Consider the following 81,629-nt stretch of genomic DNA (forward strand, 5'->3'; position numbering starts at 1 on the left):
ATCAAGTATTCTCCAGCCAGTATTATTTAAAACATTGCGGCAATTCTGTCGTTTTACCTTCGCATTTTTCAGGGGTGTTGACTATGCGCGTTAATATAAAAAGCTTACCCTGCCGGATATTTATTTACGCTATCGCGTGCAGTCTTTCTATTGCTGTGGTTAATTTTATTACCACCTCATTAATTCATCGTATCTCTACAACATCATCCATGCTTTTCCCTGTGCTAACTATTTCACTGATGGGTTTTCATATTATGATTGCCTGCTTTATGGGCATGAAATATCTGTGTGATAAAAAACAGCTGTACCTGGCCCCGATAGCCTTCGCGTTTACCTGCTCGGCCCTGCTGATGCTGGGAACGATAGGCAGCTATCCCGACTGGCTGGTCTGTGCTCAGGGGCGCGAGATCAATCAAAATGACGCGCTGATTTTTTATTTTTTCCGCAACGTGATGATGGCTGTTTTATTTATAACCTCAATTATTTTATATCGCATCCGACATATTACCGGCCACTCAAGAAAAATTCACGGTGCGGTGCTCAGTAGTTGTTTTATTTTTATCAGCGCAACGCTCATATTATCGTGGGTTCATTCAAGCAACTCGCCGTTGCTAAGCATTGAATTCATTGACAATCTAACCTATACCTTTACGCCACTATGGCATAATCGCATTGGCTGGCTATTAATTATCATATGGTCATTAACGCTGATTTTAATGATCGGCCTGACTCGGCTGCGTAATATATTCTGGTACAGCGGCGCCTTTTTTTGTACCGCCTATATCTTTACGCTGCTGGTGCTGCTCTCCACGGTTAGCGGTAACGCTCACTCCTGGAATCAGGCGCGGCTTTTTGAAACGCTTAGCACCCTGTTTCTGATTTTAATTCTGCTTGGTGACGTTTTTATACTCTATCGTGAATCAAACGAAAGATACGTCCGCTCTTACCAGAACTCGATTCGCGATCCCCTGACCCGGCTGTATAACCGCAGCTATTTCTATGACACCCTGACTCAGCGATTGTCGAAGGCTTCCGCTTCACAGCCGCTGTCGGTCATCGTCTGCGACCTCGATCGCTTTAAGCGCATCAACGACACCTACGGTCACGTGCAGGGAGATAAGGTGATTCAGTTTGCTGCCAGCGTGTTGCAGAACAACGTGCGCCAGGACGACGCTGCCGCGCGTATCGGCGGGGAAGAGTTTGCCCTGCTGCTGGTGAATATCGGCGCCAACGAAGCGCTGGCAATCGCCGAACGTATCCGCCTGTCGGTCAGCGAGAAGCAGGAGGGATTACCGGAGAGAATGACCATCAGTATGGGCGTGTTCACCACTCAGGATGCGCACGTTTCGGCAGAAGAGTGCGTTAAGCGCGCGGATACCGCGATGTATGAAGCGAAAAACAGCGGGCGTAACCGCGTAGTGGTCTGGCATGAATGAATAAAAAAGAGGCCTTGAGAGTCCTCAAGGCCTCGCTAAGGTCAATCTTTTGCCTGGAGATCGAGAATATTGTGTTCAAGTTTACGAATCAAATTAAGCAGCGTTTCCACCTCTTCCTTAGATACGCCGGCCAGAATCTCATCACGCGTTTTTCCGATAACCTCTTCCATTTCGTTGATCAGAGGCTCGGCTTTTTCGGTAAGCTTGATACGTTTTGCCCGCCGATCGTTAGCACAGGTCTGGCGAGAAATAAGCCCTTTCTCCTCCAGCTGGTCGAGCGTGCGAACCAGCGACGGCTGCTCAATACCTATGGCTTTCGCCAGCTGAATCTGCGACTGTTCAGGCGGCAGCTGGTGAATGTTATGCAGCGTGACCCAGTGCGTCTGCGTTAACTCCAGAGGTTTCAGGCGATGGTCGATTAGCGCGCGCCAGACGCGCACCAAACGTGCCAGATCAGAACCAAGTGGCGATTCCAATTTCATCTCCTTATAATTAGCTTGCTAAGTTATTATACTGATTTTAGAATAGTGTGCAGCATTTAAATTACCAAAACAAATGAATTACCCGATTCACTAAAATCAGAACAATGATTTACAATGTGAATAATCGCATAACCTGAACATTCTTCCTGCAACGGCAAAGGATTTTTGCTTGTGAAACTGAGTCTTAACACTGCCGGATTGCCGCTCCAGGACCTGGTGTTCGGCGCTTCTGTCTATTTCCCTCCCGTGTTTAAAGCCGTTTTGCTGGGCTTTTTTATCTGGTTGATTATCCACCGCCAGCTGCGGGACTGGATGTATGCAGGCGAGATTTGGCATCCCCTGCTAATGGACCTCTCCTTCTTTGCGCTCTCCGTCTGTCTGGCGCTGGTTTTACTGACTATCTGGTAATGTTCATTACATGAAGAAACTAAAATACTTATCCACGCTGCTGGTCGCCGCGCTGGCTATTATTGCCGCCTGGCTGGTCTGGAATTACTACACGCAATCACCGTGGACCCGCGACGGCAAGGTCCGCGCCGAGCAGGTTGGCGTCACACCCCAGGTTTCCGGAAGCATCCTGCAGCTCAACGTGCGCGACAACCAGCTGGTTAAAGCGGGAGACGTGCTGTTCAGAATCGATGACACGCCTTATAAAATCGCCCTGCTCAACGCCCGGGCGCAGCTTGCTAAAGCCAAAGCGGAAGTCGCCCGCGCGCAGGCAGAACAGAAAAAAGCCGCCAGCGATGCCAGCCGTCGGCGTCATCTATCACAGAACTTTATCTCGGCAGAAGATTTAGAAAACGCCAATACCGCGCTGAATACCGCCACGACCAACCTCGAAGCCGCTAAGGCCGTGGTTGGCGTGGCGCAGGCCACCCTCGATCACGCCCAATGGCAGCTCACGCAGACGGAAATAAAAGCGCCGGTCGACGGTTGGGTCACCAATCTCTCAACCCGGGTTGGCGACTACGCCGCCGTTGGCCACCCGGTTTTCGCCCTCGTGGATAGCCGCTCCTTCTACGTGGTGGGTTATTTTGAAGAAACGAAACTGCGCAATATCCGTCCCGGCGACAGCGCGCAGATCATTCTTTATAGCAGCAAGCAGAAGTTACAGGGTCACGTAAGCAGCATCGGACGCGCCATCGTCGACCAGAGCGTGGAGAGCGGCGGCGATCTGGTGGCGAACATTAAACCGAATATTCCGTGGGTCCGACTTGCCCAGCGCGTACCGGTGCGTATTGAGTTTGATCATTTGCCGCCGGATACCATCCTGGTCTCCGGTACCACCTGCACCGTAGCCATCGGCGCGCAATAATGAAGCTGCAGGCTCTGACGTGGCGCTCGCTCCCGTGGATTAAGGCCAGCCGTCCGCAGTGGCGCTATGCCTTGCGTAACGGGATTGCCATGTGCCTGGCGCTGAGCGTCGCCTACTGGCTGAATCTTGACGAACCCTACTGGGCGATGACCTCCGCCGCGGTGGTCAGCTTTCCCACCGTCGGCGGGGTGATTAGCAAAAGCTTCGGGCGTATTGCCGGCAGCCTGCTCGGCGCCTGCGCGGCGCTGCTGCTGGCCGGGCATACGCTCAACGATCCGTGGCTGTTTCTGTTCAGCATTTCGGCGTGGATAGCCCTCTGCACGTGGGCCTGCGCGATGTTTACCAATAACGTCGCCTACGCTTTCCAGCTTGCGGGCTACACCTGCGCGATTATCGCTTTCCCGGTTATCAATATCACCGACGCGAACGAACTGTGGACCATCGCCCAGTCGCGCGTCTGCGAAGTCATCGTCGGTATTTTGTGCGGCGGGCTGATGATGATGATCTTACCGAGCACCTCCGATGGCGCTACGCTGCTGACGGCGCTGAAAAACATGCATGCGCGCCTGCTGGAACATGCCAGCCTGCTGTGGGTGCCGGAAACGACCGATGCCATTCGCACCGCGCACGAGAGCGTGATCGGGCAAATCCTGACCATGAATCTGCTGCGCATTCAGGCCTTCTGGAGCCACTATCGCTTTCGTCGGCAAAATCCGCTGCTGAACTACCTGCTGCATCAACAGCTGCGAATGACCAGCGTGATTTCGAGCCTGCGGCGAATGCTGCTCAACTGGCCCACCGCGCCCGCCCGCACCCGCGAGATACTGGAGTCGTTGCTCAACGCGTTATCTCATGCCAACGCCGACGCCCTGAGCGTTGCCCGCATCATTGCTCCGCTGGCGCCCCCTGCGGACGCTGACTACCGGCATATCGCCTTCTGGAAGCGTCTGCGCTACTTCTGTCGTCTCTATCTGGTGAGCAGCCGCTGGCTCAGGCGCATCGAAAACGCCAGCGCGATAACGGAATTTAACGTACCTTCCGCGCCAGCGCTGGCTCGCCATACCGATCAGGCCGAAGCCTTATGGAACGGCGTACGCACCTTTTGCGCGCTGGTGATGGTCGGCGCCTGGGGAATTAGCACCCAATGGCAGGCCTGCGCCGCAGCCCTGACCCTGGCGGCGATCTGCTGCGTGCTCTATTCGGTCTCTCCTTCGCCGTTTAAGTCACTAACGCTGCTGATGCGTACCCTGATCCTGCTTTCACTCTTTAGCTTTGTGGTGAAGTTTGGCCTGATGGTGCAGATAACCGATTTATGGCAGTTCTTGCTGTTTCTGTTTCCCCTGCTGACCACCATGCAGTTGCTGAAACTCCAGATGCCTAAGCTCGCCGGACTGTGGGGGCAGCTGATTGTATTTATGGGGTCGTTTATTTCGGTGACCAACCCGCCGGTCTACGACTACGCATCGTTTCTTAACGATAATCTGGGTAAAATCATCGGCGTCGGCCTTGCCTGGCTGGCGTTCGCCATCATCAGCCCGGGTTCAGACGCGCGTAAAAGCCGCCGTCATATCCGTGCGTTACGGCGTCACTTTGTCGACCAGCTAAGCCGCCGCCCGCAGCATAGCGAGCATGAATTTGAATCGCTGGTTTATCACCACATCAGCCAGCTCAGCAATAGCCAGGATGCGCTGGCGCGCCGCTGGCTGCTGCGCTGGGGCGTGGTTTTGCTCAACTGTTCCCACGTGGTGTGGCAGCTTCGCGAGTGGGAAACCCGTTCCGACCCGCTATCGCAGGTGCGCGATTTATGCATCAGCCTGCTGCGGGATGTGATGAGCGAGCGCGGGGTACAGCAGCGGCCGCTCGCCTCGACGCTGCAGGAGCTGCAGCGCATCTGCGACGCGCTTAATCACCACCACCAGCCGGCAGCCAAAGAGCTGGCGGCGGTTATCTGGCGACTGTGGTGCGCGCTGTCGCAGCTGGAACAGGCGCCCATTGCCGGCACCTTAACGGAAAGAACTACTTAATCACGCCGCAGGCGAACCGCTCGCCGCCGCCGCCAAGGGGCTGCGGGCTATCGGACATATTGTCGCCCCCCACGTGAATCATCAGCGCCTTCCCTTTAACCTCATCCAGCGTTTTTAAGCGCGGCGCGACCACCGGCTGGGTTGCTTTACCGTCGTTATTGACCACCAGGAACGGCAGATCGCCGAGGTGACCGGCGCCGTCGGGACCTTCATGCTTACCGGTTTTTTGCGGATCGTAGTGCCCGCCTGCCGCGCCAGCGGCGACGGCTTTACCCTCTTTAATCGCGGGCTGGCAGCTGCCGTTGGCATGGATATGGAAGCCGTGCTCGCCGGGAGGCAGCGCCTTCAGGTCTGGCGTAAATTCCAGGCCTTTCGCGGTTTCGCTGATTTTAACGCTACCGATAGCCTGACCGACGCTCTGGCTGGTGACAAGATTGATATCGACGCTTTCACTGGCCGCCTGCGCGCCTGCGCACGCGGCCAGGGTAAGTATGGCGAGAATACATCGTTGCATAACACCTCCTTAATGGCTCTGTCGCTACTAAGTGTAGGCCATTGCGGAGGTGATGGGGTTTACGGAACGTCGTAACCTAACGCCGCTTTGCGGATACGGAACCACTGCTGGCGGGACATCTTCAGCTTTTCGGCCGCCACCGCGGAACGCACGCGCTCTATTTTCCCTGAGCCAATAATCGGCAACGGCTGCGACGGCAGGCGCAGGATCCAGGCATACACCACCTGCTCAATGCACTCCGCATTCAGCTCCTGAGCAACGCGCGCCAGCTCATCGCGCAGCGGCAGGAAGCTGTCGTCGTTAAACAAACGACCGCCGCCGAGGCAGGACCATGCCATCGGGCGAATACGCAGCTGCTGAAGCTGATCCAGCGTACCGTCAAGCAGCGGCGGCTGATGAACCGGAGAAATTTCCACCTGGTTGGTCGCCAGGGTAAACGGCAGGCGCGACTGCAGCAGGGTAAACTGGGCGGGGGTAAAATTCGATACGCCGAAGTGACGAACCTTGCCGCTATGGTGAAGGGCCAGGAAGGCTTCCGCCACTTCATCCGCATCCATCAGCGGGTCCGGACGATGAATCAGCAGCAGGTCAATATGGTCGGTGGCAAGGTTACGCAGCGACTGCTCCGCGCTGAGAACAATATGGTCGCGGTCGGTAATATAGTGACCGATGGTGTTTTCCGCCCGCGCTTTCGTGGCAATCCCGCACTTGGTGACAATTTCCATCCTGCTGCGCAGATGCGGCGCCAGCTTTAGCGCTTCGCCAAACGCCGCCTCGCAGCGATAGTCACCGTAAATATCGGCATGATCGATGGTGGTAATGCCCAGATCCAGGTGTTGCTCAACAAAGCCCATCAGCGCCTGAGCGGACATATTCCAGTCCATCAGACGCCAGTAGCCCATCACAAAACGAGAGAATTCCGGCCCCTGCGGAGCCATAGCAATACGCTGAACCATAACAGCTTCCTCAATAAAAAAGTGCCCTGAGTATACGCAATTTTAGGCTTAAAACAGTGAGGGTTGCTGCGGTTCTTCCGCACTATCCTGCTTAGCTGCGCGTAATTTGCGCAGTAGCCGCTGTCGGCACAGACGCAAAACATCCTGCTTTTGCGCATCGCTCATTTTCTGCCAGTTGAAACGCTCGTCGCGGCTACGCATACACCCCCGACAGTAGCCGCGCTCATCAGACTGACAAATCCCCCGGCACGGACTCTGTACCGGGAAGAATTCCAGTTGTTCAGCCACTTCGCCTCTCCTGCCGCTTATCTCTTTCTTTATTGAAGACGTTTCATCCGCCGTACGCAAATTTTGTTCATCAGCCTCTGCGCCAGGCGGCATTTTTTAATTATGACTTGCATTAGACCAATCGGTCTATTACAGTGAGCGCCATGAACAAGCACAGTGAATGTAACACCCGCGAACATATCCTGGCCACCGGCGAGCAGCTCTGCATGCATCGGGGGTTTACCGGTATGGGTCTGAGCGAACTGCTGAAAACAGCGGAGGTGCCGAAAGGCTCTTTCTATCACTACTTTCGCTCTAAAGAAGCCTTTGGCGTTGCGCTGCTCGACCATCACTACGCCGGATATCTTCAGCGCCTGGTCGATCATTTTGACCACGGCGAGGGGAACTATCGCGATCGCCTCCTGGCCTACTATCAGCATACGCTGACGCAGTTTTGCCAGCAGGGCATCATCAGCGGCTGTCTGACGGTGAAGCTGTCGGCAGAGGTCTGCGATCTGTCGGAAGATATGCGCACCGCGATGGATAAAGGCGCCAGCCAGATCATCGTTCTCCTCGGCGACGCGCTGGAGAAAGGCCGTCAGGAGGGCAGCCTTGCGTTTGACGGAGACGCCTTAACGCTCTCGCAGGTGCTTTACTCCCTGTGGCTGGGGGCGAATCTGCAGGCTAAAATTACGCGTAGCGCAACGCCGCTGGAAAGCGCCCTTGCCCACGCCAAACGTATTATTGCTGCGCCTGCCGTTTAACAGGCGTTTTTATTTATCCCGTTTCAAGACGACCGGTCTACTCAGGAGTCATTATGTCAGAATCAAAGTTGTTTACCCCGTTGAAAGTGGGTGCGGTAACCGTACCGAATCGCGTGTTTATGGCTCCGCTGACGCGTCTGCGCAGCATTGAACCGGGCGATATTCCAACCCCGCTGATGGGCGAATACTACCGCCAGCGCGCCAGCTCCGGCCTGATTATTTCCGAAGCCACCCAGATCTCCGCTCAGGCTAAAGGCTACGCGGGCGCACCGGGCCTGCACAGCCCGGAGCAGATTGCCGCATGGAAAAAAATCACCGCCGGCGTACACGCGGAAAACGGGCGTATTGCCGTTCAGCTGTGGCACACCGGGCGCATTTCCCACAGCAGCATTCAGCCGGGTGGCGCCGCGCCGGTTGCGCCATCGGCCATTAGCGCGGGTACCCGTACCTCGCTGCGTGATGAAAACGGCCACGCTATTCGCGTAGACACCTCGATGCCGCGCGCGCTCGAAACCGCCGAGATCCCGGGGATCGTTGATGATTTCCGCCAGGCGGTAGGCAACGCCCGCGATGCCGGCTTTGACCTTGTCGAACTGCACTCCGCGCACGGCTACCTGCTGCACCAGTTCCTTTCCCCTTCTTCCAACCATCGTACTGACCAGTACGGCGGCAGCGTGGAAAATCGCGCTCGCCTGGTGCTGGAAGTGGTTGATGCGGCGAGTAAAGAGTGGAGCGCCGACCGTATCGGGATTCGCGTCTCGCCTATCGGCAGCTTTCAGAACGTCGATAATGGCCCGAATGAAGAAGCCGACGCGCTCTATCTCATCGAAGCGCTGGCCAAACGCGGTATTGCTTACCTGCATATGTCCGAGCCGGACTGGGCTGGCGGCCAACCGTACAGCGATGAATTCCGTCAGAAAGTCCGCGACCGCTTCCCGGGCGCTATTATCGGCGCTGGCGCCTACACGGTGGAAAAGGCAAACGATCTGATCGGTAAAGGCCTGATCGATGCCGTGGCCTTCGGTCGCGACTATATTGCCAACCCGGATCTGGTCGCGCGCCTGCAGAAGAAGGCCGCGCTGAATCCGCAGCGTCCGGAAAGCTTCTACGGCGGCGGCGCGGAAGGTTATACCGATTACCCTACCCTGTAATCCCTCCATTGATAGCGGCGGGTTATCGCCGCTATACTCAACGCTCTGATGTATCAAAACAAACTGCATAGGGGACATTATGCGCTTACTTCACACCATGCTGCGCGTTGGCGACCTGCAACGTTCTATTGAGTTTTACACCAACGTGCTGGGCATGAAACTGCTGCGCACCAGCGAAAACACTGAGTATAAATATTCGCTGGCATTCGTGGGTTACGGCGAAGAGAGCGATACCGCCGTGATTGAGCTGACCTATAACTGGGGCGTTGATAAGTACGATCTCGGCAGCGCTTATGGCCATATCGCGCTCAGCGTTGAAAACGCGGCCGAAGCCTGCGAGCGTATCCGCCAGAACGGCGGCAACGTGACGCGTGAAGCCGGCCCGGTCAAAGGCGGCACCACCGTCATCGCCTTCGTCGAAGATCCGGATGGCTATAAAATTGAACTGATTGAAGAGAAAGACGCCGGAAAAGGCCTCGGCAACTAATCGGCTGCGGGCACCCGCGGTGCCTGCTGTTTTATCCCCTTCCTGCTGCAAGCCGCGGCAAAATTTGCCATAATGCGCGCTACTTTTTTCCAGCTAAGAGAATCTGATGTCCGAGAACGTTCAACTTAATGGTCTGTGCGACCGTTTTCGCGGTTTTTATCCTGTGGTAATCGATGTTGAAACCGCCGGATTTAATGCCAAAACCGACGCCCTGCTGGAGATCGCCGCTATTACGTTGAAAATGGATGAGGAAGGCTGGCTGATGCCGGACGAAACGCTGCATTTTCATGTTGAGCCTTTTGAAGGCGCCAACCTGCAGCCCGAAGCGCTGGCTTTTAACGGTATTAACCCTAACGATCCCGAGCGCGGCGCGGTGAGCGAATACGATGCGCTGCACGCGATTTTTAAAATGGTCCGCAAGGGAATGAAAGAGAGCGACTGCAGCCGCGCGATTATGGTCGCGCACAACGCCACGTTCGATCACAGCTTTACCATGGCGGCGGCAGAGCGGGCTGGCCTGAAACGTAACCCCTTTCATCCGTTCGTGACCTTCGATACCGCGGCTCTGAGCGGCCTGGCGCTGGGTCAAACGGTGCTGTCGAAAGCCTGTATTGCCGCGGGAATGGCATTTGATGGTACTCAAGCACACTCGGCGCTTTACGATACCCAGCAAACCGCCCAGCTGTTCTGCGAAATCGTCAACCGCTGGAAGCGCCTTGGCGGCTGGCCATTACCCGTGGCCGAAGAGTAAGCGATAAAAAAAGCGACTTCACCGGAAGTCGCTTTTTTATTGGCAGCCGAATTACTCTGCTTTCGGTTCGTCAGTCTTGTACTTCGCGGCCGTTTCTTTGATCAGCTGCTGCAGTTCGCCGCGCTGATACATTTCAATCACGATGTCACAGCCGCCGACCAGTTCACCGTCAACCCACAGCTGCGGGAAGGTCGGCCAGTTAGCGTATTTCGGCAGCTCTGCGCGGATGTCCGGATTTTGCAGGATATCGACGTAGGCAAAACGTTCGCCACAGGCGGAGAGCGCCTGAACGGCCTGAGCGGAGAAACCGCAGCTTGGCAGCTTCGGCGACCCTTTCATGTACAGCAGGATCGGGTTTTCAGCGATTTGACGTTGGATTTTTTCTAAAGTCGTGCTCATTGTCGTGCTTCCTTAAACTTCTTTACGGCAGTAATTTGTCATTGTAGCGCCCTGGGCGCAGGACCGATAATAACATTTTTTTCACTTGCCACATTTTATCTTCTGTCGGCATAAGTTGCCTTAAAAATATCATTTTATTGCTATACGCGGCAACGCATTGCGCGTTTTTCATGCGCGGGTACCGTTGACGGAAGCATTTTTTTGCAAATGTTAACCAAACGAGACGTTAGATACAAAAGAGTAGTAACTCTCCACGATTTTATGCTTTAGAATCGATGCGGTTTGTCATTCATCGTCAGGCATCTGTATATGTCTGTAATTTAATCAGGGGATTGCTCAGTGGCGCGTCTTAACAAAATCGCGATTTCGCTCTGTGCATTACTTTTCACATCTATTTCACTTACGCCGCTGGCGCATGCTTCCGGGCATACGCACGCTTCGGCCACGCCAAAAGCGCATCCGGCCAAGGGCACGACCGCAGAGCGTAAGAAAAAAGCAGCCAGTTCTAAAAGTAAAACCACCGCCAAAACCCCCAGCAAGAAAACGTCGACCGCCAGCCGCAGCAAATCAACCGCGTCACGCCAGACTGCCAGCGCCACAAAAAAATGCGTTCTGCGCAAAGGCTATAAAAAACTGTGCGCCAGTTCGACAAGGTCGATAGCGGAAAGCAAGATGGCAACCGCAAGCGTGCAGAAAAAGTGCGTGGTGCGTAAAGGCTATAAAACCCGCTGCAAACCGGTTGCCGACGAGCCGCAGCTGACCATCGCCGACGCGCATAAAGCTCGGGTACAAAAGGCGCAAAGCACCGCCATGTCCAAGCTGATGGATCAGATTGGCAAACCCTATCGCTGGGGCGGCACCTCTCCGCGTACCGGGTTTGATTGTAGCGGTCTGGTCTATTACGCCTATAAGGACCTGGTTAAAATTCACATTCCGCGCACCGCCAATGAGATGTATCACCTGCGCGACGCCCGTCCTGTGGATCGCGGTGAGCTGCAAAGCGGGGATCTCGTCTTCTTCCGCACCCGCGGGCGCGGCACTGCCGATCACGTCGGGGTTTACGTTGGCAACGGCAAATTTATCCAGTCTCCGCGTACCGGCCGCGACATTCAGATCACCTCATTAAGCGACGATTACTGGGTACGCCACTACGTGGGCGCACGTCGCGTCATGACGCCGAAAACCATTCGCTAATTGTGCCTTGTCGCTGCGGCGACAGGGTAACTCTCTCTTTTGCCACATCTTTTAATTTGCTACTATTATTACCCTGCGTAATACATGGTTATTACGCAGGCAAACTATAAAAAGGAGAGTAGCAATGTCGTTCGAATTACCTGCATTACCATATGCAAAAGACGCCCTGGCGCCGCACATTTCCGCAGAAACCCTGGAATACCACTACGGTAAACACCACCAGGCCTACGTCACCAACCTGAATAACCTGATCAAAGGCACCCCCTTTGAAGGCAAAACCCTGGAAGAGATCGTGCGTTCTTCCGATGGCGGCGTTTTTAACAACGCCGCTCAGGTCTGGAACCACACCTTCTACTGGAACTGCCTCGCGCCGAACGCCGGCGGCGAACCGCAAGGCGAACTGGCGGCGGCTATCGCTAAGTCCTTCGGCAGCTTCGCTGATTTCAAAGCCAAATTCACCGACGCAGCGGCAAAAAACTTCGGCGCAGGCTGGACCTGGCTGGTGAAAAACGCCGACGGTAGCCTGGCCATTGTCTCCACCAGCAACGCCGGTACGCCGCTGACCAGCGACGCGACTCCGCTGCTGACCGTGGATGTCTGGGAACACGCTTATTATATCGACTACCGTAACGCCCGTCCGAACTATCTGGAGCACTTCTGGGCGCTGGTAAACTGGAAGTTTGTTGCTGCTAATCTGGCTGCATAAAAGCAAACCGCAGAAGCCTTGCAGCTTCTGCGGTTATTGTATGACTTCACGCAATATTAACGGTTGGCGAACGCCTCTTCCGGCTGCGCCCGGCCGCTGAACAGCACCAGCAGTAGCGCCACGCCCGCGATAATCGCCCCCATCACCGGGACAAAGGCATAGCCCAGGCCGCCAGAGATGACCGCGCCGCCCGCCGCCGCGCCCAGCGCGTTTCCGAGGTTAAAAGCCCCGATATTGACCGATGATGACAGCCCCGGCGCTTCGTGGGCGACGCGCATCACGCGCATCTGCAAAGGCGGCACCACCGCAAAGGTCGCCGCGCCCCAGACCACCATACTGATTGCCGCACCCACCTGCGATTGCGCCAGCAGCGGGATCGCCAGCATGATAACCATCAGCAGCAGCAGAAAGCCCTTCAGCGTCCCGCTAACGGAACGGTCGGCAAACTTACCGCCAAGGTAGTTACCCAGCGAGAAGCCGACGCCAATCAGCACCAGCATGGCGGTCACAAACAGCGGAGAGGCGTGGGTGATGGTATGCAAAACGGGAGAAATATAGGTATAAAGCGTGAACATCGCCCCTGCCCCCAGTACCGTCGTCAGCAGCGCCGACAGCACCTGCGGACGCATCAGCACGGAAAGCTCCTGCTTGACGTCAGGGCGCTCGCCGGCGCTGCCCTTCGGTAGAGAAAACCACAGACCGATAATCGCAATCACGCCCAGCCCCGCCGTGGCAAGAAACGACATCCGCCAGCCGATGGTTTCGCCCAGCCAGGTCGCCGCGGGAACGCCGCCGATATTGGCTATCGTCAGCCCCATAAACATCGTCGCCACGGCGCTGGCCTGTTTGTGTTTTGGCACAACGCTCGCCGCCACCACCGAACCCAGGCCGAAGAAGGCGCCGTGGTTAAGGCTGGTAATAATGCGCGACAGCAGCAGCGTGGTGTAATCCGGAGCAATGGAAGAGAGTACGTTACCGAGGGTAAAAATTGCCATCAGGAAGATCAGCGCATTTCTGCGCGCGCGGTGGGAGAGCAGCAGAGTCATCAGCGGCGCGCCGACCATCACGCCGATGGCATAGGCGCTAATCAGCATTCCCGCCGCCGGAATCGAAACGTCCACGCCTTTAGCGATAACCGGTAATAGCCCCATCGGGGAGAACTCGGTTGTGCCGATACCAAAGGCACCGATCGCCAGCGCGAGCAGGGGAAAATTGATTTTCATGCAGGGACTCCATCAGGCCGCCTTCCGCGACGGCATCTCATCAGAAGTCAAAAGCATGACATCAATCACAGAAAAACAAAAGTGAACGAAATGGCAAAAGATTTTTGCGAAAATGATAATAATGGCGGAGAGAAAGGGAGAGCGGCCTCTCCCTTAATCGCATAATTAGTGCAGTACTGCAGTCAAACCTGCGGCAACAATCAAACCAAGAACAATAATCGTTGTCGTCAGCGAAAACTTTAAATTTGTATCCATCAATTTTTCCCCCTGATTATCCCCACATGAAAAGTGAGCTTGCTCATTTTTACACAGAATAGCGTAAAAATCTTCCGAGATTTAGAGTGATGCACATTTTTGCTCTTCCCCTTTGCCCCAAGATCGGACAAAATCCCACGCTAATTTGAAAGCGTATCGGCCATTGACCCCTTCCTGTCGTTCTGTGTCGTTTTCCCGACGTGATGCCATGCTCAATTTTGGCGCCAGGGTGTGTACAGGCAAACGTTTACGTACCGATAAACAGACGATCAGGTCAAGGTCTGGAGTGAGAAGTAATGGCAACTATTAAAGATGTAGCGAAGCGCGCAAACGTTTCCACTACAACAGTGTCACATGTGATTAACAAAACCCGATTCGTTGCGGAAGAGACGCGCAATGCGGTGTGGGCGGCAATAAAAGAACTGCATTACTCCCCCAGCGCCGTTGCCCGCAGCCTGAAGGTCAATCACACCAAATCTATTGGTCTGCTGGCAACCAGCAGCGAAGCGGCCTATTTCGCTGAGATTATCGAAGCCGTCGAGAAGAGCTGCTTCCAGAAGGGCTACACCCTGATCCTCGGCAACGCGTGGAACGACCCGGAGAAACAGCGCGCCTATCTGTCAATGATGGCGCAGAAACGCGTAGACGGCCTGCTGGTGATGTGCTCCGAGTATCCGGAGTCGGTGTTAAGCATGCTGGAAGAGTATCGCCATATTCCGATGGTAGTGATGGACTGGGGCGAGGCAAAAGCCGACTTCACCGACTCGGTTGTCGATAACGCCTTTGAAGGCGGCTATATCGCCGGGCGCTACCTTATTGAGCGCGGGCATCGCGATATCGGCGTGATCCCCGGCCCGCTGGAGCGTAACACCGGCGCAGGCCGGCTGGCAGGTTTTATGAAAGCGATGGAAGAGGCGCAGATTAGCGTTCCGGAAAACTGGATTGTGCAGGGTGATTTTGAGCCGGAATCCGGCTACCGCGCCATGCAGCAAATTCTCGGCCAGCACCCTCGCCCAACGGCCATCTTCTGCGGCGGGGATATTATGGCGATGGGCGCCATCTGCGCGGCGGATGAAATGGGTCTGCGCGTGCCGCAGGATATTTCGCTGATCGGTTATGATAACGTGCGCAACGCCCGCTACTTTAGCCCGGCGCTGACCACCATTCATCAGCCTAAAGACTCTCTTGGCGAAGCGGCGTTTAACATGCTGCTGGACCGCATCGTTAATAAGCGTGAAATCTCGCAGTCGATTGAAGTCCACCCTCGCCTGGTCGAGCGCCGTTCCGTGGCCGACGGCCCGTTTGTCGATTATCGCCGTTAACCTTTCCCGCGGCGTCGGTCATTCCGGCGCCCGCAGCCACTCCCGGTTTAGCGTTTCGCTATCGCCAAGGTAATCCAGCAGCCATAGCAGCGCCGGCGAGGCATCGCTTTGCTGCCACGTCAGGCAGCATGCGGCGTCCGGGAAGGGGTTCTCCAGCTCCAGCGCCGTCCATGCGCCGCTATCAAGCCACGGGCGCGCTAAATGCCCGGGTACCATACCGACGCACAGTCCGGCGGAGAGACAGGTTTCTGAGGCATCCCAGTCCGGCACCACCACCCTCTTCTGGTTATCCAGCAGCCAGGTGGTCCGCTTCGGCAGCGAGCGCGAGGTATCCTCCCTGACCAGCGACGGCCAGTTGCGCAGGACGTCATCGCTCAGAGGCCCGGCCATTTGGGCCAGCGGATGGTGGCTCGCGACGACGCAGTCCCAGCTCAGCATTCCCATATCGCGAAAGGCGTAGCGGCCCCCTACCGGAATTGAGCGCGTCGCGCCGATGGCCAGCTCCACGCGACCGTCGGCGAGCGCATCCCAGACGCCGTTGAACACCTCCTGAAAAACAATCAGTTCGACGTCATCAAAATGACGATAGAAATCAACGATCATCTGCCGCATGCGCGTGGGTTTAACGATATTATCCACCGCAATAGAGAGCTGCCCGCGCCAGCCGTTGGCTATCTGCTGGCACTGCTGGCGGGTGATCTGCATTTTTTTGATAACAGATCGCCCCTCCTGTAAAAACCAGACGCCGGCCGGCGTTAATTCCACATCACGATGACGGCGTTCGAACAGCGGTACCGCCAGCCACTCCTCCAGCTGACGCACGGTATAGCTGACGGCCGAGGGTACGCGGTGCAGTTCCTGCGCTGCGGCGCTAAAGCTGCCGTTACGGGCGACAGCATCGACAACTTCAAGCGAGTATTCGGACCACATTTTCTGCCTGCAAAATTTTTGAATTCACCTGACAAATATTAGCGTTTCACAAGCCTTAATGCACTCCCTACACTCTGCGCCATCGTACCTGCAACAATAAAAAGAGAAGATGATGCAACAACCTGGGAAAGGATTTTTAGTCTGGCTGGCAGGACTCAGCGTACTGGGCTTTCTGGCGACCGATATGTATCTTCCGGCTTTCGCCGCCATGCAACAAGATTTGAACACTTCTGCGGCCTCCGTCAGCGCTAGCCTGAGCCTGTTCCTGGCAGGCTTTGCGCTGGGCCAGCTTTTCTGGGGGCCCCTTTCCGATCGCTATGGCCGCAAACCGGTGCTGTTGAGCGGGCTGGCCATTTTTGCTATCGGCTGTCTGGGGATGCTGTGGGTTCGCGATGCCAACCTGATGCTCGCGCTGCGATTTATTCAGGCCCTGGGGGTTTGCGCCGCCGCGGTGACCTGGCAGGCGATGGTCACCGATTATTATCCAGCGCAAAGAACCAACCGGATTTTCGCCGCCATTATGCCGCTGGTCGGTTTATCGCCGGCGCTGGCGCCGCTGCTCGGCAGCTGGCTGCTGGTCCATTTTGAATGGCAGGCTATTTTTGCCGTGCTGTTCGCGATTACCCTGCTGCTGATGCTGCCCGCCCTGCGCCTGAAGCCAGCGAACAAACCGGTTGCCAGCGCCCAGCAGAAGCTCACGTTTCTCACCCTGCTGCGCTCGCGCGAGTATAGCGGTAACGTGCTCATCTACGCCGCCTGTTCCGCCAGCTTTTTTGCCTGGCTGACGGGGTCGCCGTTTATTCTTCATGAAATGGGCTATGGCCCGACCGTTATCGGCCTGAGCTACGTTCCGCAAACTATCGCGTTTCTGGTGGGCGGTTATGGCTGCCGCGCGGCGCTGCAAAAATGGCAGGGCCAGCAAATTCTGCCCTGGCTGCTGACGATTTTCGCCCTCAGCGTCGCCGCCACCTGGCTGGTAGGCCTGCGGGAAAACGCCACGCTCGTTGGTTTGATGATTCCGTTCTGCGCCATGGCGGTGGTGAATGGCGGTATTTACCCTATCGTCGTCGCGCAGGCCCTGAAGCCATTCCCGCAGGCGACCGGTCGCGCCGCTGCGCTGCAAAACACCCTGCAGCTTGGCCTCTGTTTCCTTACCAGCCTGCTGGTCTCGACGCTGATTGCCACCCCGCTGCAAACGACCACCAGCGTGATGCTGGTCTCCATCGTGCTGGCCGGGATGGGCTACCGCATGCAGCACAAAGCCGCGCATCTGGAAACAAAATCGTCACATGCTTAAGGTAATGTGCTGATAGTGCTAAGATCCAGTAATTAGCTTGCTAAGATATTTTTGTTGAAAGCCTGTTTTTAGCGGCCTATACTGGATCCGGCGTCACATAAATAGAAAACTAATTGATTTTAACGGGAGCAGGATGCATCCCGTTTCACCATGGAAGGCCTTTCGGCAAGGGTTACCTCCCTTCCTCTGTTCTACGTCGGATAGCAGCCTCACGGATTATCCGTGAGATTTCTCACAAAGCCAAAAAAGCGTCTACGCTGTTTTAAGGTTCTGATCACTTGGGCGTGATGGAGAAGCTATGAGTTCATCGTGTATAGAAGAAGTAAGTGTACCAAATGATGACTGGTACCGAATTGCAGCTGAATTATTAGGCCGTGCGGGCATTGAAATTAATGGTCCTGCTCCCTCCGACCTGCGAATTAAAAACCCTCTCTTTTTTAAGCGCGTTTTACAGGAAGGGTCGCTGGGGTTAGGCGAGAGCTATATGGACGGCTGGTGGGATTGTGAGCGGCTGGATATATTTTTCCATAAAGTTTTACGCGCCGGTCTGGAAAATCAGCTTCCCCATCATTTCAAAGATACCTTGCGTATCGCCAGCGCACGCTTATTCAATCTGCAAAGTAAAAAACGATCCTGGATTGTCGGTAAAGAGCATTACGATTTAGGTAACGATCTGTTCAGCCGCATGCTCGACCCCTATATGCAGTACTCTTGCGCTTACTGGAAAGACGCGCAGACTCTCGATGACGCGCAGCAGGCAAAATTAGATCTGATCTGCCGTAAACTTGAGCTTGAGCCAGGGATGCGGGTGCTGGATATCGGCTGCGGCTGGGGCGGGCTGGCTTACTACATGGCCAAACATTACCAGGTCAGCGTGGTTGGCGTGACCATCTCGGCAGAGCAGCAGAAAATGGCGCAGCAGCGCTGCGCGGACCTCGACGTCACCATCCTGCTCCAGGACTATCGCGACCTGCACGAAAGCTTCGATCGTATTGTTTCCGTCGGCATGTTCGAACATGTCGGGCCTAAAAATTACGCCACCTATTTTGATGTGGTCGATCGTAATCTGAAACCCGACGGTCGTTTCCTGCTGCATACCATCGGTTCGAAAAAAACCGATCATAGCGTTGACCCGTGGATTAACAAATATATCTTCCCTAACGGCTGCCTGCCGTCGGTGCGCCATATTGCCGAAGCCAGCGAATCGCATTTCGTTATGGAAGACTGGCATAATTTTGGTGCCGACTACGACACGACGCTGATGGCCTGGTATGAGCGCTTCCTCACCAGCTGGCCGGAAATCGCCGACAACTACTCGGAACGCTTCAAACGTATGTTTAGCTATTATCTGAATGCCTGCGCTGGCGCTTTCCGCGCGCGCGATATTCAGCTCTGGCAGGTGGTTTTTTCTCGCGGGGCCGAACACGGCCTGCGCGTGGCCCGCTAAAAATATCCCCCGCGTCGCGGGGGTATTTTTTACTCGGCCGCCGTTTTCAGTGCCGCCTCTTTCGCCGCCAGCACGCGCTCGACGGTATCGATGACCGCCTGAGTCTGCGGATCGATTTCAATATTCACCCGATCGCCCAGCTTTTTCACCCCAAGCGTGGTGCGCTGCAGCGTTTCCGGGATTAAATGAACGCAAAAGCGGGTTGGCGTCACTTCACCGACGGTGAGGCTAATCCCATCTACGCCGATATAGCCTTTATAAAGGATATATTTCATCAACGTCGGGTCCTGAACCTTAAACCAGATCTGGCGGTTATTTTCCGAGGTGAGAATTTTCACCACTTCCGCGGTGGTCATAATATGGCCGGACATCAGGTGACCGCCAATTTCATCGCTGAATTTCGCCGCGCGCTCAACGTTAACGCTGTCGCCCTCGCCGACCTCGCCCAGATTGGTTATACGCAGGGTCTCTTTCATCAGGTCAAAACTCACTCGCGCGCCGTCTATATAGGTGACGGTCAAGCAGCAGCCGTTGTGCGCTACGGAAGCCCCGGTTTCGAGCCCCGCCAGCATATGCTCAGGCAGCTCCACGACGTGGGTGCGAAAGTTAGGTTTTTCATCGATCGCCACCACTTTGGCGGTCCCCTGCACAATACCGGTAAACATATTTTGCTCCTGTATAAATTCGTGACGGTATCAGTACCGTTTTAGGCTATGACGAACAATAACAGGTGGCAAAACAGGTTGCCAGCGCACAACGTGCAGTGGAATTTTTTCACTGGCTAAATGGCTAATCCTCGCTACAATAGTCTGGCAAATCCCTCTGCTTTTCTTCTTGCTGCCACATATGGCGGCTTTTTTAGTCCTCCAATAACAACAATATAAAGGTGTTTACGTGCAGAAGTATTTTATTGAAGCGCGTCAGTTATTAGCACTGGCTATACCCGTTATACTCGCCCAGGTGGCGCAAACCGCCATGGGCTTCGTCGATACCGTGATGGCGGGTGGCTATAGCGCCACCGACATGGCGGCCGTCGCCATCGGCACCTCTATCTGGCTACCGGCGATCCTCTTTGGCCACGGCCTGCTGCTGGCCCTGACGCCCGTTATTGCCCAACTGAATGGTTCCGGCCGTCGCGAGCGTATTGCTCACCAGGTACGCCAGGGGTTCTGGCTGGCTGGCTTCGTCTCCCTGCTGGTGATGGTCGTGCTGTGGAACGCCGGTTACATTATCAGCTCAATGCATAACATCGACCCGGCGATGGCAGAGAAGGCGGTCGGCTACCTGCGGGCGCTGCTGTGGGGCGCGCCCGGCTATCTGTTCTTTCAGGTCGCTCGCAACCAGTGTGAAGGCCTGGCGAAAACCAAGCCGGGTATGGTAATGGGATTTATCGGTCTGCTGGTCAACATTCCGGTGAACTACATTTTTATCTACGGCCACTTTGGTATGCCGGAGCTCGGCGGTATCGGCTGCGGCGTGGCGACGGCATCGGTTTACTGGGTTATGTTTTTCAGCATGCTCTTCTGGGTGCGCCGCGCGCGTTCGATGCGCGATATTCATCACACAGAGCGCTTCAGTAAACCTGATTTCGCCGTCATCCAGCGTCTGGTACAGCTGGGCCTGCCGATTGCGCTGGCGCTGTTTTTCGAAGTGACCCTCTTCGCCGTCGTGGCGCTGCTGGTTTCGCCGTTGGGGATCGTTGACGTCGCTGGGCATCAGATAGCCCTCAACTTCAGCTCGCTGATGTTCGTCTTGCCGCTCTCGCTGGCGGCAGCGGTGACCATTCGCGTCGGTTTCCGTCTCGGGCAGGGTTCCACGCTGGAGGCCCAGACCTCGGCCAGAACCGGCGTCGGCGTCGGGGTGTGCATGGCCGTTTTCACGGCGGTTTTCACCATCCTGATGCGCAAGCAAATCGCGCTGCTGTATAACGATAATCCCGAGGTGGTTACCCTCGCGTCCCAGCTGATGCTGCTGGCGGCGATCTACCAGATTTCCGACTCCATTCAGGTGATCGGCAGCGGAATTCTGCGCGGCTACAAAGACACGCGTTCCATCTTCTTTATCACCTTTACCGCCTACTGGGTATTGGGACTGCCGAGCGGCTACCTGCTGGCGCTGACCGATATCGTGGTACCGCGCATGGGCCCCGCCGGGTTCTGGTGCGGCTTTATTATTGGCCTCACCTCCGCCGCCGTAATGATGATGCTGCGCATGCGTTTCCTGCAGCGTCAGCCTTCCAGCGTCATTTTACAACGCGCGGCGCGCTAGACCGTCGCGGAAGCGAAGCCGCTATCCAACGGCGCTGATTCAGCGCCGTTTTCTCATGCTGGTGAAGAAATATTCTTTTGCATCAGTAAAATATAACCAATATGGATAAAACTTCTGCGATCGTGAGAAATCTGGAAGAAAAGTGACGTTTACCTCTTGCCACAACCCCTCCCTCCCGCTAATATGCGTCCCCGTTGCCACTGCAACATTGCGTTCATAGCTCAGTTGGTTAGAGCACCACCTTGACATGGTGGGGGTCGTTGGTTCGAGTCCAATTGAACGCACCATAATGCGTTTATAGCTCAGTTGGTTAGAGCACCACCTTGACATGGTGGGGGTCGTTGGTTCGAGTCCAATTAAACGCACCATAATGCGTCCGTAGCTCAGTTGGTTAGAGCACCACCTTGACATGGTGGGGGTCGGTGGTTCGAGTCCACTCGGACGCACCATTTCACAGCCTCGTGATCTGGTGCCTTTTATCTCCCGCATTGAAATATCCGAAAATTACTTTCAGCACTGGCAATACGCTATTTTCTGATTTTTCCCGGTCGTGTCCTTAATATCTTTCACCATTCCGACAACTTATTTCCCGCGCTTATGTAAATTGACGTAAAGCCCTGCGCCGCGTCTACGCTGCATTTATTAACGCAGCGGCCCCGCCGATATTCCCTCGCGAATAAAAATCTTTCGTTAGATCATAACCCGTTATGCTGACATTCATTAAAAACAAGCGAAACGGTAACAGCAGTGCAATTCAGAGTATTTCAAAAAATATCACCACAAACCGGTTTGACTGTTCAAAAATAACGACTAAATTTAATTTCTGAACGACAACGGATACGTACCTAAAGCGTATCTTCCTGACATAAACTCAACAACAGAGGTATGAAAATATGGCAGAACATCGTGGTGGTTCCGGTAATTTCGCTGAAGACCGTGATAAAGCATCTGAAGCAGGACGTAAAGGCGGTCAGCACAGCGGTGGTAACTTTAAAAACGATCCGCAGCGCGCATCTGAGGCCGGTAAAAAAGGCGGCCAAAATAGCCATGGCGGCGGGCGTAAATCTGATAATTCCTGATATTAATCGCCTCATTCTCTTGTAACTAAAAGAGTAACCTGCGAGTCTGCGGACTCGCAGTTATTCTCCGTTTATAAAGGTAATTAATATGAATATGAAGAGCATAGAAGACGTTTTTATTCATCTTTTATCGGATACGTATAGCGCAGAAAAACAATTAACCCGCGGCCTGGCGAAACTCGCCAGAGCGGCCTCCAGCGAACAGCTTAGCGCCGCGTTCAAGGCCCACCTGGAGGAGACTCAGGGGCAAATTGAACGTATCGACCAAATTGTCGAACAAGAGCCTGATATCAAAATTAAACGGATGAAATGCGTGGCGATGGAGGGGCTGATTGAAGAAGCTAACGAAGTTATTGAGAGCACGGAGAAAAATGAAGTGCGGGATGCGGCATTAATTGCCGCTGCGCAAAAGGTTGAACATTATGAAATTGCCAGCTACGGCACTCTCGCCACTTTAGCAGAACAGCTTGGCTATAAAAAAGCGGTTAAACTTTTAGCGGAAACGTTAGAAGAAGAAAAATCAACCGACCTTAAATTAACTGACCTGGCGGTCGGCAATATTAATAAAGATGCCCAAAATAAATAGCCAGAGAGTAAACCAATATTAAGGAGTTGATTATGAATTATCTTGAACATTATCACGACTGGCTACGCGATGCGCATGCAATGGAAAAGCAGGCAGAATCTATGCTGGAATCCATGGCGAGCCGCATCGATAATTACCCTGACCTGCGCAGCAGAATTCAACAGCACGTAACTGAAACCAAACGCCAAATTACGGTACTGGAGGAGATTCTGGACCGTAATAATATATCACGCTCGGTGCTGAAGGATTCCATGAGCAAAATGGCCGCGTTAGGTCAATCCATTGGCGGGATGTTCCCTTCCGATGAAATCGTTAAAGGGTCAATTAGCGGTTATGTATTTGAGCAGTTTGAAATTGCCTGTTATACCTCCCTCCTTGCCGCCGCGAATAAAGCCGGCGACACCGCCTCAATCCCCGCTATCGAATCGATTCTGGCAGAAGAGCGGGCCATGGCCGACTGGCTGCTGAAACATATTCCGCAAACAACGGAAGAGTTCCTTCTGCGCTCTGAAGCCGAAGGCGTTGAAGCGAAAAAATAAGCAATAAGGATAAGAGCCTATGTTCCGACACGTTAAGCAGCTTCAGTATACCGTAAGGGTCGCCGAGCCGAATCCGGGACTGGCGAACCTCCTTCTGGAACAATTCGGCGGGCCCCAGGGCGAACTGGCCGCCGCATGCCGGTATTTTACTCAGGGCCTGAGCGATGACGATCCGGGCCGTAAAGATATGCTGATGGACATAGCCACCGAAGAGCTGAGCCACCTTGAAATTATCGGCTCGCTGGTTGGCATGCTCAATAAAGGGGCCAAAGGCGCCCTGGCGGAAGGCGTGGAAAACGAAGCCGACCTGTACCGCTCGCTTACCGCTAACGGTAACGACAGCCATATCACCTCTTTGCTATATGGCGCAGGCACGCCGCTGACCAACTCCGCCGGGGTGCCCTGGACCGCCGCCTATATTGATACGATTGGTGAGCCAACCGCGGATTTACGCTCCAACGTAGCGGCCGAGGCGCGAGCCAAAATCATCTATGAGCGCCTGATCAACGTCACTGATGATCCCGGAGTCAAGGATGCGCTGGCTTTTCTGATGACCCGGGAAGCCGCTCATCAGCTCTCTTTCGAAAAAGCGCTCCAGTCCATCAGAAACAACTATCCGCCGGGGAAATTACCGCCCGTCAATGAATACGCCAGCACCTACTACAATATGTCAGAGGGCGACGACATTCGCGGTAGCTGGAATAGCGATCGGCACTTTGAGTATGTGGCGAATCCCCAGCCTGCAGTCGACGGCGGAGACGGAGGCGTCAGCGTCAAGCTAAGTGCCGAGCAGCAGGCGCTGGTTAAAGCCATGGCGGAACGAACCCAATCCGACCCGGATGGCGATCCTCTTACCGGCGCAGAGCTCGGCGCAGGCAAGAAGAAGCCCTAATCCTCAATAACCTGCTGTTAATCACTTCCCCCTGCTCAATTCGGGGGGTTGTTCTGTGATGGGGTCCGGAATATGTTTGAACTCGACGCGTTTAATCTGGCTCGGCTGCAGTTCGCATTTACCGTCTCTTTTCATATCCTTTTTCCGGCGATTACCATCGGACTGGCCAGCTATCTGGTGGTGCTGGAGGGGATGTGGCTGCGGACAAAAGATGACGTCTGGCGCTCATTGTATAATTTCTGGCTGAAAATTTTTGCCGTTAATTTCGGCATGGGCGTGGTTTCAGGCCTGGTCATGGCTTATCAATTCGGCACCAACTGGAGCGGTTTCTCACAGTTTGCCGGTAGTATTACCGGTCCCCTGCTGCTTTACGAAGTGCTCACCGCCTTTTTTCTCGAAGCCGGTTTCTTAGGCGTTATGCTCTTTGGCTGGAACAAAGTTCCTCCCGGCCTGCACTTCTTCACCACCTGCATGGTGGCGCTGGGCACGCTGATGTCAACCTTCTGGATCCTCGCGTCAAATAGCTGGATGCAGACGCCGCAGGGTTTTACCATTGAAAACGGTCATGTCATTCCCCAGGACTGGCTGGCGATTATCTTTAACCCTTCTTTCCCCTATCGTCTGTCCCATATGGCGATTGCCGCTTTTCTCAGCAGCGCGATGTTCGTCGGCGCCTCCGCCGCCTGGCATCTTCTGCGGGGCAATGATACGCCGGCCATACGTAAAATGTTTTCCATGGCGATGTGGATGGCCCTGCTGGTCGCGCCGGTTCAGGCTATCGTTGGCGATATGCACGGGCTCAACACGCTTGAACATCAGCCGGCAAAAATCGCTGCCATAGAAGGCCACTGGGAGAACAAACCCGGAGAAGCCACCCCGCTGCTGCTGTTTGGCGTGCCCGATATGGATGAAGAGCGCACCAAATACGGGCTGGAAATCCCTGCGCTTGGCAGCCTGATCCTCACCCATAGCCTGAACAAGCAGGTCCCGGCGCTGAAAGATTTTCCGCCGCAGAATCGGCCAAACTCCCTTATCGTCTTCTGGTCTTTCCGCATCATGGTCGGCATGGGCGTGTTGATGATTGCCCTCGGCGTATGGAGCCTGTGGCTTCGCTACCGGCAGCGTCTTTTTCACTCCCGCGCCTTTCAGTGGTTTGCGCTGGCGATGGGGCCGGCGGGGCTGCTGGCGCTGTTGGCCGGCTGGATCACGACCGAAGCGGGACGCCAGCCCTGGGTCATCTATGGTTTATTACGCACCCGGGATGCGGTCTCTCTCCACAGCACAGCGCAAATGATCGTCAGCCTGCTGGTCTTTATCGTGGTGTACTGTTCGGTGTTTGGCGTAGGTTATTACTACATTATCCGGCTGATTCAGAAAGGGCCTCAGCCCGTCAGCGAATTGACATCGACAACCTCCGGTACGCCGGCTCGCCCCCTTTCCGCCGCAGAGGCCGTGCCTGAAGAGGAGACTCGCTAATGGGCATCGATATCTCCGTTATCTGGTTTGTCATCATAGTGTTTGCCACGCTGATGTATATCATTATGGACGGCTTCGATCTCGGCATCGGAATCGTCTTCAGCTTTGTGCCCAACGCCAATGAGCGCGACGTGATGATGAACAGCGTCGCCCCGGTATGGGACGGCAATGAGACATGGCTTGTGCTGGGCGGCGCGGGGCTATTCGGCGCCTTTCCGCTGGCGTACGCCGTCATCACCGATGCGCTAACGATTCCGCTCACCGCCATGTTAATTGGCCTGATCTTTCGCGGCGTCGCCTTCGAATTTCGTTTTAAGGCCACCCCCTCTCATCAAAAATTCTGGGATTACTCATTTGTGGGCGGCTCGTTGTTGGCCACCTTTAGCCAGGGGATAGTCGTGGGCGCGGTCATCAGCGGCTTCGAGGTTGCCGACCGCAGGTTCATCGGCTCAGCGCTGGACTGGCTGACGCCCTTTAGCCTGTTCTGCGGCTTAGGGCTGGTGGTGGCTTATACGCTCCTCGGCACCACCTGGCTTATCATGAAAAGCGAAGGCGCGCTGCAGCAGCGCATGCGTGAGCTGACCCGCCACACGCTTCTGGCGCTGATGGCGGTCATCGCCGTGGTCAGCGTCTGGACGCCGCTGGGCTGGCCGTCCGTTGCTGAACGCTGGTTTACCCTGCCTAATTTCTACTGGTTTGTGCCCGTTCCCATTCTGGTACTCGTCTTTAGCCTGTGGATCTGGCGCCTGAGCGCTCACCCCGCGAGCCACGCCCGCCCTTTCCTCCTGACGCTCGGGCTTATTTTTCTCGGCTTCAGCGGCCTGGGCATCAGTCTGTGGCCCAATATCATCCCTCCGCATATCACGCTGTGGGAAGCCTCCGCGCCGCCGGCCAGCCAGCTATTTATGCTGGTAGGAACCCTGCTTATCATTCCGGTGATTTTGGTTTACACCGCATGGAGCTACTACGTATTCCGCGGCAAAGTTTCCGGAAATGAAGGCTATCACTGAGGTGGGCTATGGCTGACTGGCATACGCGGGCCATTATCTATCAGATTGATTCAGCACTGTTTTACGATCTTAACGGCGATGGCTGCGGCGATATCGCCGGGATCGCGGCGAAGCTGCGCTATATTCGCCGACTGGGCGCGACGGTGATCTGGATAACGCCCTTCTACCTGACGCCGTTTCTGGATGAGGGTTACGATGTCAGCGACCATCTGCAGGTCGATCCGCGATTTGGTCAACTGGCGGATATCATTGCTTTTATCGAGCAGGCCCGCGAATTAGGCATGCAGGTTATTATTGAATTGCTGATCCAGCACACCTCCGACGCTCACCCCTGGTTTCAACAAGCGCGGCGCAGCCGTCGCTCGCCGTTCCGCGACTATTATCTGTGGGCAGATAGCGATGATGACAATACGCCGCCCATGTTTCCCGGCGTCGAAGAGAGCATCTGGTCGTGGGATGACGAAGCCGGGCAATATTTTCGCCATATGTTTTACCGCCATGAACCCGATCTCAATCTGGCCTCTCCCGCGGTGATCAAAGAGGTCGAAAATATCGTTATCTTTTGGCTGAAGCTGGGGGTTTCCGGCTTTCGTCTGGATGCCGCCTCGCATTTGACGAAACAGGCCGGACGCGGCGAGGAGAAACGCGGGCTATGGCTCCTGGAACATCTGCGTCGGCTGGTTGAACAACATAATCCGCAGGCCATACTGCTCGGCGAAGTCGACGTTGAGGTGGCGCAGTATCGCGACTATTTTGGCGATAATAACCGACTTAATATGGTACTTAACTTCTGGTTGAACAAATATTTTTACGTCAGCCTCGCCAGCCAGAGCGCCCGCCCGCTGATCGACGCCATCAAGAAAATGGTAGTGCCTCCTGACGCCTGCTGCTTCGCAAACTGGCTGCGCAACCACGATGAACTGGATCTTGAAGGGATCGGTAACAAGAACAAGCAGACCGTGCTGGATGCCTTCGCGCCGGATAAGGAGATGAACGTTTATCAGCGCGGTATTCGCCGTCGGCTGGCGCCCATGCTGAACAGCGACCGGCGGCGGCTGGCGTTCTGTCATGCCGTGCTTTTTTCGCTGCCCGGCGTACCGATCATGCGCTACGGGGATGAGATCGGCATGGGTGACGACCTGGCGCTGGAAGAGCGCTACGCGGTGCGTACGCCGATGCAGTGGGCCGGTTCAGCGGGCGGCGGCTTCTCCGCAGCCGATCCGCAGACGTTTGTGGCTCCCATGATCGACCGGGGGCCGTTTCGCTATCAGAAAGTCAACGTCGCTGATTCCCTGCTGCACCGCCATTCTCTCCTGCACCGTATTATTGATATCGCCAATACGCGGTCAGAATTCCCGGAAATCGCCGTTGCGCCTTTCCGCATCATTAGCACCGATCGGCAGGCGATTCTCGGGATCTGCTACGATGACCGCGAGCGCAGCGTCATCGCCTTTCTTAATTTCAGTGATAAACCGCTGCGTTTTACCGCGAAAGGGATCTATGCGGCGGTGTGGACGCCCTGCCTGGCCGACAAAACCTACGCGGACGCGCTCACTCCCGGTAAGCACGCTAAGCTGGAGATTAGCGCATATGGCTATCGATGGTTCTGGACCAACAGTAGCGCGCTGCGTTAGCGTTTTTTACGCGAGATAAACCATTTTGCTAAAAGTACCCCCGCCGCTGCCGCGCCGCCCAGCAGCGCTTTTCCCGGCACGCCGGAAGTGATGGCGGTGGCGCGATATTTCGCCTCAGAGGAAAAACGCCCGTGCGTTTTATGCAATCCGCTGACCGGCTGTTCGAGATAGTCCTGACGGTCGTCGGCATTCAAGCGCCGGGTCATTTGCCCTTCCCACGCTTTTTTGACCATCAGCCGGTCAAGGAAGCCCGGGAAAAGAAATTGCCCAATAATGGACTGAATCGTGCTGCTCCCTACCCAGAGTTCGCGTACGGGCCGGCGCGCGACGTTGAAGATAGCCTGGGCGGCCACTTCCGGCTGAAATACCGGCGGCACCGGGCGCATCGCCCAGGCAAACTTATTGCGCGCCCACTCGAACTGCGGCGTATTCAGCCCCGGCATCTGTACCATCGCAATACTCACGCCGCTATTTTCATGCATCAGCTCCGTACGCACCGCATCGGTAAAACCCCGAATCGCGGCCTTTGCCCCGCAGTAGGCTGACTGTAGCGGAATGGAGCGATAGGCGAGCGCGGAGCCAACCTGGATAATCACTCCGCGATCCCGGGGCGTCATCAGCGCCAGCGCGGCGCGAGTCCCGTTGACGTAGCCGAGGTAGGTGACCTCGGTTACCCGTCTAAATTCGTCGTGGGTCATCGCTCTGAAAGGCGCCAGCACCGCACACATCGCGTTATTGACCCATACCTCGATAGCCCCGAGCCGATTTTCGATTTCGCCGGCGGCGGTCAAGAGCGCATCGGCATTTGCCACATCGGCCTGCACGGTATGCACCCGAACGCCGCAACGAAGGAGCTCCTGCTTCGTCGCCTCAAGGCTTCGGCCATCGCGGGCAATAATGCCGACGTCATAGCCTGCCCGCGCAAAGCGCAGGGCCGTTGCTTTACCGACTCCCGCAGTACCGCCAGTGATCGCCATGACTGCCATATAAACCTCCGTAATAAAAGCGTTATGCGCTCTGCCAGCCGGGCAGTTTCTCGATGAGCATCGCCAGTGAATAGCGTACGGCTTTCTCCACAACATCCTGGCACTCGCCGGAAAACAGCGTTTTATGCGCGTCGATACTGCCGCGAAAATTCCACGCGAACCAGACGGTCCCCGCAGGCGTCCCGTCATCGCCGCCGTCCGGCCCCGCGTATCCGCTAATGGCGATACTGATATCCGCCCCGGAACGCGCCAGCGCGCCGGTGGACATCTCTTCAACGGTCTGCCGACTCACGGCGCTATATTTCTCCAGCGTTGAGGCGTTGACGTCGAGAAGCTGCTGTTTCGCCCGATCGCTAAAAGTGATTAAGCCAATATCGTAGAATGCGGCCGTATCCGCTTCCGCGCACAGCGCTGCCGCCAGGCTACCGCCGGTGCAGGATTCCGCGGTGGTTAAGCGTAAACGACGGTCAATCAGCACGCTGGCGACCTGTTTAGTCAGCTCGCCGGTGGTTTTCGCCTGGTTATAAGGGTTATTTGACATAAAAAGACCTTTTTAACTCTCAGCAGGAATAATAGAAATGTGGCCATTCCGTTCCAGTATGGCATATTTGATTTTACTTAATTCCGTAATACCCTGATTCTGCCGCGCGGCGACCAGAATATCATCACAGGAGACGTCCACTTTTTTCAGCTTGTCAATTAACGGCACGCCATTTTCGACTAAAATCACCGGGCAACCATCAAGCGCTGACTCTGCGCCAGCGGTATATTTCTTCATTAATCCGAAAAGCATATCCACGACCACCAGCGTCATAATCGTCAGCATTGCGCCGGTCACCGAAAAATCGTTCCCCAGCAGCGCCTGCTGGGTAGCCTCGCTGATAATAAGTAATAAAATCAGATCAAAGCTGGTCATTTGTAATAGCGCCCGGCGGCCGGCGATTTTAAACACCACCAGCAAAATTAAATATATCGCTAACGCACGCAAGACCATCTCCATCGCATCCTCCTAAGGATAAATAAATTGCCAGAAGCGGATTTCGGGTTCGCCGTTTAGCTGCAAAGAGTGGTTCAACTTACCTGGGCGGGTGGGCGTAACGTAGAGCCATATAGAAAAATTATTCATGCTTTTCAGATCATTATAGACCAGAAAGAGCCGGTCGTTCTGACTGTACATCCTGTCTGGCCGGGGCCAGATACTGTCTGGTTCAAAAGAAGAGGTAAAATCACCGCCAAGGCTAAAAATATATTTATCCGCGACCCGCGGATGGGCGGTAATCTTTAGCCTGAATTCAGTTTGCAAACGACCGAAGCGGTCATAGGCCACCGTTAAATTGCGCTGCGCAGTTGTTTTTTCGGCAGTGCTAAAATATCCTCCAGAAAAGAGTCCCAAAAGGGCTGCCAGTATGATCGCCAATAATATTCCGAGGCCTATCTGGCGGGCAGCGCATTCAAAATTAAGAAAAAAATCGTTCTCTTTAATCCCGGGCAGCCTCTCTTTTTCACTTGCCATTTTTCACCTCACCGTTGCGCTTATTATCGGGGCGCCAGTTTAAGAAATAGCAACCCGGCTTAATATGTCAAGTTCGACGCGCCAAAGCCGGATTAATAGCAAAACGCGACATCTCGCTTGTTATTCGTTGAGCAGCATCAGCATCTGTCATACGGCGTAATGTTTGTGGACTTCATCAATATCGGTTATCGAAAAGATATCAATGCCGGTTCCCTGGGGACTATGCTCATGTGGAAAAATCTCACCGCACTATACCAAGAAGCCGCCGAGAATAATCTGAATCTGTACTACTCATATGGCATGATGTCAGGTGAATACAAAACCCGATGGTGTCACCCGGTTTCATTGGGACGATCAATCATCTGAATCCTGGTGGGGTCAATCCCCATCAGCTTTTTGTCATCTGCGTTATCCAGCCTGTTAAGTCGTTAATATGTATACCCCGAGGAAGAGGCGCGCCAGCAATTGGCCCTCTTCCTCATTTTGAACCACAATTATTGGGCCAGATTTCCGTTACCCGGAAATGATCTATCGTGGAGCTTTTCAACTGGCGGAAGGCCACCGACAACAAATGTGATAACAACAACGGCGGGTCAGTCATTATGAAGAAAATTGCCATTATCGGTGCAGGTCCAACCGGAATTTATACCCTGTTCTCATTACTCAAGCAGGGCGAGCCGCTGGACGTGTCAATTTACGAGCAGGCCGAGGAGGCGGGCGTGGGCATGCCCTACAGCGATGAAGAGAATTCGCGCATGATGCTGGCCAATATCGCCAGCATTGAAATCCCCCCCATTCAGAGCACCTATCTCGACTGGCTGAAAGCCCAGAGCCGGACGCACCTTGCGCGCTATGGCGTGGATTACGACGCTTTGCACGATCGTCAATTTTTACCGCGCATCCTGCTGGGTGAATACTTTCGCGACCAGTTTCTTGCGCTGGTCGGAGAGGCCAGGGAGCAGGGCTTTCGCATCCGGGTCAATGAGTCCTGCCGGGTCAGCGACCTGCAGGCGACCGAAGAAGGGGTCAGACTGTGGGTCGAGGATGAGCCGGTCGCTGAAGCCTTTGACCTCGCGGTGATCGCCACCGGACACGTCTGGCCCGATGAAGAAGAGTCGACCCGCACCTGGTTTCCCAGCCCGTGGTCTGGCCTTATGGAGGCCAGCATTCCCCCCTGCCGGGTGGGCATTATGGGCACCTCGCTAAGCGGAATTGACGCCGCGATGGCCGTCGCCGTCCAGCACGGTCGGTTTATCGGGTCTGACGATGACGCCCTCGCCTTCAGGCTGGACGAGGCAAGCGAGGCGCTAAGCATCGTGCTGATGTCGCGCTCCGGCATTTTGCCGGAAGCGGATTTTTACTGCCCCATTCCCTGGGAGCCGCTGAGCATCGTCAGCGAAAGCGCGATGGAACAAGCCATCGCCGCGGGCAGCGACGGTCTGCTCGATCGCGTCTTTGAGCTGGTGGCGCAGGAAATCACGCTTGCCGACCCCCTATGGAGCGAAAATATCGCCCTTCACAGCCTTAACGCCGACAGCTTTAGCGAGGCGTGGTTTGCTAAACGCCAGAAGCATAATCCGTTCCACTGGGCGCTGGATAACCTTGAAGAAGTTGAGCGCAACAAGCGCGCGCGATATACGGTTCCCTGGCGCTACGCGATCCTGCGGCTGCATGAAGCCGTTCAGGCGATGGTGCCTCACCTTAATGACCATGACCGGGAGCGTTTCAAAAATGGCCTTGCGCGGGTCTTTATCGACTGCTATGCCGCCATTCCTTCGGAGTCCATCCGCCGGCTGCTGGCGCTGCGCGAAGCGGGCGTCATCAGTATTCTCGCCTTAGGGCATGACTATGAGATGGCGGTAGAGCAGGAAAAAACGGTGATTACCAGCGAACAAAATCGCTATACGTTTGATGTGTTTATTGATGCCAGAGGGCAAAAGCCTCTGAAAAATAAAGATCTTCCCTTCCCGCATTTAAGGGAGCAGCTGCTGGCGACCGGAGAAGAGATTCCTGATGTCGGTGACGACTATACGTTGCGGGAACCGCCCGAAGTACGGGGGCGCATCGCGTTCGCCGCCATTCCCTGGCTGATGCACGACCAGCCTTTCGTTCAGGGTATCACCGCCTGCGCGGAGATCGGCGCGGCGATAGCGAAAGCGATATCCCAGCCGGCAAGCCGCTCGCGCAGGCGTTTATCCCCGCTCGATCTGTAGGAAAGAAAAATAGCCGCCCGTTGACGGGCGGCTATTGTTAACGCTTTTCAGGCTGGGGATGCCAGGGATCTTTTTTATGATCTTCGCTGTCGTCTCTTTTACGCGGCACTTCCCCCTGCTCGCGCGGGTCCTCTTTCGACGGATGACGGCCCCGCTTATCCGGGTCGGCTGGATGCTGTACGGACATCAATTCCTCCTGCTTGAGCGGTTATTTCTGGATCCGGTCCACCCGCACTACCGGCGGCGTCATTTTTTTATCGAGGCTGCCGTTGATGCTGATCATCTGATCGGGCTTCACTTCGCGGCCATCAAAAACCGCGGCGGGGATAATCACTGCAATGGTGTCGGTTTTATCGCGAAAGCTGTAGCGGTCATTACCGTGCTGCTCGATAAGATTGCCGCGTAATGAGATGGTTGCCCCATCGTGCATTTCCAGGGCCTGGCGCACGGTCATAATTCGCCCGTCCTCCGTCCCGCGGTAGCCATCGTCAATTTTATGCGGTGGCGGCGGAGCGGCATCTTTTTTAAATCCCCCGTCATCCGCGGCATAAACGCCCTGAGCCATTAGCGCACAGAAAATAACGGACAGTAATTTTTTCATCAACCATACCTCCGGCATATTTTTGTCTTGTCTTAATAAGTCTGGTTGCTGATGTTCATTTTCACAAGTTCCGTACCTGATGAATCGCCCGGGAAATATTTTTTACGACTTCACCGCCCGCGTAAATATGCGCACCGGGCAGCATTAAAAAGGCGCTAAATATACCGTCGGGCTTGCGATAGAATAATCCTAAAATGCCAAACGCTGCTGGTGCCTCTCATTTTGAAAAGTTTCCCGGCAATCAGTAAATTACCGTTGGGAAAGGAATCAAAGCGCCAAAATTATAAAAGCGAAGCCGTTCAATTATTCTTCAATATTCCACGGCAGGCTGACCAGGCAACTACGCTTACTCTTTTAACACGAGGAGGTCAGTATGAGCGACAACGCTAACAATACCGAGAAGTATCCCCGTCCCCCCTTTGTTGACCAGCCGCAATCGCCGCCGGGTCTTGCCGAAGAGATGAAGCCGCAGCCGGATCACGGTGAGCTGAGCTATGTCGGTTCCGGTCGGCTCGCCGGTAAGCGCGCCCTGATTACCGGCGGCGATTCCGGGATTGGGCGCGCGGTCGCGATCGCCTTCGCCCGCGAAGGCGCCGATGTGGCGATAAACTATCTGCCGGAAGAGGAGTCCGATGCGGAAACCGTAGTTGCCCTGATTCAGGCCGAAGGACGTAAAGCCGTCGCGATTCCGGGAGATGTGCGCGACGAATCCTTCTGCGAAACCCTGGTGGAACAGGCCGCCAGCGAACTCGGCGGGCTGGATATTCTGGTCAATAACGCCGGACGCCAGCAATATTGCGAATCACTGGAAGAACTCACCACCGCCGACTTTGACGCCACCTTCAAAACCAACGTTTATGCGGCCTTCTGGATCACCAAAGCCGCCCTGCGTCATCTTAAAGAACACAGCGCGATTATTAATACTTCATCCGTCCAGGCCTTTAAGCCGAGCCCCATCCTGCTGGACTACGCGCAAACCAAAGCCTGCCTGGTGGCGTTCACGAAATCGCTGGCCAAACAGCTGGGGCCGAAGGGTATCCGGGTAAACGCGGTCGCCCCCGGCCCCTACTGGACGGTGCTGCAGTCAAGCGGCGGCCAGCCGGATGAGAAGGTGCGTCAGTTCGGCGCCGATACGCCGCTGGGGCGTCCCGGGCAGCCGGTGGAGATTGCGCCGCTGTACGTTACCCTTGCCTCTGATGCCTGCTCCTTCACCTCCGGCCAGGTGTGGTGCTCCGACGGCGGCGACGGCGTGCTGTAAATCCCGCGCGGCGGCGCGCCCTCAGCGGTGCGCCGTCGTCTTAAGACAGGCGAGGTATTTCTGCGCTGAGTCTAAAACGATCTGCCGGGCATTTTTGGGGACGTTCTGCCCCTTAAAGGCGCCGTACAGCGCCCCGAAAGGCGTATCGCCCAGACGTTCAACGATCTTCTCCACGCTGGCGGCCGCCAACGGCAGCAAATTGGGATAGCTCCACATAAACGAAACGGCGCGCCCCCCCGGCGTCACCTGGATAATATCGCCCGCCAGCATAATACCGTCATCTTTCGCCCAGTGCAGAACGGTTCCTCCGGCGAAATGGCCGCCCAGGCGCAGCAGCCGCACCGCCGGGAGGATCTCCAGCGCATCTCCTTCCCATAGCGTGATGGCCGGGCTATCGCGCATAATCCATTCGCGATCGCTGGCGTGGAGATAAATTCGCGCATTAAAGGCGTCGGCCCAGTCCTGCATCGTGGTGTAGTAATGAGGATGGGAGATGGCGATCGCGTTTATCCCGCCCAGGGCGGTAATCAGCGTTTTGCTGGCGGCATCAAGATTGGCGATGCAGTCCCAGAGAATATTCCCCTGCGGCGTGAGCAGCAGAAACGCGCGCTGACCGATTGCAAATTTCGGTACCGTCCTGACGCTCAACAGCCGATCGTTATGCTGCTGCCACGTATTCGTATGCGTCTCGGTCAGATCGTCTGGCTTGATCCAGACCTGCCCGCTGGCCGGGACGTACTGGCGTTCATCCTCACAGATACGACAATGGTTCAGGGTGTTGCCGCGATCGTCATAAGACGTCCCGCAGGTTGCGCACAGCTTAATCATCACTTCTCCTTAAGAAATCATTCAGGAAGCCGTAATGAGTATGGCAGACAGGAAATTTATGGCAGGAGGTGGGCATCTCAGGGCTTCCGTGCCCTGAAAGAGAAGTTTATTCGAAATAAACGTCAGGGTTTTCCGACAGCGACACAAAGGTTTTGCTGTTTTTATCCAGCGCGCGAATGTCACCGCTTTCAATATCGTAGAACCAGCCGTGCAGACGCAACGTGCTATCCCGCAGACCCACGGCAACCGACGGGTGGGTTTTAATATTGTTCAGCTGGGCGATAACGTTTTCCTGCACCATACCGTTGACTTTATCGGTCTCGTTGGCCCAGGTTTTCTTCTCCACGACGGCTTTCGCTGCATCGGAGTAGCGCAGCCAGTGGGACACGGCAGGCATGGGGTCCAGGCACTGGCAGGTGGCGATGGCTTTCATCGCGCCGCAGTTGGAGTGGCCGCAAATGACGATATCGGTCACGCCCAGGGCCACAACGGCATACTCGATCGTCGCGGAAACCCCGCCCGGCTCAGGACCGAAAGAGGGCACGATATTCCCGGCGTTACGGATCACAAACAGCTGGCCCGGCTCCTGCTGGGTCACCAGCTCCGGCACCAGGCGGCTATCGGAACAAGAGATAAACAGCGCTTTAGGATTTTGGCTGGAGGCCAGGCTGCGGAAGAGCTCTTTACGTTGCGGGAAAATCTCTTTCTGGAAGTTGAGGAAGCCCTCAATGATATGTTGCATAGCAGTGTCTCTTTTCTCTGTTTTAATGACGATATGACAAAGATCACATTTAGCCAGTTTATCACCGACGCGCGAAATGGGAATCGTTATTCGAACAGGCGATGAAACATCGCGCCGTAAAGTCGGGTGACAGCACGCTAAAGATTGTTTATTTTTTGACGGTGAAACAATCATGAGCGGGAGCCGGATGCGACTTTAGCGCTCAACATCAACCAGGAGCGTTTATGTTTTTATCCAGCCTGATGGCCATTGCCGCCGTACTCATTATGGGCGTGATCAGCCCCGGCCCAAGCTTTATTTACGTGGCCCGCAACGCCGTTGCGCGCTCAAGGATGCATGGTCTGGTCACCGCGCTGGGAACCGGGACGGGGGCGGCTATCTTTTCGATTATGGCCATGATGGGGCTGCAAAAAGTGCTGACCGCGGTGCCGGAAATGTTTATTGGCCTGAAGGTCGCGGGCGGCCTCTATCTGCTCTGGCTGGGGTATAAAATCTACCGCGGCGCGGCGCAGCCGATGGATTTTGCGGCAGGCGGCATGGCGGCGGAACATTCCCTGCTGAAAACCTTCCGCGATGGCCTCTATACCCAGCTCAGCAACCCAAAAACGGCGCTGGTGTTCGCCTCTATTTTTACCGCCCTGCTGCCGGAGCGCATCCCGCTGGCCTTTTACTATATCGTGCCGCTGATGAGCTTCCTGATTGACGTCAGCTGGTATTCGCTGGTAGCCCTGGTGCTCTCTTCCGCGCGACCGCGCAGCGTCTACCTGCGCATGAAGCGTAAGATCGATATCGTCACCGCCACGGTGCTGGGCGCGCTCGGCCTGCGCCTGATTGCCACTTCGCTGTCAAAGTAGGCCAGCAAACCGTTTAAACGGTATAAATACGAATATCGTGTTCGCTAAACGCGTCGCGATATTCGCGACTGATATTCTCCTCGACCACCAGCACGTCAATGGCGCTGCTTTCGACCACCACAAAGCGCGCCACCGCAGGGATTTTGTCCGAGGTCAGGCCGACGATGATTTCGCTGCACTGTTTTATCACCGCTTTTTTAAATTCACAGTCGGCGTAGTCAAAGCCCGTCAGACCGGACTCAGGCGCCATGGCGCAGCCGCCGATAAATCCCTGTTCGAAGAGCATGCCCTGAATCTGCGCCACGGCGGAGGCGCCCACGCAGCCGCCGCTGGCCCGCTGGATCTGACCTCCAAGCATCACCACATCATACAGCGGTTTTTTGAGCAGTACGGCAGCGATCTCGGGAGAATTCGTGACCACCGTTAACGCCAGCTCCGCCGGCAGCGCTTCCGCCATCGCCAGGTTGGTGGTGCCGGTATCGATAAAAATGCAGCCGCCGGGCTTCACCAGCTTTGCGCACTTCTGCGCGATCCTGCTTTTTGTCGCCGTATTTTTTTCTTTGCGCTCGCTATAGTCCCCCGCCTCCGGCAGGGTCATCACCGCGCCGCCGTAGACCTTTTTACAGTACCCTTCGCGGCTAAGTTCATGTAAATCACGGCGAATAGTATGCTCGGAGACGTTAAGGCGGCTGGCGAGTTCGGCGCAAACCACCCTGCCGTTCTCCTGCAGGATCTGGCAAATAAGCGCTTGTCGTTGTTTAGGAAAAGCAGCATAATCGAGCACAAATAACTCCTGATAAAATCTTTATCGAGCAACAAAGTGCATAATCGTGCATTCAGCCCCTGACTGTCAATACACCCTATAAAGAGGTTTGCTATGAAAATTGCCCACATCGCCCTATGGACCCGCCAGCTTGAGCAACAGGCCCGCTTTTGGGTGGCCTTCTTCGACGGCGAGATTAATGAGAAGTACTGCAGCCAAACCAACCCGGGCTTTGAGTCCTTTTTTGTCAAGATTGGCGACGGCATTGCCATTGAGCTGATGACCAAGCCGGGGCTTGTCGCGCAGACGGCGGATAACAACCACACCGGCTGGGTACACCTGGCGATTACCGTTGGCGGCGCTGAAAAGGTGGATATGCTGGCAAACCGCGCCGCTGCGCAGGGGATTCTGGTCTCGCCGCCGCGGACCACCGGCGATGGCTATTATGAAGCGGTGATTAAAGACCCCGATGGCAACCTGATTGAAATCGTCGCATAGTATCAGGCACTGACTCAACAGGAGACGCCCGTGGCCAACTATCGCGTAATCGACAAACAAAACTGGCCGCGAAAAGATCATTTTGATTTTTATCGCGGTTTTGCCAACCCCAGCTTTAATCTCTGCGTTCCTGTCGAAGCGCAGCGGCTATATGAGTGCGCGAAAGATCGCGGCGTCTCGTTTTTCCAGCTGGCGCTCTACGCCCTGGTTCGCGCGGCGAACGGGGTGCCGCAGCTGAAACAGCGGCAGTTGGGTGACGATATTATCGAATATGACCAGCTGGCGGTAATGACGCCGGTGATGACCGCCCAGGAAGGCTTTCGCCAGGTCTGGTGCGACAACGCCGCCGATTTTGCCGCCTTCAGCCATGCCGCCACGCCGAACATTGAAGCGGCGAAACATACCGCGCCGGCACCGCTTATCGTCAACGGCGAGAATTTCTTCTGCGCCAGCTGCCTGCCGTGGCTGCATTTCAGCGCCATCACTCACGCGGAGTATTACGTCGGCGCGGCGGTGCCTGCCCTCACCTGGGGCAAGCTGAAAAACGGCATTATCCCGGTGGCGGGCAAATTCAATCACGCCTTTGTTGACGGCCTGCACGCCAGCCGCTTCTTTGCCCGGGTCGAAGAGGGTTTCGCCGAGCCGGAGACCCTCTGGCAGACGCCATAAACATTTGGCTTACGTCACGGGGCTGCCCGCGATCGCTGCACACTACATACTGCTTACCGCGGCATTGCGGCCGGATGGCAGCCCTTCACCCCGTAAACAGCAGAGAATGCTGGCGCTTAGCGCAAAAATGACAGATTAATTCTGAATTATTGCTAATGCTAAATCGCTATAAGCCATAGCTTTTCGGTGTTAGACAGGGCGCGGTGCGCCTCTTATCTTTCGTCATGATTTGTAAATATTTTACGCAATTCTTTGATGAGGGAGCACTTTTGTCCAGACTACTGCACGGGTTAAAAAGCAAACAGACGCGGTTCGCGCTTGCTCTGAAAATCGCGTTGCTCGGCGGCGCGGTGGCATTTTCTTCGGTCGCCATCGCCGACGACATTTTAAAAGAAGGGATCACCCCGGCCAGCGATGCCAGCCAGATCCCCGCGGCCGCGAAGCTGCGCAAAGATACCGTCGTGGCCGGCATCTCCGAGCCGCAGGGCATTTTTAACCCCTACTTCTTCGTCAACGGCTGGGATGAGAACGTCACCAACGTGATTTTCTCTCGCCTGATCGACTGGGACAGCCACGGCAATCTGGTGCCGGGTCTCGCCGAAAGCTGGACGGTGAGTCCGGATAACAAGGTCTACACCATCAAGCTGCGCCCCAACCTGACCTTTAGCGACGGTTCGCCGCTGACCGCCGACGATGTCGCCTTTACCCTTACCGTGCTGCTGGATCCGAAATACGACGGCGATACCGATATCACGCTCGCCAATATTGCCGGCGGCGCGGAGTACAAAGCGGCGAAAGCCGATAGCGTCAGCGGTCTGAAAGTGCTTGACCCCTTAACGCTGCAGGTGACCACCACCCAGCCGGGCGCGACGACGCTGGCAAAAATTGGCGGTCCGGTACTCTCCAGAGCCTATTACGGCAAAGGCTACCAGCGCGGCAATCTCGACTATCTGCGCACCCTGCACGGCAAACCGCTGGGCAACGGTCCCTACGTTTACGACAAATACATCCCCGGCCAGGAGATTCGTTTCCACGCCAACAGCCATTTTTATCGCGGTACGCCGCCCACTCCGCGCTTTATCTATCGCGTGACCAACCCGTCAACCAACTTCCAGCTCTTCCAGACGGGTGAAACCGACTACGACGCCTTTACCTCGCGTCCTGACGATATCGAACAGCTGAAAATGCTCGGCTTTGCCAACATCAACCTTTACGGCTCCAGCGACTACAGCCAGGTGGAATTTAACGTCCGCCGCCCGGCGCTGAAGGACGTGAAGGTACGCCAGGCGCTGATTTACGGCCTCGACCGTCAGAAGCTGATTGATGTGGTCTACCAGGGCTACGGCAAGGTGGCGATTGAGCCTATCGCGCCGATCTCCTGGGCATGGAACGCCGAGGGGGTGAACCCGTATCACTATGACCCGGCGCAGGCGAAAAAGCTGCTTGACGAAGCCGGCTGGAAACCGGGGCCGGACGGTATCCGCGTCAAAGAGGGCAAACGCCTGGAGTTAACGCTGCTGGTGAGCAAGAAAGTGCTCAACGATGCGCTGATCCCCATCGCCAAAGAGAACTGGCAGCAGATCGGCGTCCTGTTAAAACCGCAGGTCGTCGATTTCAACGCCCTGATGGCGCAGCGTAAGTCGGGTAATTACGATCTGGCGTCGTTCAGCACCAGTACCCTTAACGACCCGCATGATGGCGTGTGGGATTTTTACAGCGCGGAAGCGAAAGAGTCCGGCTATAACAACCCGCAGGTCGATAAGCTGATTACCGAAGGTAACTCGGTGCTCGAGGTCGAGAAACGTAAGCCTATCTACCACCAGCTGTATCAGGTACTGGCGCAGGACCCGCCGGTGATCCTTCTCGGCTACCGTGAAATTCTCTCGGCGAGCAGCGCCCGGGTCACCGGCTTCAAACCGGATATCTACAACGGCCTGACCGGCAGCCTGCCGGATGTCAAAATCGTTAAGTAAATCCCCGGCCGCCGGGATGACCGGCGGCTGACGTGAGAATGTCATGAGAAATTTCATCCTGAGACGGCTGCTGCAAACGCTGCCGATGCTGCTGCTGGCCTCCTTGATTATCTTTATGCTGTTTGCCAAAACGCCGGGCGATTTTATCGACGGCAATATCACCCTCACAGCTGCCCGCGCCGCCGAACTGAAAGCCATTTACGGCCTGGATCAGCCGCTGCTCACCCGCTATATCCACTGGCTCGGCCAGCTGCTGCGCGGCGATCTCGGGTTTTCGCTGCAGTACCAGATCCCGGTCAGCCAGCTGCTCAACCAGTACATCTGGAACTCCTTCCTGCTGGCCAGCGTGGCGCTGGTGTTTTACTGGGGAATTGGCCTGACGGTGGGCGTGGTCTCAGCGCTGAAGCCCAATTCTGCGTTCGATCATCTGGTGAGCGTCGCGGTGTTCGCCGCCATGTCGTTCCCGACCTTTTTTCTCTGTCTGCTGCTCATCAAGTGGTTCGCCGTCGACCTGCACTGGCTACCGGTGGGCGGCATGACCAATACCGGCAGCGACGACAGCGGCTGGGAGTATGTGCTGCAGGTCGCCGCCCATCTGGTGCTGCCGGTACTGGCGCTGGTGATGCTCCAGGCGGGCAGCCTGACCCGCTATTTTCGCGCCAGCATGCTCGACGTGGTGAAAATGGATTTTATCCGCACCGCCCGCGCGAAAGGGCTGCGCGAACGCACGGTTATCCTGAAGCACGCCCTGCGTAACGCCCTGCTGCCGATCATCACCCTGCTCGGCTTCGAGCTGCCGGGGCTGTTCTCCGGGGCGATCATTACCGAAAAAGTGTTTAACTGGCCGGGGGCCGGGCATATTCATATCGATTCGCTGGCCGCCCGCGACTACCCGGTGTTAATGGGCTTTACCCTGTTTCTGGCGGTGCTGACCATTCTTGGCAACCTGATTGCCGATGTGCTTTACGCGTGGGTCGACCCGCGCATTCGCGTGAGGTCCTGATGCTCAGCTCTCTGTTTTCTGCTAACCGACGCCTGCGCAAGGCGGAAATCCCGGCGCTGGCGCAGGTGACCCCATCCCCCTGGCGTCAGGCCTGGCAGGCGCTGCGCCGCAATCGCCTGGCGATGCTGTGCCTGCTGCTGCTGGTCGTAATGGCCCTCTGGTGCATACTGGGGCCGCTGTGGTCGCCGTGGAAAGACGATGCCACCGACGCGCTGATGATTAACAGGCCGCCCGGCGCGGAACACTGGCTGGGTACCGACTTTCTCGGTCGCGATATTTACACCCGCCTGCTGCTGGCCGGGCGCATTTCGCTGATTATCGGCCTGCTGACCATGCTGCTGTCGGTCACCCTTGGCTATCTGCTCGGCGCGCTGTCGGGCTACGCCGGCGGCCTGACCGATAAACTTATTATGCGTTTTGCCGATCTGGTGATGACTATCCCCGGCCTGCCGCTGCTGATTGTCGCGGGCGCGATGCTCTCGGAGCTCGATTTCTCACCGGACTCACGCATCTATATGGTGGTGATTATGCTGAGCCTGCTGGAGTGGCCGAAGCTGGCGCGGCTGGTACGCGGGCAGTGCCTCTCCCTGCGCGAGCGCGACTTTATGCTGGCGACCCAGGTGCTGGGACTGTCGGCGCGACGCCGTCTGTTTGGTCATCTGCTGCCGAATACGGTACCGATTCTGGTGGTGATGGCAACCATGGCGGTGGCGAACGCCATCCTCAGCGAGTCGGCGCTCAGCTACCTCGGGCTTGGCGTGGTACCGCCGACGCCGTCGTGGGGCAATATGATGGACGCCGCCAACAGCCTGATCGACTTTCAGCGCCGGCCCTGGCTGTGGATGCCGCCGGGGATCGCCATTTTTATCACCGTCATCGCCATCAACGTGCTGGGCGACGGCCTGCGCGACGCCATGGACCCTAAAATGAAACAGAGGCTGAAATGAGTCGCGCATTAATCACCTTTAATCAGCTTTCGGTCTCTTTTGCCGCCGACAAAAACCGGGTACGCGCGGTACAGGATGTGTCGTTCACTATTCGCGCCGGGCAGACCGTTGGCGTGGTCGGCGAATCCGGCTGCGGCAAAAGCGTCACCGCCATGTCGTTAATGGGTCTGCTGCCACCGCAGGCGGCGCGCATTGACGGCGGGGAAATTCTTTTTGAGGGCCAGGACCTGCTGCGGCTGAAAAACGCCCGTATGGCCGACCTGCGCGGCAATCAGCTGGCGATGATTTTTCAGGAGCCGATGACCGCCCTGAATCCTGTACTCACCGTCGGCGAGCAGCTCTGCGAACCGCTGATTCGCCACCGCGGCGAGCCGCCGAAGGCCGCATGGCAACACGCTACCCAGCGCCTGACGGATGTCGGGCTGGCGCGCGCGGAGAGCCTGATGGCCAGCTATCCGCATCAGCTTTCCGGCGGCATGCTGCAGCGGGTGATGATTGCCATGGCGCTGAGCTGCCAGCCGAAGCTGCTGATTGCCGATGAGCCGACAACCGCCCTGGACGTCACCGTGCAGGCGCAGATCCTGCGCCTGCTGCGCGACCAGGCGCGGGCCAACCGGATGGCGATGATGCTGATTACCCACGATCTCGGGGTTATCGCGCAGATGGCCGAGCACGTTGTGGTGATGTACGCCGGGCGTATCGTCGAGCAGGGCGCGACCGCCGCGATTCTGCGTCACCCGCAGCATCCCTATACTCAGGGGCTGATTGCCTCGCGGCCGGTGCCGGGGGCGCGGCGCCGACGCCTCTATTCAATCCCCGGCCAGGTGCCGGACCTCGCCGCCCTTCCCGCCGGATGCGCCTTTGCCGAGCGCTGCGCAAAAGCCACCGCGCGCTGCCGACAGAGCATTCCGCCGCTGTCAGGGCAAGACCGGCAGGCCGCCTGCTTTTACTGTGAACTTTCGGAGTCCGTGACATGAGTCATGAATACGTGATTGAAGTGGATGGGCTGAAAAAACACTTCCCGCTGCGCGATGGGCTGTTCGGTCAGCAGACCGGCGTACTGCGGGCGGTGGATGGCGTGAGCTTTAAGATTCGCCGGGGAACGATTTTTGGTCTGGTGGGCGAATCCGGCAGCGGGAAAACCACCGTTGGCCGCACGCTGCTGGGGCTGTATGAGAAGACCGCCGGCAGCGTCAAGTTTCGCGGTCAGGAACTTGCCGAACTGCCGCCGCGGGCAATGCGCGCGCTGCGGCCTAAAATCCAGCTGGTGTTTCAGGACCCTTACAGTTCGTTAAACCCGCGCATTCGCATCGGCGACGCTATTGGCGAGGCGATGCTGGAGCACAAGCTCTGTCGCCGGGCGGAGCTGTATGATAAAACCCTTGAGGTGATGCGCATCTGCGGGCTGGCGCCGCAGCATTACAACCGCTTCCCGCACGAATTTTCCGGCGGCCAGCGTCAGCGCATCGGCATTGCCCGGGCGCTGATCTTAAACCCGGATTTTATTATTGCCGATGAGCCGATTTCGGCCCTCGATGTGTCGATTCAGGCGCAGATTATTAATCTGTTTTCCGATCTGCGCGACGATCATGGGGTGACGTTTTTGTTTATCTCCCACGATCTCGGGGTGGTAGAACATCTCTGCGATGACGTGGCGGTGATGTATCTCGGGCAGCTGGTGGAGACCGCCAGCCGCGATGCGCTATTCAGCCGGCCTTTGCATCCCTACACCCGGGCGCTGCTGGCGGCGGTACCGACCCTCGATCCGGACAGCGAGCCGGTCGCGGTGGTGCAAGGTGAAATTCCCGACCCGTCCCGGCCGCCTTCCGGCTGTCGCTTTTCCACCCGCTGCCCGCAGGCCAGCGACCGCTGCCGTCGCGATATTCCACTATTAAGGGAGGTCGCCGACGGCCACCACGTCGCCTGTCACGCGGTTTAGCGCCGGCCAGGCTTCGGACCATAAAAAAACCGCCCACAGGGGCGGTTACTTGCGCAAAAGCGAAACGGCTGCGGCTACTCTTCCAGCGCGAAGGCAATAATATCATCGCCCACGTCCGGCGAGTGGCTGGCGCCCCCGGCGGAGATCACCACGTACTCTTTACCGCTTTTCGGTGATTTATAGATCAGCGGCGCCGCCACTGCCCCAACCGGCAGACGAGCGCGCCACAGCTCTTTACCGGTGGCGGAATCCAGCGCGCGCAGGTAGTTATCCTGAGTTCCCGCGAAGAACACCAGTCCGGAAGCGGTTGACGTCGGGCCGCCCAGCGTCGGCATGCCCAGCGGGATATGCATGTGCGTTTTCAGCCCCAGCGGACCGGTATCCTCCACCGACCCCATCGGCACCTGCCACAACAGCTGGCGAGTGTTGAGGTCAATGGCGCTCATGGTGCCAAACGGCGGGGTATTACAGGGAACGCCCAGCGCCGACTGCAAAATATCGATCCGCACGCCGCCGTATGGCCCGGCAATTTGCGGCCGCACGGTTCCCATAAAGCCGGGCACCTCGTCGGTGGAGACTTTATATTTCGCCATATCCTCTTTGCGCACCAGCGACATTCTCAACGGCATCCGCATATCGTTGACGAACAGCGTTCCTGTGCGCTCATCGATAGTGATACCGCCCCAGTTCATGCCCCCCAGCAGGCTTGGCCACTCGATGTACGGCTTCTCTGACGGCGGCGTGTACATGCCAAGATAAGTCGACGCTTTGAAGTCGATACGGCACATCAGCTGATCGAACGGCGTCACGCCCCACATCGATTTCTCGGTGAGCGGCTCGACGCCCAGCTGCGGCATGCCGGTGGAGAACGGCTGGGTGGCGGAGAGATGCTCGCCTTCCGCGCCGTCATGGGCGACAGGCTGCTCTTCCACGCGGGTCACCGGCTTACCGGTACGCCGGTCGAGTACGTAAATCTGCCCGGTTTTGGTGGTCTGGATCAGAACCGGAACCTCTTCGCCCCGCTCGTTTTTCATATGGAACAGTACCGGCTGCGACGGCAGGTCATAGTCCCAGATATCATGATGCACGGTCTGGAAGACCCACTTCGTCTCGCCGGTGCTGGCGTCCACCGCCACCACGGAAGATCCGTATTTCTCTTTGGCCGCGTTGCGATCGCCGCCCCAGTAGTCCGGCGGACCGTTACCGGTCGGCAGATAAATCAGGTTCAGCTCTTTGTCAAAGCCCGGCACCGTCCAGACGTTCGGCGTTTCGAGGGTATAGACGCGACCTTTTACCGGGTCGGTAACGTTTTCCGGCTGGCCGACGTCCCACGCCCACACCACGTTTCCGTTACGTACGTCAAACGCGCGTACCACCCCGGACGGCTCCCCGTGCACGATATCGCGCACCCAGCCGCCGAGCACCGCAATATGTCCCATAATCACCGGCGTTGAGGTCGGGTGGTAGCGTTTGCTGTTTTCGGTATTGTCCATACCCTGTTTCAGATCGACGCTACCGTGGTCGCCGAAGTCATCGCACAGTTCGCCGGTTTTGGCGTTCAGGGCGATCAAACGGGCGTCGACCGTGGACACCAGAATACGCTGCGGGCACTGCTGCAGCGCCGGGCTGGCCTTCTCTTCTGCGCTCAGCGAATCATCGCTTTGTACATCGTAATAGCCGACCCCGCGACAGGTGACGTGTTCGGCGGTACTTGCGTGCGGGTCAAAACGCCAGCGCGCTTTCCCGGTATCCGCATCCAGCGCCGTGACCACGTTCAGCGGCGTACAGGAGTACAGCGTGTCGCCAATTTGCAGCGGGGTATTTTCATCGACGCCAATCCCGGCGCCGGTTAGCCGGCGGCCGGTGTGATACGTCCAGGCGACTTTCAGGTTTTTGACGTTTTGCGGCGTGATCTCATCGTACGGCGCAAAACGGGTGCCGGAGGCATCGCGACCGAAAAACGCCCAGTTATCGCTTTTTGACGCCAGGGTCGGCGTGCTGGCGTCGCTCGCTTTCACCACGCCGTGATGAATACCGCCGTGCGGGTAGAAGGCGGAGACCAGCGTCGCCAGCAGCAGGAGGAAAATCGCCGAGGCGCTCCAGTTGGCGTAGCGTCTGCGCGCAGGCCGGATCGGCAGCGTCGCCGCCAGCCACAGCGCCAGCATCAGCATCAGCGCGGGAACGACCAGCCGGGGGATCAGGCCCCAATAGCTGAGCTGCACTTCATACAGCGCCCAGCAAAGGGTCAACAGGAAAGTCAGAATGGCAAAAGGCAGGACATAGCGGCTGCGGACAAGATAGCCGACGGCGATAAGCAGATAAGCGAGACCGGCTAACAGATACCAGGCGCTGCCGCCGAGAGAGAGGAGTTTGCCCCCCCAGATAGTGAAAAAGAGTCCAGTGCCAAAGCTTAGTAATGCAAAAAGTACCCGGTAAACGGTAAAGAACAGGCCCCTACCGCCACCTTGTTGTTCGTCCATATTTCATCCCATACGACATCAGTCGAAAAAACCAAAACATCTTATATAAACAGCGCATTATCAGACAAATAAAAGCGCATACCGCATATCATGTTGGTTGGACGCTCCCGGACAGAGCGAAGAACGTAAGGAATTATATGTATTTGTAAAAATAATGTAAAACTATCAGGCATTAAATGTTTAAATTTTTTTAATTTATAAAAGTAAGTTGAACGAATGATGAGTTATAACGAAAGCCGTAAAGCCCGCGTTGCATTCGCTGTTAAGCGCGTTTCGATCCTGGCGAATCAGTCCGATCCGTCTTGCTATCCTCACCCCGCTGTTTAATCATACCCGGCGCGTTCATTTGACCGCTTACATCGGGCGAAGCCATTCGCCTTCACACCGGAAGGGGAAAAATTTCATGGCTGTTCAGGAGATTAAACATGAATAAACGAAAATATCTCACCGAAATGGAGATAAAAAAAATCATCAACGAGGCGTACAAGGGAGCGAACCCGGAGAGGGATCGTTGTTTAATCTGGATGTGCTTCATTCACGGTTGCCGTGTTAGCGAAATTCGCCACTGGCGGCTATCTGACCTTGACCTGCATAACCACTCAATTTACGTCAAACGGCTTAAAAATGGGTTTTCCACAACGCATCCTCTCTTTTCGAGCGAGATGACGTTTATCCGTGAATGGCTGTCGGTGCGTAAAAACTATCGCAACAGCGACAGCGACTGGCTATTTCTTTCGCAAAAAGGAACGCCGCTATCGCGTCAGCGGATCCACGTACTGATTAGCCACTATAGCCAAAGTGCGGGTTTAAGAATTGCGGCCCATCCGCATATGCTGCGCCACGCCTGCGGTTTTTCGCTGGCCGATAAAGGCATGGATACCCGGCTAATTCAGGATTATCTCGGTCACAGAAATATTCAGCATACGGTGCTTTATACTGCGAGCAATGCTGCAAGATTTAAAAATATATGGTGACGCGACAACCAATATATTTCTTACTTGACATAATGTATCAGATTGTCACTAACATAATAAATCACCAATACCCTGTCAACCCGTAAGGTTTTTCGTAACTCGAATAATTTAAAACATTAATTATCAATAGATTAGCAACTAGCGCGCATGTTCCAGCAAACCTTAACCTCAGCCGCCACCCTCCGAAACACCAGATTATTTACCATACACCCCTGAATTATTGGTTTTTAATATCGCAAAAATAGCCATCCATGGCATCTATATCTAAAAAATCAATAAACAAAATAGATAAAACTAAACATGACACTTTGATACAAAATGTCTTCTGCAGAAATAAATCTCAGCGTCACTGGATCTATTTCAGCACGACATCTGGCTATCAGATTAATAAAGGCTCATGAGAAATTTATTTCTGTGAAGCTATTACCTTTCTATATTGCATATAAGGACTATCTTATGAACAAGAGTCTTATTGCTGTTGGTCTGTTAGCCGGTGTCATGTCCGCATCCGCATTCGCGGATGATGGCCGTATTGAATTTTACGGCTCCATCACCGATAGCGCCTGTACCGTGATCAATCATATGACCAACCCGCTGACGGTCATGATGGGGAATGTCTCCAGCAAAGCCTTCAACGGCGCGGGCTCCACGGCCTCGGCAACCAAATTTATTATTGAGCTGAAAGATTGCCCGAAATCCGCTAAGTCGGCCACGGTAAAATTCGACGGCACGGCGGATAGCAGCGTTGGCACTATTCTGGCGCTCACCCAGCAACCGGGCGTAGCTAAAGGTGTTGGGATCCAATTAATGGATAATAAAAACGTCGTCGTCCCATTATATACCGCCTCATCCGCTTACCCGCTGCAGCCGGGCGGAAATAGTCTCGCTTTCGTCGCTCGCTATTATGCGACATCAAACACCGTAAACGCAGGGTTCGCTAACTCAACCAGCACATTTACCCTCAATTACAACTAACGGATATTTCGTCGGCGTATTTCTTTTGCGCTGGCGTTATTTCCGCGGACCGGCAGCGGCCGGTCCGTCCTTTTTCGTATTTGTGGAGTCAATAGCTATCATGCATAAAGGATATAGAGTATTTCCCCTCCTCCTTCTGGTGCTGGCGAGCGAATTAGCGGCGGCGACAGAAAGCGGCGGCGTCACTATTGGCGGCACGCGACTGATTTTTGATGGCGGCAAAAAAGAGGCCTCTTTAAGCGTCAGCAATTCGGATACCGGCCCATATCTGATCCAGTCGTGGGTGGAGCCGAACAATAACGATCCGGCCAGGCCGCCGTTTATTATTACCCCGCCGCTGTTCCGCCTCGACGGCAATCAGCAAAACCTGCTGCGGATCGTCAATACCGGCGGCCAGCTCCCAACCGATCGCGAGTCGCTTTATTGGCTAAACGTCAAAGCTATTCCGACAAATACCGCCCCGGAAAACGCGAATACGTTGCAAATCGCCGTAAGGACGCGCCTCAAGCTTATTTATCGCCCCAACACGCTGAAGGGTATCCCGGAAGAGGTGACCCATAAGCTGCGATGGCGCCAGACGGGCAGCAGGCTAACGGTATCGAATCCGACGCCGTTTTACATGAATTTCAACGAGGTCACGGTGGGCAATCATCCCATTACCGAAGCCACCTTTGTCGCACCAATGAGCTCAGCCACGTTTGCTACCCCCGGCAAGGTGACCGGCCTGGTGTCATGGAAAATCATTAACGACTTTGGCGGCGTGGGTAAAAGCCACACGCAGGTTCGCTAACCCGCCGCTGCCGACGGTTTGCGCTGCGGCAATTGCCGTCAGTTCAGGAGCCTTTCAGGATGAACAAAAAAACGTTAAGCGACTCGCCTTTGAATTTAGCTTACCTTATCGCCACCCAGGTTGCCCTCATTGTGGTGATAAGCCCCTATGCTTACGCCCGTGAACGGTTCAACCCCGCCCATCTGGAAGCCGGCGCAGGCGGTCTGGCCACCACCGATCTCTCCGCCTTCGAGGTGCGTGGCGGGCAGCAGCCCGGCCGCTACAGGGTGGATATTTATGTCAATGACAGCAAGGTGGATACCCGGGACGTTGAGTTCCGCATGCAGCAAAACGCGCAGGGACAGAGCGCATTACAGCCCTGTCTCTCCCTGAACGATTTGGCCTCATGGGGCGTCATGATCCAGCGTTATCCGACGTTAGGCCAGCCCGATGCCAGCTGCGCAAGGCTGTCGGCGATTCCTCAGGCCAGCGCCGACTTTCGTTTCTCGCACCAGCAGCTGCTGTTAAGTTTTCCCCAATCCTCCCTTACCAACGCCGCGCGCGGCTGGGTCGATCCTGCGCGGTGGGATGACGGCATTCCGGCGGCGCTGGTTAATTACAGCGTCAGCGGCGCCAACAACCGGGACAAAAAAGGCGACGACGGCGACGGAAACGCGCAGTACATTAATTTACGTCCCGGTCTTAATATCGGTCCCTGGCGATTGCGTAATTACACCACCTGGAACCGCAGCCATCAGGGTGGCGAAAACGGCACCTCAACAAAATGGGATACCGTTTATACCTACGCCCAGCGCGATATACGCACGCTGAAGAGCCGACTGACGCTGGGCGATAGCACCACGCCTTCCGATATTTTCGACAGTATTCCGTTTCGCGGCGGCCAGCTTGCGTCTGATGACGATATGCTGCCGGAGAGCCTGCGCGGCTATGCCCCCGTTGTGCGGGGGATTGCTCGCACCCATGCCCAGGTTACGATCCGGCAAAACGAATACATCATTTATCAGACCTACGTTTCGCCCGGCAGCTTCGAAATCACCGATATGTACCCCACCGGCGGTTCCGGGGACCTGTACGTTACCATCAAAGAGTCTGACGGCAGCGAACAATTCCTCGTGGTGCCCTACGCCTCGGTCCCGGTGCTGCAGCGCGAAGGTCGGTTAAAATACGCCATGACCGCCGGCGTTTACCGCGCCTATGACAACGGCATTGATAAAGCTCCGCTGGCCGCCGGCACGGCGATTTATGGCCTTCCCGCCGGCTACACCGTATACGGTGGCGGCCAGTTCAGTAAAAGATACCAGGCGTTAGCTCTGGGCATAGGTAAAAACCTGGGTCCCATTGGCGCCCTATCCACCGATATCACCCAGGCCTGGTCGCAGCAAAAAAATCGACCACGAGAAGAAGGCCAATCCTGGCGTATTCGCTACAGCAAAAACCTGGTGCAGACCGGGACTAACTTCACCTTCGCGGGCTATCGCTATGCCACCAGCGGCTACTGGGATATGCAGGACGTTCTCAATACCTGGCGCGACGGACGGCGCTACGTGATGCCGGAACGCCGACGCAACCGCGCCGAGTTAACCGTCAGCCAGAACCTGTTTCAGATACCAGGCAACCTCGCGCTTAGCGCCATCGTGGAAGACTATTGGGGTACACACAAGCGCATGGAGTCATATAGCGCGAGCTACAACGGTTCGTACAAAGGCATCAGTTTCGGTCTGAGCTACAGCTATAACATTCACTCAACGGAACGCTACGGCCAGCGGTCCGGGCGCACCTACGACCGCGATGGGCTGTTTGCGCTCACCATGAGTATTCCACTGGATAAATTATTCGACGGCCATCCCACCTACGCCAGCTACATGATGAATACCAGTAAGCAGGGAAATACCACCAATAACGTGAGCCTGGGCGGTACCCTGCTGGCCGATAACAATCTGAGCTGGAGCGTCATGCAGGGCTATGGTTCTCAGGGCCAGGGAAGCAATAGCGGGATTAATGCCGACTGGCGCGCCTCTTACGCCGAGACCCTCGTCGGCTACGCCCGCGATCGCTACAGCGAACGCGTTAACTATGGTTTGCAGGGCGGGATCGTTGCGCATCGCAACGGCCTCACCTTTAGCCAGCCCCTCGGCGAAACGATGGCGCTGATTGCCGCGCCCGGCGCGCAAAACGTAGCGGTGCTTGGACAGATAGGCGTCAAAACCGATCGCTTCGGCTATACCGTCGTTCCCTACCTCAGCCCCTATCGCAAAAACGATCTCACGCTGAATACCGAAACCCTGGCCGATGATGCCGAACTGGCGCTGGCAACGCAGACGGTCATCCCCACGCGCGGCGCGCTGGTGAAGGCCAGCTATGAAACCAGCCTCGGTAAACGGGTCCTGATGACCCTGAGAAAACGCAACGGCGCGTCGGTACCGTTCGGCGCAACGGTTATCGATCCCGCCTCCACGACGCCAAAAAGCTTCATCGTAGGTGATGGAGGACAGGTTTATCTGACAGGGCTAAAAGACGCGGGTCAGCTGGAGGTTAGCTGGAGTCACGACCCTGATGGCCGGTGCAGAGTGAATTACAGCCTGACGCAAAACGCCGGCGGGATTATCAACCTTAATGCACAGTGTTTATAGCAGGAGCATGACGATATGAAACGAGTCAACGTCCCCCTTATGCTGGTTATTCCCATCGCAAGCGCAGCCCACGCGGAGAGCGGCTATTGTCCCAGCTCCCCGCCCACGCCGTTTACCCAGCAGCTTGCGCGGATCGCGGTATCGCGGACGCTGCCGGTTGGCAGCGATATTCCCGGCACGCAGCGGGTCTTCACCTTTAGCGGAAATTGCAAGGGTCAAAGCGGTTGGGCGGATGTCACTCGAGGGCACCCGATTGTCGCCTGCTATTACGGCAGCGGAGAAGAAGTGGCGGGTTTTCCGGGGGTCTATAAAACCGGCGTCGAAGGCATCGGTATTGCGCTGCAAAATAGCGCCGGCCAGAGGGTGAGAGGTATCGGCAGCGACTGCGATACGCGCGCGCAGGCGCTGGGATACACCTCCAGCGACGCCAGCATGACCTTCGGATATACGATCACATTAACGCTGGTAAAAACGGGGGATACGGTAATGAACGGGACTCTCGATGTCGCGCAAACCAAGTTCGGTATGGGTGCATATGATACCGGTATAGGTATCGGTAATCGGGGAGACCTTAACTATATAAGCTATGCCGGAGATATTGTTTATAAAGCGGTAAGCTGCACCGTCCCCTCGTCGTTAACTGTCAACATGGGTTCTGTTCCGGTGGGCCAATTCTCTGGTCCAGGCAGCACCAGCGACGAAAAAAACCTGTCAATTCCGGTGCGGTGCGACGATAAGGTCGCCGTGAATACGTCAATAAGCAGTCAAGGTTATCTCTCCCCGACGCTCGGCGTAGTGGCCTTAAGCAGTGAAACCGGCGTAGCCCAGGGGGTCGGCGTTCAGGTGCTTTATAACGGCTCGCCCGTTCAGTTCGATCGTTTTTTCCCGGTCGGCACCATCCCTGAGGCTGGCGCCTCGATAACCCTGCCGCTCACCTTTCGCTATTACCAGAACACGCCGGAGATTCATCCCGGCCATGCCAACGCGGTGGCCACCTTAACGATGATGTACAACTGAGTTTATCCCGCTCTCGTTTCTCACTGCTTACTTAAGGAGTCGATAATGAGAATTATCGCCAGCCCGGCCGTCATAACGTTATTTACGGCGATTTCGTCGTCATTACCCGCTTATGCCGCGGATGTCACTCTTTATATCAACGGCGATATTGTTGCTTCTTCCTGCACCGTCGAAAATAACGGTATTTATAATATCGATCTCGGACATAATATTCCCAGCCGCCGGCTTAGCGCGGCCAACTCTTACTCCGCCTGGAAAGAGTTTTACGTCACGCTGAGCCACTGTCCCGTGGGGACATCAAGAGTTACCGCTCACTTTACAGGCCCTGTTGACGGAGCTGACCCTGATTTATATGCCAACGTGAGCAGCCCCGATAGTTCACGCAATGTCGCGATAGAACTTCAGCGTATAACCGGTTCAGTAAATGCCGGCAGCGGAAAATCTATTGCCGTCGACGTCGATAATAACCGTCAGGCCATATTCGATATGCGGGCGCGCATTTTTAGCGTCGCAGGGGGTGCCACCGCGGGTAATATTAGCGCAATGGTCGTTATGAATTTTACCTATAACTAAAGGTTATCTGGCTCTTACCGAGCCAGATACTCCGGCTTCAGAGGGTAATTGAGCTAAAGCGCGCCGGATTGCTCGCCGTATACAAGACGGTATGCTGGATATTGCGATGGCCGAGATAATCCTGAATCAGGCGTGTATCAACGCCCTCTTCCGCAAGCGCATAACCGCAGGCGTGGCGCAGCATATGCGGGTGTACCGGAACGGCAATGCCGGCCTGTACGCCATAATTTCGCATCATAACGTGAATATGCTGTCGGGAAAGCGGAGTGCCTTTTCGCGACAGGAACAGCCAGGGAAGATCGGCGTTTAAACAGCTCGTGCGCTTAACCAGCCACTGGCTTAACGCCAGCTGTTCACGGGGCTGAAGAGGGTGAACAGTTGAAAAGCCATTTTTTAAACGCCGAATGGCGATCCGCTGGCTGGATAAATCAATATCGCTCACTTTTAAAAAACGTAATTCACTTACGCGCAGTCCGTGAATAAAACACATGAGGAGCATGCAATAATCCCGCAGCGAGCCATCCTGCTGCTGCGAAGCATCAATTAATGCTTGCACCTCTTTTTTACTTAAATATTTTCGTTTTTTCATAGCCAACCTGACGGTTTCTTCAATGGAGCCCCTGAGATTCGGCTCCTGTATTGACTCTGCTCATGGCTACTGGCAATCCACTGTCGAGCAATCCTTGATAACTGCAAGTCCTGAACACTGTTAATAGTCATAAACGCTACCGCCCAATAGTATCAAATATCAGGAATAGCCCAAATATCACATCGGTAAAATTAAAAACAAATAGATTTAGCTGTTATGTAAATAAGGAAATTTATAAGCTTATGCTATTAATATTTATCTTAAGTCTGATGAGGCGGCAAGTTTTTTTAAGTCTATGTGTAGACTTATTGGGGGTTTATTCGCCCCCTCAGCGTCATCGATAATGTTTTGGCTACAGTTTGCTGTTTTTTGGAAGTTCTATTTTTTATAAGGAAATCATCAGCATGGAAACAATCCCTCGTGTACAACATGACACAGACCTGCTCCGGACCATCACCAAACCCATAGACGACATTGATAAACTCATTCGCTGCCTGGCGCCTAAATGTAACAAAATGTTAATGAATGGTAGACGAAACATCGGCATAGTAAAAGAAAACCAGCATCAATGCTTGGTTTTGTTCCGCGGCACGATGTCTTTATATCGCAACAACGACGGACTCATCATCAACTCCGAAACGAGTCCATTCATCTTTGGCATGAATAGTCAGCTACGTTATTCCCGGCATATTTACCTGCGCACCCAGGAAACATCTTCTATTGGCCTGATATCAATTAACGAGGCGCATAAGATCATCGCCGAACAGCAATTATGGGAAAATGTCTCACGTCTCCTGGAATATTCCTCGGCAAAAGTCTACGCCCACTGTTTTAAGGTTTCTAAACTTTCCTGTTATGAGATCATTGTTCATCAGCTTATAGAATTAAACAATGAACCAGAAGCGATCAAAAATAAAATCACCGCCGCCAATTATATTCTGTCGCGAACCTTTTTGTCGCGCAGTGGGGTCATGAGAACCCTGGCCAAATTAAAACAGCTGGGCGCTATTCAGCTCCATCGAGGCATTCTGGTGACCATGAATCAACTGCCTCCCAGCCTGAAGCTTAGCGAATAACGTCTTTAGCCGAGCGGCCACCGCGATGTGGGCGCCGGCCGCATTCAGCCTGGTTGACTCCGCCATTGCCGGTGGGCAGCCCCCTGCCCACCGGCAAATGCGAAACGAGGATAATCAGCCGTGACGATTCACGCTAATATCGCGTAGCGCGGCGGCCATATCCAGCTGGGCCAGCTCTTTCAAGCCTTCTCGCTTGATAAACTGGCTCCGGTGCTTGCTTTTAACCTCTTCCAGGCTTTTCTTTATCTCGTTCGCCGGCAATTTATACCAGCCGCGACGATGCTTCTCACCGCCAATTTCCAGCCAAAGCTCAGAATAGCTGGTTTTTACTCTGTCGCTTTTTACATGGTATTGGCTGTCGATCGCATAGATCTCCTTGATATTGAAATGCGACAAAAAACCGTACAGCAGCGTGATAATTAAGTTCTTCGGTCGGATGCCGTAAAGCTCCTTGGTCAGCGCTTTCACTTCTTCATTATCAATGTCTTTCCCACCCTGGATGCCGCCAATCCAGGCTCGGCCATCTTCGGTGCAGGAAAAACAGATACTGTAGACGCGTTTATCACCCAGGAACATTAAGAGCATCAGCTCCCCCTCCTCCTGAAAAGGCGATGCCAGCAGCTTCACATCAATGCAGGTACCGTTTTTCAGCGCAATAGTGATTAGCGAACGACCAAATGCTTTCATATCGTACAGCTGCGGCAACGCCTCGGGAAGAAAGGTTTTCTCTATAAAATTCAAAGCGCCATGAGCAATATTGAGCTTCGCTCTTTTTGACATCTTTTTATTTAAATAGGCCTTAAAGGGTTTATCTTCAAAGTTAACCAGCCCCTCGGTTGCTCCCGTTAGTTTTGCACAAGCGTAATTTTCACATAACGTCTGATATTCCTTATATTTTCCTCCGATTAAAGATATTTCCCTGCATTTCCGCAATACCTTTTTATAGTTGAGTTTAACGTGACAAATAAATTTATTAGTTTTCCGCCATTCTTTGATAGCGGCTACTGCTGTTGTCGAGACCATTGACCATAATCCATAGATACATCCATAAGCCGGTCAATATTAGCATATTTTATACAAGTCAATGTCTAACCCAGCGCTCGTTGTCGATTCGTTTAATAAATAATTTGATCGCGACTAAAATAATCGCCGGCAGGTTATGAAACATGCTTTCAACTATTATTATTAGTAGGATCCCGACCCGCGCTCGCTCCCGACTGTATGCAGTAGCAAACCCGCACTTATCGCTATGTGCTACCCGGGTTCACACCGGGTGCATCCCCCCGGCGTTTTGCCTATACTTGCTCACGGTCAAAACTGAACTTAAGTGGGTAACGCATGGAAATTGATCTCGATAACCTCGTCTTTAGCGGGCTGGAAGAAGCGCAAGAGCGCAACGCTGAACGCCTTGAAGAGGCAGATAAAAAAGCGCAGGCCGTTGTTGCCGACGATGACTGCGGCGACGCCTGTAAGATCTAACGACGAAACCGGCTACCCTGCCGGTTTTTTTTACCTGCCTCTCCCCCAGGGGATGCCCGCGGCCAGCGACATCACCGTGGCAATCAGAAAGATAAAGCCGATCGCGAAACCGGATGGAATAACGCCGGAGGTAATGGAGGCAATATACTGCCCGGTGTTCAGTTCCGCTGAAATATGCCCCATCAGGAAAGCCAGGATCATGATTAAACTAATTTTAACTATGCTGGCTTAGCCGATATAAAGTTCTTTGAAAAGTTCTCAACATTCAGAATACCGCGCGCGGAACCAGATAAAAGAGATTTGCGTCCTTCAATCACTATTAAAATGTATATCAGACAAGGAAGAAAATTTTGCCTATTTTCACTCTATTCAGGGAAAAAACGAGAAAACTGTTCTCTACACGCCAAAATCAATAATCATTAAGCAATTGATATAAAATAACTTTATTTTAAAGGGTGATGTTAATCACAAAAGGTAGAGGAAAAATCTTCTCCTGCACGCTTCCGCTGGATCTTTTTTTCGTCCTGCCGCTCACAGCCTGAGCCACCGCTGCGAAGAATGAGTTAGAGCTATTTTCTTTAGAATGCTGTATGGTCATACGCTCTTAAATCAGGAAATATCATATGTCAGAACGCAAAGACGCTAAAACTCGCCGTAATTATCTCGTTAAATGCTCCTGCCCTAACTGCTCCCAGGATTCAGAACACAGCTTCAGCCGAGTCCAAAAAGGTGCACAACTCATTTGTCCCTACTGCCATAAACTCTTTCAGTCCTCATCACGACCCGCTGCATAATTTTCTCTTGCCAGATGCCGATTGCCGCGCGTGGCTGAGCAATAATCAGCCAGCGCCGATCTCTTTTGGCGAAAAAAAGCCCGCCAGCGCGGGTTTTATTTTGATTTGAATAGACTTCCCGCGCGCTTACTGTATAGTCGTGGCGGTTTTCATATTTAAAAGGTATTTCGTTGTTCCAAAAAATGACAGGTATTGTCAAAGCATTTGATAATAAAACAGGCAAAGGCCTGATAATCCCCTCAGATGGTCGCAAAGACGTTCAGGTTCATATTTCCGCATTATCGCCCGGCGAACCCACCACAATCAGCCCGGGAATCCGCGTTGAATTTCGTCGCGTTAACGGACTGCGAGGGCCAACCGCCGCCAATGTCTATCTTTCGTAAATACCGGCTCCAGGCGCTACCGAGCGGATTAAAACATGGCCAGAAAACGCTTCACCGTGCGCGAGCGCTCGTAGCGTCGCCAGGCGATAGCAATATCGGTTTTTAGCGGCGTGCCCGACAAAGGGTGATAGCTGACGTTAGGTAGCGTGATGCAGGTCATGGACTGCGGCACCAGCGCAAAGCCGAATCCGGCCTCCACCATGCTTAACGACGATGATATTTGCGATGACTGATACGTTCGTTGCATATCAATACCGGCGCGCAGATAGCTGTTATACACCAGCTCATACAGCCCCGGAGCCACTTCCCGCGGGAAAAGAATCGGCGCCACGTCCGTTAACTGCTCCAGCGTCAGCTCGCTGTGGGACGACAGCGGATGCGAACGCGCCAGCGCAATCACCATCGGCTCCTGGTCGATAATTCGCAGGTTGAACGCTTTACTGCTTTCACAGGGCAGGCGCACAAAAGCGATATCCAGCTCCGCTTCGCCAAGCGCCCCCATCAGCGTCGCCATATTGCCCTCGACCTGATGTAACGTGACTCCCGGGTGACTGTGCTGAAACTGCTGGAGCAGGCTAAAGATTTGCGGATGAAAGGCATCAGAACTGGTAATGCCCAGCGAGAGTCGGCCGTTCAACCCGCGGGCGATCCCCTTGGTCTTTTCCAGCGCCGCGTCGCTTAATGCCAGGATCTGGCAGGCATCCTCATAGAAAGACTCCCCCGCTTCCGTCAGCTCGACGCCGCGGGTTAAACGGCGGAAAAGCGGCGTGCCAATTTCCCGTTCAAGTCTCTGTATTTGCTGGCTTAATGGCGGCTGGGAGATGCCAAGTTCTTTTGCCGCTTTAGTGAAGTGTCGCGCCTCAGCGACGGCGACGAAGTAGCGCAGATAACGAAGTTCCATATCGAAAACGTCTCAAACAATCATAGATTCTATATTGGAACTGTGAGCTGAATCGCGTCAACATTTATTTAACCTTTCTGATATTCGTTGAACGAGGAAGCGGGTAATGAACCATTCTGCTGAATGCTCTTGCGAAGAGAGCCTGTGTGAAACTCTACGAGGATTTTCCGCGCAACATCCCGATAGCGTCATCTACCAGACTTCTCTGATGAGCGCGCTGTTGAGCGGCGTTTATGAGGGCAATACCACCATCGCCGATTTGCTCACCCACGGCGATTTCGGCCTGGGCACCTTTAATGAACTGGACGGCGAGCTGATCGCGTTTAGCAGCGAGGTTTACCAGCTGCGCGCCGACGGCAGCGCCCGCAAAGCCCGAATGGAACAGCGCACGCCCTTCGCGGTGATGACCTGGTTTCAGCCGCAGTACCGCAAAACGTTTGATAAACCGGTCAGCCGCGAACAGCTGCACGACATTATCGACCGGCAAATCCCCTCCGATAATCTGTTCTGCGCCCTGCGTATCAACGGCCATTTTCGCCACGCCCATACCCGCACCGTACCGCGCCAGACGCCGCCCTACCGGGCGATGACCGACGTGCTCGACGACCAGCCCGTTTTCCGCTTCAACCAGCGCGAAGGGGTGCTGGTGGGGTTTCGCACGCCGCAGCATATGCAGGGCATTAACGTTGCCGGCTACCACGAACACTTCATCACCGATGACCGCCAGGGCGGCGGCCATCTGCTCGATTATCAGCTCGACCACGGCGTGCTGACCTTTGGTGAGATCCACAAATTGATGATTGACCTTCCTGCCGATAGCGCCTTCCTGCAGGCGGATCTGCATCCTGACAATCTTGATGCCGCCATTCGCTCAGTCGAAAACTAAGGAGATTCTCGTGGATAATCAACATCAACCGCGCCAGTGGGCACACGGCGCCGACCTTATCGTCAGCCAGCTTGAGGCGCAGGGCGTACAACAGGTGTTCGGCATTCCAGGGGCCAAAATCGATAAAGTCTTCGATTCGCTGCTGGACTCCTCCATTCGCATTATTCCGGTACGCCACGAAGCCAACGCCGCGTTTATGGCCGCCGCGGTTGGCCGCATCACCGGGAAAGCGGGCGTCGCGCTGGTCACGTCCGGCCCCGGCTGCTCTAACCTGATTACCGGCATGGCCACCGCAAACAGCGAAGGCGACCCGGTGGTGGCGCTGGGCGGTGCGGTAAAACGCGCCGACAAGGCCAAACAGGTGCACCAGAGTATGGATACGGTGGCGATGTTTAGTCCGGTAACCAAATACTCGGTGGAAGTCACCGCCGCGGAAGCGCTGGCGGAAGTGGTTTCCAACGCGTTTCGCGCAGCCGAGCAGGGACGCCCCGGCAGCGCCTTCGTCAGCCTGCCGCAGGACGTGGTCGACGGGCCGGTCCACGCCAGGGTTCTGCCCGCCAGCGATGCGCCGCAGACCGGCGCGGCGCCGGACGAAGCCATTGAGCGAGTCGCGAAGATGATTGCCAGCGCTAAAAATCCGATATTCCTGCTCGGCCTGATGGCCAGCCAGGCGGAAAACAGCGCGGCGCTGCGTGAATTGCTGAAAAAAAGCCATATCCCGGTTACCAGCACCTATCAGGCCGCCGGCGCGGTGAATCAGGACCACTTTACCCGCTTCGCCGGGCGGGTTGGGCTGTTCAATAACCAGGCGGGGGATCGACTCCTGCATCTCGCCGACCTGGTCATCTGCATCGGCTATAGCCCGGTGGAGTACGAACCGGCCATGTGGAATAACGGCAACGCCACGCTGGTGCATATCGACGTACTGCCGGCTTACGAAGAGCGCAACTATACCCCGGACATCGAGCTGGTCGGCAATATTGCCGCCACCCTGAACAAACTCTCTCAGCGTATCGACCACCAGCTGGTGCTGTCGCCGCAGGCCGCCGAGATCCTGGTTGACCGCCAGCATCAGCGGGAGCTGCTCGACCGCCGCGGCGCGCAGCTGAACCAGTTTGCCCTTCATCCGCTGCGCATCGTTCGCGCCATGCAGGACATCGTCAACAGCGACGTGACGCTGACCGTCGATATGGGGAGCTTTCATATTTGGATCGCCCGCTATCTCTACAGCTTCCGCGCCCGTCAGGTCATGATTTCCAACGGCCAGCAGACCATGGGGGTGGCGCTGCCGTGGGCGATTGGCGCCTGGCTGGTCAATCCGCAGCGCAAAGTGGTTTCGGTTTCCGGCGACGGCGGCTTCCTGCAATCCAGTATGGAGCTGGAGACCGCCGTACGGCTAAAAGCTAACGTCCTGCATATCATCTGGGTCGATAACGGCTACAACATGGTGGCGATTCAGGAAGAGAAAAAATACCAGCGGCTCTCCGGCGTTGAGTTCGGTCCGGTGGACTTTAAAGCCTACGCCGAAGCCTTCGGCGCCAAAGGGTTTGCGGTTGAGAGCGCTGCCGCCCTTGAGCCGACGCTGCGGGCGGCGATGGACGTCGACGGCCCCGCCGTGGTCGCCATCCCCGTTGATTACAGCGACAACCCGCTGCTGATGGGCCAGCTTCATCTCAGTCAAATACTTTGAGTCACTACAGAAGGAATCCAGCAATGAAAAAAGTCGCACTCGTGACCGGCGCGGGCCAGGGCATCGGGAAAGCTATCGCCCTTCGCCTGGTTAAAGATGGTTTTGCCGTGGCTATCGCCGATTACAATGACGCCACCGCACAGGCGGTCGCCGATGAAATTAACCGCGGCGGCGGTCAGGCGCTGGCGGTGAAGGTGGATGTCTCTAAACGCGACCAGGTTTTTGCCGCCGTAGAACAGGCGCGGAAGGGCCTGGGCGGTTTTGACGTGATTGTGAACAACGCCGGGGTGGCGCCCTCCACGCCTATCGAAGAGATTCGCGAGGACGTGATCGATAAAGTCTACAATATCAACGTCAAAGGCGTTATCTGGGGTATCCAGGCCGCGGTAGAGGCGTTTAAAAAAGAGGGCCACGGCGGCAAAATCATCAACGCCTGCTCCCAGGCGGGCCACGTGGGTAACCCGGAACTGGCGGTCTATAGCTCAAGTAAGTTTGCCGTGCGCGGCCTGACGCAAACCGCCGCCCGCGATCTGGCGCATCTGGGAATTACCGTTAACGGCTACTGCCCGGGGATCGTTAAAACCCCAATGTGGGTGGAAATCGACCGTCAGGTTTCCGAAGCGGCGGGTAAACCGCTGGGCTACGGGACCCAGGAGTTCGCCAAACGCATTACCCTTGGACGGCTTTCAGAGCCGGAAGACGTCGCGGCCTGCGTCTCTTATCTCGCCGGTCCGGACTCCAGCTATATGACCGGCCAATCGCTGCTGATCGATGGCGGCATGGTATTTAGCTAATAATAAATAAGCTCTGACATGGTTTGCCCCGGCTTCAGCGCCGGGGCTTTTTTATCTCACCCTTTAGGGAAGATCCACAGGTCGCTGACGGGCAAGGCCAGATGGCAGCGCTTGGCATCGCGCAGCGCGCTGCCGTAGGCGCGAATGGCGAAATCATCGCCCTCGGTGCGAAACAGGTACTCCCAGCGGTCGCCGAGATACATACTGGTCAGCAGCGGCAGTGCCAGCATATTCTCCTCAGGCGCTGAGGCGATGCGCAGGCGTTCAACGCGGATCACCGCCGTCGCCTCTTCCCCCACCTTGACCCCCTCCCCGACCATCCCCCACAGCGCCCAGCTGGCGCCCTCAATTCGCGCCCGACCATTATCCAGAGCGGTGACGGTGCCATGCAGCCGGTTATTGCTGCCCATAAACTCGGCGGCAAATAGCGTTCTCGGGCTACCGTACATCTCCTGCGGCGTTCCCTGCTGCTCGATCACCCCGTTATTGAGCAGCAGAATGCGATCGGAAATCGCCATCGCCTCGTTCTGATCGTGCGTGACCATCAGCGCCGACAGCCCCAGCTTGACGATCAGCTCGCGCAAAAAGACCCGCGCCTCTTCCCGCAGCTTGGCGTCAAGGTTCGACAGCGGCTCATCCAGCAGAATCACCGGCGGGTTGTAAACCAGCGCCCGGCCGATGGCCACGCGCTGCTGCTGCCCTCCGGAGAGCTGGTGCGGATGGCGATTGCCAAGATGCCCCAGACCCAGCTGTTCAAGCACGGTCTGCACCCGCTGCTTGATCTCCGCGGCGGCAACCTTACGCAGCTTCAGCGGATACGCCACGTTTTCAAACACCGTTTTATGCGGCCACAGCGCGTAGGACTGAAATACCAGCCCCAGGTTGCGCGCCTCCGCCGGGATTTCGCTACGCGGGTTGCCGTCATAGACGCGGGTTTTACCAATAGTGATAATGCCGCTGGTCGGCTTCTCCAGCCCGGCTACCGCCCGCAGCAGCGTGGTTTTTCCGCTGCCCGATGGCCCGAGCAGCGAGACCACCTCACCCCGCTTCAGTTCCATTGACACGCCCTTGAGCACCGGGTTATCACCGTAGGTCAGATGCAGGTTTTCTACCGATAATTCAATCATGTAATTTCACTCCAAAGCGCAGGGCGATACCCAGGCCCACGACCACCAGCAGAATATTAATAAAGGAGAGCGCGGCAACGATATCGATAGCCCCCGCCGCCCACAGCGACACCAGCATCGAACCGATGGTTTCGGTGCCCGGAGAGAGCAGATAAACCCCGGTGGAATATTCGCGCTCGAAGATAAGAAACATCAGCAGCCAGGAGCCGATTAAGCCGTAGCGCGACAGCGGAACCGTGACGTGGCGGGTGATCTGCCCGCGCGATGCGCCGGTACTGCGTGCGGCCTCCTCCAGCTCCGGCGCTACCTGTAGCAGCGTCGAGGAGATGAGCCGCAGCCCGTAAGCCATCCATACGACGGTATAGGCCAGCCAGACGCTAAAAATGGTGTTTCGCAGCGCGCGCAGCTGAACGATCAGATGTTCACGCAGCCAGTCTGCCACCGGCAGCGCCGAGAGCCAGCCGTTTTTCAGCGACTGATCGAGCCACATCGGCAGAAACAGAAATACCCACAGAAACGCCAGCCCGGCCAGCAGCCCGGGCACCGCACGCGGCACCAGCACGCTATAGTCCAGAAAGCGCGTGACGTTATCCGGTTTGCGGTGCATCGCGATGCCCACGAACAGATAGCAGACCACCGCCAGCGCGCCGCCAATCACCCCAATCGCCATAGAGTTAACGATGGCGCGCAGCAGATTCGGCTGCTGCCAGATGTTACGGAACGTCGCCAGCGAGAGTTCATCCCACAGCGAAACGCCCACGCCCCAGTTTGAAATAAAGGCCCGCAGCGCCACGCCGATCAGCGGCACCCCAATGGTGACCGTCAGCCATGCCACCACCACAACCCCGGCGACCCAGCGCCACTTCCCCAGCGGCAGCGCGCGGGCCTGGGACGCTTTTCCCTTCATGGTGACAAAGCGGTTGGCGGTGCGCATCAGGCGGCGCTGGAGCATCACCAGCGGAACGGTGATGCAGATCAGGACCACCGCCACCGCCGCCATCAGGTGATAAGAAGGCGTGCCGAGCTTGTTGGTGAGCTTATAAAGATAGGTCGCCAGCACCATGTTGCCTTCCGGATCGCCCAGCACCAGCATCAGGCCAAATACCTCCAGGCCGAGGAAAAACAGCAGTACGCAGGCGTAGAGTATCGACGGTCGCACCATCGGCAGGCTCACCGAGGTCATCACCTGCAGCGGCGATGCGCCCACCGTCCGCGCGGCCTCCTCGACATCCGATCCGACGCTGCGCAGCGCGGAAGAGATATAGAGATAGGCATGCGGAACGTGCGTCAGCCCGGCAATTACCACGATGCTGAACATCGAGTAAATATTCCACGGCACGAAGCCGATCAGCTGCTCGGCCCACTGCGAAAAGAAGCCCACCGGCCCGGCCGCCACCACGTAACCAAAGCCCAGTACCATCGGCGAAACGAAAATCGGTACCAGAATCAGCGGCTCGATAAACCGCCGCCCGGGCAAATCGGTACGTACCATTAAAAAGGCGAGGATCCCGCCGAGGGGGATGGCAATCGCCACCAGACCAAACGCCAGAATAAAGCCGGACTTGAGCGCCAGATAAAAATCCGGGTCGCTAAAGATGAAAGCGAAGGCTTCGAGGCTGAACGATTTCGTGCGGGCAAAAAAAGGCGCCGAGAGAAAGCTCTGCACCACGATAAATAACAGCGGGACATAAATCGCCAGCGCCGTCATCACGACGACGATACCGCGCGGCAAACCCTGCCATTTTCGACGTAAGACATTCATAAGCGATCCCTTTAAACCTGGCGGGCGTTAAGCGGGCTGCGCATCCTGAAATGATGCGCAGCGCCGGAGGGTTATTTCGCCGCGGCGGTACGCCACTGTTTGATAAATTCCAGTCGTTGTTTCGGCTCAAGATACGCCAGCAGCGTTTCATCGACCGGAATAGGCTTCAGCGCGCTGCCAAGCATTTTGGTCATACCGTCGATATCATTTTTACCTTCGATATCATTGCGCAGGGAGGGAATATCGGCCTGGTTCGCCAGGATGCTTTGTCCCTTTTCCGACAGCACGTAATCAAACCACAGCTTCGCGGCATTAAGGTGCTCGGCTTCTGCGGTAATAAAAGAGACCCGCGAGAGCACCAGTACATAATCTTTCGGATAGGAGATGCCGAGCGAAGGATCGTTTTTGGCCCGCGCCTCCGCGTAGGATCCGAGAATATTGTAGCCAATCAGGTTTTCCCCGGAGGAGACGCGCTCCATCATCGTACCGGTGGACGATTGCACGGTCAGGCCGCCTTTCGCTATGCCCGCCAGATCGTCAAAGTAGCTGGCATCGGCTTTGCTGTCCTGTACCGCCAGCATAAAACCCAGACCTGATTTTTCAATGTCATAAGTCGTGACCTTACCTTTGAATTTATCGGCCTGGCCGGCGATCAGCTTCGCCAACGCGGTATGCGAGTCCGGTACTTCACCCTGAGGGATCAGCCGCTTATTGTAGATAAAGACCACCGGCTCGTAGGTCGTGCCGTAGGCTTTCTGTTGCCAGACCGCCCATTTTGGCAGCTTATCCCGCTCCGGCGAGGCGTACTCTTCGGCGTAATCGGTGGCGAGCTTCAGCGCCGTATCCATGGAAGAGCTCCAGACCACGTCGCCGCTGCCGCCGCCCGCCGCCTGTTCGCTGATATAGCGGTTGTACAATTCGGTGCTGTTCATATCGTTATATTCAACTTTAATGCCGGGATATTGCGCTTCAAAGCCTTTAATTAACGGGCCTGCGGCCTTGGTATCGGTCGTTGAATAGATAACCACTTTGCCTTCTTTAATCCCGGCATCCACCACCTTTTGATAATCCGCCGGATAGCCCTGAGGAACTGCGGCAAGGACCTGTCCGGAGATAGCTGCCGTCAGTGAAATCACTAAGCCACTAATTTTCATATACATAAAATCAACCTTTAGGCATCAATTATTAAACGTAAATTTAACATATAGTGGGGCACCAGAGCCTTGCAACGCCGGGGTTTGTTTTTTTACGGCTTTTGTGACGCTGGCGTAATTTAAAGGAAGATTCGTGGGGCGCGGCTAAAGAGATAAAGGTTGTTGGGCGGGAATATTAAGAAAACATTAATTTTTTTGTTTTTTACCCCCTCAGTGTTGCGTTTTCTTGCACACAAAAATAATACCCGCTGGCGCCGGGCGAACGTCAATCGCGCTTATGGATATTGCCATCAGGGTAAATTTTGCGATCGGCCTTACAATTGAGCTGTTAAATAACGTAATGGAAAGGCATTTCATCAAATGAACTCGCCATTCTCCTGAATTTAAAATGGAACCAGGCCTATGTAGCCAGAAAGCTATCTCCGCTATGTCCTTGACGTCATTGCTGGCTGGCGGGATTACCACTTAGCATTTCATACAGCGAGGGGGTGTTGTGTCCCTGTGGCATTAGTCCTCCTTCAGCGGCTGTAATGCAAGGTGGTTATTTCCGGCTTCCAGAACACGGGGTTTATCCGGATCGAGATCTTCACGTCTGAGAACCTGCTTCCAGGTATTGTTGACCATATCCGGATGGCGGAACAGTCCGGCCACCGCGACAAACTGCGCGCCTTCTTCCATTGGCATATCAAGATTCGCATCCCCACCCGGCTTTATCACCACGTCGCGGGTCGCCAGCAGGTCGGCTTTCAGGATCGTGTCGCCGTTCTTGAGGAGTTGCTGATAAACCGTTTTGTCGAAGTTTTTGCGGTCTTTCAACTGGTAGACACGAACCACCACCGGCTCAGACAGTGAGTTACTCTCGCGGGAATCCGTATTCAGTGCTTCACGGGCTATAAAATCCAGATGCAGCACCTTAATCTTCTTATAAAACACCGCCGTATACACCGCTTTGGTGCCATCCGTAATACTCTGCGTCACCCCACAGCCTGCCAGGCTGAACGCCAGTAGTGCAGATAGCCAGCACGCGGGTTTAATCAAATTTGTACTTAGCACGTCGATTTCCTTGTTGTGGTTTCGCAGGCGCCAGCCCGGTGTAGTAACCCAGTTCTGTCGTAAAGGTCAGCGGGAGATCGTCCGCAAACGCCCCCTCCTCCGCTCCCAGCACGCCGTTCATGCCGAGCCAGAAAGGTTCTTCGCCGAGCGGCGGGACGGCCAGCAGTCGGGTCCGGGTGGTCAGGGTGATCCTGGCCTTAAAACGCCAGCCGAGATAAACACGCAGCATCACCAGAAAATCCTGATACAGCAGACCATCCGGTTTCCAGCCCTGCGCTTCCTGTTCGTTATCCGTCCTGAGCGCAACCAGCAGTTGACTGCCCGCATCCATCGCTTCTTCCCCCAGCGGCGTATTGCCGTCCAGCAGAAAATCGTCATCGCCGTAAAAACCCAGCGGCTGGCCGATCTCCACCGGCCGCAGGCAGTACGGACTCACCTGCACCGTAGTATCCGGGGCCAGCAGTCTCACCAGCGCCTGCATCCCCTCCTGGGTTTTGCCGGGTTGGCGCAGCACACCGAGCAGCGCCAGAAAGCGGGATACCGGTGTGGCGATGTGGTTTGCGGTTCCCGGTATGCCCAGCCCCACCAGACCCAGCAGCGACTGCGAAATGCTGTCAGTTCCCCCTGCCTCAAACGTGGCCGGATAAGAGTATTTCCGCCAGATGCGGTAAAACTGCGTCAGGATGCGGTGGCTGAAGATATCCAGAAAGCCCTGTAGCACCTCATGCCCTTCACGGCACTGAGTGATGTCATCAAGATAGGCTGTCGGCAGGGGTGAGTCGACACCGTACATCCCCATAAAGGTTGTGCGGATGAGCGGTGGCCTGCTGTCATCATCCTCGTCATATTCGACAGCTTTCAGTTCGCTGCCCGGAAACCCCATCCCCGGATGCGGCGCAAACCGCACCGGGTCATCAGCAGGGTGGCTGGTTGACCCCATCAGCGGCCTGTCCGGATTACGCTTCTCCAGAAGCTGGCAGAAGCGATAAAAATTCATGCGGTGCAGGTCGGCTGCCAGCCGCGGGCTCAGCCGGGAATGCGGCGGTTGTGCTTCTCTTCCCATTCCAGGCGCTCTCCGGTCGGTTGCAGAATAATAATCAGGCGGTTAAACAGATAGATGTCGGTGTAGAGCGCGAAGAAGCGGCTCAGCATCTCGCCGAACAGGCAGATGTCGCCGCGCCCGGCAAAGCCGTGGCTGTCGAGCGTCACCTCAATCTGCACGCCGCGTACCAGGTAGCCCTGCTCAAATCGCCCGGTCTCACTGTGCTTCACGTCAATAATGGCTTCCAGGCGACGGCGGTTCATCTCGCTGTCGGTCCATTCATACAGCGCCAGGGTGCCGCGCAGCACGTCGGCATTATCCATCATCGACAGAAACCCGCTGCCGAGGTGGCTCAGCACGCGCCAGTGAAAACGGTCCTGTGCCGGGGGATAGCAGGGCAGCGTCGGCGCACACAGGTTACGCACGGCGACGCTGGCCGAGGTGCTTTTCATCACCGTATCCAGCACGGTGCTTTGTAATGCGCGTCGCGGCAGCTGGCCATTGGTACCGGTGAGCGTGAGGGACAGGCTTTCGTTTTCCGGCACCGTGTGATTATCAAAGGCTTCGCCGCCGAGGATAAGCCACGTGTTATACAGTCCTGACGGACCACGGCGCACGCGGGTGTGGTAGTAATACTCCGGCGCTTCATGGCGCATCATGCCGCCTTTGTGGCGGAAACTGGAGAACGGTACATAGGTATACTGGCTTGAGGATATCACCGAATCGACAGCATAAATCTCGGTATGGCCATCCTGCACGCGCATCGGGCGCAGCATGTATTCGGTCTGCAGTGAATTCAGCGTCAGCGGGTCAGATTCCAGCGGAAACAGGTTAATCACCGGCACACAGTTCAGGCGCAGATGTTTTTCGGTAAAGCTGAAGTCATGCTCCCAGCGCTCGGCCAGCACCACGTCGATTTCGAACCACGCGAGCTCAGCCGGAAAGACTACGGTCTCCAGCCCGCGCAGAGCCGTGAACATGAATTTTTCGCGGAAGGTGAAGTACTCCAGCAGCAACTGGTAGCCGCTAAAGCTGCTGCTGTCCTTCGGCCACAGCCCGTCATCATCACCGAATCCCAGCGCGGTGAAATACCCGTCGAGTGACTTTCTGTCCGTGTCACCCGGCATCCGCAGCCAGAGACGCGCCGTGTTCATGGTAAAGGCTTCATGCATGGCGCAGGCCAGCGGTGCATCAGCATTGAAGTAGAACGGGATCTGGCTGAGATCGGCACGACTCCAGTCGGCGAGATGGCTGCAGTTAAAGCGCAGGTTGATGACCGAACGCCCGTCAGGGTCAGTCGACAGACGGGCATGCTCCAGCGACAATGGCTGAAGGGAGATTTCTTTGGTGGTGGTGTACCGGCAGCGCGTGCCCTTCTCGCCGATCGGCTGCGAATTGACCTCGAAGCCTTTGACGATACGCATCTTCTCTTTCATCTCGCGCCAGTCGGGCGTGAACTCCACCACCGACATCGACGGAATGGTGCGCAGGTATTGCGGCCACAGCAGGCTGACCAGCCCTTCGGTCAGTTCCGGCAGGTCGTCATCGAGTTTCTCGCGAAGACGACCCATCAGGAAAGCAAAGCCCTCAAACAGGCGCTCCACGTACGGGTCTCGCGCACCCGCTTTATCGAGATTGAGCATTGCCGCCTGCTCGGGGTGAGCGCGGGCAAATTCTTCGCCGGCTTCCAGCAGATAGCGCATTTCAGCGTCGTAGTAACGCAGGGTTAAGTCGTCCATATTTATTTTTGCTTTGTTTCCGTTGGATTCAGAGCACAGCTGCGCCCTGTAGTATCTTCAGCATAAGGAGAAAACACATAACGATGGCAGATGCTGTCGTTAGCCACCATAAGTACGTTGATGCCGGGAAGGGATAAATTTTGCGCCGCAGGGGCAACTGCTGGTGCTATGTAGCGAACCAGCATATTTCCGCCCACTGGCATTATTGTTCGGAATATGTCCCACTATTTTGTACGTGCCGGCATGTTTTCCGCAGGTCACATTCTCCTGCTCCCGGGCTACAGGGATCCCCATGACGGTATCGGTCGGATCACCTCCAAGAATTTTTCCACCACAAGTGGTCATGTCACCCTTTACCAGATAATAACCTTTCGCCATTTTTCACATCCTGAGTTCATCAACCATTCAACCGCAAAGCACCGCACTGCCTGCCGCAGTCCGGCCAGAAGCTGGTCCATCTCTGGCTGTAACCACGTTTTATCGGTTTCACTACGTGCGGCTTTCACGCGCAGCAGTCTGAGGAGGCGCGATTTCACTTCAAACAGCAGTGCCGGCACCCACTGCGTGAGGGTTAGCGCCACGCGAAAAGATACGGTCGCCTGCTCCGGTATTTCCAGCCAACTCTATTGCAGGTACAGACGTTTGAGGATGCCCGCTGATCAGCCCGCGGCGTATGCCGGAGAGTTTATTGACCTCCTCCCGGATGAGCTGGGAATCATCGTCATATCCCGGCACCTCTCCCCTCGGACGGGTAGCGCTGACCGGGGCAAGCCAGGGCTGCCAGCTTTCCGTGCGTGCCTGCGCCTGCTGTCGCAGCAGATTTTCATTCTGCCTGACAGGCAGTAACCAGATCCTGCAGAGTGTCCATCATTCAGTTCCGTCCATATCACTGTCTTCCGTTTTGGTCATCAGCGCCTGAGCCGTAGCCGCGCTGTCGACGCTGAATATCTGATCCGGCAACGTGAAGCCGCGTAATTCCAGCAGCGCCAGCGGACCTTTTCCGAGCTGTGAGCGCAGCACCCACTGCAGGGTGCGGCCATCCGGTGCGGTGAAACTCATCATCCACTGGCTGCGGTCAAGCTGCTGACGCTTACCCAGGTTAAGCCAGCGAATAAAGCCCCAGGTCCCGCTGTAATCACCAAACAGACGCGCACCGGCATTAACGGTGGTCCAGGTCAGCATGGTTCCCGGCTTGTAAGTGTCGCCAGGCCAGCGAATGGACTGCCAGTCAGCCATCTGGTTAAAGTAGTGCAGCTTTTGCCCATCAATGGTCAACTGCGTTTCCACCACCTGCGGCACAGGGCGCGCCTGCAGCTCAAAGCTGATGCCCTGACTGCCATCGGTAAACAGAATGTCCGACAGCTGGCTCAGCTGATTAATGGCCCGCAGGAAGGCCGGGTTGAAGCTCAGCCCCTGACTGTTGACCTTATCCGGCACCCACTGGCTGCCCTCCTTGTGCAGCACACCGCTGAGCTCCGTCGTCAGGAAGCGCTCAATGCGCCCGCTGTCCTTGCGCACAAACTCCGCCAGCATCGGCAGGGAGGCATCACTTTTGCTGGCGGCAAACGGGAAACGACCGTCAAAGGCAGTTTGCCAGTTCGCGACAACCGAGCGGCTCCATTTATCATTCAGGCTGGCTGCCGACGGCTGAAGCACTGTCTCCCAGGCCTGAGTCAGCGGCTGCACAAACATTGTGCTGCCAAAACCGCTCCACTCCTCGCCAAGGCTTGCCGAAATCAGGCTGCCGTACTGCCAGGTGTCGGTGAGGTCCACGCTTTTGCCCTGGAATACGGTCTGCGCCAGGGTCTGCATCATCGCCTGCGGGTCAGAAGCGCTGGCCACCTGTTGCAGGCGCAGACGCACGCGGGTGATACGGGTCAGGTAAGTCTGCAGGCTCAGCGTGTTATCCGCCGACATCACGTTGCTGCCTTTGTTTTTGCCCAGCAGCTGAAGCAGCGGACCAAAGGTTTCATCCAGCGGCCCCTGCGGGCCTGATGCAGACTGGTCAATCACCGGTTTGTCTTTTCCGCCGACCAGGTCTTTGGCCGATTTGATGATGGAATCCGAAAGGCCTTCGCTTTGCTGGCCGGTCTGTCCCTGCCAGGCGAGCGTATTCATCAGGGCAATCAGCGGCGACTGGCGGACGTCACTCATCAGCGTCAGCTGGTCGGTAACGTCTGCAATATTGTTCGCCGGATTAAGCTGCAGGCTGTTGAGGAAGCTCAGCCAGCTGCCGGCAAAGTCAGTGAAGTAACGCTGTGTCAGACGCGCTTTCAGGGCTTCCGGCGACAGGTCTGAGGAGACGGCTTTTCGGCTGTCGCTGAGCACCCAGTCGATTTCATCCCGGCGGGAATTCGCCGCCTTTTCGATGGCCTGCTGAATCCCCCCATCCCAGGCCTGGCGGGTAAACATTCCCGGCACCACCTCCTCGGTGGTAAACAGTCGCCGCGCATCGGTACCGCCAGTCATGTCCTCCAGAGACACATCGGCAAAGTTACGACGCACGGATTTGAGCATGTTCTCATACAGCGTGCTTTCCGCGTTGCGCCGTCCTATCTGCTGCAGCAGGACCTGGCGGCTCTGGCTGATCAGCTGCGCATCCGGCGTGATTACCCACTTTGGCTGCGCAGGCAGTTCGGAAATGTAAAAAGCCCACAAATCCGGCGCCAGGCTCTGCCACAGACCGGCTGAGATACCTGTCCGCGTCGGCTGCACGGTTTTCATGGTCTGTGCGTAGAATGCGCCGTCGGCTTTATCCGGCCGGGCCATCATCAGCCAGGCCTTCAGCTGGTCGTAGCCCGGTTTCGCCAGCTGCGCCCGCTGGTCGCTGTTGGGGGCAGAATTTGCCAGCGCGCTGAGCTTCTGCTTAAGCGCCTCATTTGCCGGGTCGCGTATCAGGCGGTTGTTCGCCACGCCGTACCAGGGCAGCAACGCGTCAAGCAGCTGCTGATTATGGTCCAGTCCGAAGCGCTGGTACCAGGGGGCGCCCTCCTGAGCATTATGCTGCAGACGCCCGGCATCATTACGCAGAGTATGCAGGGCCGTCAGCTGGTTGTCCGATACGGAAGGATGCGCCACCAGGGCATGAGCCTGTTCGGCGACGGAGACTATCTGCTGACGGTTGACCGTAAACGACAGCAGCATTCCCGCCCCCCAGACAACGATGATGGTCATCAGTGTCCAGGCAAGCGTCCTCTCCCACGCCATGCCGACACGGCGGCCCCGCACACGGGTGCAGTCGTCAACGATACCCTGCCAGGTCGCCGGCAGGGTCAGGGCATGGCGCTGTAATTCAGGGATATATTGCTCAGCATCGGCTGTTCCCGCTGACGTACTGGCGGATTTATTCTCCGGCAGGCTGAACATCAGGCCACGCAGCGGAATACGCTGCTGAGAGTCGTAGAGCCATGGCAGCAGTTGCTGAGCCCGGCGGACGATACCGCCGTCCTGGAGGTGCTGGCCCAGACGCAGCAGGAAGTCGTGGCTGTTGTTCTCAGCGACCTGGCTTACCCCCTGCGCCCGCAGGGCCGGGAGCATCCGCTCCAGCTGGCGGATAATATCGTCTTCTTTTGCGCGTAGGGGAAAACTTGCCCCCACAGCCTGCTCAGGACGCATACCCTGCGACCAGTTGCTGTCGCACAGCTGCCACAGCCAGACCGGGGCGGAATAACGCAGCAGTTCGCTGATTTTTTCCAGCCCGCGTAAATCGCTGTCGCTGATTTGCGGGGCCAGGTTAAGTGACTGCGGCATGACGCGGACAATCCCGTCCAGCGGGCGTCCGCGGCGCAGCTTGCGTAATGCGGTGTATTTTTCACGGTCAGGCTCCGGTGCCAGGCTGCCACCGTAAATCAGCACGGTGCGGTTGCCTTCGAGCCACTGCTGCTGTTGCAGGCCGGGAACCAGCTGTTCGATAGCAGCTTCATCGCCGGTGATCAGCAGCAGACGGACTTTGCGACGCCAGAAAAGATGGTAGCGACGACGAAGGTGGTTGAGAATTTGTTGACGGGTCGTCACTGCAGCAGATACTGGTGTTACATCTTTCTTTGGTGGCGTCTTAACATCATCACCCTGCGCATTTTGCCGCTCTTTACTGAAGCTACGTTTACCTTCAGCTCGCGCACCAAAGAAAAGAAATACTCCAGTTATGGCCAGTGCAATACTTGCTGCCACAGAACCGCTCAACCAGGCATACCAGGCGGAGGTTTCCCTGATGAGCTGTAGCCTTTCAGGCAGCCAGTAGACGATACTCACCACGGCAAGGCTGCAAACCAGCACAATTAACACCAAAAGCCAGAACACAATTTCCGGTTTTTTAAATAGCGAGAGGAATCGCCTCATGCTTCGCCCTCCTTAGCGGAAGACGCAGGGGATACAACCATATTCCAGACCTTTCCAGTTTGTTGATCGCGGCTAATCAGTAAGTGATGTGCCGGTTGTTGTTGTATTGATTGTGTGGCACCTGCCACGGCAAGCCAGAGTGATGCGTTACCAGGATCACCCAGAAAATCATTGAAATTATGAAAACCCATCTGCGGGTCGACATTTTTCAGACCTGTAGTACTAATGCCTTTCATCAAAGCGGCATGCGCTTCGGTTTCAGCATCAACCCCACTAAGCCAAAGATGCTCCGGCTTTTCGACGCCAACCGGCACCCAATCGAGCGCCTGAGTAATGGCATAGTGCAATGCGTCAGGCTCTCCTTCTCCGGCTTCCGGGCGGTGAAGAAAGGCCAACGGCGGAAGGATGTCCTGCGTCAGTCGGTTCCCCAGCAGTATTCCGCTTATAGCTTCAGCGGACATTGAGGTATTGAGCGGTGCGTATTGCCACGACACCACCAGAAGGACAGCCTCGCTGCGGATATGATGGTCGAGCCAGTGATCAATCGCCTGCGCACCGCTCCCGGCAAGGGTAGAAACAGATTGCTGAATACCTGACTGCCGCAATGCGTCCCCAAAAAGGGCGAAGGCTTCCTCCTCAGATATAGACGAGGAGTGCTCCAGAAGCATCATTACGGGCTTGTCTGCTGGCAGGAAAGACAGCGGCTGCGCCAGTTTGCGGATTAGTGCCCTGAATAACGCCTGAAGATGCTGCTCTTCTTTGGCTCCCCCGGTACGGGCTATCTGACTCAGACGGGTATCTTCCTCCCCGCGCCAGGATTGCTGGGGATAAAAGACATTCTCATTTTTCACGAGATTGCTGCCAATGGCCGTGAACGGTTTATTCGCAGAGGAGTGTGCCGTGCAGCATTCGGCCGCCAGAATTTGCAGCGCACGTCTGCCCCGGCGAACTTCTTTGAGGATCGTCTGTTCCCGCTCCCTGTCCCGGGCATTGGCGGAAATTGCACGCAGCAGATAAATCACGAACAAAATAAACAGCAACCCACCAAGCATAATCGCGGGAGCGCCCACGGTCAGCAACACGTTATTTTTGCCCGTCACCAGACGGGAAATGACGATACAAAATCCAATCAGGATCATCAGCATCATCATCCAGAGAGCAAATTTGGGGGATGCAGGCCTGGCGCTGACATCAGGCATATTTTTTAGATCGACAGGCATAGTACGATTCTTGTTTTGAAATAACGGCAATGGATAGCAGGCTGGCTGCATTCTATGAGCAAACTCACCAGATGCCTGCCAGGGGGTTATTTTACAGAGTCAGTTAATATTTTTTGGTGTGAAACGGATGGTTGTTTGCCATCAGGAGCGGTGGTGGATTCCCACTCCCACTCTTCCGGCCATTTATCTGCTTTTCGTGGACGCCAGCTGTCGGGTCTGCCTTTATTTTTGGGCTCTGCGGGTACTGGCTCGCCTTTCATATACAGACAGAGGAAACTCCAGACTTGCTGTAACTCTGCGGGTTCTCCGTCTGCAAGCTGAAAACGATGGATGACATTATACGTTCCCGGTTCGCAGACCGAGCCCCATAGCTGATGGCCCGAACGGTAGCGATCGCTGCAATACCGGATTTCACCGTGAACATCAGCCCAGTTATATCGGGTGATAATGACCGGCCATTTCATCCAGGGGATAGGATCAATGCGCTTATATTTATAAACAAAAATCCTTTGCCTCATTTTATTTAAACGAACAGGTTGTTCTCGAGGCATAATAAAATAAATCTTAATACAACTTAGAAACATACTTAAAAAAAAGACAAACCCCGCCAGAGCGATAAAATATGGAATAAAGTCCCTACCATCACTCTGTATTTGTGTTGATATCGTATCGATTAATATATAAAAAATGATACCCAACACTCCGCCCCCTAATGGAATCATTCCCCACCAAGTCATCCCTTTGTCATAACGGGGGATTTCAAGATACACATCATTTATCTTATTCATCCAGATAAGCCGCGGAGGCACCAGTTGCGGCTCACGGCTTTCCGGCATATCCGCTTTCCAGGCACTGACGGGAGGGTTAAGTTTCGGTTTAGCGCGAGCAAACAAATTGTCGGTCATTTCCCTGTCCTTGTTGACTGTCCATAATATCACTTATTCCGGCAGCGTTTCACGGAACCGAATAACAGGAGTGCTACCATCTGGTGCGGTGGTGGATTCCCGCTCCCACTCTTCCGGCCATTTATCTGCTTTTCGTGGACGCCAGCTGTCGGGTCTGCCTTTATTTTTCGGCTCTGCGGGCACTGGCTCGCCTTTCATATACAGGCAGAGGAAACTCCAGACTTGCTGTAACTCTGCGGGCTCTCCGTCTGCAAGCTGAAACCGATGGATGACATTATACGTTCCCGGTTCGCAGACCGAGCCCCATAGCTGATGGCCCGAACGGTAGCGATCGCTGCAATACCGGATTTCACCATGAACATCAGCCCAGTTATATCGGGTGATAATGACCGGCCATTTAAACCAGGGGATACGGTCTTTTTTGTATTTATATACGTAAATTTTACGGCGACCGCGATTTAAGCGAACTGGCTGATCTCGTGGCGTTATAAATGCAATTTTCAAACAAAATAAAATCATTGTTGAAAAAAAAGTGATACTTAGCATTATCAATCCAGGCATTGCGTAACCATCTATATATTCAGATATCTGCACGCAAACTAATATAACAAAAACCATTATTCCAAAAGTGAATAATGCTGATGGAATCATTCCCCACCATGTCATCCCTTTGTCATAACGGGGGATCTCAAGATACACATCATTTATCTTATTCATCCAGAGCAACTGAGGTGGTACCAGCTGTGGCTCACTGTTTTCCGGCATATCCGCTTTCCAGGCACTGACGGGAGGGTTAAGCTTCGGTTTAGCGCGAGCAAACAAATTGTCGGTCATTTTCCTGTCCTTGTTGACTGTCCATAATATCACTTATTCCGGCAGCGTTTCACGGAACCGAATAACAGGAGTGCTGCCATCTGGTGCGGTGGTGGATTCCCGCTCCCACTCTTCCGGCCATTTATCTGCTTTTCGTGGACGCCAGCTGTCGGGCCTGCCTTTATTTTTGGGCTCTGCGGGCACTGGCTCGCCTTTCATATACAGACAGAGGAAACTCCAGACTTGCTGTAACTCTGCGGGCTCTCCGTCTGCAAGCTGAAAACGATGGATGACATTATACGTTCCCGGTTCGCAGACCGAGCCCCATAGCTGATGGCCCGAACGGTAGCGATCGCTGCAGTACCGGATTTCACCATGAACATCAGCCCAGTTATATCGGGTGATAATGACCGGCCATTTAAACCAGGGGATACGGTCTTTTTTGTATTTATATACGTAAATTTTACATCGGCTATGATTTAAACGAACTGGCTGATCTCGGGGAGTTGTAAAATATATTTTCATACAGAAGAATGACAACGTAATAAAAACACTAGTACTAAGCAATGCAATTGCGGGCATTGTAAAACCCTCAACATAAGGTTGCATCTTTAGACAAATCATTAACATAAAAGACATTAAACACAGCATTAATATTCCTGCTGGTAACATCCCCCACCAGGTCATCCCTTTGTCATAACGGGGGATCTCAAGATACACATCATTTATCTTATTCATCCAGAGCAACTGAGGTGGCACCAGCTGTGGCTCACTGTTTTCCGGCATATCCGCTTTCCAGGCACTGACGGGAGGGTTAAGCTTCGGTTTAGCGCGAGCAAACAAATTGTCGGTCATTTTCCTGTCCTTGTTGACTGTCCATAATATCACTTATTCCGGCAGCGTTTCACGGGACCAAATAACAGGAGTGCGACCATCTGGTGCGGTGGTGGATTCCCGTTCCCATTCTTCCGGCCATTTATCTGCTTTTCGTGGACGCCAGCTGTCGGGCCTGCCTTTATTTTTGGGCTCTGCGGGCACTGGCTCGCCTTTCATATACAGGCAGAGGAAACTCCAGACTTGCTGTAACTCTGCGGGCTCTCCGTCTGCAAGCTGAAAACGATGGATGACATTATACGTTCCTGGTTCGCAGATCGAGCCCCATAGCTGATGGCCCGAACGGTAGCGATCGCTGCAATACCGAATTTCACCGTGAACATCAGCCCAGTTATATCGGGTTATAATGACCGGCCATTTAAACCAGGGAATACGATCTTTTTTATATTTAAAGACATAAATATTTTGTCGTCTGCAGTTCAGACGAATTGGCTGATCGCGAGGTGTAACGAATGCAATTTTCAAACAAAAAAATGCCAATGTCGATAAAACCACAACGCTCAATATTGCCAAGCAAGGTATTGCGTAGCCATCTACGTATTGCAGCATCAAAGCACACATAGTTAACATAAACCCTAAAAACAAAAGCACTACTAATGCTAATGGGAACATGCCCCACCAGGTCATCCCTTTGTCATAACGGGGGATTTCAAGATACACATCATTTATCTTATTCATCCAGATAACCCGCGGAGGCACCAGTTGTGGCTCACGGCTTTCCGGCATATCCGCTTTCCAGGCACTGACGGGAGGATTAAGCTTCGGTTTAGCGCGAGCAAACAAATTGTCGGTCATTTCCCTGTCCTTGTTGACTGTCCAAAATATCACTTATTCCGGCAGCGTTTCACGGAACCGAATAACAGGAGTGCGACCATCTGGTGCGGTAGTGGATTCCCGCTCCCACTCTTCCGGCCATTTGTCTGCTTTTCGTGGACGCCAGCTGTCGGGCCTGCCTTTATTTTTGGGCTCTGCGGGCACTGGCTCGCCTTTCATATACAGGCAGAGGAAACTCCAGACTTGCTGTAACTCTGCGGGCTCTCCGTCTGCAAGCTGAAAACGATGGATGACATTATACGTTCCTGGTTCGCAGATCGAGCCCCATAGCTGATGGCCCGAACGGTAGCGATCGCTGCAATACCGGATTTCACCGTGAACATCAGCCCAGTTATATCGGGTTATAATGACAGGCCATTTAAACCACGGAATACGATCTTTTTTACATTTAAAAACATAAACATTTTGTCTTTTTTTGTTGAAACGGACGGGTTGGTCCCGAGGAGTTACAAAATACAACTTCATGCAAAACAAAAAGCAATGTAAAAAAAACATAAAACTTAACAAAACAACAAGGAGTAATATATTCCCACTGAGATGCCAGGATATTTTCATTATGACAATGCTATAAAGCGAGTAGATGGTAAAACCAAGCATTAATACTGCAGAAGGAATCATTCCCCACCAGGTCATCCCTTTATCGTAACGAGGAATTTCCAGCCAGGTGTCATTTATTTTATTTAGCCAGAGCAACTGCGGAGGTACTAACTGTGGTTGATTATTCTCCGGCAGGTCCTCCTTCCAGGCACTGACGGGAGGATTAAGCTTCGGTTTTGCACGCTCAAAAAAATTATCAGTCATACTCCAGTCCCTTATTGGCTGTCCATGGTGGCTGAAAGTTGCAAAATTTCTTCTGGATACGTTTTGTCTGGCCAGTAACTGACTTTCAGCTCCATGCCCGTGAAGCGCCGGGTATTTAGTGGGTATTCTCCACTCAGCTGCAGTATTTTACTGGTACCCGCCGTGACTAGCGTTTCATCCAGTGCAGGCGCAGAGGTCATTTTAATGGCAGGTGGAACGACTACCGCATTCATGCTCATGATATGAGTCAATTCAACAGCCTGAGGCACTGGTTTGGCCAGGCCTGCAAGCTTTGTCGGGGAACCGTTACGCGCCAGCACCTCACGCCCACCACTCCCAATGGCAGCTAACTCAACCAGCCAGTCTGAACCGGACTGGCTATAATCGGGAAGGGTCGCCAGAACGGACACCATCTCGGTTCCCGATATCGTGGAATTGAACAAGAACTCAGTGATCCGGTCGCGAACCAGCTGCGCTGAAACACCGCTGGCAATGGTATGTAATTCTTTCATCGCTTCCTGCAAATCACTCAGGCTGGCGGCACTCCAGGCTTTCTCTTTACCGCCGCGCTTTTCAACCACGCCAAAACAGGTATGGGTCAACCAGCGCTCCAGCGGCGAGCGAACATTGCTGTCAGCAGCGGATGTCAAAATCAGTGCCACTATTCCTAGAGCAATGCACCATCCTATAGGTCCTAAAATTAATGTTTCACTGAAAAGTGCAAA

Annotated in this window: 81 protein-coding genes, 3 tRNA genes and 4 pseudogenes; 48 read left to right on the forward strand and 40 right to left on the reverse strand. The window is 55.2% G+C overall.

Annotated features, from left to right (window positions below):
- Nucleotides 1-83: 83 nt before the first annotated feature.
- Nucleotides 84-1,436 carry a GGDEF domain-containing protein gene (locus FQK12_RS06920; protein WP_014229595.1) on the forward strand — a complete coding sequence of 451 codons (1,353 nt, stop codon included), beginning with the start codon at nt 84-86 and terminating at the stop codon, nt 1,434-1,436.
- 41 nt (nt 1,437-1,477) lie between these two features.
- Here the strand turns inward: FQK12_RS06920 and slyA are convergent, their stop codons facing one another.
- Nucleotides 1,478-1,918: a transcriptional regulator SlyA gene (slyA, locus tag FQK12_RS06925; RefSeq protein ID WP_016810099.1), complete on the reverse strand. Its 441-nt coding sequence runs from the start codon at nt 1,916-1,918 to the stop codon at nt 1,478-1,480.
- Between the two features lie 171 nt (nt 1,919-2,089).
- Here slyA and FQK12_RS06930 point away from each other — a divergent pair, with 171 nt between their 5' ends.
- The 3 genes from FQK12_RS06930 to FQK12_RS06940 are packed head-to-tail and all read left to right on the forward strand — an operon-like array spanning nt 2,090 to nt 5,257.
- Entirely contained in the window at nt 2,090-2,326 is a 237-nt protein-coding gene (locus tag FQK12_RS06930) for a DUF1656 domain-containing protein (RefSeq protein WP_014229596.1), read from the forward strand.
- Nucleotides 2,327-2,336: 10 nt separating this feature from the next.
- Nucleotides 2,337-3,233, forward strand: a complete 897-nt coding sequence (locus tag FQK12_RS06935) for an HlyD family secretion protein (RefSeq protein ID WP_014229597.1) — start codon at nt 2,337-2,339, stop codon at nt 3,231-3,233.
- Entirely contained in the window at nt 3,233-5,257 is a 2,025-nt protein-coding gene (locus FQK12_RS06940) for an FUSC family protein (protein ID WP_014229598.1), read from the forward strand. The genes FQK12_RS06935 and FQK12_RS06940 overlap by 1 nt, the downstream gene beginning before the upstream one ends.
- Here the strand turns inward: FQK12_RS06940 and sodC are convergent.
- Genes sodC through FQK12_RS06955 form a run of 3 tightly spaced genes read right to left on the reverse strand, consistent with a single transcriptional unit; the run spans nt 5,250 to nt 7,015 of the window.
- Nucleotides 5,250-5,771 (reverse strand): superoxide dismutase [Cu-Zn] SodC, encoded by a 522-nt coding sequence (gene sodC, locus FQK12_RS06945; RefSeq protein ID WP_004119475.1) that lies wholly within the window; start codon nt 5,769-5,771, stop codon nt 5,250-5,252. The two genes, FQK12_RS06940 and sodC, sit on opposite strands and share 8 nt — an antisense overlap.
- A 59-nt stretch (nt 5,772-5,830) precedes the next feature.
- A complete protein-coding gene (locus FQK12_RS06950) occupies nt 5,831-6,727 on the reverse strand; it encodes an aldo/keto reductase family oxidoreductase (RefSeq protein WP_014229599.1) in 897 nt (298 codons plus the stop codon).
- A gap of 48 nt (nt 6,728-6,775) precedes the next feature.
- The gene (locus FQK12_RS06955) at nt 6,776-7,015 is read right to left on the reverse strand and encodes a DUF1289 domain-containing protein (RefSeq protein ID WP_004113446.1); all 240 of its coding nucleotides are present in this window, start codon (nt 7,013-7,015) and stop codon (nt 6,776-6,778) included.
- Nucleotides 7,016-7,158: 143 nt separating this feature from the next.
- Here FQK12_RS06955 and FQK12_RS06960 point away from each other — a divergent pair, with 143 nt between their 5' ends.
- The 4 genes from FQK12_RS06960 to rnt all read left to right on the forward strand — a co-directional run bounded on the left by FQK12_RS06960 (nt 7,159) and on the right by rnt (nt 10,147).
- Nucleotides 7,159-7,758: a TetR/AcrR family transcriptional regulator gene (locus FQK12_RS06960; RefSeq protein WP_014229601.1), complete on the forward strand. Its 600-nt coding sequence runs from the start codon at nt 7,159-7,161 to the stop codon at nt 7,756-7,758.
- 53 nt (nt 7,759-7,811) lie between these two features.
- Entirely contained in the window at nt 7,812-8,909 is a 1,098-nt protein-coding gene (locus FQK12_RS06965; RefSeq protein ID WP_004851469.1) for an alkene reductase, read from the forward strand.
- Nucleotides 8,910-8,988: 79 nt separating this feature from the next.
- Nucleotides 8,989-9,396: a lactoylglutathione lyase gene (gloA, locus tag FQK12_RS06970; RefSeq protein WP_004119471.1), complete on the forward strand. Its 408-nt coding sequence runs from the start codon at nt 8,989-8,991 to the stop codon at nt 9,394-9,396.
- Between the two features lie 106 nt (nt 9,397-9,502).
- Nucleotides 9,503-10,147 (forward strand): ribonuclease T, encoded by a 645-nt coding sequence (gene rnt, locus FQK12_RS06975; RefSeq protein ID WP_014229602.1) that lies wholly within the window; start codon nt 9,503-9,505, stop codon nt 10,145-10,147.
- Nucleotides 10,148-10,198: 51 nt separating this feature from the next.
- Here the strand turns inward: rnt and grxD are convergent, their stop codons facing one another.
- Nucleotides 10,199-10,546, reverse strand: coding sequence for a monothiol glutaredoxin 4 (gene grxD, locus FQK12_RS06980; RefSeq protein ID WP_004102692.1), 348 nt, complete (start codon nt 10,544-10,546; stop codon nt 10,199-10,201).
- Nucleotides 10,547-10,885: 339 nt separating this feature from the next.
- Here grxD and FQK12_RS06985 point away from each other — a divergent pair, with 339 nt between their 5' ends.
- Nucleotides 10,886-11,740, forward strand: coding sequence for a C40 family peptidase (locus FQK12_RS06985; RefSeq protein WP_014229604.1), 855 nt, complete (start codon nt 10,886-10,888; stop codon nt 11,738-11,740).
- Nucleotides 11,741-11,864: 124 nt separating this feature from the next.
- Nucleotides 11,865-12,446 carry a superoxide dismutase [Fe] gene (sodB, locus tag FQK12_RS06990; protein ID WP_014229605.1) on the forward strand — a complete coding sequence of 194 codons (582 nt, stop codon included), beginning with the start codon at nt 11,865-11,867 and terminating at the stop codon, nt 12,444-12,446.
- Nucleotides 12,447-12,502: 56 nt separating this feature from the next.
- Here the strand turns inward: sodB and FQK12_RS06995 are convergent, their stop codons facing one another.
- Both FQK12_RS06995 and FQK12_RS07000 read right to left on the reverse strand, forming a co-directional pair.
- Nucleotides 12,503-13,669 (reverse strand): MFS transporter, encoded by a 1,167-nt coding sequence (locus FQK12_RS06995; RefSeq protein WP_004851479.1) that lies wholly within the window; start codon nt 13,667-13,669, stop codon nt 12,503-12,505.
- Between the two features lie 165 nt (nt 13,670-13,834).
- Nucleotides 13,835-13,924, reverse strand: coding sequence for a YnhF family membrane protein (locus tag FQK12_RS07000; RefSeq protein WP_049082851.1), 90 nt, complete (start codon nt 13,922-13,924; stop codon nt 13,835-13,837).
- Nucleotides 13,925-14,220: 296 nt separating this feature from the next.
- Between FQK12_RS07000 and purR the strand changes: the two genes are divergently transcribed.
- On the forward strand, nt 14,221-15,246 hold the full coding sequence (purR, locus tag FQK12_RS07005) for an HTH-type transcriptional repressor PurR (RefSeq protein WP_004851481.1): 1,026 nt from the start codon (nt 14,221-14,223) through the stop codon (nt 15,244-15,246).
- An 18-nt stretch (nt 15,247-15,264) separates the two neighbouring features.
- Here purR and punR read toward each other — a convergent pair whose 3' ends face one another.
- A complete protein-coding gene (gene punR, locus FQK12_RS07010) occupies nt 15,265-16,176 on the reverse strand; it encodes a DNA-binding transcriptional activator PunR (protein WP_014229606.1) in 912 nt (303 codons plus the stop codon).
- A 112-nt stretch (nt 16,177-16,288) separates the two neighbouring features.
- Here punR and punC point away from each other — a divergent pair, with 112 nt between their 5' ends.
- Together punC and cfa are read left to right on the forward strand one after the other, a co-directional pair.
- Entirely contained in the window at nt 16,289-17,473 is a 1,185-nt protein-coding gene (gene punC / locus FQK12_RS07015) for a purine nucleoside transporter PunC (protein ID WP_014229607.1), read from the forward strand.
- A gap of 298 nt (nt 17,474-17,771) precedes the next feature.
- Nucleotides 17,772-18,920: a cyclopropane fatty acyl phospholipid synthase gene (gene cfa, locus FQK12_RS07020; RefSeq protein ID WP_014229608.1), complete on the forward strand. Its 1,149-nt coding sequence runs from the start codon at nt 17,772-17,774 to the stop codon at nt 18,918-18,920.
- A 29-nt stretch (nt 18,921-18,949) separates the two neighbouring features.
- Here cfa and FQK12_RS07025 read toward each other — a convergent pair whose 3' ends face one another.
- Nucleotides 18,950-19,585 (reverse strand): riboflavin synthase, encoded by a 636-nt coding sequence (locus tag FQK12_RS07025; RefSeq protein WP_014229609.1) that lies wholly within the window; start codon nt 19,583-19,585, stop codon nt 18,950-18,952.
- Nucleotides 19,586-19,814: 229 nt separating this feature from the next.
- Between FQK12_RS07025 and mdtK the strand changes: the two genes are divergently transcribed.
- From mdtK to FQK12_RS07080, 11 genes are all read left to right on the forward strand, one after another.
- A complete protein-coding gene (mdtK, locus tag FQK12_RS07030) occupies nt 19,815-21,188 on the forward strand; it encodes an MdtK family multidrug efflux MATE transporter (protein ID WP_014229610.1) in 1,374 nt (457 codons plus the stop codon).
- A gap of 210 nt (nt 21,189-21,398) precedes the next feature.
- Nucleotides 21,399-21,475: transfer RNA gene (locus tag FQK12_RS07035), tRNA-Val, on the forward strand.
- Between the two features lie 4 nt (nt 21,476-21,479).
- Nucleotides 21,480-21,556: transfer RNA gene (locus FQK12_RS07040), tRNA-Val, on the forward strand.
- Between the two features lie 4 nt (nt 21,557-21,560).
- Nucleotides 21,561-21,637: transfer RNA gene (locus FQK12_RS07045), tRNA-Val, on the forward strand.
- 444 nt (nt 21,638-22,081) lie between these two features.
- Nucleotides 22,082-22,267 carry a general stress protein gene (locus tag FQK12_RS07050; protein ID WP_004136767.1) on the forward strand — a complete coding sequence of 62 codons (186 nt, stop codon included), beginning with the start codon at nt 22,082-22,084 and terminating at the stop codon, nt 22,265-22,267.
- 88 nt (nt 22,268-22,355) lie between these two features.
- Complete coding sequence (locus FQK12_RS07055) at nt 22,356-22,853, forward strand: ferritin-like domain-containing protein (RefSeq protein ID WP_014229611.1); 498 nt, start codon at nt 22,356-22,358, stop codon at nt 22,851-22,853.
- Nucleotides 22,854-22,885: 32 nt separating this feature from the next.
- A complete protein-coding gene (locus FQK12_RS07060) occupies nt 22,886-23,392 on the forward strand; it encodes a ferritin-like domain-containing protein (protein WP_009653688.1) in 507 nt (168 codons plus the stop codon).
- 19 nt (nt 23,393-23,411) lie between these two features.
- The gene (locus FQK12_RS07065; RefSeq protein WP_014229612.1) at nt 23,412-24,284 is read left to right on the forward strand and encodes a manganese catalase family protein; all 873 of its coding nucleotides are present in this window, start codon (nt 23,412-23,414) and stop codon (nt 24,282-24,284) included.
- Nucleotides 24,285-24,356: 72 nt separating this feature from the next.
- On the forward strand, nt 24,357-25,760 hold the full coding sequence (locus FQK12_RS07070; protein WP_014229613.1) for a cytochrome ubiquinol oxidase subunit I: 1,404 nt from the start codon (nt 24,357-24,359) through the stop codon (nt 25,758-25,760).
- Entirely contained in the window at nt 25,760-26,770 is a 1,011-nt protein-coding gene (gene cydB / locus FQK12_RS07075; protein WP_014229614.1) for a cytochrome d ubiquinol oxidase subunit II, read from the forward strand. The genes FQK12_RS07070 and cydB overlap by 1 nt, the downstream gene beginning before the upstream one ends.
- Nucleotides 26,771-26,778: 8 nt before the next feature.
- Nucleotides 26,779-28,404: an alpha-amylase family protein gene (locus FQK12_RS07080; RefSeq protein WP_014229615.1), complete on the forward strand. Its 1,626-nt coding sequence runs from the start codon at nt 26,779-26,781 to the stop codon at nt 28,402-28,404.
- Here the strand turns inward: FQK12_RS07080 and FQK12_RS07085 are convergent.
- From FQK12_RS07085 to FQK12_RS07100, 4 genes are read right to left on the reverse strand one after another with little or no spacing between them, the layout of a single operon-like run.
- Entirely contained in the window at nt 28,401-29,390 is a 990-nt protein-coding gene (locus tag FQK12_RS07085) for an SDR family oxidoreductase (protein ID WP_014229616.1), read from the reverse strand. The genes FQK12_RS07080 and FQK12_RS07085 overlap by 4 nt on opposite strands.
- Before the next feature lie 22 nt (nt 29,391-29,412).
- Nucleotides 29,413-29,931 (reverse strand): 2-oxo-tetronate isomerase, encoded by a 519-nt coding sequence (locus FQK12_RS07090; protein ID WP_014229617.1) that lies wholly within the window; start codon nt 29,929-29,931, stop codon nt 29,413-29,415.
- 12 nt (nt 29,932-29,943) lie between these two features.
- Complete coding sequence (locus tag FQK12_RS07095) at nt 29,944-30,390, reverse strand: DUF421 domain-containing protein (protein ID WP_004136748.1); 447 nt, start codon at nt 30,388-30,390, stop codon at nt 29,944-29,946.
- Between the two features lie 9 nt (nt 30,391-30,399).
- Nucleotides 30,400-30,903: a hypothetical protein gene (locus FQK12_RS07100; RefSeq protein WP_014229618.1), complete on the reverse strand. Its 504-nt coding sequence runs from the start codon at nt 30,901-30,903 to the stop codon at nt 30,400-30,402.
- Between the two features lie 159 nt (nt 30,904-31,062).
- Here FQK12_RS07100 and FQK12_RS07105 point away from each other — a divergent pair, with 159 nt between their 5' ends.
- Nucleotides 31,063-31,269, forward strand: coding sequence for a transcriptional regulator (locus tag FQK12_RS07105; protein WP_032719240.1), 207 nt, complete (start codon nt 31,063-31,065; stop codon nt 31,267-31,269).
- A 236-nt stretch (nt 31,270-31,505) separates the two neighbouring features.
- A complete protein-coding gene (locus FQK12_RS07110) occupies nt 31,506-33,116 on the forward strand; it encodes an FAD-NAD(P)-binding protein (RefSeq protein ID WP_038423433.1) in 1,611 nt (536 codons plus the stop codon).
- 37 nt (nt 33,117-33,153) lie between these two features.
- Here the strand turns inward: FQK12_RS07110 and FQK12_RS27250 are convergent, their stop codons facing one another.
- Together FQK12_RS27250 and FQK12_RS07115 are read right to left on the reverse strand one after the other, a co-directional pair.
- Complete coding sequence (locus FQK12_RS27250) at nt 33,154-33,303, reverse strand: hypothetical protein (RefSeq protein ID WP_004851580.1); 150 nt, start codon at nt 33,301-33,303, stop codon at nt 33,154-33,156.
- Nucleotides 33,304-33,324: 21 nt separating this feature from the next.
- Nucleotides 33,325-33,717: a YdeI family stress tolerance OB fold protein gene (locus FQK12_RS07115; protein ID WP_014229620.1), complete on the reverse strand. Its 393-nt coding sequence runs from the start codon at nt 33,715-33,717 to the stop codon at nt 33,325-33,327.
- A gap of 373 nt (nt 33,718-34,090) precedes the next feature.
- Between FQK12_RS07115 and FQK12_RS07120 the strand changes: the two genes are divergently transcribed.
- Complete coding sequence (locus FQK12_RS07120) at nt 34,091-34,975, forward strand: SDR family oxidoreductase (protein ID WP_014229621.1); 885 nt, start codon at nt 34,091-34,093, stop codon at nt 34,973-34,975.
- Nucleotides 34,976-34,996: 21 nt separating this feature from the next.
- On the opposite strand, the gene FQK12_RS07125 is transcribed toward FQK12_RS07120, so the two are convergent.
- Both FQK12_RS07125 and FQK12_RS07130 read right to left on the reverse strand, forming a co-directional pair.
- Nucleotides 34,997-35,803 (reverse strand): MBL fold metallo-hydrolase, encoded by an 807-nt coding sequence (locus FQK12_RS07125; protein ID WP_014229622.1) that lies wholly within the window; start codon nt 35,801-35,803, stop codon nt 34,997-34,999.
- 106 nt (nt 35,804-35,909) lie between these two features.
- Nucleotides 35,910-36,545, reverse strand: a complete 636-nt coding sequence (locus FQK12_RS07130; protein WP_004119381.1) for a carbonic anhydrase — start codon at nt 36,543-36,545, stop codon at nt 35,910-35,912.
- Between the two features lie 224 nt (nt 36,546-36,769).
- Between FQK12_RS07130 and FQK12_RS07135 the strand changes: the two genes are divergently transcribed.
- Complete coding sequence (locus FQK12_RS07135) at nt 36,770-37,399, forward strand: LysE family translocator (RefSeq protein WP_014229623.1); 630 nt, start codon at nt 36,770-36,772, stop codon at nt 37,397-37,399.
- Between the two features lie 13 nt (nt 37,400-37,412).
- Here the strand turns inward: FQK12_RS07135 and FQK12_RS07140 are convergent, their stop codons facing one another.
- Complete coding sequence (locus tag FQK12_RS07140) at nt 37,413-38,183, reverse strand: DeoR/GlpR family DNA-binding transcription regulator (protein ID WP_014229624.1); 771 nt, start codon at nt 38,181-38,183, stop codon at nt 37,413-37,415.
- 93 nt (nt 38,184-38,276) lie between these two features.
- On the opposite strand from FQK12_RS07140, the gene FQK12_RS07145 reads away from it, so the two are divergent.
- The 7 genes from FQK12_RS07145 (at nt 38,277) to FQK12_RS07175 (ending at nt 45,191) form a co-directional block, all read left to right on the forward strand.
- The gene (locus FQK12_RS07145) at nt 38,277-38,660 is read left to right on the forward strand and encodes a VOC family protein (protein WP_004851590.1); all 384 of its coding nucleotides are present in this window, start codon (nt 38,277-38,279) and stop codon (nt 38,658-38,660) included.
- Nucleotides 38,661-38,690: 30 nt separating this feature from the next.
- Complete coding sequence (locus FQK12_RS07150) at nt 38,691-39,329, forward strand: CatA-like O-acetyltransferase, family 1 (RefSeq protein WP_014229625.1); 639 nt, start codon at nt 38,691-38,693, stop codon at nt 39,327-39,329.
- A gap of 269 nt (nt 39,330-39,598) precedes the next feature.
- Nucleotides 39,599-41,302, forward strand: coding sequence for an ABC transporter substrate-binding protein (locus FQK12_RS07155; protein WP_014229626.1), 1,704 nt, complete (start codon nt 39,599-39,601; stop codon nt 41,300-41,302).
- 43 nt (nt 41,303-41,345) lie between these two features.
- Nucleotides 41,346-42,305, forward strand: coding sequence for an ABC transporter permease (locus tag FQK12_RS07160; RefSeq protein ID WP_009652083.1), 960 nt, complete (start codon nt 41,346-41,348; stop codon nt 42,303-42,305).
- Nucleotides 42,305-43,252 (forward strand): oligopeptide ABC transporter permease, encoded by a 948-nt coding sequence (gene opp4C, locus FQK12_RS07165; protein WP_004851599.1) that lies wholly within the window; start codon nt 42,305-42,307, stop codon nt 43,250-43,252. Before FQK12_RS07160 ends, opp4C begins: the two co-directional genes overlap by 1 nt.
- A complete protein-coding gene (locus FQK12_RS07170; RefSeq protein WP_014229627.1) occupies nt 43,249-44,229 on the forward strand; it encodes an ABC transporter ATP-binding protein in 981 nt (326 codons plus the stop codon). Before opp4C ends, FQK12_RS07170 begins: the two co-directional genes overlap by 4 nt.
- The gene (locus FQK12_RS07175) at nt 44,226-45,191 is read left to right on the forward strand and encodes an ABC transporter ATP-binding protein (RefSeq protein ID WP_014229628.1); all 966 of its coding nucleotides are present in this window, start codon (nt 44,226-44,228) and stop codon (nt 45,189-45,191) included. Before FQK12_RS07170 ends, FQK12_RS07175 begins: the two co-directional genes overlap by 4 nt.
- A 74-nt stretch (nt 45,192-45,265) precedes the next feature.
- On the opposite strand, the gene FQK12_RS07180 is transcribed toward FQK12_RS07175, so the two are convergent.
- Complete coding sequence (locus FQK12_RS07180; protein ID WP_014229629.1) at nt 45,266-47,671, reverse strand: membrane-bound PQQ-dependent dehydrogenase, glucose/quinate/shikimate family; 2,406 nt, start codon at nt 47,669-47,671, stop codon at nt 45,266-45,268.
- Nucleotides 47,672-48,096: 425 nt separating this feature from the next.
- Between FQK12_RS07180 and FQK12_RS07185 the strand changes: the two genes are divergently transcribed.
- From FQK12_RS07185 to FQK12_RS07210, 6 genes are all read left to right on the forward strand, one after another.
- Nucleotides 48,097-48,645, forward strand: coding sequence for a tyrosine-type DNA invertase (locus FQK12_RS07185; protein WP_014229630.1), 549 nt, complete (start codon nt 48,097-48,099; stop codon nt 48,643-48,645).
- A gap of 456 nt (nt 48,646-49,101) precedes the next feature.
- Nucleotides 49,102-49,620, forward strand: a complete 519-nt coding sequence (locus FQK12_RS07190) for a fimbrial protein (RefSeq protein ID WP_014229631.1) — start codon at nt 49,102-49,104, stop codon at nt 49,618-49,620.
- 100 nt (nt 49,621-49,720) lie between these two features.
- Entirely contained in the window at nt 49,721-50,410 is a 690-nt protein-coding gene (locus FQK12_RS07195; protein WP_014229632.1) for a molecular chaperone, read from the forward strand.
- Between the two features lie 59 nt (nt 50,411-50,469).
- On the forward strand, nt 50,470-53,040 hold the full coding sequence (locus FQK12_RS07200; protein ID WP_014229633.1) for a fimbria/pilus outer membrane usher protein: 2,571 nt from the start codon (nt 50,470-50,472) through the stop codon (nt 53,038-53,040).
- A 15-nt stretch (nt 53,041-53,055) separates the two neighbouring features.
- The gene (locus tag FQK12_RS07205) at nt 53,056-54,057 is read left to right on the forward strand and encodes a fimbrial protein (RefSeq protein ID WP_014229634.1); all 1,002 of its coding nucleotides are present in this window, start codon (nt 53,056-53,058) and stop codon (nt 54,055-54,057) included.
- A 45-nt stretch (nt 54,058-54,102) separates the two neighbouring features.
- On the forward strand, nt 54,103-54,630 hold the full coding sequence (locus FQK12_RS07210) for a fimbrial protein (protein WP_014229635.1): 528 nt from the start codon (nt 54,103-54,105) through the stop codon (nt 54,628-54,630).
- Between the two features lie 37 nt (nt 54,631-54,667).
- Here FQK12_RS07210 and FQK12_RS07215 read toward each other — a convergent pair whose 3' ends face one another.
- Nucleotides 54,668-55,219 (reverse strand): tyrosine-type DNA invertase, encoded by a 552-nt coding sequence (locus FQK12_RS07215; RefSeq protein WP_014229636.1) that lies wholly within the window; start codon nt 55,217-55,219, stop codon nt 54,668-54,670.
- A 404-nt stretch (nt 55,220-55,623) separates the two neighbouring features.
- Between FQK12_RS07215 and FQK12_RS07220 the strand changes: the two genes are divergently transcribed.
- Nucleotides 55,624-56,295, forward strand: coding sequence for a helix-turn-helix domain-containing protein (locus FQK12_RS07220; protein ID WP_014229637.1), 672 nt, complete (start codon nt 55,624-55,626; stop codon nt 56,293-56,295).
- 114 nt (nt 56,296-56,409) lie between these two features.
- Here the strand turns inward: FQK12_RS07220 and FQK12_RS07225 are convergent, their stop codons facing one another.
- Entirely contained in the window at nt 56,410-57,318 is a 909-nt protein-coding gene (locus FQK12_RS07225) for a DUF535 family protein (RefSeq protein WP_032719373.1), read from the reverse strand.
- A gap of 315 nt (nt 57,319-57,633) precedes the next feature.
- On the opposite strand from FQK12_RS07225, the gene FQK12_RS07230 reads away from it, so the two are divergent.
- Nucleotides 57,634-57,774: a hypothetical protein gene (locus FQK12_RS07230; protein ID WP_004851627.1), complete on the forward strand. Its 141-nt coding sequence runs from the start codon at nt 57,634-57,636 to the stop codon at nt 57,772-57,774.
- A gap of 42 nt (nt 57,775-57,816) precedes the next feature.
- Here FQK12_RS07230 and FQK12_RS27580 read toward each other — a convergent pair.
- Nucleotides 57,817-58,080 (reverse strand): annotated as a pseudogene (locus FQK12_RS27580) (Na+/H+ antiporter NhaC family protein); the annotation flags it as partial.
- 317 nt (nt 58,081-58,397) lie between these two features.
- Between FQK12_RS27580 and FQK12_RS27445 the strand changes: the two are divergent.
- Complete coding sequence (locus FQK12_RS27445; RefSeq protein ID WP_213220741.1) at nt 58,398-58,568, forward strand: YnfU family zinc-binding protein; 171 nt, start codon at nt 58,398-58,400, stop codon at nt 58,566-58,568.
- Here the strand turns inward: FQK12_RS27445 and FQK12_RS27255 are convergent.
- Nucleotides 58,513-58,791, reverse strand: a complete 279-nt coding sequence (locus FQK12_RS27255) for a hypothetical protein (protein WP_162097154.1) — start codon at nt 58,789-58,791, stop codon at nt 58,513-58,515. The genes FQK12_RS27445 and FQK12_RS27255 overlap by 56 nt on opposite strands.
- Here FQK12_RS27255 and cspF point away from each other — a divergent pair.
- Complete coding sequence (gene cspF, locus FQK12_RS07240) at nt 58,739-58,951, forward strand: cold shock-like protein CspF (RefSeq protein ID WP_004136705.1); 213 nt, start codon at nt 58,739-58,741, stop codon at nt 58,949-58,951. The two genes, FQK12_RS27255 and cspF, sit on opposite strands and share 53 nt — an antisense overlap.
- Before the next feature lie 28 nt (nt 58,952-58,979).
- Here cspF and FQK12_RS07245 read toward each other — a convergent pair whose 3' ends face one another.
- Nucleotides 58,980-59,852, reverse strand: a complete 873-nt coding sequence (locus tag FQK12_RS07245) for a LysR family transcriptional regulator (protein ID WP_014229640.1) — start codon at nt 59,850-59,852, stop codon at nt 58,980-58,982.
- A gap of 106 nt (nt 59,853-59,958) precedes the next feature.
- Here FQK12_RS07245 and budA point away from each other — a divergent pair, with 106 nt between their 5' ends.
- The 3 genes from budA to FQK12_RS07260 are packed head-to-tail and all read left to right on the forward strand — an operon-like array spanning nt 59,959 to nt 63,222.
- A complete protein-coding gene (budA, locus tag FQK12_RS07250; RefSeq protein WP_004851637.1) occupies nt 59,959-60,738 on the forward strand; it encodes an acetolactate decarboxylase in 780 nt (259 codons plus the stop codon).
- Nucleotides 60,710-62,428, forward strand: coding sequence for an acetolactate synthase AlsS (gene alsS / locus FQK12_RS07255; protein WP_220138113.1), 1,719 nt, complete (start codon nt 60,710-60,712; stop codon nt 62,426-62,428). Before budA ends, alsS begins: the two co-directional genes overlap by 29 nt.
- 23 nt (nt 62,429-62,451) lie before the next feature.
- Complete coding sequence (locus tag FQK12_RS07260) at nt 62,452-63,222, forward strand: (S)-acetoin forming diacetyl reductase (protein ID WP_014229642.1); 771 nt, start codon at nt 62,452-62,454, stop codon at nt 63,220-63,222.
- 56 nt (nt 63,223-63,278) lie between these two features.
- On the opposite strand, the gene FQK12_RS07265 is transcribed toward FQK12_RS07260, so the two are convergent.
- From FQK12_RS07265 to FQK12_RS27590, 16 genes and pseudogenes are all read right to left on the reverse strand, one after another.
- Nucleotides 63,279-64,349, reverse strand: coding sequence for an ABC transporter ATP-binding protein (locus FQK12_RS07265; RefSeq protein ID WP_014229643.1), 1,071 nt, complete (start codon nt 64,347-64,349; stop codon nt 63,279-63,281).
- Entirely contained in the window at nt 64,342-66,111 is a 1,770-nt protein-coding gene (locus FQK12_RS07270) for an ABC transporter permease (protein ID WP_014229644.1), read from the reverse strand. The genes FQK12_RS07265 and FQK12_RS07270 overlap by 8 nt, the downstream gene beginning before the upstream one ends.
- A gap of 71 nt (nt 66,112-66,182) precedes the next feature.
- Nucleotides 66,183-67,271: an ABC transporter substrate-binding protein gene (locus FQK12_RS07275; RefSeq protein ID WP_004851647.1), complete on the reverse strand. Its 1,089-nt coding sequence runs from the start codon at nt 67,269-67,271 to the stop codon at nt 66,183-66,185.
- Between the two features lie 501 nt (nt 67,272-67,772).
- Nucleotides 67,773-68,318 (reverse strand): type VI secretion system lipoprotein TssJ, encoded by a 546-nt coding sequence (gene tssJ, locus FQK12_RS07280; RefSeq protein WP_038423150.1) that lies wholly within the window; start codon nt 68,316-68,318, stop codon nt 67,773-67,775.
- Entirely contained in the window at nt 68,296-69,381 is a 1,086-nt protein-coding gene (tssG, locus tag FQK12_RS07285; protein WP_014229647.1) for a type VI secretion system baseplate subunit TssG, read from the reverse strand. Before tssG ends, tssJ begins: the two co-directional genes overlap by 23 nt.
- The gene (gene tssF, locus FQK12_RS07290; protein ID WP_014229648.1) at nt 69,345-71,099 is read right to left on the reverse strand and encodes a type VI secretion system baseplate subunit TssF; all 1,755 of its coding nucleotides are present in this window, start codon (nt 71,097-71,099) and stop codon (nt 69,345-69,347) included. The genes tssG and tssF overlap by 37 nt, the downstream gene beginning before the upstream one ends.
- A 108-nt stretch (nt 71,100-71,207) precedes the next feature.
- A pseudogene (locus FQK12_RS07295) lies at nt 71,208-71,477 on the reverse strand (PAAR domain-containing protein); the annotation flags it as partial.
- A gap of 279 nt (nt 71,478-71,756) precedes the next feature.
- Nucleotides 71,757-71,967: pseudogene (locus tag FQK12_RS27585) on the reverse strand (type VI secretion system protein TssA); the annotation flags it as partial.
- The gene (locus tag FQK12_RS07305) at nt 71,967-75,437 is read right to left on the reverse strand and encodes an ImcF-related family protein (RefSeq protein WP_014229651.1); all 3,471 of its coding nucleotides are present in this window, start codon (nt 75,435-75,437) and stop codon (nt 71,967-71,969) included. The gene FQK12_RS07305 and the pseudogene FQK12_RS27585, both read right to left, overlap by 1 nt.
- Nucleotides 75,434-76,657 carry a hypothetical protein gene (locus FQK12_RS07310; protein ID WP_014229652.1) on the reverse strand — a complete coding sequence of 408 codons (1,224 nt, stop codon included), beginning with the start codon at nt 76,655-76,657 and terminating at the stop codon, nt 75,434-75,436. The genes FQK12_RS07305 and FQK12_RS07310 overlap by 4 nt, the downstream gene beginning before the upstream one ends.
- An 86-nt stretch (nt 76,658-76,743) precedes the next feature.
- A complete protein-coding gene (locus FQK12_RS07315; protein ID WP_014229653.1) occupies nt 76,744-77,562 on the reverse strand; it encodes a DUF6708 domain-containing protein in 819 nt (272 codons plus the stop codon).
- A gap of 33 nt (nt 77,563-77,595) precedes the next feature.
- Nucleotides 77,596-78,396 carry a DUF6708 domain-containing protein gene (locus FQK12_RS07320; RefSeq protein WP_014229654.1) on the reverse strand — a complete coding sequence of 267 codons (801 nt, stop codon included), beginning with the start codon at nt 78,394-78,396 and terminating at the stop codon, nt 77,596-77,598.
- Nucleotides 78,397-78,429: 33 nt separating this feature from the next.
- The gene (locus FQK12_RS07325) at nt 78,430-79,230 is read right to left on the reverse strand and encodes a DUF6708 domain-containing protein (RefSeq protein ID WP_014229655.1); all 801 of its coding nucleotides are present in this window, start codon (nt 79,228-79,230) and stop codon (nt 78,430-78,432) included.
- A gap of 33 nt (nt 79,231-79,263) precedes the next feature.
- The gene (locus FQK12_RS07330) at nt 79,264-80,064 is read right to left on the reverse strand and encodes a DUF6708 domain-containing protein (protein ID WP_014229656.1); all 801 of its coding nucleotides are present in this window, start codon (nt 80,062-80,064) and stop codon (nt 79,264-79,266) included.
- A 33-nt stretch (nt 80,065-80,097) separates the two neighbouring features.
- Nucleotides 80,098-80,904, reverse strand: a complete 807-nt coding sequence (locus FQK12_RS07335; RefSeq protein ID WP_014229657.1) for a DUF6708 domain-containing protein — start codon at nt 80,902-80,904, stop codon at nt 80,098-80,100.
- A gap of 11 nt (nt 80,905-80,915) precedes the next feature.
- Nucleotides 80,916-81,629 (reverse strand): annotated as a pseudogene (locus FQK12_RS27590) (hypothetical protein); the annotation flags it as partial.

Source organism: Klebsiella sp. ME-303 (assembly GCF_007910085.1).
Taxonomy (GTDB): Bacteria; Pseudomonadota; Gammaproteobacteria; order Enterobacterales; family Enterobacteriaceae; genus Klebsiella; species Klebsiella michiganensis.

Coding starts and splice junctions, on each gene's coding strand:
- FQK12_RS06995 (WP_004851479.1), bottom strand. CDS start 13,669: ATGAAAATCAATTTTCCCCTGCTCGCGCTGGCGATCGGTGCCTTTGGT.
- FQK12_RS07275 (WP_004851647.1), bottom strand. CDS start 67,271: ATGTATATGAAAATTAGTGGCTTAGTGATTTCACTGACGGCAGCTATC.
- FQK12_RS06940 (WP_014229598.1), top strand. CDS start 3,233: ATGAAGCTGCAGGCTCTGACGTGGCGCTCGCTCCCGTGGATTAAGGCC.
- FQK12_RS07270 (WP_014229644.1), bottom strand. CDS start 66,111: ATGAATGTCTTACGTCGAAAATGGCAGGGTTTGCCGCGCGGTATCGTC.
- FQK12_RS07210 (WP_014229635.1), top strand. CDS start 54,103: ATGAGAATTATCGCCAGCCCGGCCGTCATAACGTTATTTACGGCGATT.
- FQK12_RS07225 (WP_032719373.1), bottom strand. CDS start 57,318: ATGGTCTCGACAACAGCAGTAGCCGCTATCAAAGAATGGCGGAAAACT.
- punR (WP_014229606.1), bottom strand. CDS start 16,176: ATGTGGTCCGAATACTCGCTTGAAGTTGTCGATGCTGTCGCCCGTAAC.
- FQK12_RS06935 (WP_014229597.1), top strand. CDS start 2,337: ATGAAGAAACTAAAATACTTATCCACGCTGCTGGTCGCCGCGCTGGCT.
- FQK12_RS07090 (WP_014229617.1), bottom strand. CDS start 29,931: ATGTCAAATAACCCTTATAACCAGGCGAAAACCACCGGCGAGCTGACT.
- FQK12_RS07125 (WP_014229622.1), bottom strand. CDS start 35,803: ATGATTAAGCTGTGCGCAACCTGCGGGACGTCTTATGACGATCGCGGC.
- FQK12_RS07180 (WP_014229629.1), bottom strand. CDS start 47,671: ATGGACGAACAACAAGGTGGCGGTAGGGGCCTGTTCTTTACCGTTTAC.
- FQK12_RS07195 (WP_014229632.1), top strand. CDS start 49,721: ATGCATAAAGGATATAGAGTATTTCCCCTCCTCCTTCTGGTGCTGGCG.
- FQK12_RS07135 (WP_014229623.1), top strand. CDS start 36,770: ATGTTTTTATCCAGCCTGATGGCCATTGCCGCCGTACTCATTATGGGC.
- FQK12_RS07175 (WP_014229628.1), top strand. CDS start 44,226: ATGAGTCATGAATACGTGATTGAAGTGGATGGGCTGAAAAAACACTTC.
- FQK12_RS07110 (WP_038423433.1), top strand. CDS start 31,506: ATGAAGAAAATTGCCATTATCGGTGCAGGTCCAACCGGAATTTATACC.
- rnt (WP_014229602.1), top strand. CDS start 9,503: ATGTCCGAGAACGTTCAACTTAATGGTCTGTGCGACCGTTTTCGCGGT.
- FQK12_RS06950 (WP_014229599.1), bottom strand. CDS start 6,727: ATGGTTCAGCGTATTGCTATGGCTCCGCAGGGGCCGGAATTCTCTCGT.
- tssG (WP_014229647.1), bottom strand. CDS start 69,381: ATGGGAAGAGAAGCACAACCGCCGCATTCCCGGCTGAGCCCGCGGCTG.
- FQK12_RS06960 (WP_014229601.1), top strand. CDS start 7,159: ATGAACAAGCACAGTGAATGTAACACCCGCGAACATATCCTGGCCACC.
- FQK12_RS07105 (WP_032719240.1), top strand. CDS start 31,063: ATGTTTGTGGACTTCATCAATATCGGTTATCGAAAAGATATCAATGCC.
- FQK12_RS07245 (WP_014229640.1), bottom strand. CDS start 59,852: ATGGAACTTCGTTATCTGCGCTACTTCGTCGCCGTCGCTGAGGCGCGA.
- FQK12_RS07080 (WP_014229615.1), top strand. CDS start 26,779: ATGGCTGACTGGCATACGCGGGCCATTATCTATCAGATTGATTCAGCA.
- FQK12_RS07100 (WP_014229618.1), bottom strand. CDS start 30,903: ATGGCAAGTGAAAAAGAGAGGCTGCCCGGGATTAAAGAGAACGATTTT.
- slyA (WP_016810099.1), bottom strand. CDS start 1,918: ATGAAATTGGAATCGCCACTTGGTTCTGATCTGGCACGTTTGGTGCGC.
- FQK12_RS07320 (WP_014229654.1), bottom strand. CDS start 78,396: ATGACCGACAATTTGTTTGCTCGCGCTAAACCGAAGCTTAACCCTCCC.
- FQK12_RS07060 (WP_009653688.1), top strand. CDS start 22,886: ATGAATTATCTTGAACATTATCACGACTGGCTACGCGATGCGCATGCA.
- FQK12_RS07200 (WP_014229633.1), top strand. CDS start 50,470: ATGAACAAAAAAACGTTAAGCGACTCGCCTTTGAATTTAGCTTACCTT.
- FQK12_RS07205 (WP_014229634.1), top strand. CDS start 53,056: ATGAAACGAGTCAACGTCCCCCTTATGCTGGTTATTCCCATCGCAAGC.
- sodB (WP_014229605.1), top strand. CDS start 11,865: ATGTCGTTCGAATTACCTGCATTACCATATGCAAAAGACGCCCTGGCG.
- FQK12_RS27250 (WP_004851580.1), bottom strand. CDS start 33,303: ATGTCCGTACAGCATCCAGCCGACCCGGATAAGCGGGGCCGTCATCCG.
- FQK12_RS06965 (WP_004851469.1), top strand. CDS start 7,812: ATGTCAGAATCAAAGTTGTTTACCCCGTTGAAAGTGGGTGCGGTAACC.
- tssF (WP_014229648.1), bottom strand. CDS start 71,099: ATGGACGACTTAACCCTGCGTTACTACGACGCTGAAATGCGCTATCTG.
- FQK12_RS07215 (WP_014229636.1), bottom strand. CDS start 55,219: ATGAAAAAACGAAAATATTTAAGTAAAAAAGAGGTGCAAGCATTAATT.
- FQK12_RS07050 (WP_004136767.1), top strand. CDS start 22,082: ATGGCAGAACATCGTGGTGGTTCCGGTAATTTCGCTGAAGACCGTGAT.
- FQK12_RS07145 (WP_004851590.1), top strand. CDS start 38,277: ATGAAAATTGCCCACATCGCCCTATGGACCCGCCAGCTTGAGCAACAG.
- purR (WP_004851481.1), top strand. CDS start 14,221: ATGGCAACTATTAAAGATGTAGCGAAGCGCGCAAACGTTTCCACTACA.
- FQK12_RS07085 (WP_014229616.1), bottom strand. CDS start 29,390: ATGGCAGTCATGGCGATCACTGGCGGTACTGCGGGAGTCGGTAAAGCA.
- punC (WP_014229607.1), top strand. CDS start 16,289: ATGCAACAACCTGGGAAAGGATTTTTAGTCTGGCTGGCAGGACTCAGC.
- FQK12_RS07070 (WP_014229613.1), top strand. CDS start 24,357: ATGTTTGAACTCGACGCGTTTAATCTGGCTCGGCTGCAGTTCGCATTT.
- FQK12_RS07160 (WP_009652083.1), top strand. CDS start 41,346: ATGAGAAATTTCATCCTGAGACGGCTGCTGCAAACGCTGCCGATGCTG.
- sodC (WP_004119475.1), bottom strand. CDS start 5,771: ATGCAACGATGTATTCTCGCCATACTTACCCTGGCCGCGTGCGCAGGC.
- cydB (WP_014229614.1), top strand. CDS start 25,760: ATGGGCATCGATATCTCCGTTATCTGGTTTGTCATCATAGTGTTTGCC.
- FQK12_RS07230 (WP_004851627.1), top strand. CDS start 57,634: ATGGAAATTGATCTCGATAACCTCGTCTTTAGCGGGCTGGAAGAAGCG.
- FQK12_RS06920 (WP_014229595.1), top strand. CDS start 84: ATGCGCGTTAATATAAAAAGCTTACCCTGCCGGATATTTATTTACGCT.
- FQK12_RS07315 (WP_014229653.1), bottom strand. CDS start 77,562: ATGACCGACAATTTGTTTGCTCGCGCTAAACCGAAACTTAACCCTCCC.
- FQK12_RS07000 (WP_049082851.1), bottom strand. CDS start 13,924: ATGGATACAAATTTAAAGTTTTCGCTGACGACAACGATTATTGTTCTT.
- FQK12_RS07130 (WP_004119381.1), bottom strand. CDS start 36,545: ATGCAACATATCATTGAGGGCTTCCTCAACTTCCAGAAAGAGATTTTC.
- FQK12_RS07055 (WP_014229611.1), top strand. CDS start 22,356: ATGAATATGAAGAGCATAGAAGACGTTTTTATTCATCTTTTATCGGAT.
- FQK12_RS07305 (WP_014229651.1), bottom strand. CDS start 75,437: ATGAGGCGATTCCTCTCGCTATTTAAAAAACCGGAAATTGTGTTCTGG.
- FQK12_RS07095 (WP_004136748.1), bottom strand. CDS start 30,390: ATGGAGATGGTCTTGCGTGCGTTAGCGATATATTTAATTTTGCTGGTG.
- FQK12_RS07265 (WP_014229643.1), bottom strand. CDS start 64,349: ATGATTGAATTATCGGTAGAAAACCTGCATCTGACCTACGGTGATAAC.
- gloA (WP_004119471.1), top strand. CDS start 8,989: ATGCGCTTACTTCACACCATGCTGCGCGTTGGCGACCTGCAACGTTCT.
- FQK12_RS07025 (WP_014229609.1), bottom strand. CDS start 19,585: ATGTTTACCGGTATTGTGCAGGGGACCGCCAAAGTGGTGGCGATCGAT.
- FQK12_RS07310 (WP_014229652.1), bottom strand. CDS start 76,657: ATGCCTGTCGATCTAAAAAATATGCCTGATGTCAGCGCCAGGCCTGCA.
- FQK12_RS27445 (WP_213220741.1), top strand. CDS start 58,398: ATGTCAGAACGCAAAGACGCTAAAACTCGCCGTAATTATCTCGTTAAA.
- FQK12_RS07335 (WP_014229657.1), bottom strand. CDS start 80,904: ATGACTGATAATTTTTTTGAGCGTGCAAAACCGAAGCTTAATCCTCCC.
- FQK12_RS07065 (WP_014229612.1), top strand. CDS start 23,412: ATGTTCCGACACGTTAAGCAGCTTCAGTATACCGTAAGGGTCGCCGAG.
- cfa (WP_014229608.1), top strand. CDS start 17,772: ATGAGTTCATCGTGTATAGAAGAAGTAAGTGTACCAAATGATGACTGG.
- FQK12_RS07115 (WP_014229620.1), bottom strand. CDS start 33,717: ATGAAAAAATTACTGTCCGTTATTTTCTGTGCGCTAATGGCTCAGGGC.
- opp4C (WP_004851599.1), top strand. CDS start 42,305: ATGCTCAGCTCTCTGTTTTCTGCTAACCGACGCCTGCGCAAGGCGGAA.
- alsS (WP_220138113.1), top strand. CDS start 60,710: ATGCCGCCATTCGCTCAGTCGAAAACTAAGGAGATTCTCGTGGATAAT.
- FQK12_RS07170 (WP_014229627.1), top strand. CDS start 43,249: ATGAGTCGCGCATTAATCACCTTTAATCAGCTTTCGGTCTCTTTTGCC.
- grxD (WP_004102692.1), bottom strand. CDS start 10,546: ATGAGCACGACTTTAGAAAAAATCCAACGTCAAATCGCTGAAAACCCG.
- FQK12_RS07220 (WP_014229637.1), top strand. CDS start 55,624: ATGGAAACAATCCCTCGTGTACAACATGACACAGACCTGCTCCGGACC.
- FQK12_RS07325 (WP_014229655.1), bottom strand. CDS start 79,230: ATGACCGACAATTTGTTTGCTCGCGCTAAACCGAAGCTTAACCCTCCC.
- budA (WP_004851637.1), top strand. CDS start 59,959: ATGAACCATTCTGCTGAATGCTCTTGCGAAGAGAGCCTGTGTGAAACT.
- FQK12_RS07330 (WP_014229656.1), bottom strand. CDS start 80,064: ATGACCGACAATTTGTTTGCTCGCGCTAAACCGAAGCTTAATCCTCCC.
- FQK12_RS07260 (WP_014229642.1), top strand. CDS start 62,452: ATGAAAAAAGTCGCACTCGTGACCGGCGCGGGCCAGGGCATCGGGAAA.
- FQK12_RS07190 (WP_014229631.1), top strand. CDS start 49,102: ATGAACAAGAGTCTTATTGCTGTTGGTCTGTTAGCCGGTGTCATGTCC.
- FQK12_RS07120 (WP_014229621.1), top strand. CDS start 34,091: ATGAGCGACAACGCTAACAATACCGAGAAGTATCCCCGTCCCCCCTTT.
- FQK12_RS07185 (WP_014229630.1), top strand. CDS start 48,097: ATGAATAAACGAAAATATCTCACCGAAATGGAGATAAAAAAAATCATC.